The sequence below is a fragment of the Bradyrhizobium sp. CCBAU 51753 genome (assembly GCF_015291565.1).
Lineage (GTDB): Bacteria > Pseudomonadota > Alphaproteobacteria > Rhizobiales > Xanthobacteraceae > Bradyrhizobium > Bradyrhizobium ivorense.
In genome coordinates this window covers 7806684-7920361 of sequence record NZ_CP030037.1, presented here as the reverse complement: position 1 = coordinate 7920361, position 113678 = coordinate 7806684, and the positions used below count along the sequence as shown (strand labels likewise).

At 62.3% G+C, this 113678-nt stretch carries 106 protein-coding genes, 2 tRNA genes and 4 pseudogenes (2 of these 112 cut by a window edge); 54 read left to right on the top strand and 58 right to left on the bottom strand.

Translation table 11 applies throughout. The features are described from left to right. The 7 genes from ccoO to ccoS all read left to right on the top strand — a co-directional run. On the top strand, positions 1–66 hold the final stretch of the coding sequence (gene ccoO, locus XH93_RS36225; protein WP_139861684.1) for a cytochrome-c oxidase, cbb3-type subunit II. It extends 669 nt beyond the left edge of the window; only the last 66 of its 735 coding nucleotides appear in the window; its start codon lies off the left edge, out of view; the stop codon is at positions 64–66. Between the two features lie 10 nt (positions 67–76). Further along, positions 77–241: a cbb3-type cytochrome c oxidase subunit 3 gene (locus XH93_RS36220; RefSeq protein WP_194471150.1), complete on the top strand. Its 165-nt coding sequence runs from the start codon at positions 77–79 to the stop codon at positions 239–241. Between the two features lie 6 nt (positions 242–247). Then, a complete protein-coding gene (gene ccoP / locus XH93_RS36215) occupies positions 248–1120 on the top strand; it encodes a cytochrome-c oxidase, cbb3-type subunit III (protein WP_194471149.1) in 873 nt (290 codons plus the stop codon). A gap of 95 nt (positions 1121–1215) precedes the next feature. Next, positions 1216–2673 (top strand): cytochrome c oxidase accessory protein CcoG, encoded by a 1458-nt coding sequence (ccoG, locus tag XH93_RS36210; RefSeq protein WP_194471148.1) that lies wholly within the window; start codon positions 1216–1218, stop codon positions 2671–2673. A gap of 14 nt (positions 2674–2687) precedes the next feature. Beyond that, positions 2688–3188 (top strand): FixH family protein, encoded by a 501-nt coding sequence (locus XH93_RS36205; RefSeq protein WP_139861680.1) that lies wholly within the window; start codon positions 2688–2690, stop codon positions 3186–3188. Positions 3189–3199: 11 nt separating this feature from the next. Next, complete coding sequence (locus XH93_RS36200; protein WP_194475462.1) at positions 3200–5386, top strand: heavy metal translocating P-type ATPase; 2187 nt, start codon at positions 3200–3202, stop codon at positions 5384–5386. Then, on the top strand, positions 5386–5553 hold the full coding sequence (ccoS, locus tag XH93_RS36195; RefSeq protein WP_139861678.1) for a cbb3-type cytochrome oxidase assembly protein CcoS: 168 nt from the start codon (positions 5386–5388) through the stop codon (positions 5551–5553). Before XH93_RS36200 ends, ccoS begins: the two co-directional genes overlap by 1 nt. Before the next feature lie 176 nt (positions 5554–5729). Here ccoS and XH93_RS36190 read toward each other — a convergent pair whose 3' ends face one another. Together XH93_RS36190 and XH93_RS36185 are read right to left on the bottom strand one after the other, a co-directional pair. Next, complete coding sequence (locus XH93_RS36190) at positions 5730–5996, bottom strand: hypothetical protein (protein WP_246799385.1); 267 nt, start codon at positions 5994–5996, stop codon at positions 5730–5732. A gap of 365 nt (positions 5997–6361) precedes the next feature. Then, positions 6362–6459: transfer RNA gene (locus XH93_RS36185), tRNA-Met, on the bottom strand. A 253-nt stretch (positions 6460–6712) separates the two neighbouring features. Between XH93_RS36185 and XH93_RS43190 the strand changes: the two genes are divergently transcribed. After that, positions 6713–6964 (top strand): helix-turn-helix domain-containing protein, encoded by a 252-nt coding sequence (locus tag XH93_RS43190; protein ID WP_210340425.1) that lies wholly within the window; start codon positions 6713–6715, stop codon positions 6962–6964. A gap of 34 nt (positions 6965–6998) precedes the next feature. On the opposite strand, the pseudogene XH93_RS42570 reads toward XH93_RS43190, so the two are convergent. The 10 genes and pseudogenes from XH93_RS42570 to XH93_RS36135 form a co-directional block, all read right to left on the bottom strand. After that, positions 6999–7207: pseudogene (locus XH93_RS42570) on the bottom strand (Arm DNA-binding domain-containing protein); the annotation flags it as partial. A gap of 120 nt (positions 7208–7327) precedes the next feature. Continuing rightward, positions 7328–8155: a hypothetical protein gene (locus XH93_RS36175; RefSeq protein ID WP_246799384.1), complete on the bottom strand. Its 828-nt coding sequence runs from the start codon at positions 8153–8155 to the stop codon at positions 7328–7330. 42 nt (positions 8156–8197) lie between these two features. Further along, the gene (locus XH93_RS36170; RefSeq protein ID WP_194475549.1) at positions 8198–8449 is read right to left on the bottom strand and encodes a hypothetical protein; all 252 of its coding nucleotides are present in this window, start codon (positions 8447–8449) and stop codon (positions 8198–8200) included. An 804-nt stretch (positions 8450–9253) separates the two neighbouring features. Further along, the gene (locus XH93_RS36165; protein ID WP_194471145.1) at positions 9254–9673 is read right to left on the bottom strand and encodes a cupin domain-containing protein; all 420 of its coding nucleotides are present in this window, start codon (positions 9671–9673) and stop codon (positions 9254–9256) included. Positions 9674–9737: 64 nt separating this feature from the next. Beyond that, positions 9738–11018 carry an MFS transporter gene (locus XH93_RS36160; RefSeq protein WP_194471144.1) on the bottom strand — a complete coding sequence of 427 codons (1281 nt, stop codon included), beginning with the start codon at positions 11016–11018 and terminating at the stop codon, positions 9738–9740. Positions 11019–11201: 183 nt separating this feature from the next. After that, complete coding sequence (locus XH93_RS36155) at positions 11202–11609, bottom strand: DUF4440 domain-containing protein (RefSeq protein ID WP_194471143.1); 408 nt, start codon at positions 11607–11609, stop codon at positions 11202–11204. Positions 11610–11690: 81 nt separating this feature from the next. After that, on the bottom strand, positions 11691–12092 hold the full coding sequence (locus XH93_RS36150; protein ID WP_194471142.1) for a hypothetical protein: 402 nt from the start codon (positions 12090–12092) through the stop codon (positions 11691–11693). Between the two features lie 224 nt (positions 12093–12316). Continuing rightward, on the bottom strand, positions 12317–12862 hold the full coding sequence (locus tag XH93_RS36145) for a DUF1993 family protein (RefSeq protein ID WP_194471141.1): 546 nt from the start codon (positions 12860–12862) through the stop codon (positions 12317–12319). Between the two features lie 165 nt (positions 12863–13027). Continuing rightward, positions 13028–13603 carry a cytochrome P460 family protein gene (locus XH93_RS36140; RefSeq protein ID WP_194471140.1) on the bottom strand — a complete coding sequence of 192 codons (576 nt, stop codon included), beginning with the start codon at positions 13601–13603 and terminating at the stop codon, positions 13028–13030. 360 nt (positions 13604–13963) lie between these two features. Then, the gene (locus tag XH93_RS36135) at positions 13964–15001 is read right to left on the bottom strand and encodes a hypothetical protein (RefSeq protein WP_210340424.1); all 1038 of its coding nucleotides are present in this window, start codon (positions 14999–15001) and stop codon (positions 13964–13966) included. Between the two features lie 656 nt (positions 15002–15657). Between XH93_RS36135 and XH93_RS36130 the strand changes: the two genes are divergently transcribed. The 5 genes and pseudogenes from XH93_RS36130 (at position 15658) to XH93_RS36110 (ending at position 23406) form a co-directional block, all read left to right on the top strand. Further along, a complete protein-coding gene (locus XH93_RS36130) occupies positions 15658–17247 on the top strand; it encodes a GMC family oxidoreductase (RefSeq protein WP_194471139.1) in 1590 nt (529 codons plus the stop codon). Between the two features lie 134 nt (positions 17248–17381). Further along, complete coding sequence (locus XH93_RS36125) at positions 17382–18461, top strand: efflux RND transporter periplasmic adaptor subunit (protein ID WP_194471138.1); 1080 nt, start codon at positions 17382–17384, stop codon at positions 18459–18461. Next, positions 18458–21634, top strand: coding sequence for an efflux RND transporter permease subunit (locus tag XH93_RS36120; protein ID WP_194471137.1), 3177 nt, complete (start codon positions 18458–18460; stop codon positions 21632–21634). Before XH93_RS36125 ends, XH93_RS36120 begins: the two co-directional genes overlap by 4 nt. A 70-nt stretch (positions 21635–21704) precedes the next feature. Next, positions 21705–22154 (top strand): DUF983 domain-containing protein, encoded by a 450-nt coding sequence (locus XH93_RS36115; RefSeq protein WP_194471136.1) that lies wholly within the window; start codon positions 21705–21707, stop codon positions 22152–22154. Positions 22155–22162: 8 nt separating this feature from the next. Beyond that, positions 22163–23406: pseudogene (locus tag XH93_RS36110) on the top strand (glutamate--tRNA ligase family protein). Positions 23407–23515: 109 nt separating this feature from the next. Here the strand turns inward: XH93_RS36110 and XH93_RS36105 are convergent. From XH93_RS36105 to XH93_RS36040, 14 genes and pseudogenes are all read right to left on the bottom strand, one after another. Continuing rightward, entirely contained in the window at positions 23516–25723 is a 2208-nt protein-coding gene (locus XH93_RS36105; RefSeq protein WP_194471135.1) for a xanthine dehydrogenase family protein molybdopterin-binding subunit, read from the bottom strand. A 4-nt stretch (positions 25724–25727) separates the two neighbouring features. Then, a complete protein-coding gene (locus XH93_RS36100) occupies positions 25728–26183 on the bottom strand; it encodes a (2Fe-2S)-binding protein (RefSeq protein ID WP_194471134.1) in 456 nt (151 codons plus the stop codon). A 90-nt stretch (positions 26184–26273) separates the two neighbouring features. Next, positions 26274–27191 (bottom strand): NADP-dependent oxidoreductase, encoded by a 918-nt coding sequence (locus tag XH93_RS36095; RefSeq protein WP_194471133.1) that lies wholly within the window; start codon positions 27189–27191, stop codon positions 26274–26276. 65 nt (positions 27192–27256) lie between these two features. Beyond that, positions 27257–28174 (bottom strand): NADP-dependent oxidoreductase, encoded by a 918-nt coding sequence (locus XH93_RS36090; RefSeq protein WP_194471132.1) that lies wholly within the window; start codon positions 28172–28174, stop codon positions 27257–27259. Positions 28175–28372: 198 nt separating this feature from the next. Then, positions 28373–28867, bottom strand: coding sequence for a DUF3788 domain-containing protein (locus XH93_RS36085; protein ID WP_194471131.1), 495 nt, complete (start codon positions 28865–28867; stop codon positions 28373–28375). Positions 28868–28944: 77 nt separating this feature from the next. Further along, positions 28945–29658, bottom strand: a complete 714-nt coding sequence (locus XH93_RS36080; RefSeq protein WP_194471130.1) for an FMN-dependent NADH-azoreductase — start codon at positions 29656–29658, stop codon at positions 28945–28947. A gap of 44 nt (positions 29659–29702) precedes the next feature. Next, a complete protein-coding gene (locus XH93_RS36075; protein WP_194471129.1) occupies positions 29703–30248 on the bottom strand; it encodes a carboxymuconolactone decarboxylase family protein in 546 nt (181 codons plus the stop codon). A gap of 34 nt (positions 30249–30282) precedes the next feature. Beyond that, positions 30283–30444, bottom strand: a pseudogene (locus XH93_RS36070) (nitroreductase family protein); the annotation flags it as partial. Between the two features lie 68 nt (positions 30445–30512). Next, positions 30513–30818: a hypothetical protein gene (locus tag XH93_RS36065; protein ID WP_194471128.1), complete on the bottom strand. Its 306-nt coding sequence runs from the start codon at positions 30816–30818 to the stop codon at positions 30513–30515. A gap of 384 nt (positions 30819–31202) precedes the next feature. Then, positions 31203–31580: a cytochrome c family protein gene (locus tag XH93_RS36060; protein WP_194471127.1), complete on the bottom strand. Its 378-nt coding sequence runs from the start codon at positions 31578–31580 to the stop codon at positions 31203–31205. Between the two features lie 22 nt (positions 31581–31602). Then, positions 31603–33363, bottom strand: coding sequence for a GMC family oxidoreductase (locus tag XH93_RS36055; protein WP_194471126.1), 1761 nt, complete (start codon positions 33361–33363; stop codon positions 31603–31605). 11 nt (positions 33364–33374) lie between these two features. Beyond that, positions 33375–34217: a gluconate 2-dehydrogenase subunit 3 family protein gene (locus XH93_RS36050; RefSeq protein WP_210340423.1), complete on the bottom strand. Its 843-nt coding sequence runs from the start codon at positions 34215–34217 to the stop codon at positions 33375–33377. Between the two features lie 317 nt (positions 34218–34534). Continuing rightward, a complete protein-coding gene (locus XH93_RS43185; RefSeq protein WP_194475458.1) occupies positions 34535–34981 on the bottom strand; it encodes a GNAT family N-acetyltransferase in 447 nt (148 codons plus the stop codon). A 57-nt stretch (positions 34982–35038) separates the two neighbouring features. Continuing rightward, on the bottom strand, positions 35039–36463 hold the full coding sequence (locus XH93_RS36040) for a sensor histidine kinase (protein WP_246799383.1): 1425 nt from the start codon (positions 36461–36463) through the stop codon (positions 35039–35041). A gap of 330 nt (positions 36464–36793) precedes the next feature. Between XH93_RS36040 and XH93_RS36035 the strand changes: the two genes are divergently transcribed. Both XH93_RS36035 and XH93_RS36030 read left to right on the top strand, forming a co-directional pair. Continuing rightward, on the top strand, positions 36794–37798 hold the full coding sequence (locus XH93_RS36035) for a helix-turn-helix domain-containing protein (RefSeq protein WP_194471124.1): 1005 nt from the start codon (positions 36794–36796) through the stop codon (positions 37796–37798). Positions 37799–38222: 424 nt separating this feature from the next. Next, positions 38223–38630 carry a globin domain-containing protein gene (locus tag XH93_RS36030; protein ID WP_194471123.1) on the top strand — a complete coding sequence of 136 codons (408 nt, stop codon included), beginning with the start codon at positions 38223–38225 and terminating at the stop codon, positions 38628–38630. A gap of 286 nt (positions 38631–38916) precedes the next feature. Here XH93_RS36030 and XH93_RS36025 read toward each other — a convergent pair whose 3' ends face one another. The 12 genes from XH93_RS36025 to XH93_RS35970 all read right to left on the bottom strand — a co-directional run bounded on the left by XH93_RS36025 (position 38917) and on the right by XH93_RS35970 (position 47257). Then, positions 38917–39171, bottom strand: coding sequence for a DUF2171 domain-containing protein (locus XH93_RS36025; protein WP_194471122.1), 255 nt, complete (start codon positions 39169–39171; stop codon positions 38917–38919). A 299-nt stretch (positions 39172–39470) separates the two neighbouring features. Continuing rightward, positions 39471–39983 (bottom strand): peptide-methionine (S)-S-oxide reductase MsrA, encoded by a 513-nt coding sequence (gene msrA / locus XH93_RS36020; protein ID WP_194471121.1) that lies wholly within the window; start codon positions 39981–39983, stop codon positions 39471–39473. A gap of 2 nt (positions 39984–39985) precedes the next feature. Beyond that, entirely contained in the window at positions 39986–40438 is a 453-nt protein-coding gene (msrB, locus tag XH93_RS36015; RefSeq protein WP_194471120.1) for a peptide-methionine (R)-S-oxide reductase MsrB, read from the bottom strand. A 369-nt stretch (positions 40439–40807) separates the two neighbouring features. Then, positions 40808–41332: an OsmC family protein gene (locus XH93_RS36010; protein ID WP_194471119.1), complete on the bottom strand. Its 525-nt coding sequence runs from the start codon at positions 41330–41332 to the stop codon at positions 40808–40810. Continuing rightward, a complete protein-coding gene (locus XH93_RS36005) occupies positions 41325–42011 on the bottom strand; it encodes an antibiotic biosynthesis monooxygenase (protein ID WP_194471118.1) in 687 nt (228 codons plus the stop codon). The genes XH93_RS36010 and XH93_RS36005 overlap by 8 nt, the downstream gene beginning before the upstream one ends. Before the next feature lie 165 nt (positions 42012–42176). Beyond that, a complete protein-coding gene (locus XH93_RS36000) occupies positions 42177–42917 on the bottom strand; it encodes a ferredoxin reductase (protein ID WP_194471117.1) in 741 nt (246 codons plus the stop codon). Further along, positions 42910–43515, bottom strand: coding sequence for a sulfite oxidase-like oxidoreductase (locus XH93_RS35995; protein ID WP_194471116.1), 606 nt, complete (start codon positions 43513–43515; stop codon positions 42910–42912). Before XH93_RS35995 ends, XH93_RS36000 begins: the two co-directional genes overlap by 8 nt. A 114-nt stretch (positions 43516–43629) precedes the next feature. Continuing rightward, on the bottom strand, positions 43630–44043 hold the full coding sequence (locus tag XH93_RS35990) for a cupin domain-containing protein (RefSeq protein ID WP_194471115.1): 414 nt from the start codon (positions 44041–44043) through the stop codon (positions 43630–43632). A 138-nt stretch (positions 44044–44181) separates the two neighbouring features. Further along, positions 44182–44736, bottom strand: a complete 555-nt coding sequence (locus XH93_RS35985; RefSeq protein WP_194471114.1) for a DUF1003 domain-containing protein — start codon at positions 44734–44736, stop codon at positions 44182–44184. 153 nt (positions 44737–44889) lie between these two features. After that, positions 44890–45171 carry a DUF427 domain-containing protein gene (locus XH93_RS35980; protein ID WP_194471113.1) on the bottom strand — a complete coding sequence of 94 codons (282 nt, stop codon included), beginning with the start codon at positions 45169–45171 and terminating at the stop codon, positions 44890–44892. Between the two features lie 231 nt (positions 45172–45402). Continuing rightward, the gene (locus XH93_RS35975; RefSeq protein ID WP_194471112.1) at positions 45403–46287 is read right to left on the bottom strand and encodes a LysR family transcriptional regulator; all 885 of its coding nucleotides are present in this window, start codon (positions 46285–46287) and stop codon (positions 45403–45405) included. A gap of 334 nt (positions 46288–46621) precedes the next feature. Beyond that, positions 46622–47257 carry a response regulator transcription factor gene (locus XH93_RS35970; protein ID WP_194471111.1) on the bottom strand — a complete coding sequence of 212 codons (636 nt, stop codon included), beginning with the start codon at positions 47255–47257 and terminating at the stop codon, positions 46622–46624. A gap of 231 nt (positions 47258–47488) precedes the next feature. Here XH93_RS35970 and XH93_RS35965 point away from each other — a divergent pair, with 231 nt between their 5' ends. Beyond that, positions 47489–47881: a response regulator transcription factor gene (locus tag XH93_RS35965; RefSeq protein ID WP_194471110.1), complete on the top strand. Its 393-nt coding sequence runs from the start codon at positions 47489–47491 to the stop codon at positions 47879–47881. Here the strand turns inward: XH93_RS35965 and XH93_RS35960 are convergent. Further along, positions 47876–54142: an AAA family ATPase gene (locus XH93_RS35960; RefSeq protein WP_194471109.1), complete on the bottom strand. Its 6267-nt coding sequence runs from the start codon at positions 54140–54142 to the stop codon at positions 47876–47878. The two genes, XH93_RS35965 and XH93_RS35960, sit on opposite strands and share 6 nt — an antisense overlap. Positions 54143–54821: 679 nt before the next feature. On the opposite strand from XH93_RS35960, the gene XH93_RS35955 reads away from it, so the two are divergent. The 4 genes from XH93_RS35955 (at position 54822) to XH93_RS35940 (ending at position 56582) form a co-directional block, all read left to right on the top strand. Continuing rightward, a complete protein-coding gene (locus tag XH93_RS35955; RefSeq protein ID WP_194471108.1) occupies positions 54822–55016 on the top strand; it encodes a hypothetical protein in 195 nt (64 codons plus the stop codon). 396 nt (positions 55017–55412) lie between these two features. Continuing rightward, a complete protein-coding gene (locus XH93_RS35950; protein ID WP_194471107.1) occupies positions 55413–55712 on the top strand; it encodes a hypothetical protein in 300 nt (99 codons plus the stop codon). A gap of 12 nt (positions 55713–55724) precedes the next feature. Further along, the gene (locus tag XH93_RS35945; protein ID WP_194471106.1) at positions 55725–55907 is read left to right on the top strand and encodes a hypothetical protein; all 183 of its coding nucleotides are present in this window, start codon (positions 55725–55727) and stop codon (positions 55905–55907) included. A 327-nt stretch (positions 55908–56234) separates the two neighbouring features. Then, positions 56235–56582 (top strand): response regulator, encoded by a 348-nt coding sequence (locus tag XH93_RS35940; protein WP_210340421.1) that lies wholly within the window; start codon positions 56235–56237, stop codon positions 56580–56582. 503 nt (positions 56583–57085) lie between these two features. Here the strand turns inward: XH93_RS35940 and XH93_RS35935 are convergent. Next, positions 57086–57958 carry an NmrA family NAD(P)-binding protein gene (locus XH93_RS35935; protein ID WP_194471104.1) on the bottom strand — a complete coding sequence of 291 codons (873 nt, stop codon included), beginning with the start codon at positions 57956–57958 and terminating at the stop codon, positions 57086–57088. 41 nt (positions 57959–57999) lie between these two features. Beyond that, positions 58000–58422, bottom strand: coding sequence for a DoxX family protein (locus XH93_RS35930; RefSeq protein WP_194471103.1), 423 nt, complete (start codon positions 58420–58422; stop codon positions 58000–58002). Between the two features lie 123 nt (positions 58423–58545). Here XH93_RS35930 and XH93_RS35925 point away from each other — a divergent pair, with 123 nt between their 5' ends. The 8 genes and pseudogenes from XH93_RS35925 to XH93_RS42565 form a co-directional block, all read left to right on the top strand. Then, positions 58546–59451 carry a LysR substrate-binding domain-containing protein gene (locus XH93_RS35925; protein WP_194471102.1) on the top strand — a complete coding sequence of 302 codons (906 nt, stop codon included), beginning with the start codon at positions 58546–58548 and terminating at the stop codon, positions 59449–59451. 753 nt (positions 59452–60204) lie between these two features. Further along, a complete protein-coding gene (locus XH93_RS35920; RefSeq protein ID WP_194471101.1) occupies positions 60205–61269 on the top strand; it encodes a nitrogen regulation protein NR(II) in 1065 nt (354 codons plus the stop codon). Positions 61270–61300: 31 nt separating this feature from the next. Continuing rightward, positions 61301–63169, top strand: a complete 1869-nt coding sequence (nhaA, locus tag XH93_RS35915) for a Na+/H+ antiporter NhaA (RefSeq protein ID WP_194471100.1) — start codon at positions 61301–61303, stop codon at positions 63167–63169. A 42-nt stretch (positions 63170–63211) separates the two neighbouring features. Then, the gene (locus tag XH93_RS35910) at positions 63212–63616 is read left to right on the top strand and encodes a host attachment protein (RefSeq protein WP_194471099.1); all 405 of its coding nucleotides are present in this window, start codon (positions 63212–63214) and stop codon (positions 63614–63616) included. Between the two features lie 261 nt (positions 63617–63877). Further along, on the top strand, positions 63878–64000 hold the full coding sequence (locus tag XH93_RS42825) for a hypothetical protein (RefSeq protein ID WP_256436564.1): 123 nt from the start codon (positions 63878–63880) through the stop codon (positions 63998–64000). Between the two features lie 55 nt (positions 64001–64055). After that, positions 64056–64820, top strand: coding sequence for a sensor histidine kinase (locus XH93_RS35905; protein WP_194471098.1), 765 nt, complete (start codon positions 64056–64058; stop codon positions 64818–64820). Positions 64821–65105: 285 nt separating this feature from the next. Next, a complete protein-coding gene (locus tag XH93_RS35900; RefSeq protein WP_194471097.1) occupies positions 65106–65486 on the top strand; it encodes a nuclear transport factor 2 family protein in 381 nt (126 codons plus the stop codon). A 290-nt stretch (positions 65487–65776) separates the two neighbouring features. After that, positions 65777–66099 (top strand): annotated as a pseudogene (locus tag XH93_RS42565) (adenylate/guanylate cyclase domain-containing protein); the annotation flags it as partial. 26 nt (positions 66100–66125) lie between these two features. On the opposite strand, the gene XH93_RS35895 reads toward XH93_RS42565, so the two are convergent. Then, the gene (locus XH93_RS35895) at positions 66126–67025 is read right to left on the bottom strand and encodes a LysR family transcriptional regulator (protein WP_194471096.1); all 900 of its coding nucleotides are present in this window, start codon (positions 67023–67025) and stop codon (positions 66126–66128) included. Between the two features lie 126 nt (positions 67026–67151). Between XH93_RS35895 and XH93_RS35890 the strand changes: the two genes are divergently transcribed. From XH93_RS35890 to XH93_RS35880, 3 genes are all read left to right on the top strand, one after another. Continuing rightward, a complete protein-coding gene (locus tag XH93_RS35890) occupies positions 67152–67976 on the top strand; it encodes an alpha/beta fold hydrolase (RefSeq protein WP_194471095.1) in 825 nt (274 codons plus the stop codon). Between the two features lie 7 nt (positions 67977–67983). After that, positions 67984–68952 (top strand): MBL fold metallo-hydrolase, encoded by a 969-nt coding sequence (locus XH93_RS35885; RefSeq protein WP_371814848.1) that lies wholly within the window; start codon positions 67984–67986, stop codon positions 68950–68952. Positions 68953–69038: 86 nt separating this feature from the next. Then, the gene (locus XH93_RS35880; RefSeq protein ID WP_194471094.1) at positions 69039–69788 is read left to right on the top strand and encodes an SDR family oxidoreductase; all 750 of its coding nucleotides are present in this window, start codon (positions 69039–69041) and stop codon (positions 69786–69788) included. A gap of 393 nt (positions 69789–70181) precedes the next feature. Here the strand turns inward: XH93_RS35880 and XH93_RS35875 are convergent, their stop codons facing one another. Then, complete coding sequence (locus tag XH93_RS35875; protein ID WP_194471093.1) at positions 70182–71567, bottom strand: tyrosine-type recombinase/integrase; 1386 nt, start codon at positions 71565–71567, stop codon at positions 70182–70184. Positions 71568–71665: 98 nt separating this feature from the next. Here XH93_RS35875 and XH93_RS35870 point away from each other — a divergent pair. The 3 genes from XH93_RS35870 (at position 71666) to XH93_RS35860 (ending at position 76797) form a co-directional block, all read left to right on the top strand. After that, a tRNA-OTHER gene (locus XH93_RS35870) sits at positions 71666–71758 on the top strand. Positions 71759–71975: 217 nt separating this feature from the next. Further along, positions 71976–74759: a UPF0182 family protein gene (locus XH93_RS35865; protein ID WP_194471092.1), complete on the top strand. Its 2784-nt coding sequence runs from the start codon at positions 71976–71978 to the stop codon at positions 74757–74759. A 262-nt stretch (positions 74760–75021) separates the two neighbouring features. Then, positions 75022–76797, top strand: coding sequence for an adenylate/guanylate cyclase domain-containing protein (locus tag XH93_RS35860; protein ID WP_194471091.1), 1776 nt, complete (start codon positions 75022–75024; stop codon positions 76795–76797). Between the two features lie 388 nt (positions 76798–77185). Here the strand turns inward: XH93_RS35860 and XH93_RS35855 are convergent, their stop codons facing one another. After that, entirely contained in the window at positions 77186–77365 is a 180-nt protein-coding gene (locus tag XH93_RS35855) for a hypothetical protein (protein WP_139482212.1), read from the bottom strand. A gap of 214 nt (positions 77366–77579) precedes the next feature. After that, positions 77580–78842: a beta-ketoacyl-ACP synthase II gene (gene fabF / locus XH93_RS35850; protein WP_194471090.1), complete on the bottom strand. Its 1263-nt coding sequence runs from the start codon at positions 78840–78842 to the stop codon at positions 77580–77582. Between the two features lie 407 nt (positions 78843–79249). Here fabF and XH93_RS35845 point away from each other — a divergent pair, with 407 nt between their 5' ends. Next, a complete protein-coding gene (locus tag XH93_RS35845) occupies positions 79250–79798 on the top strand; it encodes a hypothetical protein (protein WP_194471089.1) in 549 nt (182 codons plus the stop codon). 91 nt (positions 79799–79889) lie between these two features. Here XH93_RS35845 and XH93_RS35840 read toward each other — a convergent pair whose 3' ends face one another. The 6 genes from XH93_RS35840 to XH93_RS35815 all read right to left on the bottom strand — a co-directional run bounded on the left by XH93_RS35840 (position 79890) and on the right by XH93_RS35815 (position 83603). Further along, positions 79890–80282, bottom strand: coding sequence for a hypothetical protein (locus XH93_RS35840; protein ID WP_246799382.1), 393 nt, complete (start codon positions 80280–80282; stop codon positions 79890–79892). Positions 80283–80459: 177 nt separating this feature from the next. Further along, positions 80460–81974, bottom strand: coding sequence for a DUF4038 domain-containing protein (locus XH93_RS35835; RefSeq protein WP_194471088.1), 1515 nt, complete (start codon positions 81972–81974; stop codon positions 80460–80462). Positions 81975–82251: 277 nt separating this feature from the next. After that, positions 82252–82449, bottom strand: a complete 198-nt coding sequence (locus XH93_RS35830; protein WP_194471087.1) for a hypothetical protein — start codon at positions 82447–82449, stop codon at positions 82252–82254. Between the two features lie 460 nt (positions 82450–82909). Then, on the bottom strand, positions 82910–83140 hold the full coding sequence (locus XH93_RS35825; RefSeq protein WP_194475455.1) for a hypothetical protein: 231 nt from the start codon (positions 83138–83140) through the stop codon (positions 82910–82912). Then, the gene (locus XH93_RS35820; protein ID WP_139482205.1) at positions 83134–83364 is read right to left on the bottom strand and encodes a hypothetical protein; all 231 of its coding nucleotides are present in this window, start codon (positions 83362–83364) and stop codon (positions 83134–83136) included. The genes XH93_RS35825 and XH93_RS35820 overlap by 7 nt, the downstream gene beginning before the upstream one ends. A gap of 101 nt (positions 83365–83465) precedes the next feature. Next, positions 83466–83603, bottom strand: coding sequence for a hypothetical protein (locus tag XH93_RS35815; protein ID WP_194471086.1), 138 nt, complete (start codon positions 83601–83603; stop codon positions 83466–83468). 87 nt (positions 83604–83690) lie between these two features. Here XH93_RS35815 and XH93_RS35810 point away from each other — a divergent pair, with 87 nt between their 5' ends. Continuing rightward, the gene (locus tag XH93_RS35810) at positions 83691–84641 is read left to right on the top strand and encodes a hypothetical protein (RefSeq protein WP_194471085.1); all 951 of its coding nucleotides are present in this window, start codon (positions 83691–83693) and stop codon (positions 84639–84641) included. A 38-nt stretch (positions 84642–84679) separates the two neighbouring features. On the opposite strand, the gene XH93_RS35805 is transcribed toward XH93_RS35810, so the two are convergent. From XH93_RS35805 to XH93_RS35795, 3 genes are all read right to left on the bottom strand, one after another. Beyond that, positions 84680–85975: a DUF4238 domain-containing protein gene (locus XH93_RS35805; protein ID WP_194471084.1), complete on the bottom strand. Its 1296-nt coding sequence runs from the start codon at positions 85973–85975 to the stop codon at positions 84680–84682. Between the two features lie 336 nt (positions 85976–86311). Further along, entirely contained in the window at positions 86312–86578 is a 267-nt protein-coding gene (locus XH93_RS35800; protein ID WP_246799381.1) for an HGGxSTG domain-containing protein, read from the bottom strand. Continuing rightward, on the bottom strand, positions 86575–87237 hold the full coding sequence (locus XH93_RS35795) for a hypothetical protein (RefSeq protein WP_194471083.1): 663 nt from the start codon (positions 87235–87237) through the stop codon (positions 86575–86577). Before XH93_RS35795 ends, XH93_RS35800 begins: the two co-directional genes overlap by 4 nt. Before the next feature lie 392 nt (positions 87238–87629). Between XH93_RS35795 and XH93_RS35790 the strand changes: the two genes are divergently transcribed. The 4 genes from XH93_RS35790 (at position 87630) to XH93_RS35775 (ending at position 93141) form a co-directional block, all read left to right on the top strand. Beyond that, on the top strand, positions 87630–89951 hold the full coding sequence (locus XH93_RS35790; protein WP_194471082.1) for a molybdopterin guanine dinucleotide-containing S/N-oxide reductase: 2322 nt from the start codon (positions 87630–87632) through the stop codon (positions 89949–89951). Between the two features lie 110 nt (positions 89952–90061). Then, complete coding sequence (locus XH93_RS35785) at positions 90062–91108, top strand: alpha/beta fold hydrolase (RefSeq protein WP_194471081.1); 1047 nt, start codon at positions 90062–90064, stop codon at positions 91106–91108. A 44-nt stretch (positions 91109–91152) separates the two neighbouring features. Then, complete coding sequence (locus XH93_RS35780; RefSeq protein WP_194471080.1) at positions 91153–92028, top strand: PhzF family phenazine biosynthesis protein; 876 nt, start codon at positions 91153–91155, stop codon at positions 92026–92028. 111 nt (positions 92029–92139) lie between these two features. Continuing rightward, on the top strand, positions 92140–93141 hold the full coding sequence (locus XH93_RS35775; RefSeq protein WP_194475453.1) for a L,D-transpeptidase family protein: 1002 nt from the start codon (positions 92140–92142) through the stop codon (positions 93139–93141). 10 nt (positions 93142–93151) lie between these two features. Here the strand turns inward: XH93_RS35775 and XH93_RS35770 are convergent, their stop codons facing one another. Next, positions 93152–93664 (bottom strand): helix-turn-helix domain-containing protein, encoded by a 513-nt coding sequence (locus XH93_RS35770; RefSeq protein ID WP_139859616.1) that lies wholly within the window; start codon positions 93662–93664, stop codon positions 93152–93154. Between the two features lie 197 nt (positions 93665–93861). On the opposite strand from XH93_RS35770, the gene XH93_RS35765 reads away from it, so the two are divergent. The 13 genes from XH93_RS35765 to XH93_RS35705 all read left to right on the top strand — a co-directional run bounded on the left by XH93_RS35765 (position 93862) and on the right by XH93_RS35705 (position 107082). Next, positions 93862–94500, top strand: a complete 639-nt coding sequence (locus XH93_RS35765; RefSeq protein ID WP_194471079.1) for a 2-hydroxychromene-2-carboxylate isomerase — start codon at positions 93862–93864, stop codon at positions 94498–94500. A 66-nt stretch (positions 94501–94566) separates the two neighbouring features. Next, positions 94567–96111 carry a class I adenylate-forming enzyme family protein gene (locus tag XH93_RS35760; protein WP_194475452.1) on the top strand — a complete coding sequence of 515 codons (1545 nt, stop codon included), beginning with the start codon at positions 94567–94569 and terminating at the stop codon, positions 96109–96111. 48 nt (positions 96112–96159) lie between these two features. After that, entirely contained in the window at positions 96160–96897 is a 738-nt protein-coding gene (locus XH93_RS35755) for an SDR family oxidoreductase (RefSeq protein ID WP_194471078.1), read from the top strand. Positions 96898–96909: 12 nt separating this feature from the next. Beyond that, the gene (locus XH93_RS35750; RefSeq protein WP_194471077.1) at positions 96910–98091 is read left to right on the top strand and encodes an acyl-CoA dehydrogenase family protein; all 1182 of its coding nucleotides are present in this window, start codon (positions 96910–96912) and stop codon (positions 98089–98091) included. 77 nt (positions 98092–98168) lie between these two features. Then, positions 98169–99299: an acyl-CoA dehydrogenase family protein gene (locus XH93_RS35745; protein ID WP_194471076.1), complete on the top strand. Its 1131-nt coding sequence runs from the start codon at positions 98169–98171 to the stop codon at positions 99297–99299. Positions 99300–99314: 15 nt separating this feature from the next. Continuing rightward, complete coding sequence (locus tag XH93_RS35740) at positions 99315–100505, top strand: acetyl-CoA C-acyltransferase (protein WP_194471075.1); 1191 nt, start codon at positions 99315–99317, stop codon at positions 100503–100505. A gap of 22 nt (positions 100506–100527) precedes the next feature. Then, a complete protein-coding gene (locus XH93_RS35735) occupies positions 100528–101538 on the top strand; it encodes a nitronate monooxygenase family protein (protein ID WP_194471074.1) in 1011 nt (336 codons plus the stop codon). 11 nt (positions 101539–101549) lie between these two features. Further along, positions 101550–102317 carry an enoyl-CoA hydratase-related protein gene (locus tag XH93_RS35730; RefSeq protein ID WP_194471073.1) on the top strand — a complete coding sequence of 256 codons (768 nt, stop codon included), beginning with the start codon at positions 101550–101552 and terminating at the stop codon, positions 102315–102317. 46 nt (positions 102318–102363) lie between these two features. Next, complete coding sequence (locus tag XH93_RS35725; protein ID WP_194471072.1) at positions 102364–103524, top strand: iron-containing alcohol dehydrogenase; 1161 nt, start codon at positions 102364–102366, stop codon at positions 103522–103524. Between the two features lie 24 nt (positions 103525–103548). Then, entirely contained in the window at positions 103549–104355 is an 807-nt protein-coding gene (locus tag XH93_RS35720) for a glutathione S-transferase (protein ID WP_194471071.1), read from the top strand. A gap of 39 nt (positions 104356–104394) precedes the next feature. After that, positions 104395–105096, top strand: a complete 702-nt coding sequence (locus XH93_RS35715) for an SDR family NAD(P)-dependent oxidoreductase (protein WP_194471070.1) — start codon at positions 104395–104397, stop codon at positions 105094–105096. Positions 105097–105149: 53 nt separating this feature from the next. Continuing rightward, complete coding sequence (locus XH93_RS35710; protein WP_194471069.1) at positions 105150–106349, top strand: ABC transporter substrate-binding protein; 1200 nt, start codon at positions 105150–105152, stop codon at positions 106347–106349. 7 nt (positions 106350–106356) lie between these two features. Further along, positions 106357–107082: a hypothetical protein gene (locus tag XH93_RS35705; protein ID WP_194471068.1), complete on the top strand. Its 726-nt coding sequence runs from the start codon at positions 106357–106359 to the stop codon at positions 107080–107082. Between the two features lie 11 nt (positions 107083–107093). Here XH93_RS35705 and XH93_RS35700 read toward each other — a convergent pair whose 3' ends face one another. Both XH93_RS35700 and XH93_RS35695 read right to left on the bottom strand, forming a co-directional pair. Further along, positions 107094–108650: a hypothetical protein gene (locus XH93_RS35700; protein ID WP_194471067.1), complete on the bottom strand. Its 1557-nt coding sequence runs from the start codon at positions 108648–108650 to the stop codon at positions 107094–107096. A 15-nt stretch (positions 108651–108665) separates the two neighbouring features. Beyond that, positions 108666–109856: a glycosyltransferase family 4 protein gene (locus XH93_RS35695; RefSeq protein ID WP_371814847.1), complete on the bottom strand. Its 1191-nt coding sequence runs from the start codon at positions 109854–109856 to the stop codon at positions 108666–108668. Between the two features lie 282 nt (positions 109857–110138). On the opposite strand from XH93_RS35695, the gene XH93_RS35690 reads away from it, so the two are divergent. Then, the gene (locus tag XH93_RS35690) at positions 110139–112223 is read left to right on the top strand and encodes an exopolysaccharide transport family protein (protein ID WP_194471065.1); all 2085 of its coding nucleotides are present in this window, start codon (positions 110139–110141) and stop codon (positions 112221–112223) included. 122 nt (positions 112224–112345) lie between these two features. Here the strand turns inward: XH93_RS35690 and XH93_RS35685 are convergent, their stop codons facing one another. After that, on the bottom strand, positions 112346–113678 hold the 3' portion of the coding sequence (locus XH93_RS35685; RefSeq protein ID WP_194471064.1) for a lipopolysaccharide biosynthesis protein. It continues 14 nt past the right edge of the window; only the last 1333 of its 1347 coding nucleotides appear in the window; its start codon lies beyond the right edge, outside the window; it ends in the stop codon at positions 112346–112348.

The following is a 113678-nucleotide window of genomic DNA, read 5'->3' as shown; positions in this document are numbered from 1 at the left end:
TATCTGCAGATGCTCGGCACGCTCGTCGACTTCAAGCTCTACAACGAAAAAGCCAATCTGCGCTGAGGACACGGGCATGAAAGCGATCATTCAAGCCGAGAATTTTGCATCAAGCCTGGTCGGCACGCTCTGGACCCCGCTCTTCGTCGGAATCTTCGTCGCCATCGTCGTCTACGCGCTGTGGCCCCGCAACAAATCTCTCTTCGATGCCGCGGCCCGGATGCCGCTGCGGGAGGACTAACCGATCATGAGCGAGCACAATGAGATCGACCACGTTTCGGGCCGCAGCACGACCGGCCATGAGTGGGACGGCATCAAGGAACTGAATACGCCGCTGCCGCGGTGGTGGGTCCTGACATTCTATGCGACGATCGTCTGGGCGATTGGCTACTGGGTCGTCTATCCGGCCTGGCCGCTGGTTTCGGGCTACACCTCTGGCCTGTTCCACTATTCCACCCGCGCGAGCGTCGCGACCGACCTTGCCGATCTCGAAAAATTGCGCGGCGAGAAGATGGCGGTGCTCGGCAATGCGTCGTTGGCCGACATCGAGAAAGATCCGGCGCTGCTGGCGCTGGCGCGTGCCCGCGGCAAGACCGTGTTTGCGGACAATTGCGCACCCTGCCACGGCAGCGGCGGTGCGGGTGCAAAGGGTTATCCGAACTTGAACGACGACGACTGGCTTTGGGGCGGCTCGCTCGACCAGATCATGCAGACTATCCAGTTCGGTGCGCGCTCCGGACACGCCAAGACCCATGAAGGGCAGATGCTGGCGTTCGGCCGTGACGGCGTTCTCAAGAAAGATGAGATCGTGACGGTCGCCAACTATGTGCGCTCGCTGTCCGGCCTTTCCACCGCGCCGAAATTCGACGCCGCGGCAGGCAAGAAGCTATTCACCGAGAATTGCACCAGCTGCCACGGCGACAATGGAAAGGGCAATGCGGAACTCGGTGCGCCGAACCTGACCGACCAGATCTGGCTCTACGGCTCCGACGAGGAGACGCTGATCGAGACCATTACCAATGGCCGTGCCGGCGTCATGCCGGCGTGGATCGGCCGGCTGGACCCGGTCACGGTCAAGGCGCTGGCGGTCTATGTGCACTCGTTGGGCGGCGGCAAGTAGCCGCTACGGCGGTCTCAGTTGCGATTGTTGATCAAGGTCAAGTTCGCGCCCAGCGCAGGAATGTAGGCTCAGGCAGAGCCTTATTCGAGCAACCCATGAACAAGCCTGTGTCGCCTGACGAACTCATAGCCGACGAAGATGGGCCGCTCTACGCGCCGCGCAAGAAGGTATACCCGCAGAGCGTCTCCGGCCGGTTCCGTTCGATCAAATGGCGGCTGATGGCGGTCTGCCTCGGCGTGTATTATTTGCTGCCTTTCGTGCGCTGGAATCGTGGCCTCGGGGCGCCCGACCAGGCCGTGCTGATCGATTTTCCCAACCGGCGCTTCTATTTCTTCTTTATCGAGCTGTGGCCGCAGGAGATCTACTATTTCACCGGCCTCCTGGTGCTAGCGGCGCTCACTCTGTTCCTGATGAATGCGCTGGGCGGCCGGATCTGGTGCGGCTATCTCTGTCCGCAGACGGTCTGGACCGATCTGTTCTATGCGGTCGAGCGCCTGGTCGAAGGCGACCGCCGCGTCCAGATCAAGGCCGATGCCGGCCCGATGACGGTAAAGCGCGCTGGCCGCCGCGTGCTGAAGCATGCAATTTGGCTGATGATCGCCTGGTGGACCGGCGGCGCATGGGTGCTCTATTTCGCCGACGCGCCGACCCTGGTGCGCGATCTGGCGACGTTTCACGCACCGGCGATCGCCTATGTCTGGATCGCGATGCTGACCGCTTCGACCTATCTGCTGGCCGGCTACATGCGCGAGCAGGTCTGCGTCTATATGTGCCCGTGGCCGCGGATCCAGGCCGCGCTGACCGACGAATGGGCGCTCAACGTCACCTATAAATACGATCGCGGCGAGCCGCGTTGCTCGGTGAAGAAGGCGTTCGACATTCGCTCGCTCGGCGAGAAGGCCGGCGATTGCATCGATTGCAACCAGTGCGTCGCGGTGTGCCCGACCGGGATCGACATCCGCGACGGCGCGCAACTCGGCTGCATCCAGTGCGGTCTGTGCATCGATGCATGTGACGCCGTCATGACCAAGGTCAGCCGCAAGACCGGCCTGATCGGCTACGACAACGATATCAATGTTCAGCGACGCGTCGCCGGCAAGGAAGAGGTCTTCAAGCCGGTTCGCGCCCGCACCGTCGTCTATGCCGGCCTGATTGCCGCGGTCTGCGCGGTGATGCTCTACGCGTTGATGTCTCGCACTCTGCTCGACATCAACGTGCTGCACGACCGCAACCCGATTGCAGTGCGTCTCAGCGAGGGCGCGATCCGCAATGGATACACGCTGCGCTTCCTCAACAAGCGCGGCTTTGATCGGGTGATTGCGATCGATGTCGACGGACCGGCCGAGGCCAAACTTCATGTCATCGGTGCTGAGTCTGTGACGCCGGACCGGCCGATGATCGTGCTTGGCCGCGACACCACCACCGAACTTCGCGTGCTGGTGACGGCGCCCTTCGATGAAAGAACGCAAAAGTCGGTGCCGGTCACGTTCCGCGTCACGGATATCGGTCTCGGAGAGGCCGCCTCCGCGACCGACCATTTCGTTCTTCCATAACGACGGAATCTACCATGGCAGCCTCGAGTTCCGCCGTGCGACCCATCACCGGACGGTTCGTTCTGGTCACGGCGATCGCGTTCTTCGCCGTCGTCATCGGCGTCAACATGGTCATGATGCGTCTTGCCATCACGACCCTTCCGGGCACCGAAGTCGACAGTGCCTACAGCGCCAGCCTCGCCTATCAGCGCGAGATCGTGGCGGCGCGGCAGCAGAACGAGCGCGACTGGCAGGTGCAGGCGCATATTGATCGGCGGCCTGATGGAACCGCCGCACTTGCACTTGAGGCACGCGATCATGCGGGTGCGCCTCTGACGGCATTGAATTTTCTCGTAAGGCTCGAACGACCGATCGATCGTCGCGCCGATCGGACGATCGAAATCAGTGAGGCCGGTGGTGGCCACTATCGTGGCCGCGCCGAGTGCGTTGCCGCGGGGCAGTGGGACCTCGTGATCGAGGGCGATGCCGAGGGACGCCGCATGTTCCTGTCCAGAAATCGCGTTCTGCTGAACTGAGGGTAACCCGCATGCAAGCGGATATCGATTTCTCGCACTATTTGAAGAATACGGGAACGGGGCTCGTCCATCTCGATCTCGCAGTCGAGGGCATCAGCTGCGCAGGCTGCATGGCCAAGATCGAGCGCACCCTCTCGAACATTCCCGACGTCACCTCGGCTCGCGTGAACCTGACCGACAGTCGTTTGGCGCTGGAGTGGAAGGCCGGCGCCCTCGATCCGGCACAGTTCGTGAGCCGACTCGCCGAGCTCGGCTACAAGGCCTATCCGTTCGAGCGGGACGACGCCGAAACGCTGGAGGCGCAGCGGGCGAAGGGCCTGTTGCGCCGGTTGGGTGTCGCTGCCTTTGCCGCGATGAACGTGATGATGCTGTCGGTTCCAGTGTGGTCCGGCAACGTCTCCGACATGCTGCCGGAACAGCGCGACTTCTTCCACTGGCTGTCGGCGCTGATCGTGCTGCCGGCGGCGGCCTATTCGGCGCAGCCGTTCTTCTCGTCGGCGCTGTCATCGCTGCGGGCACGTGGCGTCAACATGGACGTGCCGATCAGCATCGGGATCGTGCTGGCACTGGCGACCTCAGTGATCGAGACCTTTAACCACGCCGAACACGCCTATTTCGATGCCGCGATCATGCTGATCGCGTTCCTGCTCGCTGGCCGTTACCTCGACCAGAACATGCGGCGACGCACCCGCGCTTTCGCCGGCAACCTCGCGGCCCTCAAGGCGGAGACGGCGACGAAGTTCATCAGCCCGACCGAGATCAAGACGGTCCCGGCGGCTGCGATTCGGCCTGGCGACATCGTGCTGCTGAGGCCCGGCGAGCGATGTGCGGTCGACGGCAATGTGGTCGAAGGCCGCTCGGAGGTCGATCAGAGCCTGATCACAGGCGAAACCTTGCCGGCGGTGGCGACGCCTGGAAGCACCGTATTCGCGGGCATGCTGATTCGCTCGGGCACTTTGCGCGTCCGCGCGTCGGCGGCCTCCGGTGGCACGCTGCTGGATGAAATATCCCGGCTGCTGGATCACGCGCTGCAGGCACGCTCGCGCTATCTTCGTCTGGCGGAGCGTGCATCAAGGCTCTATGCCCCGGTCGTGCACGCGACCGCGTTGCTTACGATGCTGGGTTGGCTAGCCTATGGTGCGAGTTTTCACGACTCGATCGTGACGGCGATTGCGGTCTTGATCATCACCTGTCCCTGCGCGCTCGGCCTGGCCATTCCCGCCGTGCAGACCGTGGCATCCGGTGCGCTGTTCGGTTCGGGCGTGCTGCTTAACGCCGGCGATGCAATCGAACGTATCGCGGAGATCGACCGGGTGATCTTCGACAAGACGGGCACTCTGACATTGCCCGACCTCGACGTCGCCAATCTCGTGGACATCCCGGATGAGGTCGTGAAGCTTGCAGGCCGGCTGGCACTCTCGAGCCGTCATCCGGTCGCTGCCGCGGTCGCGCGCAAGGCGGGGGCGGCTTCACCGCTGCCGGACATCCAGGAGGAACCGGGTCAGGGCGTGCACGGCTTTCACGACGGGCGTCCGATCCGGCTGGGCCGCCCGTCATTCTGTGGTGCTGACGACCTCGCGAACGAGATCCTGTGCCGCGATCCGGAGGCGTCAGTCGTCGCATTCAGCCAAGGCGAGCACAGATATGCCTTCTCAGTTCGGCAACGGTTGCGGCCGGATGCGGCCGAGGTGATAGCAGCGTTGACCCGCATAGGCGTCGCCGTTGAGATCGTGTCGGGGGATCGCGAGCCGGCGGTCCGGCTCGCGGCCCAGATGCTGGGCGTGCGCGAATGGCGTGCCGAGGTCTTGCCGGTCGACAAAATTGCTCGGATTGAAGATCTGGCGCGCCGTGGCCACAAGGTGCTGATGGTCGGCGACGGCCTGAACGATGCGCCGGCGCTGGCCGCCGCGCACGCCTCGATGTCGCCCGTGACGGCGACGCATATGAGCCAGGCGGTCGCCGATGCGGTCTTTCTCGGCGAACGTCTTGCGCCGGTACTGGCAGCAGTCAAGGTGTCCCGGACGGCGCTGCGGCTGATGCGGCAAAACCTTTGGCTTGCCGTCGTCTATAACCTGCTGGCCGTACCGATCGCGATCGCTGGCCTGGTCACACCGCTGATCGCAGCGGCGGCAATGTCGGGATCGTCGGTGATCGTGATGCTGAACGCGCTGAGGGCACGTACGAGGGAGGCGGTCTGATGGAAGTTCTGGTTATCCTGGTGCCGCTGGCTCTTGCACTTGGCTTTGCCGGCTTGCTCGGGTTTCTCTGGTCACTGAAGAGCGGTCAATACGATGACCTCGATGGCGCCGCCTGGCGTGCCATTGCCGACGACGAGCCCGTCGGCGGTCAGGGCCGGTCCAAGTAGTGAAAATGCACCAGTGAAACCGCGGATGCGAGGGGCAGCGCTGTGCAGGCGAAGGGCCAGCACGATTGGTCCGGCCCGTCTGCCAGCGTTGCCGTGACCGCAGTAGTTGGTTGATGGCACCAGCGGTGCCATCGTCAGCAGCACCACACCGGCAGCACGTCGGGCCGCCAGTAGCGTCAGTGTGTCGCCGACACAGCGATGGGGCGCATCGTGGTGGCATCTAACCATCCGTCGGCATGCCGAATGCAGGGGAAGCCCAGCGGATGTCGATCGTCGACCGCGAGCTCGATCACGCAGTCGGACGGCGCCGACGCGATGTCGTGCCACCCGAACCGGGCTAGCCTTCGAATCAAAGCGTTGAAGATCCGACGCATGTCGCAAATCACTCCAATCGGTGGATCGATCATCACGCGCTTGATCGTGGAGTGTTTGACGTAGAGCAACTCCAGAGCCGGAGGCTCTGTTATTTCTTTTGGCGGCCGGGTTGTTCAAAGAACAGCACAACGAAATCGACGGGAAGCGTCCCCGTGGCCGTTCTTTTGTTGCCCGCGACATTCACTCAGGTAGCAAGAAGCCGCGCGCCCGACTGCATGGAAGCGCCTGCCACCTGTCAGCCCTTCTCCGTTGGCTGGAAAGGCGAGAATCGTGGATGCAGTGTCGTATCCACTCACCAACACGCGAGTTCGCCCGACGCCTTCGAACTTGCGTGCGAACGAAAAGTGCACGTATCTGGTGCGGTTTCTGGTGCGGTTTCTGGTGCGGTGGTCACGCCGAGGACAACGAAGACCAAGCAAGGTACTGATATTTTTGGTGGGCCCGGCAGGACTCGAACCTGCAACCAGACCGTTATGAGCGGTCGAGCCGACGCGATCCGGTAATTGCCTCGCGCATGAAGGCTGCACTCCCGCGTTCCCGAGCTTGGGCAAACAGGCAACCAATTCAAGGCGCTTGACTGCTCACGCCTTATTGAACGGTTTCACCAGTCATGCCGAAAGTTGCCACAGCTTGATATCCTTATGGCGTAACACGATTGAAATTGCGTCAGCTCAGTTCGCGAATTTCAAGAGCTGTTGAAGTGTCTTCATTGTTGCGCTTTGTATCATCCGATCTGTCTCTGGACGCTTCAACTAAGCGGCTGCTTTCGTGACAAGGAGAGACTATGAGGAATGACCCTCTGGAGGAAATCGGATGGAGGTCGCCTGCAAGTCCGTCTTCACCTGCGAATGATCACGACGGCAAAGTGGTCCCGTTTCGCGAGCGAATCAGTTGCACGGTGGACGAAGCTTGCCTGGTAACAGGCTTGGGACGTACAAAGCTTTATGAGTTGATAGGATCCGGACAGCTTGTCACGACAACAATTGGACGTCGGCGTCTCGTGATAGTGCGGTCGCTTCTCGAACTTGTGGACTGAGCTATTTCGGTGTGAGCAAACCTCAATCAGCCCGATAGGGGCCAATCGAGTAGCTCTTCTGACGGCCGTGGAAGCGGTAGGCCATCCGCCAGAGCTTCGAGGCAGCGCCGCCGGGCTTACTCGCATCCGCCGTGACGAAGAGATGGAGACCGCCACCGGTCACGTCGGAAATCTTGGCGGGGCTCCACGCGCCGTTCTCGAAAATTTCGGTCGGGCGGCGCGGCAGTCGACGTCGGTCTTGATCTGCTTGGGATTGGCGCACGCGCCATCGAACCGGCTTGAACAGCCTAGTTGGTGCCCCTGGCCGGAATCGAACCGATGAAAGAAAGGTCCATGCCTTTTGATATTTCTGGAAGTTACACGCTACTCTTGCCCGGCGGAAGCCGCCGCCGCAGTGCTCACGAGGAGACCCTGTAGCGATTTGGGCGCCAGCTCGACCACCGCTGCGTTGGGGCTGCCCAGCTGAGCAACTTTATCGGTAGTGATGAGATTAGTCACCCGCAATTCCTCCCGAGAGAGTTCATGTAAATCTTCCCACGGCGGAACGTTTAGCGACAGTGACAACAGATCACCCGCGCCGCCCATGTCGAAGGTGTATTTGGCGAGGCGTCCGATATCGCGCTCAACGATCATGAGGTCATATGCGCTGTAGCTCGCGGCCCGAGCATTGTCGGCGCGGTCGCCCATCCAGATCTGATGCACGCGGACATGCGCTTGTTCAGGCACGTAACGCGACTTGCCCGACAGCAGCAGAAAAACGCACATTGATTCGCAGTAGGCCTCCGGCGACACGTGGGCGCTCTCGCCACGTGCGCTCGGGGTAAGCACGCTCACCCCGACGGTCGTGAACATTTCGAGCGCTCGGAACCGCTGTCCGAGCGCGATCGCGTCGTTGACCGAGCCGCCGCCGGAATCCAGCACGACGGTTTCGCCGTCGAGCTGATGATCGCGCGCGAAAGCATCGAAATCGCTTGGGGTCTCGGCGGTGACGATGCCGACTGCGCTGATCCAGCCTCGACAATTCGGCTGGCAAGCGACCCAGCTGAACTTCATCGGCAATTGGCGTTCTTCGAGGGCGGCGCCGGCATACGCCGAGCGGCCCGGCATGGCTGCAAGGCCGAGCAATGCGATGCAACAGGCGGCGACGCTGAGCAACATCCGAGCTGGGGTGGTCACTCGGCGAGCGAGCATGAATCTCTTTCCCTGACTGGCTATCGGGCTGAATGAGCCGCGTCACAACGGCCTGCGTACACCGGCGACATCTGGTGCTGCCGCGTCTGTCGGTACAGATCCAGAATCGAATCTTAGCCGGGACTGATGCTTGGCGCGCCATTTCGGGCCGAGGCCACGCATGTAGTGCAGCCCGGGTCGGTAGCTGTCGCGCACGTCCATAATCAGGTTGTGAATGACACTGGCGAAGTCGGAGGCAAACTCAGCCGTTCCACGGGCAAAACCGGAAAATGTGGTTGAACCCACCGTTGTCATCGATAACCCTCTCCTATTTCTCTTACCGCTAACACATCCGCCGTTACGCCTAAGCATAGCCTCCGACACATGGGCCAAGCCATTGCACAGAGGTCGATCCTCACGGGACCTTTGGCTGACAAGAGCACACCAAGGTTTAGGAGCCCTGCCCACAGGGGCATTGCGACTGATGGGAACGTCGCATTGCCTTCTTGGCGCATTATCGCTTTCAGCGGCTGGCAATCCAGCTGGTTGATATTTGCGAGATGCGGAGTGCCAGGAAGACACAGATGAAGGCCGGAGGAGGTCTCCATCGCTCTCGCTGTAGAGTCGACAGACGATCCCAAGGGTGCCGCTTGGCTTGCAATTCAGTGTAGCCGCTGAGCGATCTGCAGGGGGTTCTATGTCGGCCCGAACGCCATCAACACCAGAGCTTGATCAGTTGCGCTGCCACGCTCGGAAGATCTGGTCCGAGGGCTGCTGGCGCCAGCCAGCCAGGCACCGCGAGTGCGGGCGATGGAGTGTTGCTGGGTCTGGCTTGATTGCCTCCGAGTGGAGGATGACCTGTGCGTACCACTCGTTCACGACCTTCCTGTCGCCGAACGGCCGATCAAACAGGGGCGCCAGGTGCCGAATGTCGAGCAGCGAGTCGTTGACGCCGAATGCGAGGATCGACGGCACTACAGCGCCGCCCACGCTTTCTTCAGCGCCTGCGGGTGCAACCGGCCCGACAGCAATCCCAGTCGCGCCGCCAATTGCGGCCGCTTCGAGGCCGATGGGCCAGCCCTTCTGACACCAAGTCGATGAGGTCTGTTTCTTGATGGTTTATTTGATGGGTGTGGTCAGAGGTGCGTCATTGGTGTCGAGAACGAAGACAGCGAGTAGCTTTGCCGGCTCCGTCTTGCTCGCGTTCCGGCTGATCGAATGGGTAGCGCCCGGCCGTTCGGACCAGCTCTCGCCCGTTCGATAGATGCGCGTCTCGCCGTCATTCACCTTCGACTCGATCGTTCCCGAAATCACATAGGCGTAGATGTAAGCCGACTTCGCGTGAGTGTGGGGCGCGGAGGCCGAGCCGGGCGCGTAATCGACTTCCACGGCTACCAGCGGCTTGCCAGGTATGTTGGGAATGGCCGCTTCGAAATTCTTCGTGACGTTTTGCGCTTCGCTATCATGGGCGTAGGTGGGGCCGGCTGTCGAGAAGGCGAGGGCGGCGCAGGCGCCGGCGAAGATGGTTCGGATATTCATGGGCTTTCTCCTTCTGCCTATGTAGGTCTTCGTTTCTCATTGTTTCCCCCGGGCAGCCTGCTGATTACGGACCCCGAAGGGTTAGTCTCGCGGGATGAAGTAGACGTGGGGCCCCGGCTCGATAATGAACCCCGCGAGCGTGGCGAGAACGCAGGCAACCGCGGCGACAATCATCGCCATATGGAAACCATAGAACAGCTGAGGACCGCCCTGATGCAAGACGCCGCCGAGCAGGACGATGGCGAAGAGCGACCCGGCGCGCGACGGCACTGTTGACACCAGACGCGGTTCCGGCGCGATCGGGCTCGACGGAGGTGAGGACGAGGGTGGTCAACGGCGCGATCGCCAGGCTCATGCCCAGTGCCAGCAACAGGATGCTGGGGAAGATGTCCGCCCAATAGGTCGCGTTCGGACCGACACGGAGCGCCATGGTGCATCCCAAGGCGACGACGGCGCCGCCGGCGAACAATGGCAAACGCCGGCCGAACCCGCGGCAGAGCATCCCGGCGAGCGGAGAGACGACCGTAATCAGCACTTGCAGGGGAATGAAGGCCAGGCCCGCCACCAGCGTCGGCAGGTGGGCCCCCCGGATCATCACGAACGGGATCAAGGTTAGCATGACCGTGAACGCTCCGTAGAGGAGCGCGGTGAACAGGTTCGCGCCGACGACCGACCGCGAGGCGAAGAGGGACCGGGGCAACATGGCGTTGTCGCCCAATCGCCGTTCGGTCACGATGAGGCAGGCTAAGCAGCCCAGACCGACGATCAGGGTGACGAGCACCCAAAGGTTCAGACCGGAACCGTTGGTCAGGCTGGTCAGCCCCGCGCCCAGCCCGCCGAGCCCGACTATCGAAAAGACCGCGCCACCGACGTCGATCCGGGCGTGGCTGGTCGGGGAGTCCTTGGGTACCCACGCGGTCGCGACGGCCAGCGCGCCGGCGACTACGGGCAGGAGCATCAGAAAGGTCGTCCGCCAGGACCCGTGATCAAGGATCGCGCCGGCGACGGCGGGCGCGACGCCGCTGGCGACAGCCGCGGCGGCGGACCAGATGCCGACCGCACGGGCTTTCTTGTCGGCAGGAAAGGCCTGCCCGAGCACGGAAAGGCCGTTGGGCAGGATTAAGGCTTCGCCCAGGCCTTGCAGGAACCGGCCGACCATGAGCGCGGCGAAACTCGGCGCAAAACCAATCACGGTCGTGCTCACGCCAAAGAGAGCGATCCCCGCGAGGAAGATCCGCTTCTGTCCGAACCGGTCACCCAGAGCGCCGGCGACCAAGGTCAGGGCCGCGAGCGGCAGGAGCTCGGCATTCATCACCCACTGCAGATCGAGCGGCGACAGGCGCATGTCTTGGCCAAATCGCCGCGAGCGCGACCGTGAGGACGGCGCCGCTGACGAATACGAGACAGCTCCCGAGGCTCGACGCGGCGAGCACCTTGGTGCTGCTCCGCGCGCGGGCGGCCTTGGGCTTGGAGAGCGCCAGGCCGCCGTCGGTCAGGATCAGGGACGCGCTGCTCACGACCTAATCCCTCAGGAGGAGGGATGTCGCATCGCCGTGCCTTGATTATTGTCGATGATGTACCGCCAGAATCCATCCGCGCCGCGCCGCATGATGTCGCTCGCTGTACCGTGCATGTGCACGATCTTCCCGTCAGGACCTGTTCCGTCAATTGACCAGTCCAGCACAATCTGGGCGGTGTCGCCGCCGACGAACACATGGCGCACGTTCGCCTTCAGCGGCAGGCCGAGCTTGATATCGTGCTCGAGTATGGCCGTGAACTCTGCGCGATCGGTGATGGTTCGCCCGTCGTTCGCGACGAACACCGCCTCCAGGGCATACAAGGCCATCATTGCCTCGATCTTTCCGGAGTTGAATCGCTTGAGCAGAGACGGGATAACGCCTTCGGGTTCAGTTGGGAGTGGAAAGTTCTCGGACATCAGTAGTCTCCTGTTCGTGTTGGTTGAGATCGTTGCTCGGCGTTACGCGATGAACGACCGTTGACGCGGCCGTCGCCGCCTTTAGCCCGCGATGCGCCTGTCCAGCCCCAAAGGCATCGCGACCAGCTGCTCAGGCGCGTTAAAGACTGACGTCGTGAGCAGGACCGCGGCAGCGAGGACCCAGTAGTACCAGGCGTCGAGCCCGGAGAATTTGAAGGCAAATGGGCCGATGACAAACACGACCCCGACGGCGCGATCGACCCAAAGGTGCAGCCAGTAGGGAATGATGCGGATGAGCCCGGTGGAATGATCGGTCAGGGCAGCCAGGAGCAGCGCGGCGACACCGGCAGCAACCGAAAGCCACACCGCGACCGGTCCACTCTGCCCGAGCTTCAGCGCGAACGGTGCCGCGATCAGGACGATCGCGACGGGGTAGTCGATCAGGTAGGCGTGGATAGACTTGGTGATGAAGCGGAACAACATCGGTGGCTCCTACGTTGTTGCTTGCTCGACCGGGTCAGTGCGCCCCGGAGAGTGCATCCAGGCAAGAGGACGATCACGCCGCCCTATGCTGGCAACCACTCCGCACAACCGTCACAGGTCAGCCCGGTTAGATGCACGGAAAAGCTATGCCGGTACGTCAACCATGGGAAATGTCCGGTCGTTATGGTTTCCATTCCACTCGCCGCCCCATGGAAGCGCGCCTCTCACGAGTAGTCACTGCCGCTTTGCTGAGTGAGGTTGCCGAGGTAGTCACGCTTCCCGATCTTCGCTCCAAGGTGCCGTAGGATCGCGTGCGCAATCGAGATGTGGAAGAAGAAGTCGGGCAGCACCAGGTGCCGGATGTAGTCTTCGCCGCCGAACCACCCGCGCACGATAGGCGGCGTCAGCTCGTATGTGTGGGACTGCGCGCCGGAAATCTCGTCGGGCTCCACATTTTGCAGGAAACCGCGAGTCTCAAGGAGCCGTCCTTTCAACGCCGGATACATCATCGGGGTGTTACGGGCTGCCGGCGGATCGTGCTGCATCAACTTCGCCACGTGCGCCTCGACCTTGTTGCAGCTTACGGAGAACTGTTCTCCGAAAGTGAGCATGTCGGGCGCGAGCCGCTCGCCAAGAATCCTCCCAGGCTCAAACGCCTTGGTCCGTTCGAGCGCTTGGGCGTGGTCAAGATAGTCGTCCATTACGTTCAGTCCATGCACCATAACAGGGACTGTGATGTCATAGACCGAGAAGGACACGCCGAACTCCATGAGCTCTTATGTAGTCTGAAAGTCGGTGGGACCCGAAAGGTCGATAACCGAAGCGAATGGTCACAATGACTCTTCCTATCTCACGGCTTGCCACACCAGCTTGCCGGACTCGACAGTGCCTCCAACAAACCGCAGCAAGAGGGAGAGCGCCTACGCATGCGGCCCCTAATGACGCAGGACGGGATATCCGCTCACGTAAATCCAGTCGGTGGCCTTGGCAGGCACATGGCACCCCTGGCAATCGGCGTGGTAGTCGGTAGAGGTAGTCTTAAGCGGCTTGTCCGCGTCGAACCACGACCATCCCCACCCGTCGCCCCACAACGGATTGTCGGAATGCGTTTCCTTGCTCTCTTTGACCATGACGAACCAACCCTTGAGCTTGTCGGCGTGGCTTACTGTGCCGGTCGTCATCTCGTTCGTCGAGGTCGCGAAGACCTCTTTCACCAGAACGGCGCCGTTCGGGAAGCGTCCCGTCTTCCGGTAGGCGTCGATCGCCCCCGGGGATGCGTAGACGGTGTGCATTTCCTTCGAGCCTTCGCCGCTGTCGGCGGCAATCGCCCAACTCCCGAGCGCTTGGTAGAGGGTTCGGTAGTCTGCCGGCACGCGCAGGTGCCCGGCGGCGTCGACCACGTTCGCTGTCGGGTCGGCCGGAGCCGCTCCGCTGATCTGAGCGATCGCCGCCACGGTGCCGGCGATCAGCGAGACGGCGACAGCCAGGCCGACAGTCCTCGATAATTTCATTGGGGGCTCCTTTGCTGCCCGCGCACGGCACGGCGGCTCGGCAATCAATGTCGAGGCAGCCGCGTGTTCGGCCGACCCAGTGGACCTCAGGATCGGACGCAGCCAGCGAAATTAGAAATTCCGTTTGGTCATGCATTCGATAAGCGCGGGGTATTCTTGCCCAAAAGCGCTGTGCGCATGCGCCTCGTCCGCCCTCGATCAGCCGTCGTGGAGGGCGCCGCGCAACACTGCCTTGAGGTCAAATGATAGCGAATCGGAGAGGCCAATCACCACGTGGGCGTCGGCAGGCCACCCAGGTCGGAGATTTCCGCGCGCCTTGGGCGAAATGGCGTATGCGACCGCAATGATCACGTTCGCAAGTCACGAAGCCAATGCACCGATCCTGACGCCGCACATCCCCGCGACGATCGCGGCCGCGACGATGGCGCTCATCGCGACGCAGACACCCCAAAGGTGATCGGCGCTACGTTGATCGACACCGTGCGCGATCAGCACCACTCTCAGCCCCGAAGCAAGGTGGCTCAGGACGAAGAAGGCGCCGAGCGCGTAGTGAGGCAGCAGACGGATATTCCATGCGTCATGAATAAGCCCAGTCGGGGCTCCAATCGCGAAATTCCAATCTGTCGGTATGCCGAGGAAGCTTCGCGCGTAGACGAAGACCGAGTTCATGTGACCGAGAATGTACACTGATAGATAGGCTCCCGAAGCGACCTGATAGGTCCGCTGGAAGTCATGCGCTGCGGCGCTCCAGCGCCATGCCAGAAAGAGGCCGGTGCGGACCTGGAAAAGCATGGCCGCCACCAACACCGGTTCACCCACGGCAGAGCGATAAACCACGCGTCCGAACTTCATAACGGTCGCATGCGCATCCGGCCCCATCAAGCCGAACAGATGATTGGTCAGATGAAACACCACATATAGGAACAGGACCGCAGCCGTTACCCCGTGGACCACGCGCCAGTCTCCGACTGCAGGCACAGCTGCAGCGACCGGACCTCGGGCAGACTGCGACCAGATCGCGATTGCGAGCCAAATCGCGCACCAAGCGACCTCGTCGGGAATGGGGCTTTTGATCAAGGCCTGGACAACGCCGAGAAAGACATAGAGCGTTGGCGACACCACGCTGGCATAGGCGAGGCGTCTTGAACCGGGATTGGGCGTCGGACGACAAGCCAGAACGATCCCAAGAAACGGCACGACGAACGCGGCGATCAGGATGAAAGTCGCGTTGGCGATTGCGAGCGGTGGCAGGCTTACTGTCTGCGTGCCGACGACGGCATGAAAAGCATCGAGCAGAAATGGGTAGCCAATCGCCGCTGCTGCGGGAGCCAGAGCCAAATAGTCAAAGTGCGTTTCAAGAAACCTTCGGCGGTTCTGCAGGCGAACGAATGCTGTCATCATAGACCCATAAAGCCACAGCAAAGAAACCGGAGTAGAGACGACCTCCAAGACAGGTTTGAAGACTTGCCTTGCGGCCGAGCTAGTGAATGCTCCGATCTGTGTCAAGGCAATGGGCGATAGTTGCTTCAGCCGAAGCTTCCGCAGGGTCTGCCCATCTCCTGAGTAATCTCCGAATGCGTTGGCGCGCAATTCGTTCAAGAGGGGCTAGGTCGTGAAATTGCGTTTGAGGTATTCATGCGGATCATGAGTGCCCATTAGTGCCCGTCGCGCTTCTGGCCGTTCTCATGCGCCATGTACGAACAACGTTCGGAGCCCACTGCATGAATTTCGCAGCACCAGTCGTGCAAGCCGCGACGGCTTTCATGGCCGATTCAGCGACTGAGGGCGGCTTAGAAGTCTCCGCAGAATAGAAACGTCAGCTCCGGGTGGCATGCGGCTCGTGGCATTCCTCGCTACGGCATCACGTCGCGCGGCGAGCGGCAATAACGATCGTCTATAGATTCTATGGCGAGACGTGATTTCCCTCACCGACGTTACAAGGTCACTCTCGAAACGCATGGTTCAGTCATACTCAGGATCAGGCACCGCGATGGCGCTTCGCCAGTCAGGCGTGTCGATTGAACGATTCAAATGGCGCGAAGAGAAAGACGCTGATGTCCCAAGAAGCCTACGACATTGTCATTGTTGGTGCGGGCGCGGCCGGCTGCGTCGTTGCGAGTTATCTCGCCGAACACACCGATGCTTCGATCGCGCTGATCGAAGCGGGCGATATGGATCGCGATCCGTTCATCCACATTCCTGCCGGCTTCGCCAAAATACTGGCCCACGACCGGCATGTCTGGAAATACGAGACGGTTCCCCAGCACGGCACCAAGCGAGCCTATCGTTCGGGCAAGGTGCTCGGCGGCGGCTCCTCGATCAATGCGATGTGCTACGTCCGTGGCCAAAGACGCGACTACGCCGCGTGGCAAGACGCGGTCGGCGACACCGGCAAATGGTCGTATGAGGATCTGCTTCCCGTCTTCATGGCGCAGGAAGACAACGACACGTTCCACGACGAATATCACGGCATCGATGGTGGTCTGGCGGTTCAGCTGCCCAAGGGCATCAACGAGCTGAACCAATATTGCCTCAAGGCCTTCCAGGAATATGGGCTTCCCTATAACCCTGACTATAACGGCAAGAGCCAAATCGGCGTCTCGCCGGTGCAGTCAACGGTCGGAAATCAGCGCAGGTGCAGCGCGGTCGACGCTTATCTACGTTCGCACCTCGCATCAGGCCGCATCACTCTTCTCACCGGCAAGACGGTCGCTCGCATCCTCGTCGAGAACAAGCGGGCTGTCGGCGTCGAGCTCATGGACCACCGCCTCAAGACGATCATGGCCGGCGAGGTTGCGCTGTCGGCCGGCACCGTCCATAGCCCGAAGATCCTTATGCACTCGGGCATCGGGCCGGCCGAGCAGCTGCGCCAGCACGGTATCGCGGTGATCGTCGATTCTCCGGAAGTGGGCGAAAATCTCCACGACCACGCGATCGTGCCGGTCCGTGCCTACGTAAATGGCGACCTCGGCTATCAGGCAGCCGCGCAGGGCCTCGGCAGCGTGAAGGCGGGCCTGCGCTATTTCGCCACCAAGGATGGCCCGGCGTCTGGCAACGGCATCGAGACGGTTTCCCACTTGAACCCGTCCGACTTCACTGCCGAACCTACGATCCAATGCTATCACGTGCCTATCATCGCGGCCGATGGAATCAGCCCGACGGGCGACCGGTCCGGCATAACCTTCGAACTCGTGGTGCTTCAGCCCAAGAGCCGCGGCTGGGTGCGGCTGGCCGACAGCGACCCGACATCGATGCCGCTCATCAACCCAAACTTCATGGGCGAGGAAGAAGACGTGAGGGCCGCGGTGGAATCGGTGCGCGCGATCCGCAAGGTCATGACGCAGGATTCGCTGGCGCCGGCGATCGCAGAAGAGATCGAGCCCGGCCCGCGCATCCAGTCGGACGCCGAGATCGGCGATTGGGTGAAGCGCGTCGTGACGACGATGTTTCACCCGGTCGGCACGTGCCGGATGGGCGAGGATGCGCGAGCGGTGGTCGATGCAAGGCTCAGGGTCCGCGGGATCGACGGCCTCCGGGTGATCGACGCTTCCATCATGCCGAACATCACCAGCGGTAATACCAACGCCCCGACCCAGGCGCTCGCGCGCCACGCCGCGGCGATGCTGGTCGAGGATCTGAAGTGAGTGCGACTGACAGAACGAAGTATCCGGCTCCAGCGCCCCGGCTCGGTCGCGGTTGGTTTCGCCGCCTTGCACGATGCCGCGGCGCACCGATCGGTCTGCTGTTCGCGCTCGCGCTCGCTGGCTGCAACGAGAAGATGCAATCGCAGGCGGCCGGGCCGCCGCCGGTGACGGTGGCGCACCCGGTCAAACGGACTGTCACCGACTGGGACGAGTTCACGGGTCGCTTCGAGGCGATCCAGGAGGTTCAGGTTCGTGCACGCGTCGGCGGCTTCGTCACCAATGTCGAGTTCAAGGACGGCGACATGGTTCATGCCGGCGACCTGCTTTACATCATCGACCCGCGGCCGTTTGAGGCGGTGACCGAGCAGGCCGAGGGCCAACTGTCGGACGCGCGCGCCAAGGTGGAACTGGCCAAGCGCGAGCTCGATCGTGGCCTGAAGCTTGTCCAGACCAGCGCAGTCTCTGAACAAGTCGTCGACCAGCGCCGCCAGGCCTTGCAGGCCGCGAACGCCGCCGAGACCATCGCCGAGGGTGCGCTGAAGGCAGCCCAACTCAATGTCGAGTTCACGCATGTGGCGGCGCCGATTACCGGCCGCGTCAGCCGCCATGTCGTCAGTGTCGGCAATCTCGTCAGCGGCAGTGACAATGGCGCATCCACATTGCTGACCACCATCGTCTCAATGGATCCAATCTACATCTATTTCGATGCCGACGAGGCGACCTACCTGAAGAACAACAAACTGCGGTTCGAGGGCAAGAGGCCGAGCTCGCGCGACACGGCCAACCCCGTGCAGGTGACGCTCACCGGCGAGACGAAGCCCTCGCATGAGGGCAAGATGGATTTCCTCGACAACCGGCTCGACGTGTCGACCGGCACGCTGCGCAGCCGCGCGATCATCCCCAACCACGATCTCTCCATTCTGCCCGGACAATTCGGTCGGGTGCGGCTGATCGGCTCCTTGCCGTATGAAGCGTTGCTGTTGCCGGATACGGCGATCGCGACCGACCAGTCGCGCAAGATCGTATTCGTGGTGAAGGATGACGAGACAGTGGAAGCGCGCCCGGTAGAGCTCGGGCCTTTAGATGAAGGCCTGCGCGTAGTCCGCACGGGCCTCAAGCCGGAAGATCGCGTCATCATCGACGGCATCCAGCGGGCCCGCGTCGGCGCCAAGGTCGCACCAAGGAAGGCCGAGATCGGCGGTAAAAAGTCATGAATCTCGGGCGTCTTTCCATCAATCAGCCCATCTTGGCGATGGTGCTGTCGATTGTGCTCCTGATCGTGGGAGCGATCGCCTATAGAACGTTGCCCGTTGCAGAATATCCGGAAGTGGTGCCGCCGACGGTGGTAGTGAGCGCGCAATATCCGGGTGCCTCGGCGCAGACCATCTCGGATACCGTCGCCGCTCCCATCGAGCAGCAGATCAACGGCGTCGAGGACATGCTGTACATGTACAGCCAGGCGACCTCGAATGGCCAGCTTACCATCACCATCACATTCAAGCTCGGCACTGATCTCGACAAGGCGCAGGTTCTGGTGCAGAACCGCGTGGCAATCGCACAGCCGCAATTGCCGGAGGAGGTGCAGCGCAACGGGGTCGTCACCAAGAAGGACTCGCCCGACATCCTCATGGTCGTGTTCATGCTGTCGCCGGACGACTCGCTCGACCAGCTATACATCTCCAACTATGCTTTGCTGCAAGTGCGCGACCAGTTGCTGCGGCTTGACGGCATCGGCGACATCCAGATCTTCGGCGCGCGCGATTATTCGATGCGGCTGTGGCTCGATCCCGACAAGATCGCGAATCTCGGCCTGACTTCGAGCGATGTGGTTGCGGCGGTCCGCGCCCAGAACCTGCAGATTGCCGGCGGCCAGCTTGCGAGCCCACCGATTGCCGACCGCGCCTTTCAGCCGAACCTGACCTTCGTTGGCCGGCTGAAGGATCCGTCCCAATTCGAGGACATCGTCGTCAAATCGGGCCAGGACGGCCGCATTGTGCGGCTGCGCGACGTCGCCCGAATCGAGCTCGGGGCGCTCGACTATTCGACCAACAGCTTCCTGTTCCGCAAGTCAGCGGTGGCGTTGCGGGTAACGCAGCGGCCAGGATCGAACGCGCTTGCGACCGCCAACGGCATCAAGGAGACGATGGAAAAGCTGAAGGTCGGCTTTCCGAAGGGGCTCGACTACAATATCGGCTACAACCCGACCGAGTTCATCCGGCAGTCGATCAGCGAGCTGATCAAGACCATCTATGAAGCGATGGCACTGGTTGTCGTCGTGGTGCTGGTGTTCTTACAGGGCTGGCGTCCGGCGATCATCCCGATCGTGGCGATTCCGGTCTCGCTGGTTGGTACCTTTGCGGCCATGGCAGCCCTCGGCTATGGCATCAACAATCTCACGCTGTTCGGCCTTGTGCTCGCGGTTGGCATCGTCGTCGACGACGCCATTGTCGTGGTCGAGAATGTCGAGCGTCATCTCGCGCAAGGCTTGAGCCGCCGGGAGGCGGCGCTCAAGACCATGGAGGAGGTCGGCGGCGCGCTGGTCTCGATCGCGCTCGTGTTGTGCGCTGTGTTCGTGCCGACCGCATTTCTCGGTGGCATCACCGGGCAATTTTTCCAGCAATTCGCCGTCACGATTGCCGTCGCGACCGCGATCTCCTGCTTCTGTTCATTGACGCTGTCGCCAGCGCTGGCTTCTCAGATCCTTGTTCCGCATGCGGAGAGGCGGCCGCCGGCCTGGAATGTGATCGCGCGCGGCTGGGAATGGTTTGCCAACCTGTTCAACCGCGGCTTCGACCGGCTGTCGCATTTTTATGCTGACGTCGCACGCTTCGTGATCCGGCATCGCGTGGTGATGCTGCTCGTCTATGTGGTCCTGATCGGCAGCGCCGGCTGGCTGCTTGTCACCACGCCCCAGGGCTACATTCCGGCACAGGATCGCGGCTACGTTATCATATCCGCGCAATTGCCAGGCGCGGCCTCGCTGGCGCGGACCACCGAGATCGTTCGCAGGATCGAGAGCATCGCGCTCGATACACCCGGAATTTCGCACATCGCGGTTTTTGCAGGTCTGTCGGGAGCAACACGCACACAGGCGAGCAACTCGGCGGCGCTGTTTCCAGTGTTTGAAGAACCGGAGGTGCGCGTCAAGAAGGGGCTGAACGCGCGGGTGATCACGGCGGATCTGCGCAAGCGGCTGTCGGCCATCGAAGGTGCGTCCATCATCGTGATCCCGCCACCGCCGATCCCGGGCATCGGCACCGGCGGCGGCTTCACCATGCGCATCCAGGACCGGCAAGGCCGTGGTCCGAAGCTGCTGGCGGAGGCGACCGACGAACTCGTCGCAGCGGCCCGCAAGTCGCCGCTGCTCCTCACCCCTACTGTGTTCTCGCCGTTCTCCGCGAACACGCCGCAGGTCTTCGTCAACATCGATCAAGTCAGGGCGCAGAAGCTCGGCGTTCCCATCCAGAACATTACCGACACGATCCAGACCTATTTCGGCTCGACCTATGTCAACGACTTCAACCTGTTCGGCCGGACCTATCACGTCACCGCGCAGGCCGACCTGCCGTTTCGGAAGGAGCGTCCCGATCTTGCACGGCTGCGGACCCGCAACGCGAATGCCGACACGGTGATGCTCGGCAGCGTCGTAGATTTCACGGACGTCGCGGGCCCCGATCGCGTCGCCCGCTATAATCTCTATCCGGCGGCCGAGCTGCAGGGTGAAGGCTTGCCGCGGACAAGCTCGGCGACCGCAATTGCCGCTATGAAGAAGCTCGCCGAGAATACGCTGCCGGGCGCCTTTTCCTTCGAATGGACCGACCTGTCCTATCAGCAGGTCACCGGCGGCAACACCGGATTGTTCGTGTTCCCGATCTGCGTGCTGTTCGTCTATCTGGTTCTGGCCGCGCAATACGGGAGCTGGAGCCTGCCGTTTTCCGTCATCCTGATCGTGCCGATGTGCCTGCTTGCCGCGACTATCGGGGTGCGCATCATGGGCCAGGACGTCAACATCCTCACCCAGATCGGCTTCATTGTGCTGGTGGGATTGGCCGCCAAGAACGCGATCCTGATCGTCGAGTTCGCGCGGGACATCGAGCTCGAGGGTAAACCGCGCCTGGAGGCGGTGATCGAGGCCTGCCGGTTGCGACTGCGGCCGATTCTGATGACCTCGTTCGCTTTCATCCTCGGCGTGCTGCCGCTGGTGATCTCCACTGGATCCGGATCGGAGATCCGCCAGGCGGTCGGCGTCGCCGTGTTCTTCGGCATGCTCGGCGTCACGCTATTCGGCCTGATCTTCACGCCGATCTTCTACATGGTGGTGCGCAACCTCGCGGAAGGCGAGAACGAGGGCAAGCCGACCCAGACGACGGCGGCCGCGGCGGAGTGAGTTGCGGTGACGCCAATGCGCGATGAAGCCGGAACAACTCATGCTGCCGTGTGAGGCAGGAGGACGGGCGATGGCCACGACGGTTGAAGGCAATGTTGGAAGTCACGACAACGACTGGACGTCTGCGGAGACTGCCGCGGGGCGCAACGTTAGCCTCTCCCTTTGGAGGGGCGTTCGAGGAAGGTGCCCGCGCTGCGGGCGCGGTCGCCTGTTTTGTGCGTTTCTCAAAGTCGACGACCACTGCTCTGTCTGCCGCCTCGATTTCACCGGCCACCGAGCCGACGACCTGCCGGCCTATTTAGTGATCGTCATCGTCGGACACGTCTTGGTTCCGATAATTCTCTGGATCGAGGTGGACTATGCACCGTCGCTGGCGTTTCAGCTTGGCGTCTACCTTCCGATTACGGCCTTGGCCTCGATAGCTCTCCTGCAGCCGGTCAAGGGCGCCGTCGTGGGGCTGCAATGGGCGCTCAGGATGCACGGCTTCGGCGCGCACCCGCCCGACGAACTCCCGGCTTGAGGCGGAACGTGCCTCAACAGAACGACGTCGGAGAAGCGGGCGCGAGCGCCAGCAATTTCATTCGCCGCATCATTGCGTCAGACGTCGAGACCGGGCGCACGCGCGTCGTGGTCACGCGCTTTCCACCCGAGCCGAACGGCTTCCTCCACTTGGGGCACGCGAAGTCGATCGTGCTGAATTACGAGCTTGCGAAGGAATTCGGCGGCGGCTGCAACTTGCGTCTCGACGATACGAACCCGGCAAAGGAGAGGGTGGAGTACATCGACGCGATCAAGCGCGACGTCCAGTGGCTCGGATTCGACTGGGTGCAGGGCCTCCACTTCGCCTCCGACTACTTCGAGCAGGTGTACGCGTGGGCCTGCCATCCCGTTCGCGTCGGCAAGGCCTACGTGGACGACCACCCCGCCCACGATATCAAAGAGGGCAGGGGGACATTGACGAGCCCTGGTCGGAACAGCCCGTTCCGCGACCGCAGCGTAAACGAAAATGCTCAATTGTTCGCGCGGATGCGCGCAGGCGAGTTCAGGAACGGAGAGCGGGTGCTCCGCGCGAAAATCGACATGGCGTCAGCGAACCTCAACCTGCGCGACCCCGTCATCTACCGTATTCTCAACGCCAGCCATCCGCGCACCGGCACGGCCTGGCACATCTACCCGAGTTATGACTTTGCGCACGGCCAGTGTGACGCCATCGAAGGGGTGAGCCACTCGCTGTGCACCCTCGAGTTCGAAGACCACCGACCTCTTTACGACTGGTTCCTCGACAACCTCCCGGTGCCATCGCGGCCTCGACAGCCTACCTCGTCACTTGCCGTGATGTCGTAAAGGACGCAGCAGGCCGTGTGGTCGAGCTACGCTGCACCTACGACCCCGACAGCAGGGGTGGCGCCGGCGGGCGAAAAGTCGAGGCGACAATCCACTGGATCAGCGCCGTGGATGCTTTGCCAGCGGAGGTCAGGCTATACGGCCGGCTCTTCTCAGCAGCAAGGCCGAGCCCGACGGACCTCGCGGCCGACCTCGACCCACATTCCATGCATACGCTACGCGGCTGCCTCGTCGAGCGCGCAACCGCCTCCGATCCCCATGGCGAGGCGTTGCAGTTCGAGCGCCAAGGCTATTTCAGCCACGACGATGATTCCCGACCCGAACGGCTGGTCTTCAATCGAACCGCCTCGTTGCGCGAGAGCCCGGGAAAGCCACAGCACCCCCGGGGCAACTCCTTGCTACAACTCAGGCAGCGCCGTACTGTCTGAGGCCACTCCCTCGAGTGGTGCATCTCGCGGAATCGTCCCATTCGGGGCCAGTCGGCTCCGGACAGTCATCCCGTGCGCGCTGCGACGCGCACGGGATAATGGGCAAGGACTATGACGACGACTTCAGCAAATCCGTGTCGAACGGCAGCCTGCGCAAGCGCTTCCCGGTGGCGGCGAAGATCGCATTGTTTACCGCCGCACTGACAATGGCCGTCGGAGCTTCACCAATGCCACCTGGAGCCTCTGCGTTCTTGATCAAGTGCGTCTCCACCACCGGCACCTCGTCGATACGCATCGGCAGATAGCTGTCGAAATTGCTCTGCTCGACGCGTCCATCCTTGAAAGTGATCGACCCATGGAGCGCAGCGGTTAGCCCGAAAAGCGTTCCACCCTGAACCTGTGCTTCGATCGTATCCGGATTGACGTACATGCCGCAATCAACCGCACAAACGATCCGCTTGACCTTGACAGAGCCATCGGCCGCCACTTCGACCTCGGCGACCTGCGACAGGTAACTTCCAAATGCGAATTGTACCGAAATCCCGCGGCCATGCCGTGCGGGAAGTGGTGATCCCCACCTTGCTTTTTCCGCGGCAAGGGACAGAACACCAAGCGCTCGCGGATTGTGACCGAGCAATCCCTTGCGATAAGCGACAGGATCCTGCTTTGCGGCATGCGCGAGCTCATCCATGAAGCTTTCGACCACAAAAACATTGTGAGTCGGTCCGACGCCGCGCCAGAAAGCCGTCCGGACACCAGGGGGCTCGACCCGGACATAGTCGACGTGGATATTGGGGAGCGCATATGGCGGCTTGGCCGCCGCTTCTACGGCATCGAGATCCAATCCGTCCTTGAACCAATAGGGAATATAGCGAGCGGCGATTGAGGAGCCGGCGATCCGATGCGTCCAGGCAACCGGCTTGCCGGCCGTATCAAGTCCGGCCGAGAGACGATCGAAGTAGTACGGCCGATACATATCGTGCTGGATGTCTTCCTCGCGGCTCCAGATCACCTTCACGGGCCCGTCGACGTGCTTGGCGATCTTGACGGCCAGCACCGTGCCATCGGCCTCCAGCCTTCGGCCGAAGCCACCGCCAATCAGATGATTGTGAATTTTGATCGCATCCCTTGGCAGACCGCTGAGTTCGGCGACCAGAGACTGCGTGAGCGATACCGCCTGCGTCCCGACCCAAACATCGCAACGATCCTTCTGCAGATGAACGGTGCAGTTCATCGGCTCCATCGCCGCATGGGCCAGGAAAGGCACCTGATAGACGGCTTCGAGCCGTTGCGCCGCTTGTGCAAGAGCCTTCCCTGCATCGCCATCGTTACGGGCAACCGCGCCCGGCTTTTTGGATTCCTCCTCCAGTTGCTTGACGATATCGGCGTTGTTAACCTTGCCATTCGGCCCATCGTCCCACGTGATGGCGGCAGCCTCGAGGCCCTTCTTCGCCGCACCCATGTGATCCGCCACGACGGCAACAGCTTCATCGATATTGACCACCTGCCGGACGCCCTTCACCGCCAGCGCAGCCTTCTGGTCTACCGTTTTCGCCTTGCCACCGAGCACAGGCGAAATGGCAACCGCCGCAACCCTCATTCCCGGCAATCGCGTGTCGATGCCGTAGAGCGCGCGCCCATCGACCTTTATCGATGAATCCACGCGCTTGGCACGCGTGCCGATCAGGGTGAAATCTTTAGGATCCTTCAATTTGACGTTTAATGCAGGCGGCACAGGCAATTTCGCTGCAACCTCCGCAAGTTCGCCGTAGCTAAGATGCTTCGAGCCGGGCGCAGTGAACACGACGCCGTTCTTGGCATGGCAAGTGGCTGAATCGACACCCCACCGCTTGGCAGCCGCCGCAATCAGCATGTTGCGACCGACGGCGCCTGCCTGACGCAGGGGCGCCCAGAAGGCACGTACAGAGGAGGAAGCACCTGTAGTTTGAATGTGCAGGAACGAGTTGGCGTAAAGCGCATCATTTGGCGGCGCATGCTGAACCTGAATCTGGTCAAGCTCCACTTCCAGTTCTTCGGCCAGAAGCATCGAGAGCGCCGTGTAAACCCCTTGTCCCATCTCGGCCATCGGCATGACCAGGGTCACGGCGCCGGTTGGATTGATCCGTATAAATCCGTTCGGCGCGAAATTACCCGCGACCTCGTTTTCGACTACCTGCGAAGCAGGCGCCGCGAAGACAGACTCCGTGCTTGCGCCGGTCAGCGCAAAACCAAGCAGCAAACCTGTGCCCTGAAGAAAGGCGCGCCGCGACATCGCTGTTTCATCGGCAATCTGCTCTCTCATAATAAGCCCATCCATGATCTCAAACTCCCGCAGCGTGCTTGATCGCAGCGCGGATCCGCTGATAGGTGCCGCATCGGCAGACATTGCCCGACATGGCGGCGTCGATGTCGTCATCGCTCGGCTTCGGCGTGTCCTTCAGCAGCGCCGCCGCCGACATGATCTGGCCGGACTGGCAGTAGCCGCATTGCACCACCTCCAGCTCCAGCCACGCCTTCTGCAAGGCCGCGCCCTGCGGCGTCTGGCCGATTGCCTCTATCGTGGTGACCGCGCTGTCGCCGACGCTATCGACCGTGGTGATGCAGGACCGCGTCGCCGCACCGTCGACATGCACGGTGCAGGCGCCGCACAGCGCCTTGCCGCAACCGAACTTGGTCCCGGTCATGCCGAGCACGTCGCGCAGCACCCACAGCAGCGGGGTGTCGCCGTCGACATCGACCTCATAGGGTGTGCCATTAATCTTCAACATGAAAGCCATGACGGCCTCTCGGTGGCTGCGGCTGATAGGATGCAGTCGGCCGACCTGGACAGCGCCGGCCGGCCGCGTGCATCGATGGGCGCGTGTCGCTCACGGACGAACGCGGATGATTGTCTTCCCGTTGCGTCGCTCGGTCGGGTTGAAGGCGGCGACAGCGTCGTCGAGGGTCGAGACGATGCCGATGTTCGTCCGCAGTCGTCCGTCCCGCACCCGCTGGACGATCTCACTCAGTTGGGCACGATCGGACTCGACAACGAAGTCGACCGCGAGGCCGTCGGCGGGCCGCGCCTCGGTTGGCCCGACGATGGACACCAGCGTTCCTCCGGTTCGAATCAGGCCTGCGGACCGCTTCTGGATGTCGCCGCCGATGACATCGAACACCAGATCGACTCCGCCGACGTCTTCAAGGACGTTGTTGTCAAGGTCGACGAACTCCTGCGCGCCGAAGTCGAGCGCCTTCTGACGGTCGGCGGCGCGTCCGGTGCCGATGACGTAAGCGCCGGCCTCTCGTGCGAGTTGCGTCACCATCGACCCGACTGCGCCGGCCGCGCCGTGCGCGAGGACGCTCTGCCCCGCGTGAAGACGGCCGTGCTCGAACAGTCCCTGCCACGCGGTTAGGCCTGAGATCGGCAGGCTCGCGCCCACCGTGAAGTCGACGTCGCCCGGCAGCGGCGCGAGGTTGCGTGCCTCGATGGCCACATACTCCGCCAGGGTACCGTCGCGATACCAGTCGGAGAGGCCGAACACTCGCTGTCCGACCGACAATCCCGTCGTGCCGTAGCCGAGAGCGGTGACCACTCCGGCCAGCTCGTGGCCGGGGATCGACGGTGTTCGGTCACGGTCGCGGCGATCGGTCCAGGTCGGGGGCCACGTTAGCTCAGTCGGGACGAATCCCGACGCATGAACCTGAACGACGACGTCGTTTATCGCCGCCTGCGGCTCGGGCCGCTTCGCCAGCTTCATCCCGGCCGTTCCCGCAGCCTGGTCCGTCACAACGATCGCCTTCATGTGAATTGTCTCCTCGGTCATTTGTATCTTTGGTGGAAATGTCGCAGTGACAGGCGCATGTCGCCTCACGGACGAACGCGGATGATCGTCTTCCCGCTGATCCGCTTGGTCAGATTGAAAGCAGCGACGGCATCGTCGAGGGTCGCGATGTTGCCGATGTTCGTCCGCAGTCGTCCGTCACGCACCCGCTGGACGATCTCACTTAGCTGGGCGCGATCGGACACGAGAACAAAGTCGATCGTCAGGCCATCGGCCGGCCGCGCCTCGGTTGGCCCGGCGATGGTCACCAGTGTTCCTCCGGCTCGAATCAGGCCTGCGGACCGCTTCTGGATGTCGCCGCCGATGACATCGAACACCAGATCGACTGCGCCGACGTCTTCAAGGACGTTGTTGTCAAGGTCGACGAACTCCTGCGCGCCGAAGTCGAGCGCCTTCTGACGGTCGGGGGCGCGTCCGGTGCCGATGACGTAAGCGCCGGCCTCTCGTGCGAGCTGCGTCACCATCGAACCGACTGCACCGGCCGCGCCGTGTACGAGGACGCTCTGCCCCGCCTGAAGATGGCCATGCTGAAACAGCCCTTGCCATGCGGTCAGGCCCGGCATCGCCACGCTGGCGCCCACCGTGAAGTCGACGTCGCTCGGCAGTGGCGCGAGGTTGCGTGCCTCGATGGCCACATATTCCGCCAAGGAGCCGCCGCGATATGAGTCCGAGAGGCCGAACACCCGCTGTCCGACCGATAGCCCCGTCGTGCCGTAGCCGAGAGCGGTGACCACTCCGGCCAGCTCCTGCCCAGGGATCGACGGTGTTCGGTCACGGTCGAGGCGATCCGTCCAGGTCGAGGGCCACGTCAGCTCACCCGAAGTGAATCCCGACGCATGAACCTGAACGACGACGTCGTTTATCGCTGCCTGCGGCTCGGGCCGCTCCTCCAGCTTCATCCCGGACGTTCCCGCAGCCTGGTCCGTTACCACGATTGCTTTCATGGGAATTGTCTCCTCAGAGATTTATTGGTTCGGGGTAAATTGCAGGCGTGGAAGGTCTTTTCGATCTCTCACGCAGCTGGTTATCGGCTCGACGCCTTCCGCGACGACCTTGATGTCGAATTGCTGTGTGATGTCGGCGAGACCGCTGCTCGCGTTCCTCGGAGCCATCGCGCGGCGAACCCAGCATTTTTGTGAACTTTAACCGCGCGACGGTGGCGGGCGCTTCAAAGTGAGAAGCTCCGCCACATCGTGCAGATCATCCGCCGATGAGATGGCAACTGTCAGCCATTTTCCGTCGATGTATGTTTTGGCTTCGTCATAGAGCTTGACCAAGTGCGGACGCCCGACATAACGCCGCTCCTCAAACTTCTCTCGTTCAGCTCCACCCATTACCACCACGGCCGAAAACAGCCGGTATTCCGGCACCAAGGTGCAGAACGCCCTGGTCTTCTTGTAGCGCAAGGACCAACCGCGGTTTCTGCCACCGTAGAGCCAGTCCGGCGCGAAAACTCCAGGGTAGAATTCGACGATCCAGTTCCGCAGCTCGGTCCAATACCCGAACGCCTTAGGTCCGATCCACTCGCGGACGGCACCGTCATCGGGCGGTGCTGATTTGTCGGTGATCCTGTCGCCGATTTTGGGAAGCGTCACGCCATCGGCGGCTGTTACTCTCGTTCCGGTAGGTAAAATCATCAAAAGACCTCGTGTTCATAGTCCGGCGGAGGCCGGAGGATTATGATGCGGGCGTGCCAAGCGCTTGTGGCGCGCCCTTAGGGAGCTCCTGGTACGACGCTCTCCGGAGCACGGGGGTGTGCCTCGCGATACGGTTTACCGGTGCCTGAGAGCACTGCAGGGCAGCCATCGACGCCTCGAAGCTCTCCCATGACAGTCAGATCGAGAGCGGCGAGCGCTTTCTCCCTCGCCAATGGAGCTTGCTCTCGGTCGAGGAACGCGGTGGCCTCTAGAGGGATAAATTGCTGGGTCTTCAGCCCAATGGAACTAAGAGCCAGCGACAGATATGGCGTGAGGAAGTCCGGCTGGTTGGCTCGGTCGCCGGTAAAGACGCCGCCAGAGGCGACGCCGATGAACACCGGACGATCCCGGAGCATTCCCACCTTTCCGGCGGGCGTCGACATCATCGTGCGACCGACGCGCAAGATTTGATCGATCCACGCTTTGAGGACCGAGGGAATAGCGAAGTTGTGCATGGGCGTTCCGATGACAACAACATCGGCCGCTTCGACTTCCCGGATAAGCGCTTCGGAAATATCCAGAGAACCCTTCGGCGGGGCGGCTAACGTGGCGGGCGACGCCAACGCGGCGGCATAGTTAGCCACGGTGTGGGGCAAGGGTTCGAACCCTAAATCGCGCCGGGTAATGCTCGCCCCGGGCGCAACCTCGAGAAGCTTTTCGGCGATCGCGGCCGAAAGCTCACGGCTATGCGATTCTCGACGCGGACTGCTATCAATATGGAGAATGTGCATGTGATCGATCCCAATGGCTTCGAGAAGTTGCGACGGGACAAAGCTCAGATCGAGCCGGCCGGCGTTACGGCGGGAAAGTCCTTCTCGGGATCGAACACGTTGTTGAAAAAATTCGTCAGGGAGTACATAGCCACCAGCGCGACGATCTCCATGACGTTCGCATCCGTGTAGCCTGCATTGCGAACGGCTTTCAGATCGGCGTCACTGACCTTGCCGCGGGTCTCAATGACTTTGCGCGCAAACTGGACGGCGGCGTCCCGCTTCGGGTCGCTGGCGTGGCCCTTCCGAGCGAGAATGATTTCGTCGGCCGGCAGCTTGGCCATATGGTCGGCCGTAAAGCTGTGAACTGTCAGGCAATAGTTGCAGCCATTCACTTCGGAGACAGCAAGGCCGATGCTGTCACGCGTCTTCACGTCGAGCGCCTTGCTTAAGGAGCCGAGCAGGGCGGCCCACGCGTTGAACGCGATCGGGCTATGCGCGAAGGTCGCAATCATATTTGGGGTAAACCCGATGTTCCTGGTGATCGTGTCGAGGGTCGGTTTTGAGTCGGCCGGCACCTGTTCCGGCTTTAGAGCTGCACTTCTTGGCATCGTAGTCTCCGCAATTTACTGGTTTTGCTAAAAATCATACGAGTTCCAGCACATCGGCGACCGGACGGCGCGGCTTCTGCGCCCAGTTTCCCGGACGCTCCGGCCCCACGGACAACAGCATGACCGGTACTTCGTCCTCGGCCAGTCCGAACTCGCGGTGCACCGCTTCGGCATCGAAACCGATCATCGGCGTCGTGGCGCTGCGGCTCAGGATGCATTCGATGACGCCGTTGGTCATGGTGATTCCGTCAGTCATGGTGATTCCTATGAAGGGATAGGTTGAGGTACGAGAGTGCTTTCGCTTTCTCTGTTGAAAATGCTGCGGCGATGGGTCGGTTCGACATCCAATGCCAGGCGCCATGGGTAGTTTTCGAAAGCGAAGGCAGAACGTGTGACCTCGCTTCCAAAACTCTCGGTGTAGGGCAGCGGATTGACCGGTGACACATCAGCGTCCACCACGTTCTCGGTCGGACCGGCTGGAGCCGCTTCGCTCATCAACGCGAGCGCCGCCACGGTGGCCGCGACAAGGGAGACCGCAACAGCTGGGCCGACGGTCTTCGGTGATTTCATGGGGCTCTCCTTTGTTGCCCGCGCGCGGCGCGCTCGGCGCAATGGCTTCACGCGATGTCGAGGTGGCCGCGTGCTCGGCTGACCCAGTGGTCCTCAGGATCGGACGCAGCCGGCGAAATTAGAAATTCCGTTTGGTCATGCATTCGATGAGCGCGGGGTATCGTTCCTAAAAGCGCTGTGCGCGCGCGCCCCTTCGGTCTAGGCAGGGAACCGCATCGCGTAATCGCCGCCGCTCTCGAAGCGCCAGGCAGCACGCTCGTAACGCAGAGCGGTGAGGATTTCAGACACAGCATCACGCAATTCCGACGCCTGCACACATCGGTCGGCGGCATCGATTAGCGTGCGAATGGATGGCGTCTTGCTGACGCCTCGCTCAATGAGCCGTTACTTCAACGTAGCAAGATAGGCAACGAGGTCCGTCCGGTCAGTCGGGTTCTTCAGCCCTGCGTAGGGCATCCTGTTTCCGGGAACGACCTGCTGCGGCGATTCCAGATACGCATCGAGGATCTTCGTATCCCAGACAATGTCGGACTTCTTCATCGCGTTACTATAGCTGAAGCCGGAAACCGTACCCGCCTTCCTGCCGATGATTCCCTCCAGGCCCGGTCCGGCGCGATTGGCATGATCCGTCGCATGGCATGCTGCGCAAGCTTTGAAAATGGTTTTTCCGTGCTCGGCGTCCTGTGCGTAGCCGCGATTCGCGCTTGATCCCGCAACCACGAGCACCGCGATAAACGCGCCAATCTTTCCCGCGCCTTTCATGGGAACGTCCTTTTTTATTGGATCAGAGGTGGCGCGGCCGCGCAACGTAATCGTTGAGGCCGTCGCCGAGTCGAAGCGCGAGTGCCCCTAGCGGGCCTGTCGGGTTGTAGCCCGCATTGAAGGGATAGACGGATGCACCGACGACAAACAGGTTCTCCGCATCCCAGTGTTGCAGATGAGAAGAGACGACGCTGGTGCCAGGATCGCTTCCCATGATCGTGCCACCGGTAACATGCGTGGTCTGATAGACGCGGCTATCGTACGGCCCCTTGCGGGGCCCCGTCGGCGGCGCAATGTCGGCGCCTGTTGCTTTGGCGATCTCGTCGATCTTTTTCGACAGATATACCGACATCTTGCGCTCGTTCTCGCGAACGTCGAACGTCATGCGCAAGAGCGGTTGCCCATAGGCGTCGACATAGGTCGGGTCGAGGTCGACATAATTCTCCCGATGCGGATACCAGCTGCCATGGGCAGTTATGCTGAAATTATGTGCGTACCAATCGGCGTTGGCTTTTTTCCACTCCGCGCCCCATTTCGGCGTGCCGGGCGGCACAGCCCGGCTCGTAATCGGCCGTCCGTTCGTCACGTTGGCGTAGATGTAGCCGCCTCCGAAGAAGCCAAGACCGCTGTGGTCGAAATTGTCCCCGTTGAACTCGTCGATCACGGTCTGTGACGCACCGGACGCCAGGAACGGGTTGATCCAGCGGTCCTTGAAGAAGACGCGCGTGCCGAACATCGTCTGGTGGCAGAAATTCTTGCCGACCAGCCCGTGACCAGTCTTGGGATTGTAAGGCGTCCCAATCCCCGCCATCAGCAGAAACTTGGTATTCGACATCGTGAAGGAAGAAAGTACGACGACGTCGGCTGGTTGTTCGTACTCCTCGCCGGTTACGCGATCGATGTAGCGAACGCCTCTCACGCGTTTTGCCTTACGATCATAAAGAATATCGAGAACATGCGTTTCCAGACGCAACTCGAAGCTCTCGCGCTTTCTCAGCATCGGATAGAGCAGAACTTCGGGGCTCGCCTTGGCGTTGGCTTCGCAGATGAAGCGCTCGCAATGGCCGCAGAACTGGCACTGACCAAGCTGCATACCATCGGGATTGGTGTAGGCCTCCGGCGAATTCGCCGCCGGCATGGGAAAAGGTTTGTAGCCTAGCTTCTTGGTTGCCTCGCTGAAGATCACGCCCGCTTCGGTGATAGGCAGAGGGTTTTGCGGAAACTCGTTCTGCCGTGGTGCCTCGAACGGATTTCCGCCCTCCTGCACCTTGCCACGCAGATTTCCTGCCTTGCCGGCAATGCCGAACAGCTTTTCGAACTGATCGTGATAGGGCTCCATCTCGGCATAGGTGACGCCCCAATCCTGGATCGCCATTTCAGCGGGAATAGCCTTCTTTCCATACCGGTTCTCAAGGTGGGTGCGCAAAACGGGGTCGGATTCACTCCAGCGCCAGGTCTGCCCGTTCCAGTGATTGGCCGCACCGCCCATTCCCTCGCCGGGCTTGAAGGCCTGGAGACGCCGTATCGGCAGCGCCGTTTCGCCGCCATCATGGCGAAGCGTGTAGGTCTGGACGGACCAATCCTGAAAGAGATCACCATGCACGTCCCAGCGCAGTTCGTCGCGCTGAGATGGCAGGCTTGTTGCGGCGGTATGGGTGCGGTCGATTCCCCGTTCAAGGACGACGACATCGACGCCCTTGGCCGTCAGCTGGCGAGCAGCCAGCGCCGCCGTGAATCCTCCGCCAACGAAAACGACGGTGCGATGTTTCAAGCGTGTAGCCATGATTGCTTCCCTTAGGCGAAGTCGGCGATAGATTTCGGATCGGCGGCACCCGGGAAGGGCTTGCCACGGAAATCGACCATGTCCTGGGAATGAACCGCGGGGAGACCTGGATAGCCGATCGCCTTCCAAAACACCTTGCCGACATTGCCGCCGTAAACGGGATCGGCGAAACAAGCTTGCTCAAACAGCGGATAGACGAGTTCGTTGAACCACGAGGCGAGCTGGACGCGCTCGTCCGTCACCTTGCCGTCCGCGATTTCATGGAGAAATCGGTCGGCGCCACTCTCATCTAATTCACTAAAGGCCTTGCCATTGCGTTTCCGGCAGGTCGCATCCGCGGCAGCGAGGCCCGCCTTGAAAAACTGCTCGGGTGTGAGCGGCAATTGATAGCCCAGTTCAGGCTTACCCTCTCGCCAGGGGCCGCGCATATATAGGCGCGCGCCCTTACCGAATCCGCCTGCCAGTTGTCGGTCGATGTAGGCTGCAAGCCCGCAATCGACGCCGCCGGGCGTCAGCGCATCCGCAGGGCACATCACTTTGACCATTACCTCGACGAAGCCGGCTTCATCCGGGCCGAATGACAGATAGCCGGGCACTGGCGACGGCAACTCGGCAGCGATAGTACTCGCGGAAGCATTCACGCATTGGGTGGGAGCCGGTTCGGATGCGCCCGCGATCGTCGCGGTTGTCGCGGCGGTTCCTATCAGGACACCCGGAGCAAGCGAAGCGGCGCCCGTCGCAGCGGCAACGCCGAGAAAGCCTCGACGATTCGGACGAAAGGTTTTGTCGCTTTGGTCATTGGTCATCGGGGTTGCGGTCCACTTTTTTTCGGGCGTAATCGCGTGATCATCCATGGGCGAGGTGTCCCCCTCTGTGCGGCAGAAGCGTGGGCAGCCTCATGCAGAGCTCAGTCTGCCTAACGCTCGTTCGCGGTCGGGCTAGTCGAAGCCGCTCCGCTGATCTGGGCGAGCGCCGCCACGGCGGCGGCATGCAGTGACACGGCACCAGGCACGCCGACAGCCTCGGTAATTTCATGGGGCTCCTTCTGCCCACGCGGCAAGGTAACTCGCGGCAATGGCTTCACTCACTCTTCAATCGCTGTTGAGGCGACCGCGTGTGCTCGGCCGGTCCAGCAGACCCAAAGATTGGACGCAGCCGACGAAATTAGAAATTACCTTTGGTCATGCATTCGATAGGCGGAAGTATCGTCGTCCAAAAAGCGCTGTGCGCGTCGCCGCCCGTCCGTCTTCGATCGGCCGTCGAGGAGCGCGCCGTACTCGAGGTGTCGAGCGGCGTAGGAAGACATGAAGGGGCACTTCGCGATCACCCTTTTTCCATCGCGTCGCAACGCTTCGAAAACGCCATGCGCCAGCCGCGATCCGTACCCCTGGCCGGACAGCGCTTGCGGCACCTCCGTGTGGAGCAGGGCGAGGCGGCTTTTGGGCCGTGTACCTATAAACCGGGCGGCGTGACGCGACTGGTGCCCACGTCCGCTTACTAACGACCAAGTTGGTGCGGCAGCGCAATATGTCGCGATGGGCCACAAGCCGAAGTCGCCCTCGAATCGATCACGGGGGCGATGGGCGCGTGCTTGAAATCGCAAAACTCCAAGCGACATATCAAGATTCGTAACGTCGGCAGCCATCTGCTCCGCGGTTGGCCCGCTGCAGGATGTTCACGCTGCCTGATTTGACTGTGCAGGCAGCGTGAATTGAAAAGTCGCGCCCTGAGGTTGGGCGGCGGTCGCCCACAGTCGGCCCCCATGCGCTTCAATGATGGTGCGGCAGATCGATAGACCCATCCCCAAGCCGCCGGGCTTTGTCGTGTAGAAGGTCTCAAAGATGCGATCGAGACCCGCTGAACTCAGACCTGGACCCGAATCCCGCACTACGACGAGCACGCCGTCCGGCTCGCCCTTACCAGTGGTGATTACCAACTCTCGCGCCCCATCGCGAACCGAGCTTAATGCTTCGACGGCGTTGATGATCAAGTTGAGGATCACTTGTTGCAGTCGGACTCGATCTCCTTGAATGAGCGGCAAGCCCTCCGCGAGTTGTGTCTGCACCGAAACGCCGTTCTTCGCTATTTCGCAACGGGTCAGGGCAATGCACTCAAGGATTGCTCCGTTGATCTCCAAGGCATCCTTCAGTGGGGGCGCCTTCTTGACTAGGGCACGGATCCGCCCGATGACGTCAGCGGATCGGTTGCCTGCCTTGACGGTGGCACCGAGCGCCTCCCGGGCCTCCTCCAGATTTGGCGGCTCGGCGTTTAGAAAGCGCAAGGCAACTTGGGCATTGGTAACTGTCGTCGCGATTGGCTGCATGACTTCATGGGCAATCGAAACCGAGAGCTGCCCGATTGTTGCGACTCGATTCGCATGCACGAGCTCCATCTGCATCTCGCTGTAACGCCGCTCGCTTTCGCGAATTTCCTGCTCCGCCCGCTTGCGTTCGGTTAAGTTCACTACGAAGGCCATGCCCTGGTCGTGTCGCCCGCCGAACGTCGCTGCCCCGACCAGCACCGGCACGCGCCCGCCGCTTTTCAGGAAGTACTCCTTCTCATAGGGTTGCGCGGTTCCGGTCGCCTCCAGCGCAGCTACACGTCGGTCGTCGGCATCGCGCCATTCGGTGGGCGTCAGATCCCGCCACCGCAGTCGACCAGAGACGAGATCTTCGCGGCTGTATCCGATGATGCGGAGAAAAGCCTCATTGGCATCGCTGATCCGACCGTCAAGATCCCAGACGAAGATGCCGATGATGTTGGAATCAACCAGCCGCCGTATCCTCGCCTCCCGTTCTTGGAGATCGCCGTCTGCGACATCGTGGAGAAGAACGCTCTCTTTCGTCCGCATCACGTAGTGTAGGATAGACTCCGGCAGACCTGCAGCGGTTACACTTGGTTGTCGCTGACCGACGGTCACCGTATCATCGCTGGTCGTGACTTCCGCCTCGACCCGATACTCATCATTCCGCGCAAGAATCAACAGGCCTCGCTCTGCGCCCGCGTTCGCCGTGCGCATGAGCGTATCGATCAGTTTGCCCTCAATGATCTCCCTCCCGAGATTGATCAGTGACAGTCTCCTGGTGCGGCCATCGGTCATCACGATCTCCAGTGCAAGAAAATTTGCAACCTCCGGCCTTACCTCGATCGCAATGACTGTAGGGCCGCACATCACCGCCGTCGTCTCAGTGAGCGCCGCTCGATGTCTCATTCTCCGCCAATCGGACTTCGGTTGCTACTTAGTGGGCCATCTGGATCTTCCTCGAACGGGAGAATGCGGCTGCCATCTCGGCCGCCGCAACCGAGACGCGAACGGACCACACCGCGTCGGATGACCGCCTCCGAAAGCGGGAGTCTCGCACCCTCGCTTTACCCATGCGATCAGTTTATGATTGGGACTTGGACGTTCGGTCGGTCCATAGGGGTCGTCATGCAAGTCTCTTTTTCCACGGAACATATAGCGCCGCGCGACCGCGTGAGGTGCTGGTGCGACTACTTCGCGAAGCAGGCCCATAGCATCACGCCGGGCGAGGTCCCGGATCCCGGCGCCTTTCGCGCGGAAGCGAGCGGATCGATTGCCGGCGAATTTGCGCTACTAGATATCAAATCGGAACTCGAGAGGGTCCAACGCACCGCGGCTGATGTTGCCAAGGACAAGTCCGAAGCGTTCTTCGTCCGCCGATTTCGCGTGCCGGTGATCTGGAGGGCCGCCCCACGCAGCACGCCGGTCGACCTCATTCATGAAGCCGGCGATTTCTGCATAAGCTCAACCGAATGGCAATTCGACGCGGAATCGAAAGGCCCTGCCTCGTATGACATGCTGATCATCCCGCGGACCGCGCTCTCGCCGATTATAACCGGGGGCCGACTGGAGTGTCCCTTTCGGCTGCCCGGCGCGTCGCCGCTCGGCTTGCTGCTAGGCGCAGCTATCGATGCGGCGAAGGTGCAGGCGCCGCTGCTTCCCGAGGAACTTAGTGAAGCCGTGCTGCGCAATCTCTGCGGCCTCGTGGCACTGACCTGTAACGCCTCCGACGAGTGCACCAATCGCGGACGGGATTCGCCGCACTCGGCGCGGCTCGCGGCAGTCAAGTGCTATATCGATCTGCACCTCGCCGATCCCACCCTGACGCCCGCCAGCGCCGCCGTCGCACTCGGCATGTCGGCGCGCCAGTTGCACCGGCTGTTCGAGCCGAACAATGTTAGTTTCGCCCGATACGTTTCGCGCCAGCGACTGCTCCGGTGCCGCGAAGCGATCGCCGGGGCGACGGGAACTGGCCGGTCGGTGGTCGACATCGCTTTTGGCTGGGGGTTCAACAGTATGGCAACATTTTATCGCGCGTTCGTAAGCGAGTTTGGTAGCCCGCCCACCATGCTACGCGCGGTCTCGCAAGGACGAGCGAGCGGCCTGCGCACGACAGGGCAAGAAATATCGTGAATGCTGCGCAGCAGGAACTTGTCCAGATCGCCTTCGCCAGGCTGGCGGTGAGCCAGAGGTCGCCGGAGCTCGGTTCTACGAGCGGCTATTCGCCTCCAACCCGAGTTTCCGGCCGCTATTCAAGAAGGACATTCGCATTCAGGTCGGCAGACTGATGACCATGCTCGCAACTGAGACGGCGGCCGGCGTCTGACTACGATCTCCTGCTTGGCGCTGAGTGAGACGTTTCATGGCGCTAGATGAGACGACCTCGCAGCCGCTTCTATGTGAATGATACTGCGTCCCATGGAACTGGCGGGCCTAGGAGATAAACCGTTCTGCCAGGTCATGTGAGGCTTGTACGCTTTGGGATGATGCATCCGCCATGCCGAGTGTAGCGTTGCGTATAGACCAGTGAGGGGCCCCGCAGGCGGAGAAAAACATCGTGAATACGGCGCAACGGGAACTTGTCCAGACCACCTTCGCCAGGCTGGCGGTGATGCCGGAGGTCGCCGGGGCGTTGTTCTACGAGCGGCTACTCGCCAAGAATCCGAGTTTCCGGCCGCTGTTCAACAACAACATGCGCATTCAGGGTATCAAGCTGATGAGCATGCTCGCTATGGTCGTCTACAATTTGCCCGAGCCGGGTCAGGTTTCGACTGTGTTGCGTGATCTCGCCGTCCGTCACGTCGAGTATGGCGTTAAGCTCGCCGACTACGACGCGATGCGGGAAGCGCTGCTCTGGACCCTCGAACAGGCACTTGGAGAAGATTTCACGCCCGCCGTCCGTGAGGCATGGACGGTCTGCTACAATGAACTCGCCGGCGAAATGAAGGCGGCGGCCTACGTCTGATTAGGGTCTCCCTGTCCCCATCGTAAATCCAATCCGCTGTCGGTTGATAGACAATCGGGCGATGCAGGACGTCGCGGAGTGTTTCGACTGTTGCCATCATGGCGCAATCCTACGGGTGGCTGGGGGCAGGAACCTTGGGAGCGGACGGCGACAGCCGGGTCGACGGTCCTCGATAATTTCATGGGGTCTCCTTTGCTGCTCGCGCGGCACGGCGCAACGGCTTCAATCGCTGTCGAGGCGGCCTTCTGTGCCTTGCGCGTGGCCAGGGTCATCGGGCTTTCCTTCGTCAGACGGGCTTTCCCGACAGCTCTTCCTCGAACGTCACGGCCACTGCCGCGTTTGCAGAGAGGCGAACCCTCTGCCCCTCAAGGTCGGCGACCAGCCCGAGGTCGATGAAATGCGCGTGGCCCTTGTGCTGGCCCTCGCCGCTGTCGCGCTTCGCGAGCCTGATGCGCCCGTTTACGACACCATCGACGGTGCCGACGTGGACGCCGTCCGCGCCAATCACTTCCATGTTCTGGGTGATCTTGTCCGTGGTCATTTGGTCTCTCCTTTGGTTTCTTCGATTGCGCTGGAGCTAGGCGTTCTCCGCCAAGGGGAGCCCCGCGAATTGCCAACGCGTGTGCGCCGGGAAGAAGTTGCGGTAGCTCGCGCGGAGGTGTCCCGGCGGCGTCACGCAAGCCGCCTCGCAAACCCACTGGCCCTGTCCGGCCGTCCAAACCTCGCCACCTTGTCGCGTTGTGAGCGACTTCACGGAGACGGCGAGGATCCTTGGCAAACGATCTACGATGCATACGCCGTGAGGCTGCGCGCCGCAGGCCACAGACACCACGCTCGCCGTCAGGCGGCGCTTCTCCGCGGCAACTTCCAGTGCGGACGGACGAAGTGGCAGGTGTAGCCGTTCGGGTAGCGTTCCAGGTAATCCCGGTGCTCGGGCTCCGCCTCCCAAAAATCGCCAACGGGCGAGAGCTCGGTCACGACCTTGCCCGGCCACAGCCCTGAGGCCTCGACGTCGGCGATGGTGTCCTCGGCGACGCGGCGTTGTTCCTCGCTTGTGTAGAAAATCGCCGACCTGTAGCTTGTGCCTCGGTCGTTTCCCTGCCGGTTGGGCGTCGTCGGGTCGTGGATCTGGAAGAAGAACTCCAGCAGGTCGCGGAAGCTCGTCTGACTCGGGTCGAACATGATCTCGATCGCTTCCGCGTGCGTGCCATGGTTGCTGTAGGTGGCGTTCTTGACGTCACCGCCCGAGTATCCAACCCGCGTTGAGACGACGCCGGGCAGGCGTCGCATCAGTTGCTGCATTCCCCAAAAGCAACCTCCTGCCAGGATTGCGCGTTCTGTAGTCGTTGCCATCGTCAAGCCTCCTGCTTTGCGAAGAGCTTTGCGTACTCGCCGTACCCCTCGCCCTCCAATTGGTCGCGGTGGATGAACCTCAAGGACGCTGAGTTCATGCAGTACCTCAACCCGCCCTTGTCGCGCGGCCCATCCGGGAAAACGTGGCCAAGGTGGCTGTCGCCGTGCTTGGAGCGAACCTCCGTCCGTGCCATGCCGTGCGAGTTGTCAACGTTCTCGACGACGTTTGCGGCCTCGAGGGGCCGCGTGAAACTCGGCCATCCCGTCCCGCTGTCGAACTTGTCGAAGGATGCGAAGAGCGGCTCGCCGGAAACCACCTCGACGTAGAGGCCAGGCTCCTTGTTGTCCCAGTATTCGTTGGCGAAGGGGCGCTCGGTCCCGGCGGTCTGCGTGACGCGGTACTGCTCGGGCGTCAACTTCGAAACGGCTTCGGGGTTTTTCCTATAGATCGCCATTCGCCGTACTCCTCTTTGTTCAGCATTGAGGATAGGCACCGGGTGGTCGACCGTCCAATCACCTCCGGCTATCGAAACGATGCCAAGCGGATCGACACCCGGAGGTGTTTCAATCTGGGGCCGACCAGGCGAGGCGTGGCTGTAGCATGTCGCCCCCAGTGCTCGCCTTAGGACGAGGTTTGACATGATCCGAACCAGTGGCGCGAGTTTCACAAAGCGAGTTTCACCAAGCGATGCCTCGAGGAGCTCTGCCCCACAGCATTTGAGCACCCGACAGATCTTGTATGGACAGGCAAAGTCACGCTGCTTCCGCGCAGACGATACCGAGCGCACAACGCCGTGGCGCCGCGCGGACTATCTCGCGGCACACTAGTCGGGGTCGATGTACGGGATTGGAAGCTCGTTCAAGTCGTCGTCATAGCTTGCCGCCGATCCGATGCCGACGTTATCATTCGTGCGGATGTCGGCAGTAAGGCCGAGCGTCCGCCCAACGGGACACATATTGGCAGCCTGCATCAGCTGGTCGCGCGCATCGTTGCCAAGCTCTCCTTCGAGCCTGATGGAGCGCTCGAAGGAGTCGCGGCCGCCATCGCTGCCGTGGTGGTACGACACGCCTACCTCGACGTGGGATAGCGGGATGTTCCGCCTTCGCGCCTGCAGCCGTATCGTCATCGCCGTGCACGCGGCGAGCGAAGCACTTAGCAACTCGTAGGGGTTCGCCCCCACCGCCGTGCCGCCCCTGCCGTCCGGGCCGCCGATCGAAAACACCGATGTACCGGCACGGCCGTTAAGCGTGCCAGCGCCGCTAAGGTCACCGGCCACCTCTGCCTGTGGGCGCGGAGCTCTATCGCCATTCGAATTCGTCATCATGCTTTCCGGAGCGGTATCAGTCATGGAGAGTCTCGCCGCCTTTGGCGTCTTCGTAGTACTGAGGCGCCTCGCGACGGTCGTATTTTCCGTAGTCGCGCACGATCCTGACTCTCTGGACCCTGGCCTTGTCATTCGGATCGGAAGCATCCTCGTAGGCCTGCGCTGCAGCGGCGTCCTTCCAGGATATGAGGAGAATCAGCTCGCCGGGCGCGAGTATGGCCTCGAAAATGTCCCAGGACGTGCTGTCGGCGGCCCACGGATTTAGGCCGAGCCACTCGGCGCAATCATACGGGTTGTTCGTCTGCTTCCACTCCGTGGGACGAATCGCACTGATCAGCGTGACCGTCGTTCCGTCCCCGACTTCGGTCTCGTCGAGCCTTTGCTCTGTGAGGGAGTACCCCGGCGGCACTTGACTGTCAGCAGTGATCTGGCCGACGCGCAGGTGGTAGTCAGCGAGGATTTCGTTGCGGCCCTTCTGCTGGACCTCGTGATGGCGCATGCGGGTGCGCCATCGGACGAGCGACTTCTCGTCCCGCCAGTTCGAAAGGGAAAGAATCCAACCCTCGCGGGTCAGGCTCTTGTAGCGGATGTTGTCGACGTAGCCCTCGACCTGCTCCAGCTCGGGGCGCAGCATCTGGGCGTTATCCAGGTAATCATCCCAGTTCTCTTTGTTGGGAAGGACCTCAAAAATCACTGAAAACATGTTTGTATCCCGTTTTTTGACTGTTCGACGCAATCGATCTCGATGTCGAAGTGCGCGCCGCCCTTCATGGCAGAAAAGCCGGGACATCGATCGACTTGAAAACTATCCGCGCGCTTCCCGTTTCCTTCATTGAGACGTCTCTCACAAAACGAGAGGAATCGCCTCTCAGGCGCCATAGCGCTCGGCCTTGATTGCCCTCGCTTCCAGTCCCAAGGCGAGAGCGGCGTCCGCTGCGAGGTCGACGAAGGCGTTCGACCCGCACACGAAGGCGCAGCCCGGGGAGTCAGGCAGCCGCGCCGCGACGTCGGCGATCATCCTGGCGTCGATCCGCCTGCTGAAGTCGTTGCTGCGCGTCGCTGGCTCGCGTGTCAGCGCCAAGGCGAGCGCGAAATCGGGAAGCGAGCTTTCGAGCTCCAGGAGCTCGTCCCTGAACAGCACATCACCCCAGGTCCTGGAGGAGAGCGACAGCGCGACAGGCACCGGCTCGCCGCTGACCTTCCGATGCCGGATCATGGCCATGAGCGGCACGACGCCGGACCCGGCGCCGATCAGGAGCACGGGTTTGTTGGACGGCCCCGGCCAGAGAAAGTGTCCGCCAAGCGGCCCGCGAAGGTCGATCATGTCGCCTACTTGGGCGACGTCGTGGAAGAACGGGGAGACCTCGCCGTCCGGGAGGCGCTCGATCGCCAGCTCGATCACCTTGGAATCGCTTGGGGCCGAGGCGACCGAGTAGCTGCGCATGGCAGTGTAGCCGTTGGGCGCGGTCAGCCGCACGTCAACGTGCTGTCCGGCCCTATGGTCGAACGTTTCGGAGATGCGGAGAAAGAAGCTTTTGATAGCCGGCGTTCTCGTCTCAATCTCGACAATCGCGCAGCTCCGCCATTGCGTGGTAATCGCTTTAGTCATTCGTGTATCGCTGTTCATGCCACGGATCGCCGTACATGTGGTACCCTCGCAACTCCCAGAAGCCGGCCTCGTCACGCTCCGTGAACTGAAGCCCGTTCACCCACTTCGCCGACTTCCAGAAGTAGAGATGCGGCACGAGCAGGCGCGCCGGTCCCCCGTGGTCGCGCGGCAGCGGCTGGCCTTCGTACCTGAGCGCGACCATAGCCTTCCCCATCGTGAGGTCCGCGAGTGGCAGGTTGGTGGAGTATCCGTCGTAGCAATGTGCGTGCGCAAACGGAGTGGGTGCGGTAAGGCCAGCGTCGGCGAGGATGTCGTCGACGGCCACGCCCTCCCAGGCGGTGTTGAGCTTCGACCACGAGGTCACACAGTGGATGTCGCGCGTCATCCTGATTCGAGGGAGCGCGCTGAACTCCGACCAGCTCCACGCTTTGACCGGACGAGGTCCGACCTTTAGCGTGAAAGTCCAGTCCGCGGGTTCGATCCGCGGCGTGGGGCCGGCCGTAAGCACCGGGAAATTTTCGACGAGGTGCTGTCCCGGCGGAATCCGGCCCGATGGTTCGGATCCGGATTGGGGCCCTGTGAAACCGCGAGTGACCATGGTGGATTTCCTCCCTGCCGGCGCGTCGAATCAATATTCTGGCGGTCGCGAGCGGCCGGCGCCCGGACCCGCGCGCGCAGGTCACGAACGCCGCGCGCCCGCGGTCGCCGCCCCCTACGGGAACGTCAGGCCGAAAGCGGCCGGATCGGGCTGCTCGCCTTTCCGGGGGACCAAGAATCGCTCGAGCCCACCCGGCACGAAGCTGAGCAGCAGGGTTGCCTGGTCGCCGACCACCTCGATGGTATGCGGCACACCGCGGGGAAGAGCCGCGTAGGCGCCCGGCCCCACCTCGATACGGGCATCGCCGACCCGCGCGATCAGGTTCCCCTGAACCACGTAGAGCAGTTCGTCCTCGCGCGAGTGGGTGTGCAGCGGCGGCTCCTCTCCAGCCCGCAGCGTCCACATGACAGTGCCATATTCGCCGCCGGACTGGCTGCTCTCCACTTTCATCTCGACGCTAGAGCCTCCGCTCGAGGTCACCGTCTCGCCGCCGTGGGGCGGCGTGAGAACCGGCTGTTGGACTGACATTTTGTAGTCTCCTATGTTGGACCTTTGTTCGACTTCGCAGTGGTGGCGAAAGGTTGCCGCTCACAACGTGCCGTGAAGCATGGAATTTCGCGGGGCGAATAGGAAATGACGTCACGCCATGAAGTCGATAGCCGCGCGTTATAACGGCCGTCCGCCTTCTGAATCGGAATCGCGTGCGCGCGAGGCCGACTGCTGCTGTAGCTCGGTCAGCACCCTGACAGCCTCGATGAGCTTCAGGACCTCTCGTTCGCGGAGTTGATCGATCTTCTCGTGCAGCAACTCTATCTCGAGCTCCGCCTTCACGTTGATGTGGTAGTCCTTCTCCGCGGCTTCGCGATCGATATCCTGCTGCCGGTTCTGGCTCATCATGATGACCGGCGCCGCGTAGGCGGCCTGGAACGAAAGCGCGAGATTTAGAAGAATGAACGGGTAGGGATCCCACCCCCTGATCGCGCCCACCAGGTTGGCGGTTATCCAGACGATCAGGATCGCGCTCTGGACGATGATGAAGCTCCACGATCCCATGACGGTGGCGACCGCGTCCGCTATCCATTGGCCCGGCGTCAGGCGCGCAACCGCCCGGGGCTCATCCATGGCCTGAAGCCGAAGCGAACGGCGGGCTCGCCTGAGGTCGGCGAGCAGGTCGTGCTCGGTCTGTTCAATGCTGAGCTGGTCTTTCGCCTTCTCTTCCACGCTACTAGCAACCCGTTCGGATCGATGGCGGGGCCGAGGCGGCCAGCGCTCTGCAGCATTCTGATCGCGTTGTTCAGCAGTGGAGTTTCGCGACGGTCTCCGCGATTGCACGCCCGTGGTACCAAGCGCGCCGTGCCGGCGGTCGTCGTCGCACTACCTGACGTCAACCCCGTTCCAGAAAGCCACGTAGTCCCTGATGTTCGCGGCCGCCGTCGACGGCTCCGGGTAGTACCACGCGGCGTCCTCGTTGGTCTTTCCGTCGACCACCAACGAGTAGTACCTCGCCATACCCTTCCACGGACAGCGGCTCGTCCTCGAACTCCGCTGTAGGAATTCCATGCGGACACTTCCGGGCGGGAAATAGTGATTTCCCTCGACCACGATCGTCTTATCAGACTCTGCGATCGTCGTACCGTTCCAAGTCGCCGTCTTCATTCGCTGTTCCTCGTCCTGCTGTTGTCACGATGACTCCGACGCTACGGCACGCTGCGGCCTCCGCGAAATAACGATCGGGAAAGGATTGCATAGCGTTACGCTTCGCCGCCACACCACTGTGAGGGGCAGTGCCCGGGCGGTCGATTGGCTGGAAACGGTTGGCGGCCGGCGTGCATGTCGTGTCATGCGGACGCGCTCGCCACCTCGGGGAGCGGCGTGCAGCACGCCGTGCTAAGAGACTTCGACCGACCAATCGCGAAGTCGCGTGACCTTGACGAACGCGTCCAGCGCCGGCGAGTAACGGCGCCCCTGCACAGCAAGCAGCCGCACCTCGCGCGAAACCGGGTCGCCTTCGAGCGGAATGGTCTTGAGCGTCGGAAGGCGCGGCATGTGCTCGGGCGCGAGTATCACGCCCAAGCCAGCCGCGGCCATGTACTGCAGGTGCAAGTCGTGACCGCTGCAGTGCCCTAGGCGGGGCGGTTCCGCGGGGAAATACGACCGTTGGATCTTCGGGGCGACATCGCATCCGGCGCGCTCCAGCAAGATGGTCTCGCGGAGTTCGTCGATACCGATCGAGGGACGGTTTGCGAGCCGGTGTGTCGGCGCGAGAACCGCGACGTAGCGCTCCGCGAACAGCGACCAGTTGTCGATGCGGGCTGGGATGTCCTGCACGTCCCCGACCATTGCGGCGTTGATTTCCCCCTCAAGCAATAGGTCGACGAGCTTCTCCGCCGTGCCCTCGCGCAGCTCGATGCGAAGTCCAGGGAGGAGCTTTGCGATCTCCGCGATCGGATCGAGGACGAGCGACACCGAGATTGAGGGGGCGAGGCCAATCTTCAGTGGCGCAATCTCCTTGCGTTGGAACTCCTGGGCTTTGCAACGCACTGCCCGTGCCGAAGCCAATGTGTGCTCGAGCATCGGAAGAACTTCCCTCCCAAGGTCCGTGAGATGCGTCAACTGGCGCTCGCGGTAGATCAACTGACCGCCGAGCTCCTGCTCGAGCTTCTGCACCCCCTTGGTCAGGGCGGGCTGCGTGACATTGCACTGCTCGGCTGCGCGGGTGAAATTGAGTGTGGACGCGACTGCGAGGAAGTAGCGAACTTGATGAAGCTCCATGGGGTGTTCTCCGTCAAGTTGCCGCGGACCTGCGCTCCAAGTCCCCTCGGGACCAGCGGGCAGGGCGCTTTATTGACCCGCGTGCGCCGCCGTAGCAGCAAAGGCGCATTTAGATGGCTTGGAGCGCTGCGGTCGATTGCGCGGCAGGTACTGTGAGGTTCGCTTGTGGCTGCCTGTGCTAAGCGATCGCTTAGAAGCGGGTGCGAAATCCTCGGGCCCCGAATCGGTTAGCCGGATGGGCAATCAGGGGAGGAGAGCGGCGCAGCAAAATGCGATAGACGCAAGTTGCGCGTATGGATAGTCGCACGAAAACGCTGAGACATGCCTTTCCGGCTCAAGAGTTCCGCGGCTGCTGTAGTCTTATATCGAGAAGGTCCGCCATCCGGCTGAGCTCGGGAAGCGAACGTGCCTTCATCTTCCGCATCAAATTCACGCGATGCACCTTCACCGTGGATTCGGCGATGCCGATATCGTTGGCAGTCTGTTTGTTTAGGCGACCGGCCACGACGCCGAGCATGACTTCACGCTCGCGGGAGCTGAGCATGTCGAAACGCTCCTTGAGCGTAGCCAGTGCGCTATCACTCTCTCGACGGGCACGATCGCGAGCGAGGCCGGCCTGGATGGCGTCAAGCAGATCCTGATCACGGAATGGCTTTGTAAGGAACTCTATCGCACCGCCCTTCATCGCTTGCACGGTCATCGGTACGTCGGCGTGCGCTGTGATGAAGATGATCGGCACTTGCCTGTTCGCGGCGACAAGGTCGCGTTGAAGCTCAAGACCGCTTCGCCCCGGCATTCTCACGTCGAGCACCAGGCAAGTGGGACCGTCCGGCGGATCGGCCTTGAGAAAATCGGGAACAGACGAAAATTGTCGGGCAGGTAAGCCGACTGTCCGCAACAGACGCACGACCGAGTCGCGAAACTCGGGATCGTCATCGATAACCAAGACACTGGGATTTGCCTCACCCATTCTCGGTATCCTGCGTGGGGAAGCGCATTTTTCCTATTCCGGCGTCATTGTACGCACAATCAGTCGAGATGAACAGGCTTCTTTTGCCTAAGCGAATAGCTGGAAGCCTAAGCCATCGCTTAGGGGCGCTGTCATTGCATTATTGGGGAATGTCCCGGACACTAGGAATTGCATGCAGGCGCGAGGTATGCCGCCAGTGTGGTGGAGCGAGCAAGGTGCCGGGAACCGGCAATGTTGAACCGAACACGGATAGCCATCGTCGACGATGATCAACTCTATCGTGAGTCAATGCGAAAGCTCGTAGTGTTAATGGGCTACACTGTCGAGGCGTTTCCGTCAGCAGCCGATTTCCTGGCGTCACGCTTTTTGCCGGAAACCACCTGCTTGATCGCCGACGTTCACATGCCCGGAATGACCGGAGTCGAGCTGCACAGGCATTTGGTCGATGCAGGGTATGCGATCCCGACGATCCTCGTTACCGCCTACCCTGATGAGGTCGTCAGGGACCGGGCTCTAAAGGACGGGATTTTTTGCTACCTCGGCAAGCCAGTGGACGACGACTATCTCGAACGATGCCTGCGGTCGGCTCTGCAGCCGGGGACGTCGATTGAAGACAGTTCATAAGTCGTTGTCCGCCGGCAAGGTGAACTGAAATACGGCGCCGCGAGGTTCGTTCGCTTCCGCCCACAACTTGCCCCCATGAGCATGGATAATCGAGCGGCATATCGACAACCCCATCCCTGTTCCACCGGACTTCGTGGTGTAAAAGGCGTCGAAGACTCGATCGAGATGCTGCGCATCAATGCCGGGCCCTGAATCGCGTACGGCTACAAGGGCGCCTGCCTGATCCTGTTCGGTGCTAATCAACAACTCTCTTGCACCCTCCTCAACCGAGCCCATTGCTTCCGCCGCGTTCAGTATCAGGTTCAGCAAGACCTGTTGCAGCTGAACGCAATCCCCCATAACCGGAAGCAGTCCATCTGCAAACCGAGTTTGGACCGAAACGCTATTCCTGCGGATCACGCTTTGCGCCAGTAAAATCACTTCGTGGGTAGCCGCATTGAGATCAAAACGCTCCTTTCGTAGAGGCGCTTTCTTGATGTGATCACGCATCCGTCCGACGATATCCTTGGCTCGGTCCGTGTCCCTGACAACGCAAGCGAGCGCTTCCCTGGTCTCATCCAGGTTTGGCGGACTCATTTCCAAAAAGCGCATCCCTGCACGGGCGTTGTTACGAGCGGTAGCGATCGGATGCAGAATTTCGTGAGACAGCGAGGCGGCCAATTCTCCCATCATGGTCACGCGGTTCATGTGGGTGAAATCCGATTGCATCTGCTGCAACCGCGCCAGCGCTTGCGTGCGATCTTCGGTGTCGGTCAGGAGAGAATACCAGCGAACAATGCGGTCGGAGGTATCCCGGACCGGAATGCCGCGGATTTCAAACCAACGAAATTCGCCGTCGAAGCGCCTCACGCGTGCTTCGGTCCCATAGGGAACGCCGGCGGCGATCGATTTTGTGAAGACTTCAGCGAGATGGGGAAGATCATCGGGATGAATTGTTCCGTTTGTGCCCCAGTTCCTCAGCTCTTCCAGTGACTGGCCGCAATACTCAAAGATTTGACGATTTGCGGCTTCGAGGTCCCCATTCGGGGCCAAGATCGCAATGAGGCCCGGTATCCCGTCAATCGCCGAGCGCAAACTTCGCTCGCTTTCACGCAAGGCTTGCTCGGTACGCTTGCGTTCCGTCACATCGACGGTCGAATTCATAGCCTCCAGCAGCGCGCCCTCGGAAGAAAACAGGTGATGGCTGGTTCCTTCAAGGTATTTGACTGTTCCATCAGGAAGTAAGATTCTGAACTCGGTTGTGAAATCCGTTTTCTGGCGCACTGCTTCTTGAACTGTTTCCCTCACTCGGTCTCGATCGTCTGGGTGGATGCGTTGCCGCATATCCTCACGGCTTGGAAGGCCCTGCAGCCGATCAAACCCCCAGATTCTGTAGCTCTCGTCGGACCAATAAATAAATTGCTTCGTGGTCGCACTATAGACCCAATTTCCGCTACGGCTTAGCCTCTGTGCTTGGCTTAGCCAGGCTTCGCTGCGGCGCAGCCGGTCCTCGGCCCGCTTGCGTTCGGTCAGATCGAGCACGAACGCAAGGCGGTCGCCTCCTTCCTTGAACAGCGTGGCGCCCACAAGCACAGGAACCCGGCTGCCGTCTTTCCGAAAATACTCCTTCTCGAAGGGCTGAACGATGCCGGTTGAGTTCAGTTCTGCCCGAGTCAATGTGTCGCGCTCGCGCCATTCGGGCGGGGACAGCTCGGTCCAGCGCACGCGGCCCGAAACCAAGTCCTCACGGTCATATCCCACGATACGTAGAAACGCGTCATTGGCTTCAAGAATTCGACCTTCGCGGTCGGCAATGATGATCCCAATGATGTTGGCGTCGACCAAACGCCGAATCTTCCCTTCGCGGTCTGCGACGTCGCGATAAAGCCGCGAATTTTCGAGTGATATCGCCGCCTGCGATGCAAGCACCGTCAACAGGGCGACGCGATCGGGCGTAAAGGCCATGGGTGTCAGATTGTTCTCCAGGTAGAGGATGCCTGTAAGCCTTCCCTGGTTGATTAACGGAAAACAGAGAATAGAACGGAGATGATTCTCAACGATGTAGGGATCGCCAGAATATGGATCGCGAGATGACGCGTCGTCGAGAATAACGCTTTCCCGGGTGCGCAGGACATAGTGGAGCACCGACTCCGGCAGCACCGTCGCAGCCATCTCCTCGTCGCGCAGATGCACGGTCACCGAATCGCCCTCCGTCGTGGCTTCGGCGGCGATCCGTTGCTCAGCTCCGCGTGAAAGAATCAACAAGCCTCGTTCGGCGCCAGCCTGTTCGAGCGCCGTGCGCATAAGCATTTCGAGCAGCTTCTCCAGCACGATCTCGGCCGAGATAGCCTGCGACACCTTGATTACCGTTGCGAGGTCGAGTTGCTCGACACACGCTGCGATCGTGCTTGTCGAAGCAGGTGCGGGCTCTTCCATCCTGAGGCGCGGATACATCGCATCCAGTTGGCGCACCTTGCCGTCCGCGCCCCAGCGCAGGTAGCAGTCGCGGGCGTTTCGCAGATACAGGTGCGCGATTTGCTCGAAGCCGCGCGCGGTGTAAAAGCTCGCCGCCAACTCATTGGCGAGCGCCTCGTTGTGGACAAAGCCGTTTGCCCGTGCCGAAAGGATGGCTTGTTCGTAAAAATTCATGGCGTCGAACGCGCGGCCATCAATCCGGGCAATCTCCGCACCAACCAACGCAGCGCGGTTCTCGAAGTTTTTCGGACAGGCCGCGGCCCAGCTGGCGAGCTGACGGTGATGAGAGGCCAAGGCCTCCAGAGTCGGCGTCCGCTGGCTGTCGGGCATCGAATCGCAAAACGCCGCGTACGACAAGGCGCCGTAGAAGTGATAGTCGGCCGCCTCCATGATCGTGAGGGACATGCTCAGAAGCGGCTGCGCCTTCGATGCAGCATCAACCGCCGTCGCATAGTCACCAGCCAAAAAGCGGGCCTGCAACTTGCAGATCCAATACAAGCATTGAGCGGCCGTCACGTCCGAAGTGTTCGCGAAATCGCGTTCGATTCGCTGCTCATCAAACTGCCCGTCATCCAAGGAGCCGAATCTGGCCGTTGCGCCGCGCAGCATTCGCACGATAGCGAGTACCACACCGATGATTTCAAGGTTTGTGCCAAGCTGTATGTGGCCTAAGTGTACCCTTTCAGCTTCACGTTCGATGTCGGCAAGCGCATCACCGACCGCAAGAAGATTCAGGATCCTCAGCCCGGAGCAGATCCCCGCATACACGAGGTCGCCGGTTTTCTGCGCCGCATCAAATGCGCGGCCGATGAGTTCGCAGCATGTTCTGATATGCCTTGTCCAAGGCATGACCATATTTCCGAAGTTCAGATACACACCCGCCTGGAAACGCCATAGTCCACGCTGCTCGACGAGCTCACAAGCGAGTTGCCCGACGCGGTACGCGCCCTCGTACTCGCCGAACCGCAGCCCGGCGATCATTCCAAGCCGGCCATAGGCGACGGCAGACGCGTCGCTGTTGCCACGATCCAAGGTAAGACGCAGCATTTGGCATACGACGAGCGTGTAGAGGTTGAGGTCGGTGTATTGCGCCGGCGAAGAGAGCCGGTTCAGGACATCTAGCTCGGCGAGGGATGCCGGGTCGGTCATCAAGGGAAGGGCGATCAGTTCCTCGGTCGCGCGCCGGCCGAGCTCCGACCAAATACGCTGATACGCTTGGCGCGCCTCCTCATCCGTCGGATGCGGCGACCAGCTGATGCCGAGGTACCTTAGGTACTCGAGACCGACGGCGACCGAGCGGCTGGGCTGATTGAGCGTGAGGTAAAGGTCGATTCCGAGGCGCGCCACACCCGCCCGATCGGCCATATCCGTGACGCGAGCAGATAATGCAGCCAAGTGGTTTTCTGCGTCCGAGAGCGCGCCAGTCAAGAGCTCGCATTCGGCGCGATGGAGGTCGAGTGCGAAGATGAGCTCCCACCGGTGCTCCCAGCAACCCTCTGCCAATAGGCCCCGACCGGTGACAAAGTAACTGAGCGCCGAAACGTAGGCAGCCGATGCTTTGGCGCGCCGGCCTGCTGCCAAGTTCAATTCCGCGGCCTGCTCGCGTTCATCGACCGATGTGATCAAACCAAGACCTCGGTTGAGCTGATTAACGATTTCAAAGGTCGCCACGTCCCGCTTGTCCGGAGATGTCCGCGCCGCGAGCAGTCTCCCTATTCGAAGGTGCGCCTCGCCGCGCAGCTGCTCCGCGATCAGCCCATAGGCGGCCTCCTGAACGCGATCGTGGACGAACCGGTAAGCGCCTGCCACACGCTCGACCAACTCCTGATCGCGGGCCGGCCACAGAGTCGTATCGAGCTGCTCCTCCGAAATCCCGAGTACCATCGAAAGTACTGTGCTCTCGGCAATGTTTCCAAGACAAGCCAGCTGATGCAATGCGTTCTGCGCCTCGGTCGGCAGGCGGGTTAGCTTCCCGATCATAAGATCAGCGACGTTATCGGTGTAGCCCTTGGCTTCAATGCGGTCGATATCCCAGGACCAGCGCGCGCCATCATGATCGAATTTGAGTAATCCTTCCTCGACGAGCGAAGACAGGAACTGAACGGCGAAAAACGGATTTCCGCCGGTCTTCAGTTGTACCAGCTTCGCAAGCGGCTCTGCGCGCTCTAACTCGCAGCGAAGTGCGTCGGCAACCAGCTGCCCAACGTGCTCTTGGGTGAGCGGCGACAGCTTGATCTCTGCGACCTTTCCGCCGGCGGTCTTGATGGCATCGAGCTTTCTCGTTAGCGGATGGGCCGCAGCGACTTCGTTGTCGCGATAGGCACCGATCAGCATGAGGTGCTCCAAATCTGACCGCAACAGGTCCTCTAGCAGATCAAGAGTCGCCGCATCGACCCACTGCAGGTCGTCGAGGAAGAGCGCCAGTGGCTGGTTCGAGTGGGCAAATGCGCCAATGAAGCGCCGAAATACGAGTTGAAAACGGCTTTGTGCCTGCTGTGGCGGCAACGTAGGAACCGGTGGCTGGTCTCCGATGATTAGCTTGAGTGCGGGTATGAGGTCGATCATGAGCCGCCCGTCCGATCCCAGCGCCTCTAGAAGTGCGTGGCGCCAGCTTGCCAACTCGGATTCGCTCTTGCTGAGGAGAGACCGGACGAGACTTTGAAAAGCCTGCACCAGTGTCGCGTAAGGGATATCGCGCTTGTACTGGTCGAATTTGCCAGACGCAAACAGGCTGCGCTGCGGCACGAGCGCCTTGTGTAGTTCGTCGACGACTGAGGACTTGCCGATGCCGGAATATCCTGAGACCAGCACCAACTCCGGCACACCGGTCTTGATGATGCGATCGAAGCAGGAAAGCAAGGTCGCGATCTCACGATCTCGTCCGTACAGCTTTTCGGGGATCAGCAGCTCGTTCGGCGTGTCCTGCAGGCCGAGCGGGAAGTCATCGATGCGGCGGCGCGCTTCCCATTCCGCCAGACAGCATCGCAGATCGCGCTCGACACCACCGGCAGTCTGGTAACGATCCTCGGGTGTCTTGGCGAGCAGTTTCATGATGATCGCCGATACGGGCGCTGGGAGGCTCTCTACCAGTTCGCCTGGCGGCACCGGCTTTCTGGCAATATGGCAGTGCACCCACTCCATGGGATCGGCCGCCGTTAAGGGCAGAACGCCCGTGAGCATCTGGTACAGCGTGACACCGAAGGCGTAGAGATCGCTGCGGGCGTCGATCGAACGGTTCATCCGCCCGGTTTGTTCGGGTGCCATGTAGGCAAGCGTACCGGCAATGGTCTCGGGCGGCTCGGGCGCCTGCCGCTCGCGGGCGAGGCGCGATGCGATACCAAATCCGGTGAGCCGCACGTGTCCATCAGTGCAGTGCACCACAATGTTAGCTGGTTTGATGTCTTTGTGGATGAGGCCGTGTTGGTGGAGCTTGCCTATAGCTGCTGCGGCGCCGATCGCGACGGCCAAGAAGCCACCCACATCCATGGGTGAGCCGAGTAGCCTGGCGAGCGGCTCGCCGCCCGGATCCTCAAGCACCAGCAGCATGGCTCGGCCGCTGCCGCGCTCCACTTTGAGCGGTCGCACAGCCCAGGCTGCTTCCAGCTCATCCTTCAAGCTCAATTCGCGAGCGAGGCGATCGAGTCTTGAGCGGGACGGACGGTCGGCCGCAGCGGCGACAAGCAGCACCGCCACCCGGTTGCCATTGTCGTCCAGTCGCCAGTCACGGCTGAGCACGCGCTCGCCGTCCTCCCACAACACCTGGGAGCTACCGTCCGAGTCGGTGACGTTCAGCGACGGCTGCACCATCTTGTCAGACTCCGGTGTCAGGCGTCGGCTTGAAGTCGGCTGATCAAGCACCTCGCGCGCCACACGCGCGGCGTCTCTCCGGCATGGAGAAATCGTACTCCATCGCCCGAGAAATGCCAGCCGTCCCTTGTTCTTTCGCGGCGGCTGAGAGTTCCGCTCGAGCGAATCCTCATGGAACAAGCGCTGCACTCTCTCCGCGGGACCTCAGGCGTGCCTCAGCACACGTTCAGCGCGAAGGTGCGAGCCTGATTGCGAAGCCAATCCGGCATGCTCGTGATCGAGGCTTCCGCCAGACGAAAGCAGTCGCGGGATCGCAGCGGGCGAACTCCAGGAATCCTCTGAGCCTTCGTATTATCTTCCCGCACCCTTTGGATGCCTGAGCTCAACCCGCGCTCAATTGAGCCTTTGGTGACGATCCTCTTAAAGTTAGTGCATCCGAAATGCGTACAGACCAAAAGGAGAAAACAATGCCTTACTGCTCGGAAAGTCACGGGTCAGACAAAGCTATGCGATGCGCAGTCTGTGAGCGCAAGTTTGGTCTCGTCCGGCACTATTCGTGGCGAACGCCGCTTTGCTCCAGGAAGTGCGTCGATCGCTTCAACGCGCGCCGCCAAGCTGACCACAATTGGATGGGTTGGTTCCTATTCGCTTTCAATCAGTCGTCCGAAAACCGCGCGCCATGAAGCTTCAGATCTCATATCGAGGCAGGGAATACTTGAAGACAGCGCAGACTTTGCTTCTTACCGCCAAAACCATGACGGACCAAGCCATTGCCGCCCAGCTTAAGGCTCTTGCTGACGACTACGAGCGGCGAGCACAGAGTGCTTCGATCGACGATGCAGCCAAGGCGTTGGCTCGATTTGACGAGCGCTGAATACGCGCGGCATAGATGAGCTGATGGCAGCTCCCTCAGCAGCTATCGGGCCGACCGGAAATCGAACTCCGGCCGAAATTCGATCCAAGCGTCGGAAGAGCGAGCTGTGTCAGCGCGCGTAGGCTTGGTGTACCCGGCGCGTATCCTTTGGAAAAATGGGGCCGTTCCTGGAGCTTCGCGAACCGCATTTGGCTGGCTACAAGTGTGGCGTTGTTCGTCAGTTTTCAGGGACGAGGGCGGTGACCCTCCGCCGGCATCCGAAACCGGCATTCGTTTTCTAAGCCAAGGCTTACCTGGCGCAGCTACAGCCGTATCCTGAGCAGCCCCACGTGCAATAGAAGATAGACCGACAGAAGTGCAATCTCCTCGCAACAACTCGCGTTCTGGAGTCTGCCCATGAGGAGAATTACTGTTCTCATTGTTTCTGCTCTGATCAATGCATCTACAATTCCAGCGCTTGCGGCACCCACGTTAAACAAGTTTGTCGCTCGCGCGGTCTCGGCGAGTGTACACAGCAAACCCGATAACGCGGCCGATAACGAGAAGACTTGTCGAGCCTACGCGGCCTCATATCATGAGTCCGCGGTGCTGCGGCAAATCGCTGCCGGTCGGGCCGACGGCGCGCTGGTATTAACTGCAGTCCAGTCTGTGATTAACGCTTTCAAAGACGTGTTCGCCACGAAATGCGGCAGCTGAGGGAAGTCAATCATGATCGCGATCATCGCCTTGCTCTGCAGTTTGTCTTCTCAGGCAAATTGCCACGAGCAGACCGTCACCACTTCGGACTTCGCTGACGTCTCGATGCAGTCCTGCCTGATGGGCGCACCGCAGCTCGCCGACTGGATGCAGAAGATCGTTTCGCGGATTGGCCCTTGCGGCTGGTCCGGCTGAACGGTTTGGTCCGCAGGCCTCGAGCTCGAAGACCTTGCGGACCGTTGGCTGTGGCGTTTTTTAGTGGCGCGGCGAAGTCTGGCATCTTGAGCGGGATCGGCGGCTTGTGACTCTCAGCAGACAGCGTTGTCGGCGCAAGGGGATCGTGGCACATGGAAGGCAAAACTTCTTCTGATGTCAATGTCGGAGGCTAGGAACCATCTGAAGCATCACCAGTTCGAGGTCTAGGGCTGGGAGCATCCGACGGGGCTTCGGATGATCCCCATCGGGTGATTGATGCTAACGCAGCCACTATCCGGACTGGCACTTTGCCGCGCGCGCGTCTTGGTGGTTGAAGATGAAGTGTTCATTCGTCTGGACATTGCTGACGCGCTTAGAACTTCAGGTCTTACTGTTGTCGAGGCGGCTTCTGCCGACGACGCGGCAACCTATGTGGACGCCGGTGAGCCTCTTGACGCGCTATTCACGGATGTTCAGCTTCCCGGTGCCTTGAACGGCCTTTCACTTGCGCGACGGGTCCTGGTCAGACATCCCAATGTTTCTATTGTTGTAACTTCGGGCAACGACATGTTCCGGAAGGAGGCACTCGGGCTAGGCACCTTTGTGCCGAAACCGTACGAGCCACTGCGCATTGTCAGGTTGATAAACTACCTCCTCGATCCCACTCAGGCTTGAGAGATGCGACAGGATTGCGTACTGGTGCTTGAGCCAAACGTGCTCATTCGGCATCCGCTGACTGAATATCTGCGCGAGTGCGGCTACCATGTGCTCGAAGCTGCGAGCTACGACGAGGCGCGTACGCTACTCGAGTCGTCGCGAGCGGTAGATGCTGTCCTGACGAACATGGCGACAGACGGAGGAGCCTTTGCGTTCGCGAACTGGGTACGTCAGAACCATCCTAGTGTAGTGTTGCTGCTGGGCGGGAACCTCGCGAAAGTGACTGAGCTCGCCGGAGAACTTTGTGACGAAGGGCCGGCTCCATCCGGTTCCGCCCCGCATTACAGCACCATTTTGGACCGGATACGGCGCGCGTTAGCCGCGAGGGACCGGGGTTGATCTTAAATCTACCTATGTCGGCTTTCCCTTCGCGACATATTGCGGTGCGAGATCTCGCGCTATTCTCGTCAAGCCGAGGCGGAAGCGGGCATTCTCCGTCTCATGCCTGATCCTTCCCGGAGTTACGCCTTGGCGGCGTTCTGTGCAGCCTCGAACACATCGCGTGCGGACGTCGTACCCGCTACGTGTTCCGCGCCCTCGACTCCAAGGTCCACCCATCCTGCATTCACGGCCTCAAACATTTCTTCGGCAGGTCCGGTGTGGCCCTTCGGGATGCCGAACTGCTCGAACGCTTCCGCCCACCCTGCACGCGGGACGGCAAAGGCTTTCACGTCGCGATTCAGGACTTCACCCAATTGCTCCGCGACTTCATCCGCGGTGACCATCGAACCAAGCTCGACGACGCGCTGCCCTGACCACGCTGGCCCTGTCAAAAGGGTGGCGACCTCCGTGCCGATGTCGTTCGTCGCGACCATGGTCGATTTCCGGTTTGTCGGATTGTAGTAGACCGGTAGCGTTCCGCCCTGGGCGACCTGCAAGCCGTAGAGGAAGTTTTCGAAGAATCCGCCTGCGCGCACAAACGCGATTGGCGATATCAGGTCGCGAAAACCTTGCTCCAGAAGCGACAACGCCGTGATCATCCCGAGCCTGCTGGTCCTGTTCGCACCCATCGACGAAAGTGCAATCACACGTGGCGGCGCTGCCTTGGTGAGCGCCTCGACATAATTCGCAATCACGCCCTTGGCTTCTCTGTAATCGGGCGAGGGAGCCCAGACGGCCGGCAACATGACAAACGCGCCTTCGACGCCTTCGAGCGCCCGCTCGATGGCTGCCGAATCATTCCAATCACCGTCAACCAGTTCCACGCCCCGGTTCGCCCAGCTTTTCGCCTTCTGGCGATTGCGGACCAGCGCGCGTACTTCCTTGCCGCGCGCCAACAGATGTTCTGCCGTCGCGCCGCCCACTTTTCCCGTGATTCCCATTACTAAAAACATGCATTTCTCCTGATCTTGGGGGCGGAGCCCCACTGTTGGCTTCAGCGGATGAGCGGCAGAAGGGCCCGGACACGGGCATCGCGCGCGTAGAGGCCGCCCCATGTCATCGCGCCCAGCAGCAGCGATATGATTTCCGGCGGCGATCCCAACTCACCGATGCGGACATGGGCGCAGATGGCGCCGCCCAGTAAGCCCGTCACGATGATCGCGCCGAGGACGGCGGTGGCCGGGATGGCGTAAAGGATCGCGCAAGCGAGTATGATCGGACCTACGACACGGGTCAGATCCATCGCGAACCCGGTTTCCCGCAACATGCTCGCAATCTGTGCCGGCGCGAAAAGCTGAATAGTGCCGTCGGCCACGAGAGCGATAACGACAATCGCACTCATGATCCGGCCGGCCCACAGGCCGTGATGAAAGGCCTTGGCCTCGGGCACCTGATGCAGCTTCAAAGTTTCGGACATTCGTCATTCTCCGCTGGGGCAATCCCATATTCGGAGCTTGCTTACTGTGTCTCCTGAGTACAATAAACGTCGAGGAGATGAACTCACTGTTCTCTCCTTGGCGAACAATGCCGAGGCGCGAAAATGCAGAATCTCGAACCGATCCTCATTTTCGTAACGGTGGCGGAAATGGGCAGCTTCACCCGCGCAGCCGATAGCCTGGGCATCCAAAAGGGGAGGGCCTCAACGGCCGTTCGGAAGCTGGAAGAAGATGTCGGTGTCAGGCTTCTGCACCGGACGACGCGCAGCGTGCAGTTGACGGAAGACGGACGGGTATTTCATGCCCGTGCGCGCGATCTGCTCGCTGAAGTCGATGACCTGCACTCGATGTTCGCAAGCGATCGCGTGGCACTCCGCGGGCGCTTGAGGGTCGATCTTCCGACCGAGGTGGCGCGCGCAACGATCGTGCCGGCCTTGCCGGATTTCCTGGCCACTCACCCCGAGTTGGAGCTGGAGTTGTCGAGTACGGATCGGCAAGTCGATCTGGTTCAAGAGGGGTTCGACTGTGTGTTGCGGCTTGGAGCGATAGGGGATGAGACGCTGATTGCGCGTCCATTGGGCCTGTTGCGCATGGTCAACGCTGCCAGTCCCGCCTATCTGGCGCGCTACGGCGTCCCTCGATCGCTCGACGATCTCCAGCGTCAGGGACATCGGACAATTCATTTTTCGACGATACTGGGCGCAAGACCCCATGAATGGGAATATCCTGATGGCGACAGCTACGCGACGCTTCAGTTGCCGGGTGCGCTACACGTCAACAGCGCACAGACCTACGAAGCCGCTGCCATCGCCGGCCTTGGCCTGATCCAGGCGCCACTCTTGGGGATTGGCCGATACTTAGAAAGTGGAGCGCTTGTGGAGATCATACCCGATTTTCGTCGCCGGCCGCTCGCGGTGTCCCTCGTCGTAGCACATCGGAGCAACCTGTCGCGCCGAGTCCGCGCGTTCATGAAATGGATCGAAGGTGTGCTGACGCCGTATCTGGAATAGCGAGACGAACATCTCCGACCCTCGAAATCGACATTTGAAGTTGTGTCTGGCCGTCGGTGGCCCGTGCTCGCTATTACCGCCGAAGCGACTGAACGAAGCCTGACTTTGCTAGGGTGCATGAGTCCGGAAGTGTGCCCATCACGGACCTAGTGGGAGGTGCGCCAACGCGCCGATATCAGAGGCAGAGCGGACCTCAGACGTAGTGCGGCGCAGGTTTATGAGTACACGCCCTATATCGACATCAGCGTCGCGTTCTCTAGCAGGCAACTTCAAATAGCAAATGGGTCGACCCGACGGTATACGCATTAGGCACGATTTGCTGAGATTTGGACTGCTTCACTCGCACCGACGTTCCTCGTCGGTTACCAATCTGTCTCACAGGGGCGGATAGCTTCCCAAGTGCTCGGCACGCGGCGATCGACTTCGCCGCGGTCTGCCCGCCGCCGGTCCTTCCCTTCGGGGCCCCGGCCGCTCCTCCTAAGGCGCCCTCGGCCAGCGGCGCTGGGTCGGATAGGCATGGGCACCTGAGGCACGAGTGTGGGAAATCTTAACATTGAGCACAAACCGGGTGGAGACTCACGAAGCGCGCCAGCGTCCTTAGCCATTCCGATAACGGTCGGCTATCGATTCCATGGCGAGGCGTGATTTTCCTTTAGACTGTTACAGACTCAATGTTCGAGCTGTCGTCGCGCGCCCTCGTACACGGGCCGAAGTCAGTGTTCCATTTTACGATGGCAAGCCCGGAGGTCCCACATGCAGATCAAAGACACACCCGACGTTTCCTTCCCCGGCGCGGTCGAGGGTCCTCCGCTTGAGGGTATCGTCGTGCTCGCGGACAGCGCCGGCGTTGCATTTGGAGTACAGCGCGCATTCACCGCGAGGGTGCGGATTTTCCGCGATAATGGCAGCGGCCTCATCGCGACGTGCGTGGAAATTCCGCTCGTCGGGCGCGACGGCGAGATCTCCGGAGTTTTGTGTCGGACCGTCCCACAGCCCGACATGCGCGGGGTGTTCTCCTCCCGCAGGCCGGAGGGGACGAGCGCGATCGGGGACGTGGCGCAGTTCGTGGTCCATGATATCAACAACCTTCTCGCTGTGATTGGCGGCGGCCTGCGGCTGCTCGAGCGGCAGAGCGACGCCGCATACCGAAAGGCGATCATCAGCAGGATGCAGCACGCGATCACGCGTGGCGCGTTGCTCAGCCGTCAGCTCCTCGACGTTGCGCGACCATACCTCGAGTCGATCAGCGGGTTCGTCGCAGGCAGCCTCCTCGCAGCGCTGGCGGGTTCGCTGGACAAGGCGTTGCGTTCCGACGTCGCGGTCCGCAGCGATATCGCCCCTGATTTGTGGGACTTCGACGCTGACCCGGAGGAGCTCTACTTGGCGCTCCTGAACCTCTGCCGAAACTCGGCCGATGCCATGCCACAGGGCGGTGCGATCACCGTCGCGGCGCGGAACGTCGAACCTCCCGCTGGCGCGGCCCCGGGATTCGTCGAGATCGTCGTCGTTGACGACGGGGAGGGTATGTCCGACGAGGTTCTCTCGAAGGCATTCACGCCATACTACACGACAAAGGCCGCGGGCAGCGGCACCGGCCTCGGGCTCCTCCAGGTCAAGCGGTTCGCCGAAGAACGAGGCGGCGCGGTCTGTATTGAGAGCGAGCGGGGTGTCGGCACCCTAGTGCACCTTTACCTCCCGCGCATGCACGCAGCTGGGCCCCCCGGCAGTATCGTCGGCGCGGAGATCGCGTACACCCCGTCAGCCGACGGCGGCGTATTCCACATCGTCAACCGAGCGACGGCTGCGCCGACTTCGTAGCCGGCGCGAACACCTGGAGACTGGTTCAGCGATGCAGCTCATGATTCCACCCGGCCGCCTCGACCGTCCGGTCGACCACGAGAGGGACCACGCGCTCGGCCCGACCGATGCCGAGATCACGCTCGTCGAGTACGGCAGCTATGCGTGCCCGCACTGCAGGGCTGCCAACGAGCGCATCGCACAAGCACGCGACCAACTTGGCGACCGCGTCTGCTACGCCTTCCGCCACAGGCCGCTCACGGACAACAGTCTTTCGTTTCGGGCCGCCGAGCTCGCTGAGCTTGCCCAGACGCCCGAGGCGTTCTGGTCCGCGCACATCAGGCTGATGACGAGGTCGATGCAGCTCACAGAGGACGACCTCGTTGCGGTGGCCGCCGACCTGGGCGTGAACGCCAACTTCGCGCTCGGCGACAGCGGCGCCGTGCGGCGCGCGAGGGCGAGGGTCGAGGCGGACGTCGCGAGCTCACGCGCAAGCGGGGTGAGATTCACGCCGACCTTCTTCATCAACGGCCGGCGCTACGACGGACCCTGGGACGAGAGCTCTCTCGTCGACGCGATGCTTGGCACCCTCGGCCACCGCGTCCGTACGGCAGCCCTCGATTTCGCAAGCTGGGGCCCGTCCGCCGGCATTTTGCTGGTTCTCGCGACCGTGGCGGCGATCGTTTTGACGAACTCGCCGATCGGGACGGCGTTTGAGGCGCTCTGGCGCCAGGAGCTCGGCGTAAGCTTGGGTGATGCAGCCTTTCAGATGTCCATCCTCCATTGGGTCGACGACGGCCTGCTGACGGTGTTTTTCCTCGTCGTGGGATTGGAAGTGAAGCGCGAGATGACAGTCGGCCACCTCGCAAGCCGCCGCTCCGCTGCGCTTCCGATCGCTGCCGCGCTTGGCGGTATGGTCGTGCCGGCGCTGCTGTATGCGCTGGTCATCCCTGCGGGGCCGTGGTCGCACGGGTGGGGCATTCCGACGGCAACCGACACCGCGTTCGCGATTGCTTTGATCGCCGTGATGGGCGCCCGCGTTCCTGTGGAGTTGCGCATCTTCCTCACCGCGGCGGCCATCGTCGACGACATCGGTGCGATCGTCGTCGTCGCTGTGTTCTACTCCGGCGATATCCACCCGGGCTACCTGGCCGCGGCTGCGGCGGCGGTCGTTGCGCTGGCGCTGCTGAGCCGGTCGAGGGTCTACCTTCTTTCGCCTTACACCCTGTTGGGCGTCGCGTTGTGGGCGTTCGTCTACGCTAGCGGCCTCCATGCGACGCTGGCTGGCGTGGTGCTGGCGCTGTTCGTTCCGACCCGCCCGCCTGCCAACCTGACTGCCCTGATGACGCAGGCCAGCACCATCATCGCCTCCGAGGCCCGGCACGAGGGCGAGGTTCTCAGGCATGGCCCCTCCACCCCGGCGCTGCACGCGCTCAACGCAATCTACGACAGGCTTGAATCGCCCGCCGACCGCCTGCTTCGGCACGCCGGCGCGCGGTCGAGCTACGCTGTCCTCCCGATCTTCGCAGTGGCGAATGCTGGCGTGGCGATGAATCCAGACGTCTTTGTTGGGCATGGCTGGCTTATGGCCGCCATCGTCGCTGGCCTCGCCATAGGAAAGCCGCTCGGCGTCTTCCTCGCGGCTGCTGCGGCCGTGCGCGCAGGCATAGCCGTCAAGCCGGCAGAGTACACGTGGCGGCAGTTGGCCGGGGCGGGAGCCCTCGCTGGCATCGGCTTCACGATGTCGCTCTTTATCGCCGGGCAGACGTTTCCAAGCCCCACCGACTTCTCGGCCGCCAAGATCGCCGTGTTCGCCGCGTCGATTCTTTCGGCCGTCGTTGGGACTGCCCTGCTCTGGGGAGCTTCGCGTCAGGAGCTTATCGAAGAGGTGCCGCAAAGTCCCGGCATGCAAGTATCATAGCCCGCCGGCGTTTGTGCGGGATCGTGAACAGGAGGTCTTTCGATGATTCTACCTACCGGTACGACAGTAGTAGTCGCTGACGGCGAGACGATCCGCCTATTCCACAATACAGGCGTGAAACCTGGAGTGCACCTGGTCGAGATCACAGCGGCTCCGCTTGCGCCCGCCCACTCGGGCTCGGGTGCGCGCCATCACACCGGCTCTGCCAACCCCGATGGCAAGCGGCTCGACGAGGACGACTTCGCGGCGGCTACGGCCGCGTTCCTGAACAAGCTCAGCCTGGACGGGACCATAAAACACTTGGTCGTTGTCTCCGATCCCAGGACCCTAGGGGAGATGCGCAAGCACTTCCACCGCGATCTGAGAGGTAAGATCATAGGTGAACTCGCGAAGGACTTCAGCCGGCGTTCGCTTGAGGACATCGCCTCACTGATCGCCGACACCTGACGCGCCTCCGGAAGCGAGTGCCGGCGTAAGCCTGTCCGGTCATAACCCGCGCGAATAACTCAAACTTACCGACGACGACTGCTCTCGACTAACCTGAACCAAACCAACCGTCAAAATGCATCAGCAATGAACAAAATAGTTAAAGCCGCCTCTGACATTCGAAGCTGCATGAAGAGGAAGCAAGGTTCTGCCGGCTGTTTGGTGTCACATTCCAATCTCTCGCGCGACCAACCGGCATCTCACATTAGCAGCAGTCTCCACATGACCGAATACCTAATCGCCTCGCGCGACGCGATCATCTTGACAAGTCTTGCAGTGGTGCCAGCCGAGATCGTCCTTGACGCGATTGAGACCGAATTGGAACGCCGCGGCGTGGAGGCTTAGGTTCTCTGCTTGGTCCTGCCGCAGCTGCCAGAAAGAAATATAGTTGGAGCCCGAAATGACAAAGCACATTGCACCGTTACCGGATCCTGATGGATCGTTGCTTCTTCGTGAGTTGAACCACAGAGTAAATAACGAGCTCACTAGCACTATCTGTACGATCTCAGCCAAAGCGGTGGAGTCGGATGACGTGGCAGTCAAGGCCGCGCTCCTCGATGTGGTAGACCTCCTGCATGGTTACGCCGATGTTCACAAGGCACTACGCATGCCGGATCGTGGGCACCTGACCGATGCCGCAACGTACCTCCAGCATCTTTGCTTCTCCATCACGAAATACCGACTGGACCGGCTGAGTATTGGTCTCTTGTATTCGGCGGATGATTTGCGGCTTGAGGGTGAACGCTGCTGGAAGCTTGGCTTGATCGTATCCGAGCTGCTCACCAATGTGGCACGACATGCTCGATTCGACGATAGACATCCGGAAGCGAAAGTGAAGTTGCTGCTTGCAGGTAAGGTCGTAAGGTGCTCGGTCTCTGACAATGGCTCGGCATCTGATCTCGTTGCGCGCGTTCGCGAGCTAACGATCGTCGGCGAGTCGGCCAGCAGTTTGGCTGGCCACGTTCATGCGTCTTGCGCCGCCGAAGGGTCTTCCTTCCTTCTCACCTTCCCATTGACTGAATCCGAGCAACGTGCCGCCGGCGCACTCATGTTGTCTTCAAGCGAAGGAAGGTGCGTCGTTCTCACAGGTCGCAGGTCCCAAGAGCCGAAGATGCAGCGGCTGGCTAGGCCGGTCGTCCTCAACGCGGCCTGCTCAACTCGCTGATGTCCCATCATGATTCAGTCCTCTCGCAATGACTGAATCAGCGAACATCACGCCGCGCAACCAAAGACTTTTTCAACACAGTCGACTCAAAGGAGACATACCGGCCAGCGGCCCCGGAGTCAGATTTCGGAGGTAAGGCGGACGGGGGGCAGGGTACCGCCATTTCTGCTCCCGAGCCGGTCGGCTCTAATGCGGCCGCATCTCTTCCTTCAGACAACTCGGGGGCCGCATGGTATACCGCCTTATCGCGCCCCAGTGAAAATGGGGCGCCAGATGGAGGCCAGGATGGATGATCGCGAGAAGCTGTCTGCCCTGCGTCGTCATTGGGATGCTTCGGACGCGGGCGAGTTCGAGACCGAGCATGAAATCTATCGCGAAGACGCGGTGCTCGATTATCCGCAATCAGGCGAACGCATCCGCGGCCGACGCAACATCCAGGAAAGCCGGTTCCTGCAGCCAAACAAAAAGCGCTTTGCAGTGCGGCGGATCCTCGGGGGCGGCGACCTCTGGGTTACCGAGTTCGTCCTGACTTATGACGGCATACCTTCTTACTCCGTCAGTATCATGGAGTTCCGCAACGGGCGTGTAGCTCACGAAACTCAATATTTCGGAGACCGATTCACTCCGTCGTCCTCGCGTACCCACCTTGTTGAGGCTCTGACCTGATCGCCTGCGTTGCACACCTCGTGTGGTTCGGAGGTCAGCTTGTGACCCAGGCCGTGTGAAAACTCAAAAACTCGAAGCGCGACGAGAACGATATTCTCGGCTTCGATTTCAAAATTGAATGGGCTTACGGTGTGGGCGCCTAAAGCGGTCTTGAACGAATAACTCGTTCTACCGCGATCAAGCATCTTCGCGTTTTCACACAGGCTGGACCCAAAGCCGACATAACCCAAACCTGTCCAAGCTCGGGAACGGACCTTTGCGCTGATAATTTGAGCTTCCATGCACCGGGTCTGGGACGTGAGCTGAAGGTCCGCTATGTACTGGAGGGCTCGATGCAGCGTGGCGGCAACCGCCTCCGCGTGGACGTTCAGTTGATCGACGCCGAAACCGGCAACCACCTCTGGCCGAGCGTTTAGACAAGCCTGTCGCCGACCTCTTCGATATGCAGGACGAAATCGTATCGAGGCTGGCCAACACGCTGGATGCGCAACTCATTACTGCCGAAGCAAGACGCGCGGAGAGTTCGCTACATCCAGACGCCTTGGATTTGGTGTTCCAGGGCCGAGGCTGGTTCAACAAGGGACTGATCCCCGATTACATGGCGCGGGGCCGCAGGCGGCTGAGCTTGCGGCCAGAAGATCAGTCCAGCGCCAGTCGCGTCTTGAGGCGCGGCGTCATCCAATTCAGGAATGCTCGTAGCTTCATCGGTACGGGCTTTCGCGGAGAATAGACGATATGGACGGGAAGCGGCTCAGGTTCGAAGTCGCCGAGCACGATGGCAAGCGTTCCAGCCTGCTTTGCCGCGTCCATCTTGTACGACATCACCCGTGTCAATCCGGCGCCAGCGATCGCGGCCAGCACCGCTGCCTCCGAGGTGTTGACGCACAGCCGCGACTTGATCGGGGCTGTCTTGGCCCGACTGCCTCGCACGAAACGCCAGACAGACGGCGCAACGCGATCGTCGATGGTGATGCAATCGTGGTCGGCAAGATCGGCAGGCTGACGCGGACGGCCCCGCGCCTCGAGGTATGAAGGGTTTCCGCAAACGACGATGCGGATCGAACCGATCCGGGTCGCGATCATGCCGCTGTCGGGCAGCGCGCCGACCCGTATCGCGATATCGATATCCTCCTCGGTCGTATTCACTATGCGATCGGTCAACATCAGCCGCAGCGAGATCTCAGGGTAGGCCCGGAGAAACTCGATAGCCAACGGCACCAGATGCGTATGGCCGAGGCCCCATGGCGCCGTCACGGCCAAGCCCCCCTTGGGAATTCGGTACTCCCCTGATACCTCCGGTTCGGCGTCGTCGACCTGCTCGATTATACGCTTGCAGGCGTCGATATAAGACCGTCCGGCATCGGTCAGAGTCATCCGACGGGAGGTCCGCTGAAACAACTGGGCCTTCAGCCTGGATTCCAGCTCGGCGACTTTGCGGCTGACGGTGGCGACCGGAGATTTTAGGCGACGCGAAGCGGCCGAGATACTGCCTGTCTCGGTCACGGCGATGATCACCGACATCGCCTCCAGGCGGTCCATGGAAGGCCTCACCTTTCCGAACTTTGGGAAGTTCCTTCTCGATCTTACGGGCTGCACAGCCGCGCTGCAACGCGGTACCCGTGAAGAAAATCCGGTCCGATGGGCCACAGAAACGGGAGTTCAACGATGAGCACCGTCACGACCAAAGATGGCGTCGAGATCTTCTACAAGGATTGGGGCAAGGGACAACCGATCGTCTTCAGTCACGGCTGGCCGCTATCGGCCGACGACTGGGACGCGCAACTGCTCTTCTTCCTCAGCAAGGGTTATCGCGTCATCGCTCACGACAGGCGCGGCCATGGCCGTTCCTCCCAGGTCGGCGACGGTCACGACATGGACCACTACGCGGACGACCTCGCGGCGGTCACGGGTCAGCTCGAACTGCAGAACGCGATCCATGTCGGTCATTCGACAGGCGGCGGCGAAGTGGTGCGATACCTCGCGCGTCACGGCGAGAACCGCGTCGCCAAGGCAGCCATCATCAGCGCAGTGCCGCCGCTGATGGTGAGGACCGCCGCCAATCCGGGCGGCCTTCCCAAGGAAGTGTTCGACGATTTCCAGGCGCAGCTCGCCACGAACCGCTCGGAGTTCTACCGCGCCGTGGCGGCGGGACCTTTCTACAACTACAACCGACCGGGCGCGAAGCCCTCGGAGGCGACCATCCAGAACTGGTGGCGCCAGGGCATGATGGGCGGCGCCAAGGCCCACTACGACGGCATCGTTGCGTTCTCGCAGACCGATTTCGCCGCCGACCTGAGGAAGATCACCATCCCGGTACTGGTGATGCACAGCGAGGACGATCAGATCGTTCCTTACGCCGATGCCGGACCGCTGTCCGCCAAGCTTCTGAAGAACGGCACGCTCAAGACGTACAAGGGCTTCCCTCACGGCATGCCGACCACGCAAGCAGAGACTATCAACGCCGATCTTCTCGCATTCATCGAGAGCTGAGGCCGCCATGATTTCGAGACAACATTCCATATCGCGGCGTGGCTTCTGTCTGTGCTGCATCGGAGGCGCGGCCTCCGCAGCCGCGGGAGCCTGGCTGACGCCGCGACAGGCCTTCGCTGAGGCGCGCGGCATCGTAAGCCTCATCAAGGACAGCGCCGCCTCGGCGCCCATCGTCACGCACAAGCTGCGCGGCAGCATCTGTGCGCTCGAAGGCTCCGGCGGGACCGTAGCCGTGCTGACGGGTCCCGATGGCAAGGTGCTGATCGACGCCGGCATCGCCGTCTCCCGCCCGCAAATAACGAAAGCCCTTGCTGAACTCGGCGCCGAGCCGATCACGCACCTGATCAACACCCATTGGCATTTCGACCATACCGACGGCAACGCCTGGCTCAACGCCGCCGGCGCGAAGATCATCGCCCAGGACAACACGCGCAAATACCTGTCCCAGGTGCAGCGCGTGGAGGAATGGGACTACAATTTCCTCGCGCTGCCACCGGCTGGACTTCCGACCGAAACGTTCGCCGACGAGCGCAGCCTCGAGCTCAATGGCTCGACGATCGCCCTCAAATACTACGGTCCCGCGCATACCGACAGCGACATCTCCGTGACGTTTCCCGAAGCGAATGTCGCGCATCTAGCCGATACGTTCTGGAACGGCATCTATCCATTCATCGACTACTCCACCGGCGGCAGCATCGACGGGATGATCGCAGCCTCCGATGCCAATCTCGCGGCGACCAACGAGGAGACCATCATCATCGCCGGCCATGGCAAGGCGCTCGGCACGAGGGCCGAGCTCCGCGAATTCCGCGACATGCTGGCGGGCATCCGCGACAACGTAGCCGCACTCAAGAAGCACGGGCGCTCGCGCGACGAGGCGGTCGCGGCCAAACCGACGGCCGCCTTCGACGCCAAATTCGGCAACTTCGTCATCGATCCCGCCTTCTTCATCCGACTGGTCTACGAAGGCGTGTGACCGCAAGCTACATCGGGTTCACCAAACACTCCGAAATCGGAGGGCCGCGAGGTTGGACGGGAAATCAACCGCTTTGAGGAAAACACATGGATCGATTGTCAGGGAAGATCGCACTGATAACCGGAGGTAGCAGCGGCATCGGGTTAGAAACTGCCAAGCTGTTCGCGAAGGAAGGTGCGCTTGTCTTCGTTACAGGAAGGCGGCAGGCAGAACTCGAGAAAGCTGTCGCAGCGATCGGATCGAACGCCAAGGGCATCAGGGGCGATATTGCTAATCTCGGCGACCTTGATCGCCTCTTCGAGGAGATCAAGGAGGTCAAAGGACGCTTGGATATTCTCTTCGCAAATGCTGGCCTCGGCGAATTCGCCCCTTTGGGGACGATAACCGAGGCCCACTTCGACAAGACTTTTGGCGTTAACGCGCGTGGAACCCTGTTCACCGTCCAGAAGGCCCTACCCCTCATGGGCGAGGGATCTGCGATCGTGCTGAACGCTTCGATCGCGGCCATAAAGGGAACTCCGGCGTTCAGCGTGTACGCGGCGACGAAGGCCGCGATCAGGTCGTTTGCACGCGGCTGGAGCGTCGATCTGAGAGATAGGAAAGTTCGCGTAAACGTTGTGAGCCCAGGTACGGTGCCGACGCCGGCCTACGACGGTTTCGGCATGACGGATGACCAGATGGCTGGCTTCTTGAAAGGTCACAGCGATGTAGCACCGGTTGGAAGGGTAGGACTGCCGAGCGAGATCGCCGAGGCAGTTCTATTCCTGGCATCCGACAAGAGTTCCTTCGTGAATGGCGCCGAACTGTTCGTTGACGGTGGCTTCGCACAGGTCTGACCTCTTCAATCAGGTTCCAAGCTGTCCGATGACATGCCGCGTCCAAGTTAGCTGCGATCCTTCTTGGCCTTTGGCGGTTGAGGATCAGGCTTGGGCGGACCGGTGTTGCGGACGGCCTCAGCCAGCATCGCGCGTAGCTCCGCCTTGGTTTTTGCCGGCTCGCGCGGCATCGCTTTCCATGAGGACATGGTAGCTATATGGGGAGGCCGGAGGGGGAATTAAACCCCTGCTATTTGTCGTCGGACTTTGCCGCTTCCCTCGCCAAGCGCTCAGCCTTCAATCGTTCATAGTTTTTCCAGAGGGCTTCCTGCGCTTCTTCGTATTCCGTTACTGCCTTCCGTTTACTGGCGCCATCAGACGAATGAGTTCGATCCACACCGCAGGATGATCCCCTTACGCGCGTTTTCCCATTCGCACCACGTTTCCATCGCTACGCGGCACCAAGGGCACGACTGCCGCCCTAGCGAGGTCTTCCAAGGCGGTCGCAATGTATTTCGCGTAATGCCGCTCGATCATTTTGACCGAGGTGTTGTGCAGTTTGGCGACCTGTTGAATGGGCAAGCCCTTTCGGAGACCGCGCACGATGCTCGAGTGCCGCAAAGCATAGGGAATCACCTCCGGCATACCGGCGCGCTCGCGAATGGCTTTCCAGGGACGTGCAAGTTCGCCTCTTTTCCACGGACCGCGTTCAGACTTCCTCCACGCGATACCCCCCGGCTCCTGTTCATGGATCCATCGCTCGAAAAGAGGTGCATCGCTTGGCCGCCCGGCGATTGCGGGCAAAAGCACCTTAATCACATCGTCGCCCACTGGGACCGGGTCGGAGCCGCCATTGCCGCCGCGCCCCTTATAGGACCCCGGCACCATCAGACGCCGTGCCGAAACCTGTACGTCGCCCACGCGCATTCGTCTGACCTGGGCATACCGCGCGCCCGTCGCGGCCAGACATACGACGATCCGATATAGATCGCCATCAAATCCTTGCTTCTGATCGACTTCACGCGCAGCTTGAAGGATGGCGCCGACCTCCTCATCCGTGAGAATCTGGTTATCCCGAGCGACCGACACATCACCATCATCATCGATCCGCTCGGCTTTGAAGCCGGCTTTCACGATGGCGAGGAACGTCGGGTTTAGTTTCTTGCGATCTGCGGAAAGCCGCGGCCACGCGGCGTTTAGTGCGGCCTTGAGGTCATTCACGAACCGCTGCTTGGTCGTGACCTTTAAGTCCTCCGGCAAACCCTCACGCCACGCTATCAAGTCGTCTTCTTTCAAGGCATGCAGATGCACCGATGCGAGAGGAGCAGCTTCTGCAGCTTCCTGATTGCCGCGCTTTTCCTGACCAAGAACGTAGCGCCGTAGCTTGGTGCCGGCGTCGGATCGGACGTCGCGACCTGTTCGGCGTCTTTCCCGAGCGTCGCGTTCCTTCACGTAGGATTCAACGGCCGATCGCACGGTGGGAGCCGGGCCCGCCGCCTGCGACGCGGCTTCCGTTCTGGCTCGAGCTACGGCCTCCCGTGCCGTTCTCACGGCCTGCTCGAAAGTCAGAATCCCGTCGGCGGGCTTGTCATTGATGTCGTTGGCGACGCCGACTGGCTCCTGCTTGTAGTTGCCGCCTTCGTGGTGATTACGCCAGCGGACAAGCCAAATGCCGCCCCGTTTGCCTTTGCGATAGCCCAGATGCGCTTCCGCATCGAGGCGACGCCAATGCACGCCAAGCTCGAGCCTGGAGCGCGCTTTAGCTGTCGTGACTTGGGCCTCGATGAGTGTCTTGGACATACTTTTTTGCACTGCGACACGTCGAATATCCGTCGAATATACGAGGCTGTACGTCGGCGAACAACACTGGATTCTGAACATTTAACTTATTGAAATCATTGAATAGGTGCGGACGGTGACGGACGAAGGCGGATCCATTATTTGGCCCTCTCAAGGCTGAAACAGGGGTTCGATTCCCCTAGGGAGCGCCAAATCTGCGCTCTACCACCACATTGTACGATACGGCTCCGCAGCCGCAGCACTATCTCGGGCGATGGCTGACTGATTGCGTCGGCAGCATCGCCGAGCTTTCCGCTTTGCGTTGTTCCGCGCGCGCCGGGGCTTCGCCCAGTTGCGTCCCTCGCCGTGGGTGCAATCCCGGCCCGAATCAAGCGGCGGACGCCCGTCATTTCCGCTATGATCAGGCGCATGACGATCCGGATTGCCGGACCCCAACGCAAGGCACCACGGCTAAGTGGCGTGGTCGGGCTGACCGTTGCGGCTGTCGCCATTACGATTTGCCTGATCCTGCTCGGGCTCGCGAGCGATTTCCTGGTCGACTGGCTATGGTTTTCGTCGGTCGGCTATCTGCAGGTCTTCTGGATGACGATCGGCGCCAAAGCCGCCGTCTTTGTCGCGATCTGGACAGCAACTGCTCTCGTACTTTGGGTGAACTGGTGGCTCGCGCTGCGTGCCGCCGGCAAGCGGTCGACACAGCTTGCGGCGGCTGCGGTGTGGCAGGCCGCGGGCAGCGCGCCGCCGGATCCGCTGGCACAGTGGCGCGATTGCTTGCCGTGGCGCTCGATTATCGCAGGCGGGGCTGTCCTGCTCGCCCTTCTCGTCGCAGTGGCGGAAGTGGGCAACTGGGGCACCTTCCTGCGGTTTCTCTATCAGGTACCATATGGCGCTGACGAGCCGCTCTACAGCAAGGATATCGGCTTCTATCTGTTCTCGTTGCCCGCCTATATCCTGATCAAGAACTGGATGATGCTCACGCTCGCTCTGAGTGCGCTTGTCGCCGGAACGATCTACTGGGCTCACGGCGATATCGAATACGACTCTCAACACCGTTCAATGTCGCCGACAGCGATTGGCCACGGCTCGGCGCTGCTCGGTCTTTTCTTCGCGGTGAAGGCCTGGTCCTATAGTCTCGATCGCTATCTGCTGCTCTACGGCGACAACGGCGTGGTCGTCGGCGCAAGTTACACCGATGTCCATGTGAGGCTGCCGGCCCTGTGGCTGATGATCGGACTTTCGATCGTCGCGGCTCTCGCCACGTGGGCGAACTTGCGGACGCGCAGCTACCGGCTTCCTGTCGCCGCGTTCCTGCTCGTCGTCATCGGCACTTTCGTGCTGTCCGGCGTAGTCCCCGTTCTGGTCTGGCAATTCTTCGTCAAACCAAGCGAGTTGGATCTGGAGAAGCCCTACATCGAGCGCAACATTGCGCTCACCCGGCAGGCCTACAATCTGGACAAGATCTCGGCCAGGCCCTTTGCTGCCGAACAGAAGCTTACCTCCAAGACGCTCGACGCCAACAAGGCGACAATCGATAACATCAGGCTGTGGGACTGGCTGCCTCTGTCGGACACCTACGCGCAGCTGCAGGAGATCCGCACTTACTACAAATTCCATGATCTTGACGTCGATCGCTACTGGCTCGACGGCTCCTACCAAAGTGTGATGCTCTCGGCACGCGAACTGCGGCCCTCCCTGCTGCCGCCGAACGCCCAGACATGGGTCAACCGCCACGTGCTGTTTACTCATGGCAATGGTGCGGTGATGAGCCCGGTCACGCGCAAGAGCGCTGAAGGACTGCCGCTCCTCTATTTGCGGGATATCCCGCCCGTTGCGGATGGAGGCCCCAAAATCCACGAGCCGCGCATCTACTACAGCGAACAGAGCAACAACTACGTCATCGTCAAGGGGAGCACAGCTGAGTTCGACCATCCGAAGGGAAAAGACAATGTCTACGCGGCTTATGACGGTACGGGTGGCATTCCGATAGGAGCGGCGGTGTGGAGAGGCCTGTTTGCCTACTATTTCAATGACCCGAACCTGCTGCTCTCGAACTACATCACCACCGACAGTCGGATCATGATCCGCCGCAATATCGGGGAAAGGGTACAAACGATCGCTCCGTTCCTCAGGCTCGATCACGATCCTTATCTGGTCATCAGCAATGGGCGGATGTTCTGGATGCAGGACGCCTACACGGTGAGTTCCTATTTCCCCGCTTCGCAGCCAGCGCAGGATTTCGATCTCAACTACATTCGCAATTCGGTGAAGGTCATCATCGATGCCTATAATGGGACCGTCGATTTTTACCTCATTGACACCGGTGACCCGGTCGCGGCGACCTATCAGCGTATCTTTCCGAGCTTGTTCAAGTCGTTCGAGGCGATGCCTCCGGACTTGCAGAAGCACATTCGATATCCGGAGGACCTGTTCCTGATCCAGGCGCGGCTCTATCAGACCTACCATATGGAGGCCGCCGACGTTTTCTATAACCGCGAGGATCTGTGGCAATTCCCGCGCCAGCCAGGCGGCGGCGGCATTGCAACGATGGCGCCGTACTACATCGTCATGCGGCTGCCCGAAGAGCCGCAGGCCGAGTTCTTTCTCATGCTTCCCATGGTGCCCAGCCGCCGCGACAATATGATCGCGTGGCTCGCCGCGCGCTGTGACGCGCCCGACTACGGCAAGCTGATCGTCTACGAATTTCCCAAGGAGAAGCTCGTCTACGGGCCGTTCCAGATCGAGGCGCGGATCAACCAGAGTACCGAGATATCGCAACAAATCACGCTGTGGAATCAGATGGGTTCGCGGGTGATACGCGGCGCGAACTTGCTTGTGATCCCGATCGAGAACTCGATCCTATATGTATCGCCGCTCTATTTGCGCGCGGAGCACGGACACCTGCCGGAACTAAAGCGTGTGATCGCAGCCTATGGTGAACATGTGGTGATGAAGGAGACGCTCGGCGAAGCCTTGTCCGCGTTGTTCATCGAGCCTGGCGGGGCGCGGCCGGTCTCGAGCACAAATGGGGAAATGCCTGTTGCAGGCCCGTCGACAAGTCAGGCAAGGGAGGCGCTCGATCGCTACAATCAGGCCGTTGAACGATTGCGCTCCGGCGATTGGAAAGGCTTTGGCACGCAGTTCGACGCAATGCGCGAGCTCTTGGAGGAAATGAACCGACGTCCCGTCGGCCATTAGTGTCCACCCCCATCACGAACGCGGCGCCACGATTGGGCTCTGCTCAAGATCATATCGCGATTTCAATGACATAAGAGTTCGCAGTTTTATTCTGGGTGGCGCGCCAAGCGACTTCAGTCGCCATTGTCCGGGTCGCACGAGCTCGCGGCGACACCAGCGTGATCCATCCTCGCTTCCTCGCTGCCCTTCGGCGGCCGACCTTGCCCTGTGTTCCAGCTTGCGGAATGATGACCGCCGCAGACTGGTGGCATCGGGGCACCGAATGTCCGATCTTGGCGAGGTCAGCCGAAAGCTCGTCGCCGTCTTCGCGGCAGACGTGGAGGGCTATAGCCGCCTGATGGGCACTGACGAGGTCGGTACGCTCAAACGGCTGACCGAACGGCGCGCGATCCTCGACCGGCTCATTGCGGACCACAGGGGTCGCATCGCGAACACGGCTGGCGACAGCGTCCTGGCGGAGTTCGGGAGTGCGGTCGACGCCGTGCTGTGCGCCGTTGCTGCGCAAACCGCCTTGGCCGAAGCTAACGCCGGCCTTGCTCCTGACCGCCACGTCAATTTTCGCATCGGTGTGCACATCGGTGACGTGATGGTGCGCGCCGGGGACCTGTTTGGCGACGGCGTCAACATTGCCGCGCGGTTGCAGACAATGGCGAAACCTGGAAGCGTCCTGATCTCGGGCGCGACGTACGATCAGGTGCGCAAGGTCCTGCCGATGACCTTTATCGACCTGGGTGTTCAACAGATGAGGAACATTCAGGAGCCGATCAGGGTCTATCAGGTGGTTGCGCCGGGTGACGCGCGAGAGACTGCTGCCACGCGTGTTGCCGACACTGACAGCCCGCCTCCGATGCCCGACAAGCCTTCCATCGCCGTTCTGCCGTTCGAGAACATGTCCGGTGATCCCGATCAGGAGTACTTTGCCGACGGAATGGTGGAGGAGATCATCACCGCGCTTTCGCGGTTCAAATGGCTGTTCGTCATCGCTCGCAACTCGAGCTTCACGTTCAAAGGCAAAGCCGTCGATGTAAAGGAGGTCGGACGCAGGCTCGGCGTGCGTTACGTTCTCGAGGGGTCTGTCCGCAAGGCGTCGGGGAAAGTTCGGATCACAGGGCAGTTGATTGATGCGGTCACGGGCGCGCATCTCTGGGCGAACAGGTTCGAGCGCGACCTGACCGACGTTTTCGCTCTTCAGGACGAAGTGACCGTCGCAGTCGTCTCCGCCATTCAGCCCAAATTGCTGCAAACCGAAATCGTGATGGCGGCGCGGCGGCGGCCGGAAAACCTCACCGCCTATGATCTGTTTCTCCGGGCCATGCAGCAGTTTTACCGATCGACCCGCGAAGGGTTGGCCGAGACGATGAGGCTGGCGCATCGCGCCCTGGAGTTGGACCCTCGGTTCGGCCTGGTCGCGGCGCTGGCAAGTGCCGCCCACATGCAAAACGTCGTTTGGGGCTATGCAGTCGATCCTCAATTCGACAAGAAGGAAGCAGTTCGGCTTGTTCGCCTGGCATTGAGCATCGACGATGATGATCCGGACACCATGGCGTTGGCTGCCCTGACCTCGGCGTTCATGGTCGGCGATAGTGAAAGTGAGATCGAAATGGCCGATCGGGCGGTCGCGCTCAACCCGAATTCATTTCGGGCATGGAGCTCGCGAGGTCACGTCTATCGAGTCGCGGGACTGCCGGAGGAAGCGGTCCGGAGCTTTGAACGTGCCATTCGTATGAGCCCGATCGATCCGCTGCTGCACCGGACGTTTACCGGGATGGGGTTTGCCTTTATCGAACTTCATCGCTTCGGCGAGGCCATCGTTGCAGGCAAGAAAGCCTTGCGTCAAAATCCCTCCTACTCGCTGGCTCACCGCTGTCTCGCGGCCGCCTTCGCCCTGCTCGGACGCGACGCTGAAGCGCGTGAGGCGGCGGCGCGTCTGCTTGAATTCGATCCCGCCTTCACGATAGGGGCATTCGTGGCTCGGGGCGGGCAGTCAAATTCGAAGCTGATGGTGGAGGGTCTTCGGAAAGCAGGGTTGCCCGAATGAGCCCGGCGTATCCCCTCGTCCCCCGTCAAGCAGGGAATTGCGCGCTCCGCGACCCATAACGCCTCGGCAATCCGGGGCGCCCCCGGCAACGGGCGCTTGACAACCTGTAGCTGCACGTCGCAGCCTCATATCGTTGTTCTGCGGGGGCGGACATGGGGGTTACGCGTCGACGTTTGCCGTCAATTGCATATTGTTCGAGATTTGTCGCAGCCGTATTGCCGGCTTTTGGGCGGATCGGATCCATTGCGGCTTCGACTTTTCCGCCAACGGTCCGCAACGCGCCACAGCGTAGACGACGCGGCAATGGCTGGAGGTCGCAATAGCCTCGAGCCTCCACAGATGAGGTTCGGCCGCAAAGCTGACCAGACCTTGTCGGCGCCGGCGTGTGCTACGCGGCAGCGTCGACCGACGCGATCACCGCCTGCATATCGGTCGCCAGCGCGCGATAATGCGCACCCAGCCGCAGGTAGAGTTCGCGTTTGCCGCCATCCAGCGCCCGGCCGGCGATCAGCTCGCACTCAGCAGCGAGGGTCTCAAATCGTTCCAGCTTGGCTTGGAGAAGAGGCATGGCGGGCGTCCCTGAACTGATACTAAAGGAGGGGGCGCAAACCATACTCGATATTGCGTTTCTGGCAACCGGGCAGGCTTGTTTCCATTTTCCAACCCTTGGGCCGCTATGTTGCGGTGCGGGAATTCGCAGCCGCAACATCGCGATCCATCGCGAGCCATTTTTCGATCTATTCGAAATCGTCGTCGGGCCGGCCTTCAGGCCGCCAACCGGTTCAAGACCAGCGCCGAAACACCAGGCTGGCGTTGACGCCGCCAAATCCAAAACCGTTCGAGATCGCGTGCTCGATTGCCATGCCCCGCGCAACGTTGGCCACCAGGTCGATGCCCTCGGCGGCCGGATCGGCATTGTCCAGATTGAGCGTCGGCGGCGCGACCTGGTCGCGCAGCGCGAGGATCGTGAAGATCGCCTCGATGCCGCCGGCCGCGCCGAGCAGATGTCCCGTCGCCGACTTGGTCGCGCTGACGGCGATGCCGCCCTCGCGCCCGAACACGCGCTTGATCGCCTCCAGTTCGCCGAGATCGCCGACCGGCGTCGAGGTCGAATGCGCGTTGAGATGCTGGATCTCGCCGGGCCGCAGGGCGGCCTGCTGCAGCGCCGCCTCCATCGCGCGGCGGGCGCCGTCGCCGTCGTCCGGGCCGGCGGTGATGTGATAGGCGTCCGCCGTCGTGCCGTAGCCGACGAGCTCGGCGATCGGCTTGGCGCCGCGCCGCAAGGCATGGTCGAGCTCCTCGATCACGACGACACCCGCGCCTTCGCCCATCACAAACCCGTCGCGGTCGCGGTCGAACGGCCGCGACGCGCGGGCCGGCGTGTCGTTGAAGGACGTCGAAAGCGCCCGCGCCGCCGCAAAGCCGCCGAGGCTCACCGGATCGATGCAGGCCTCCGCGCCGCCGCAGACCGCAACGTCGGCTTCGCCGGACCTGATCAGGCGCGCGCCATCGCCGATCGCCTGCACGCTGGCCGCGCAGGCAGTCACCGGCGCGCCGAGCGGGCCCTTGAAGCTGTATCGGATAGTGATGTGCCCGGCTGCGAGATTGGCGAGAAAGGACGGAATGGTGAAGGGCGACAGCCGCCGCACGCCGCTCTTCTCCGCGGTGCGCACGGCCTCCGCGATCGCCGGAAACCCGCCGATGCCGGATGCGATCACGGTCGCGGTGCGCGCCTGCTCGCGCGCCTCGGCCGGCATCCAGCCGGCCTGCGCCACGGCCTCGCTTGCTGCGAGCAGCGCGAACAGGATGAAGCGGTCCATCTTCTTGTGGTCCTTGCGCGGCGCCGCGGCATCGGGATCGAACCCGCCCTCGGCATCCCCGGCCTTGTCAGGCACCAAGCCGGCGACGCGCGCCGGCAGCGCCGTCGCCCAGTCGGGCAACGCGCCGAGCCCGGACCGCCCCGCCAGCAGCCGCGACCAGACCAGTTCGGTGCCACAGCCGAGCGGGGACACCGTCCCGAGGCCCGTCACAACAATTCGGCGCATGATGCTTCCTGTCGCGTCTTGACCGGCGTGGCCGGTGCTCGAAACGGTCAAGGTTTCGAGCCTGGTTCAATATATGATGATCGTCATCTATGACGCCGACCGGTCCGCCGTCAAGGCCGCGCGTCACGCGCTCGCCGGGTGTTCGACCGGCTGATCAATCTCGCGACCGGCAATTGCGGTAACGGTGCACGCAATTGAAGCCCGATGCCATGAGTTGCACCATCCTTGTCCCGCCTCGCCGGTATCATCAACCGGACTAGCCACACCGCGTCACCCAGCGCGGCGCTGGAAACTAGGGGTACTGTCACCGTAACGTGCGTCATGCGGCGGAATAATTCATGGGATATCCGGCACCACCCGTCGCCTTCCGTTTATCATCGGGGCGTTCGAATCAGTGGAGAGTGGCCATGGCGACCAATATCGCGCAGAAGCGGGCCCGGAAGGCGCAGCGGCGGAAGCAGGTGGTCGCGCAGAAGCGCCGGGCTGAGGAACTGGAAGCAAGCCTGCCCGCGCGCGTGCGGCGGGCTGCGGCCTGGCCCATTCAAGGCTGCCTCCTCACCGAAGCCCTGTTCGAAGGCGGCATCGGCACCTTGGTGCTTGCGCGCGGCGCTACGCCGCATCACGTCGCGTTGAGTTCTTACCTGCTCGACACGTTCTGTCTCGGCATCAAGGACGTGACATTCGAATTCGTGGAAGACGAATATTTCCAGTTCTACGTGAACACGATGAGTGCCATGTCCCCCATGATGTCGGTCGATCCGAGCTACGCGCGCAAGCTGCTGCGCGATCTGGCCGCCTGGTCGCGATCGATCGGCTTCGCGCCGCACCGGGACTTTGCGACCGTGGAGCGGATATTCGGCGATGTAAGCGTCGACGGCATCGACGCCGTCTTTCCCTTCGGCCGCGACGGCAAGCCGCTTTATATTCCCGGCCCCGTCATCCCGGAATTACGGTGACGAATGACGGCGATTGCGGCCCTCGCCAAAAAATGGTCGCGCAAACCGCAGGCAAGCGCGCCAAAGGCAGCTGACCCGCGGCTTGATCGGACTATGCTGCGTTGAGCCGGGATTTCTCCATGACACGCTTTTCAAGCGTGGCGATGGTGCCCTTGAGATTGCCGCGCCGCTCGTTCAGCGACCTCGCCAAAATCGGATACCTTGCGTCCGATCGATCGAAAATCCCCGTGCGCTGTTCCTCGGCCGCGATGTCGGCCTCGATCTGTTGGCAGGCCAGGACAAGGTCGGACAGCATCTTGCTGATCTTCGACTCGACAGTGGTGCTGCCGCGAACTGTTCCAAAACGACGATGCAAACTCATTTTGCGTGCTCCGCGTGTCTGAGTTCGGCACACCCGCAACCCGGCGCCGAACTGTTCACGCGCACATCGCAAATGGCCTGCCAGGCGCGCCTCCGCAAGAACACGGGGTGCCATTGCTTGCATCATGCTCGTCCCGCCTCGCCCGTGTCGTCCTCCTCGGCCGGCCGCACCGCGTCCCGATTGAAAGAGCGACACGGTTGACCCATAGGCGGCGTTGCCTTGCGCGGCGAATGATGGCGGCTCGAGCGGCTCAAAGGCCGCGAACCGTCGCGGCGGAAAAGAGCGGCAGGTGATTGCATCTCAGGGTGCGGTTCTCGCTTCGAGGACCAGGACCCAATCGCCCTCGCCGGATTTGTTGGCTCCTGAAGGCATGAACACCCTGTTCCCCTCATTGCCGAACGGGGAATCCTTCACGTCCACGTACTCGCCACTTGTGGGATCGTACCAGCGAGCTGTCGCTGTGCCCGCGAGCTTCGACATATCGACCGTGATCGCCCGGATCGTCGGCATGTAAACCAGCACCAGCGAGCCATCGGAGGTTCGGGCAGCCGTCGCGCAGGTATTGCTCGTGATGGATCCGACGCCCGAATATTGTCGGATGCCACCGAACACGCTCGACATAAGCGAGTCCGGGTCTTTGCTGACACCAGTCACGAATTTTCCGACCAGGCAGGAAAAGTGGTCATAACCGGCAGTCACCACTGTATGGGTTTGATCGGGCACCAGATCGTGCCATTTTCTCGAGGCGAAGAGGTTTTTCATGTAGCGTAGCTGGATCACACCTTGCGTATCCAGGTTCGCTTCCCATCCCCGCTCGAGCTTCCATGTGTGGGCGCTGCCATAGAGTTGTCCCGCGCCGCCGCTCAGCATCGTCCAATATTCCTGCCGCCGCAGGTTTTGCGCAGAGCCGCCCTCGGGATCGGGACCGACATTCTCGAACTCGTAATTCGCCTCCACCATGAAGATGGGCTTGAAGCTCGGTCGATTGTATTCGGTCAGAACCTGCGCGTAGGTCGGAAAGTACGTATATGCCGCATTGAGCTCGATCAGGGGCGCCCATGACGGGTCTTCCAGGGAACCGCTGGTCGCAGTGTTGAGCTCGACCGTATGGATGTGGATCGCATCCATGCTTCTGATCCCGCGCGCGACGGCCTGAACCAGATCGTCGTCGGCAGCATTTCGCCATGACTGGAAATCGTTGCCGTGCATCCAGATGATGTTGGCAACGTCCTTGTAGCGATTTCCGAGATACTGTCCGTACTCGAATGCTTTGGACGTGCCGTTTTTCCGGAGGACATCCAGCCAACTGATGGTCTCGATGGGATCCAGGAGTACGACCATGCCGTGGTCGGCCGCGATACGGAGCATATCGTCGATGCGCTGAAAGTACGCGGGATTTGGGGTCGTAATGTCGCCCGGAACAAGGAACGGCACAATTCCATCAAACGTCTTTGCCTCCTTGCAAATGCAAAGCAGATTGATCCAGAGCGTGTTGATGCCATAGCGTCGACGATTGGCCATGAATGCCGCAGCTTCTTCTTGCGACAAATTGGTGCTCAGGTATTGCGGAGAGTCTCCGACCATCAGGAACGGCGTGTTGTTCTGGTCGACGAGATAGCGGTTGTTGGCGCTTGCCTTGAGCGGATAGACGGGGCCGTCAGGAGATCCAGCTTTTCCGACGTCCGTCGGACCTTGTTGCGCCGGTGCACGAGCCGCCGGCGCGATGAATACGGCCGCCCCCAGGAGCGCTCCGGCTACCGAATGCGCAAAGCATTTCCGTGTCGCACTTGCAGAGCACCCGATCCAGAAAGACATCGCAGGTCTCGACGCTCAAGCCTACTGTTCTTCGGAACGTTTCGCAGATCTTATCACGTTGCTTCGGCGAAGAGCGGATATTGACGCCAACATCCTGATCCCAGGCGAGCGTAGCCCGGATGAGCGCAGCGACATCCGGGGATGGTCCGTCCCCGCATGTCACTGCGGCACAGCATGCCGGCGCCGCACATGCAGCCGTGCGGATCTTCCGTTCAGGCGAGATGCGGATGGTTCTCACAGACCCGGCCGAGGCCGTGGCAAACCGGGCAGTTCGGATCTACCGCTTGGGCCGTCGCGTCCGGGACGGCTTAGGTCCCCTCAAGAACTTGATGGCCTCGACAGCGATGGTGTTTTCATCGCCTGTCTTGCCTTCCACAAATTTCAGAACCCGCTGCCGGACCGAGTCCTCTTCCTGCGGGCTGAGCGTTACCATCATTCCATACGTGCGAACGACGCGCTCGACGATCATTTCCATTCAAGTCCTCCCTAAAAATCCACCCAACGTCGCGTAGGAACTTTTGTTCCTCTGAGCGGTTGGACGGCGAAAAGAGGAGGGACAGATGGATCTCACCAGATGTCCGCGCTGCGGGAAGCCACTCAAGGCCGTTATGGCTCTCGACCAGCGCACCGATCTTCGCTGCATAGCCTGTGATGGCATGAGCGAGGAGAACGATACGCCGGCGTGGGTGGAGAGTCCGCCGACCGGATCACTTCCGAACAAGCCCCTTGAACGAACGCGCTCGAAGTAAGCCTTCGGACGCGATGGCCCGGTATTCGATGTCGGCATAAAGCGCCGGCTCAACCTATGTTGCCTGCCGGGCATCTCGGTACGCTTCACACGCAGCTCACAAAAAGCCCGCCGCTGGAGGGGGACCAACGACGGGCAGTTTAGCCGTACTTCCAGAGTCGACAACGGTCGTGGACCTGACCCGTTCCTACGGGACATCGCCCTTCCTGATCGGCCCGACGCCGTAGGGCTTGTTCAGGAAGAACCCGCGGTTACCCAGCGCGGCTTCGGCGTATTGGTCGATGGCGACCTGAATCGCCTGGACGTGGAAGAAGCACCAGCCTTCCCTGGTCGAGAGCGCCCGCACCTCCGCCAGCGCCTTGATGAAGGGCGGCGGATCATCCCAGTCGGCGAACCATTGCGGCCGTTGCGTCACCAGGAGCGGCCTCCCAGCACCTTGCCCTTCGGCTTCGGCAGCGCGGCCTTCATCCGGTCGCGCTCGGCGCAGAGGGTGTCGATCTTGTCCAGCATCCGCTGCAGCAACTCTTCAGCCGAGCCGGTCGGGATGCCGGCCCGCTGCAGGGTCAGGATTTCCTTGCGCTGGCGGCCGACCTGCACGCGCATGCGCTCGATCTCCGAACGGAGATAGTCGAGTGTTGGCATGGTTCGCTCTGAATTGGCGGTGAGGCGCAATAAGAACGAATAGGGAACGATGAGTCAAGGCCGCAAATGAGGGGGAGGGCGATAGTATCGAGCGCGGGCCGTCAGTTCTCCTGCGCAGCCTCTCGCCTGTAGTCCTCGGCGGCCTTCTTCAAAGCCTTCTTGGTTTCCTCATCGGTGGCCTGGTCGGCGTGCCGCTCGGCGTTCTCCGCCTGCCTGAGTAGGTCTGCCTTGGTGCTCATGAGATTCTCCTGGACTAATAATTTGGTGGGCGCGTCACGGTTCCGGATTGCCGCAGGTAGCCATAAGTGGGGTTGCGCTCGTCAAGGTTGACTGACATTGAAATCGACGAACGCTTCGGGGGCAAAATGGATTCTCTGGATGCTTGGCTTCAACGTGCGGCGCAAGTCGCTTCCCGCTGGCGCGATGCTGGGCGCGTGGCCTCCGAACGCGTCGGTAGCTCAGTGGCAAGCGGCGTGAGCGCGACGGCCGCTGTTGCAGGCGAGGCATATACGGCCGCGCTTGACTGGAAGAACAACAGCGAATTCAGCAATTGGCTGATGAACCACCTGAGTACCCAACACGCGACCCTTGCTAGCAAGGCCATGGATGCCGAGTATCTCCGTACGCGCATCGGCGGCAGCTGGCACAGGCTCTATGATGGTGGCCACAGTCTTGCTGGTAGTTGGAAGGCCGTGAGTTCGTCCTTGCCCGACCTTGGGGCGTTGGAGCAACTCGGCGTCTGGGCGAATGAATACTGGAAAGACCTGATCACGACCCGCGGTATGCCGATCCTGATCCTCGATCATGCCGATCAAGTTAGCGAGTATTTCAAGCACCTCGATAGTGTAAATGTAGCTCAGCTTATCGGTGGCGACATCTGCGGCGTGTCAATCTACTGCAACTGGAACGACCCGGCCAAGCTGGTGGCATCGGCCGCGGCGGTCGAATGCAGCGGTATTGTCTATGCCAACGTTGTGGCGCCGCTGGTGAGTTTGATCGCTCTCGGGCGCGCTTACTTCCTGATTCGGAAATCTGAGCAGGATGATCTCCAAGGGTTAATTGAGCCAGCCCTGAAAGGCCTGACCCGGAACGGCGCTACTGTTCTGCTCATTACGGTTATTCCCGGAGGCTTCCTGCTTCACCTGAGCAGCGGCATCGTAATTAGCCTCGCCCATGGCTACGTCTGGGACAAGGGCACCGAGAATAGGGACGTCATTTTGGCAACGATGAAAGGTTGCCTCGGTAATTTGCAGAATGCCTTGCCGCAATTGCGGTGACAGTGCACCTAATTCCTCCTTGGCGATTTAACGCATTGTCACCGTAATCCCCTGACTAAGGTTCTAAGGTCTGCGACAAGAGCGTTCAGCCCGTCGTCGTTGTGAATGATTCGGATGGGTTGCGGGGTTGCGCGACCGATCAATTCGATCTTGATCTCGCGCATTCTGCGGCGCTCGGCTCCATCCTGAAACACCGTGGCTTGCTGAAGAGGCTGATCGCGTAGGAGCATTGCTAATGTTCCGACATCCGACGTGGTCACTTCGATGAACCGCGATTGTTCGTCCCATTCCTCAATCGCTAGCATGTGGTGATTCAGCCGCCCATAGATAACCAACCATAAGCCAGGGGGCATGTTTGGCTTTCGTGGCAATCCTCCTCCCATGCGACCAACTTGGGTGTGGCCGACGATATTGCGGAGCCCCTCATCTCGCGCCAGGATCTCTTTGGCGAAGCTGACTTGATCGGTAGTCGCGTAAAGAAACCGAGATGATCTCCGTACCTGCAATTCATTCACAAACCCAACTGCATCTACAGCAAGCGTGGTTGCTTCGCCGGTAACCATAGCGTTGTGAATAGCTGCGAAACGAGCGCGCATTTCTGACGGGAGCGCATGCGAAGGCTGAGCAAGGGCCTCGCGAATCTTAAGCTCAATGCTCGGACAGAAGAACGCCAGGCACAGCGTCGGTGAAAAAGGGTAGTAAATTTCAATGCCAGGCGAGCTGAGGCCAAGTTCTCCATAGGGAAAGGTGTTGAACATTGCCACGGGATTGTCCGAAGTCCAAAAACGCCGCTCTCCGCTGGCCTTTACGAGAACAAGCCGCTTGGTCGCGAGAGCCTCGCAGAGTCCGTCGCGTTCTGCCAACATTGCACGCGCTACCAAACGCGTAGCTTGATCTGTAGGCATGCTGAAATTCGATATGGTGGCCGGGTCTATTCCGGCGTCAGTCACTGCCTGTATGAAGCCTTCGGCCACCGCGAGCATCGAGGTGCGGGCAAGCTTTGTACGCACAATCTGGACAGCCGTGAGATCCGCCAAGTCATGACGGTCAGTAGGCCTAAAATTTGCCAAGCTTCGTTCGGTTGACAGGCGATCTAAAAGGACCGCCAGGCGGTCGTCGACGTCGTGAAACGCATCTTCGAAAGAAACCCGCTCACCATTGACCTCGACGGTATTGAACTGGTTCTCCGATCCTGCATCAAGGATGGCCGATGGCCATGCGCGACTGTTCGTCTTGTCGAAGACATAAACCTGCTTGCCGGCTCCTTCGATGCTGAACCTCTTCAGCACTGACCGTGGAACATAGTGATGCTTCTTAGATTCGGTTGCGACCATCTTTTGCTATTTGCGTTTATTTGCGCCCGGCATCGTCCTTAGACTGTATCACGGGACCATTTGGAGGCAGGCAGACTGGGATGCCGTATGCTCGCCAAGCTGAAAAGCAATTTAGGGAGGGGGCGTCGCGGCTAGTCGAAGTTCGGTGGCAAGCGATAGTCCTCGTTGGAACGTAGACCGAGGCGGATTGCCCAATTATGTGACGTACGTCACGTTAATGGAGATTAGACTCTGATTTTAGCACATTCGCTAGCACAGAAATATTTTTGCGGGCGCATCGCGTTCGGACAATCTCTGAGTTGCACATATAATTTGTGCCGCCGTCACCGCGATTAATCACTTCATCCCCTCCAGCATCCTCCGCGCTTTCCCCAGCAACTCCCATATCTCCCTCCGCTCCGCGATCGCCCCCCTCGTGTACAGCCCGTGCTTGCGCGCATTCCGGTTTCCCCTTGGCGCGCCGGAGCCCTCGGCGCCGCCGTGCATGCGGCAGCGCGCCTTGCCGTGCACCGCCGGCGCGCGGCAGGCGCCGCCGGAGCGGGTTTTGGCGCCGCAGCGCAAGCTCGCCAGCATCGGGCCGGTGTGTCTGACGTGATCGCTCACGCCTGCGCGTCGCGCTTGGCGTCGGCGGAATTGCGCCGTCGCCTGGCGCGCGCGGGCTTCGGTGCGCTCAGCGCCGTGGAGGCCGGGGGCTGGTCCGACACGATCACGTTCGCATGCTGGGTGACGTTGCCGACGATGGCGTTGCCGCCGTCGGCGACCGAGACGTTCTGCACGGTGATCACAGGCTCGCTTTGGCTGCGGTAGCGGCTCAGCGCCTCGAGCTGGGCGGGGAAGGTGCGGGCCAGCCGGCCGAGGGCGCGCGCGGCGCTGTCGTGCTGGGCGAGGTCGTTGGCATGCGCGAGGTGTTTTGCGCAGCGCATCGCCATCACATGCACCGACACCATCTGGGCCACCAGCATCGCCTCGACCGAATCCCGCGGGCGAATGCTCTTCACCATCGAGATCATGAAGGCGAGGTTGACCTTGTCCGCTCGCCCGCCGTTCACGCTGGCCTTGACCAATTGCCGCAAAATGCCGTCCATCGCGTCGCGATCGGCGACGCCCAGCGCGTTCAGCATCAGCGCTTCGCCGCGCTCCGGGTCGGGATGGTCGATGCTGACTCCATGCGGCGAGAGTTTTAGCCGCAGCACTGTGGGAGTCTGGCTCTGGCCGGGTGCGGCGGCCATCGCCGGCGCGGTGATGTCTGGTGCAGTCGTCATGTCGCGGGTTCCTGGAATGCGCGCGGCCGCACGCTGGCGATTGCTCGCTGCGGGAGCCGGCGCAATTTCGATTGTGGGGTGAAGGTATTCGGCCGCAATCGCCCGCGGTCGCGGGGCGACGGGCGCTTTGCACGGTTTCGGAATTTTGGAAAAATACCCCTGACTTGCCCGACGTGTCAAGCGTCATGTCGTCCCCCGGCCGCCGCCGGCTACTTTGCATGGGGTTGTTTTCGCCATAATGGGTGGCGCCCCTGCGACAGCGAGTTCCTGCGCGTGGCGCCTGCGTTTCCGGCAACCCTGAGGGCGGCGACAGCGCCGATTGGATCATTATACTGGTTCGGATGTTGCGACAGGGGCGGCCCGGCCGGTGGCCTGCGGATGAAGGAGACCAGATGAGCGATACGATTGGCCACCCCGATCCCGGCCTCGATTTGTCCGATGGGTTTAAGCCGCACACCTCGCATTGGGGCGTGTTCTCGGCGCGGCTCGGCCAGGCGGGTCTCGAGGTCAGGCCGTATGCCGCCGATCCCGATCCGAACCGCATCATCGACAATTTTCCCGGCGCGCTGCGTCACCAGGCCCGCATCGCCCAGCCGGCGATCCGCCGCGGCTGGCTCGAGCGCGGCCCCGGGCCCGACGACCGCCGCGGCCGCGACGAGTTCGTCTCTGTCAGCTGGGAGCAGGCGCTCGACCTGCTCGGCGGCGAGCTGACGCGGATCCGCGACAGCATCGGCCCGCAGGCGGTGTTCGGCGGCTCCTATGGCTGGTCAAGCGCCGGCCGCTTCCATCACGCGCAGAGCCAGGTGCACCGCTTCCTCAACATCGCGCTCGGCGGCTATGTGCGCTCGGTCAACACCTATTCCTCCGGCGCGTCCTCGGTGCTGCTGCCGCAGATTTTGGCCGGCTATGAGGAGATCACCAAGCGCAACGTCACCTGGGAGCAGATCGCTGAACAAACCGACATCGTGCTGGCGTTCGGCGGCATGGCGCTGAAGAACTCGATGGTGGCCGGCGGCTCGATCAGCAAGCATGTCGAGCGCGGCGCGATGGACGCTGCGCGCAAGCGCGGCTGCGAATTCGTGCTGGTCAGCCCGCTGCGCGACGATCTGCCCGTCGAGGCCGGCGCCGAATGGCTGACGGCAGTGCCCGGCACCGACACCGCGCTGATGCTCGGCATCGTCCACACGTTGGTCAGCGAAGGCCTGCACGACCAGGCGTTTCTCGATCGCTACACCGAGGGTTGGCCGGTGTTTTTGCGCTATCTCACCGGCGAAACCGATGGCCAGCCGAAGAGCGCCGAGTGGGCCGCCGCGATCTGCGGCATCGACACTGAGGCCATCCGCAAGCTCGCCCGCCGGCTCGCCGGGCGGCGCGCGCTGGTCACCGTGTCGCATTCGTTGCAGCGCGCCGAGCATGGCGAGCAGCCGGTGTGGATGGGCATGGTGCTGGCGGCGGCGCTCGGCCAGATCGGCCTGCCGGGCGGCGGCTACGCCTATTCGCTCGGCGCCATCGGCTATTACGGCCGCCGCGTCAACGCAGTGGCCGGGCCGACGCTCGCGCAGGGCCGCAACGGCGTCGCCGATTTCATTCCGGTGGCGCGCATCGCCGACATGCTGCTCAATCCCGGCACCCTCTATCGCTACAACGGCGAAACGCGGACCTATCCGGATATCCGCCTGGTCTATTGGGCCGGCGGCAATCCGTTCCACCACCACCAGGACATCAACCGCCTGCGCAAGGCGTTTGCGCGGCTCGATACCTTCGTGGTGCACGAACTGGCCTGGACCGCCACCGCGCGCCACGCCGACATCGTGCTGCCTTCGACCATGACGCTGGAGCGCGAGGACATCGGCTATTCCACCAACGATCCGCTGATGGTCGCGATGCACCGGATCGCCGAGCCGTTCGGCCTTGCGCGCGACGATTACGAGATCTTCGCCGATCTCGCCGAGCGGTTAGGGGCGCGCGAGCCCTTCACCGAAGGCCGCACCGCGCGCGAATGGCTGGCGCATCTCTATGAGCCGACCCGCAGATCGCTCGCCGCGCAGGGGCTGGAGGCGCCAAGCTTCGAGGAGTTCTGGGAGCGCGGCAGCCTGGTGGTGCCGCAGCAGCCCGACGATGGCGGCACGCTGCGCCGTTTTCGCGAGGATCCCGTCGCGCGGCCATTGACGACGCCGAGCGGGCGGATCGAGATTTTCTCGCAGAAGATCGCCGATCACGGCGATGCTGATTGTCCGGGCCATCCGGTCTGGCTCGACAAGACCGATATGCCAAAACCAGGCACGCCGTGCTTCCTGGTCGCCAACCAACCGGCGACGCGGCTGCACAGCCAGCTCGATTTCGGCGGCCACTCGCTTGCAGCAAAACATCGCGGCCGCGAGGTCGCGCGCATGAACCCGCGCGACGCCGAGCCGCGCGGTATCAAGGATGGCGACATCATCCGCCTGTTCAACGCCCGCGGCGCCTGCCTCGCCGCGGTGCATGTCACCGACGGCATCGCGCCCGGCGTCGTGCAGCTGCCGACCGGCGCCTGGTATGACCCGATGGATCCCGAGGAGGACGCGCCGCTCTGCGTGCACGGCAATCCCAACGTGCTGACCCGCGACATCGGCACCTCGTCCTTTGCGCAGGGCTGCACCGGCCAGCTCACGGTGGTCGAGGTCGAGCGTTTTAACGGCAATCTGCCGCCGATCCGCGCCTTCGATCCGGTGTAGCGGCCCGCTTGCGGCCGGATCACGAACAAATCATCGGCGGGCCGCTGGATGGTGCTGACGCGATCGGCTACGGCATCGCCAGATCATCCCTCGCGCTCGGACCTCGCAAGATGCACCTCAAAGCCCTGTTTCATATCGCCGTTGCCGCGAGCGTCACGCTCGGTGCGTCCCAAGCATTTGCGCAGTCGGCAAGCGAAGAACCGGCTTACGGACCGGAATTGCAGGACTTCGAATATCCCTATCCGGTCGCGCACTATCGCTTCAGCTCGCAGGGGCAGGAGCTCGACATGGCCTATCTCGACGTCAAGCCGGCGACGCCGAACGGGCAGACCGCGGTGCTGCTGCACGGCAAGAACTTTTGCGCGGCGACGTGGGACGGCAGCATCAAGGCGCTCAGCAGCGCCGGCTACCGCGTGATCGCGCTGGATCAGATCGGCTTCTGCAAGTCGAGCAAGCCGGAACGCTACCAGTTCACCTTCCAGCAGCTCGCCGGCAACAGCCGCGCGCTGCTGGCTTCGCTCGGGATCGAGCATTCGATCATGGTCGGCCACTCCACCGGCGGCATGCTGGCGATGCGCTACGCGCTGATGTATCCGGAGGCCACCGATCGCCTGGTGCTGGTCGATCCGATCGGGCTGGAGGACTGGAAGGCCAAGGGCGTGCCGTGGCTCAGCCTCGACGGCTGGATGCAGCGCGAGACCCGCGTCAGCGCCGACAGCATCCGCGCCTATGAGCGCGCCACCTACTATGCCGACACCTGGGAGCCGTCCTACGAGATATGGGTGCAGATGCTGGCCGGGATGTATCGCGGCCCGGGCCGCGCCGCCGTGGCGTCGAGCTCGGCGCGGCTCTACGACATGATCGCGACCCAGCCGGTGTTCTATGAATTCGAGCAGATCAAGCCGCCGACGCTGCTTCTGATCGGCGACAAGGACACCACCGCGATCGCCAAGGACACCGCGCCGCCCGAGATTCGCAAGACGCTCGGCAATTATCCAGTGCTGGGCAAGGAGGCCGCAAAGCGGATTCCGCACGCGCAGCTGATCGAATTCCCCGATCTCGGCCATTCGCCGCAGATCCAGGCGCCGACGCGCTTCCACGCGGCGCTGCTTGATTGGTTGCAGCACCCCGAGACCGGCAAGACGCTGGTCAAGTAGCCGCCAGCTGAGGCAGTGTTGGCCGATTGCGCGAGGATGCCATCATGACGACAGCCGAACTGGTCAGCGTGTTCACAGTAGATGGGGCGGGCGGCAATCCCTGTCCGATCGTGGTGGATGCAAGCGGCATGAGCGCGTCCGAGATGCAGGACGTTGCCCGTCGTCATGGCCACGAGTCCGGCTTCGTGTTGCCGGCGCAGAGTGACGATTTCGACGCCACGTTCCGCTTCTTCGTCCCGAACCACGAAATGGAAATGTGCGGCCACGCGACCATCGGCGCGCTGTGGTTGCTGGCACGGCAGGGCCGATTGCCCGGCGACACGATCCGGATCTCGACGCGCAGCGGTCCGGTCACCGGCTTCATCAGTCGCGATCGCGGCGGCGAGCCGCAGGTCGAGATCACCCAGCCGGCCGGCAAGGTCGTTCCGCTCACCGCCGCGCAACGCGACGACGTGCTGCGCGCCCTCGCGGCCCGCCCGGACGCGATCGGCGAGGGATCGCCCGCCAACGCCGTCACGTCGCGGGTCAAGACCTTGATCCCGATGCGTTCCCCCGAGGCGCTGAACGCGCTCGATCCCGCGGTCGAGGCCGTCGAGGCGGTCTGCGGCAGGATCGGATCGACCGGGCTCTATCCGTTCGCGGTGATCGACCGCGCCGCGCGGCTGTTCGAGGCGCGGCAGTTTCCGCGCTCGTCGGGCTATCGGGAGGATGCCGCAACCGGGATTGCGGCGGCGGCGCTGGCGTTCGGTCTGCTCGACTACGGTCTGGTGGATGCCAACGACGGCGAGATTCGCATCCTGCAGGGCCGCGCGATGGGGCGGCTGTCGGAGATCCGCGTCCGCATCGGCTTTGCCGGCGGCCGCCCGGTCGGCTGCCTGCTCGGCGGCAACGTCGCATTGATGACCGCGCCGTCGCACTGAGCCAGTTCGGCTCGCGCGCCGGCACAACGCAGGAACCGCGCCTTCACTTGGCCGTTCTCTTCATTGCATACAGTCGTGAAGGAGAGCGTCGGCAATGTGAAAGGCGGCGCGATGTCGCTCAGAGCCGTGTGCAATGTCGGTATCATCCTGGCCGTCGTCCTGGCGGCCGGTCGCGCGTTCGGCGCCGAGATCAATGCGGCTGCGATCGACGCGGCCGAGCCGTCGAGCAAAACCCTGTCCAACGAAAAACCGACGCCGGCAGGGGTGCGGCTGCAGGTGCTGCTCGACCGGGCGCACTTCTCTCCGGGCGAGATCGACGGCAAGTTCGGCGAGAATGCCAAGAAAGCGCTTCGCGCCTACGCCGAAGCCCGCGAGTTGCCGAGCGGCGATGCGCTGACCGATGAGGTCTGGACGGCGCTGCGGGCGGACAACCGGCCGGCGACAACCAGCTACACCATCACCGAACAGGATCTCGCCGGCCCGTTCCTGCACAAGCTGCCTGCCAAAATGGAGGCGATGAAGGACCTCCCGCATCTCGGCTTTACCAGCCCGCGCGAAAAGCTGGCCGAGCGATTTCACATGAGCGAAGCGTTGCTGGCCAGCCTCAACCCGGGACAACGCTTCGATCGGGCCGGCGCGACCATCGTCGTGATCGATACCGGCAGCGGCGCGCCGGACAGCGCTCCCGCAAAGGCCGACCGCGTCGAGGTCGACAAGAGCCGGCAGGTCGTCAAGCTATACGACAAGTCGAACGCGCTGATCGGCTTCTACCCGGCGACGGTCGGCAGCAAGGACAAGCCGTCTCCCACCGGCACCCTGAAGGTCACCGAGATCCATCGCAATCCGACCTATCGCTACAACCCGAACTATCACTTCAAGGGCGTCCACTCGCGCAGGCCCTTCACCATCAAGCCCGGTCCCAACAATCCGGTCGGCACGGTCTGGATCAATCTTTCGGCCGAGGGCTACGGCATTCACGGCACGGCTGCGCCGGACAGGATCTCCAAGGCAGAGTCGCACGGCTGCGTGCGTCTCACCAACTGGGACGCCGAACGCGTCGCGAAGCACATCGCAAAGGGCATCCCGGTTGCGTTCGTGGACGGCCCGCGATGAAGCCGATTGCCTAGCCCGGCTCGGCGACGCGCTTGCCGCGCTCCTGCGCCTTGGCATGTACCGGCGAGGATTGCCGTGCGCCCGGGCCGCGATGGACGTGGACCGCCTTCGCGCTCAGCGGCTCGCCGCATTCCGAGCAGACCATCACGGGGTCGAACATCTTGTGGCAGTTCTTGTGTTCGTGCAGCATCGGCCGGCCGCGGGCGTCGACCATGTGGGTGTCGCCCCAGTGCACGATCGACATGATCACCGGGTAGAGGTCGAGGCCCTTCTGCGTCAGGATGTATTCGTATCGCTTCGGTGATTCCTGATAGGGAATCTTGCGCAGCACGCCGAAGCGCACCAGCTTCTTGAGCCGGTCGGCGAGCAGATGGCGGGTGATGCCGAGCGACGCCTGGAAGTCGTCGAACCTGCGGATGCGCAGGAAACATTCGCGCAGGATCAAGAGGCTCCAGCGGTCGCCGATCACGGCCACGGTGCGGGCCAAAGAGCACGGCTCCTCTTCAAGGGCATCCCATTTCATCGGCGTCTCCAGCGATCTGCCACGACATTACAAATAAAATTCTAAAACAGAACTGACGTCATTTCAACAGGATGCCTTCAGATAGGTAGTTACATGACAAATATCATATTGACAGTTCTAAAATAGAACTTAAGGTCTCGGCCACGATCAACCGGGTGGCCGAGCAACGGCCGCCAAGCGCAGGGAAGGGCGTTTTGATGGCTGCTCCGCTCAAGGTCGAGTTCCATTTCGATTTTGGAAGCCCCAACGCCTATCTCGCCGAACTCGCCTTGCCGGAGATCGAAAAGCGCACCGGCGTGAAATTCGCCTACGTCCCGGTGCTGCTCGGCGGCGTCTACAAGGCGACCGGCAATATGTCGCCGGGCGAGTCGTTGCGCGGCATCAAGAACAAGCCCGAATACAATGCGCTCGAGACCGAGCGCTTCCTGCGGCGCTACAACATCACGAAATTCAAGCAGAACCCGTTCTTTCCGGTCAACACGCTGATGCTGATGCGCGGCGTGGTCGCTGCCGAGTTCGAGGGACTGTTCGAGCCGTATTTCCGCGCCGCCTATCACCACATGTGGGTCGAGCCCAAGAAGATGGACGACCCGCAGGTGTTTCGCGAGGCATTCCTGTCCTCCGGCCTCGATATCGACAGCATCATCGCCCGCGCCCAGCAGGATGAGGTCAAGAAGAAGCTGATCGACAACACCAGCGATGCGGTGGCGCGCGGCTCGTTCGGCTCGCCGACCTTCTTCGTCGGCGACGAGATCTTCTTCGGCAAGGATCGCCTGCGCGAGGTCGAGGAAGAGATCGTGGCGCAGCTTGCTGCGGGGCGGCGCAAGACCGCCTGAGCAAGGAACGCTTCAAGACGACAATCAAGCCCAAAGGGCAGTTCGAGGGAGGTTTCTGTGCTGGCGATGACGCAGGTGGAAGAAGGAAGTGTGGAAGGTCTGCCGAACCGCCTCCACGAGGTGATGGACCACTACGTCGGAGCGACGCCGGATCGTATGGCGTTGGTCGACGACAAGATGTGGCTCACCTATCGCGAGCTCGATCAGGTCGTGGGCCGCGTCACCGAAGCACTGCGGGCACTCGGCATCCGGCCCGGCGACCGCATGATGATCGTCAGCGAAAATTCCGTTCCGCTGTCCTGCCTGCTGTTTGCCGCGAGCCGGCTCGACGCCTGGGCGATCGTGGTCAATCCGCGGCTGTCGCCGCGCGAAATTGATCAGATCAAGGATCACAGCGGCACCCGCCGCGTGTTCCTGACCGCCGAAGTCTCGCAGGAGGCGGCCGCCCATGCCACGCGCTATGAGGCGACCGTGCAGGATGTCGGGCCGCTGCGCGGCATCGCGGTCACCAGCCTGAATATTGCGACCGTGGCCGAGCCGGTCGAGGCCGACGGCGCCAGGCAGGTTGCGGTTCTCATCTACACGTCCGGCACCACGGGTACCCCGAAGGGCGTGATGCTGACTCACCGCAATCTCCTGTTCAGTGCCCGCGGCACCGCCGCCTTCCGCAAGATGACGGCCGATGACGTGCAGTATTGCGTGCTGCCGATCTCGCACATCGTCGGCATCTCGCTGCTCACCATGACCCTGATGGTCGGCGCCACCGTGCGCCTGGTCGCAAAATACGATCCCGCCGCGCTGGTGAAGGCGATGGCGGACGAAGGCATCACCATTCTCAACGGCGTGCCTGCGACCTATCAGCGCCTGCTTGAATACCGCCGCAATGCCGGCCTGCCGAAGCTCGATCGCGGCAAGCTGCGCGTGATCTCGGTGGCGGGCGCGCCGCTCGATATCGAGCTCAAGTCCCGCGTCGAGCAGGAGCTCGGCCTGCCCCTTCTCAACGGCTACGGCATCACTGAATGCTCGCCGGGAATCTCCGGCGTGCGGCCCGACAATCCGCGGGCCGACCATGCGGTCGGCACCATCATGCCGGGCCTGGAGGCCAAGCTGGTCAGTCAGGACGGCAAGCCTGTCGCAGACGGCGAGGTCGGCGAGCTTCATGTCCGCGGCCCCAACGTGATGCGCGGCTACTACCGCGCGCCCGATCTGACCGCCAAGGCGATCGACCCCGACGGCTGGTTCAACACCGGGGATCTCGCCCGCTTCGAGAACGGTGCGATGTACATCGTCGGGCGGACCAAGGAGATGATCATCCGTTCCGGCTTCAACGTCTACCCGGCTGAGATCGAGGCGGTGCTGAGCACGCACGATGCCGTGGTGCAATGCGCCGTGGTCGGGCGGCGGGTCGAGGGCAATGAGGAAGTCGTCGCCTTCGTGCAGCTGATCAAGGGCTCGACCGCCACCGTGCAGGACCTGATGGCCCATGTCGCGCCGCAACTCACCTCGTACAAGCGGCCGTCCGAGATTATCCTGATGGACGCGCTGCCCGCGACGTCGACGGGCAAGCTGCTGAAGCACAAGCTGGCGGAGTCGCTGCGCAGCCAAAGCTGACGCCGCGTTCGCAGATCAGTTCACTCAAACACAAGGCCGGAGAACACCATGCAGAAGAGAAACAGGACGGTCGCCGTCATTGGTGCCGGCGATTTCATCGGCGGCGAAATCGCCAAGAAGTTCGCCTCCGAGGGCTTCACGATCTTCGCCGGCCGCCGCAATGGCGACAAGCTGGCGCCGCTGGTCAAGGAGGTCGAAGCGCTCGGCGGCGAAATCCACGCCCGCTCGCTCGACGCGCGCAAGGAGGAAGAGATCATCTCCTTCCTCAACGACGCCGACAAGCATGCGCCGCTGGAAGTCTGCATCTTCAACATCGGCGCCAACGTCAACTTCCCGATCCTGGAGACCACCGAGCGGGTATTCCGCAAGGTCTGGGAGATGGCCTGCTACTCCGGATTCCTCGCCGGACGCGAGGCGGCGCGGCTGATGCTGCCGCGCGGCGGCGGCAACATCTTCTTCACCGGCGCCACCGCGTCGCTGCGCGGCGGCAGCGGCTATGCCGCGTTTGCCAGCGCCAAATTCGGCCTGCGCGCGGTGGCGCAGGCGATGGCGCGCGAGCTCGGCCCGAAGAACATCCATGTCGCGCATCTCATCATCGATGCCGGCGTCGACACCGAGTGGGTGCGGCAGCGCCGCATCGAGGCGCTCGGCCCCAACGCGCTCGACGATCCGGATCTGCTGATGCCGCCGGCTTCGGTCGCGGCGTCATACTGGCAGCTCTACCAGCAGCCGAAGAGCGCCTGGACGTTCGAGCTGGAGATCCGCCCCTTCGGTGAGAAGTGGTAGGGAGCACGGTCAATGGAGCTCGCGCTATCCCCTGAAGATGCGGCGTTTCGCGACGAGGTTCGCGCCTTCATCAAGGACAATTATCCGGCGGAGATGCGCGTCCCCAATCCGGAGACCGATCTGTCCAAGGAGCAGATGCTGCTGTGGCATCGCATCCTGCACAAAAAGGGCTGGATCGCGCCGCTCTGGCCCAAGGAATATGGCGGCCCGGGCTGGTCGATCACCCGCCGCTTCATCTTCGAGCAGGAGACGACCCGAGCCGGCACCATGCCGCCGCTGGCGTTCAGCGTCACCATGGTCGGCCCGGTCATCTATACCTTCGGCAGCGACGCGCAGAAGCAGAGGTTCCTGCCCCGCATTCTCTCGGGCGAGGACTGGTGGTGCCAGGGTTATTCGGAGCCGGGCTCCGGCTCCGATCTCGCCACCGTTCGCACCAAGGCGGTGCGCGACGGTGACCATTACATCGTCAACGGCCACAAGACCTGGACCACGCTGGCGCAGCATGCCGACTGGATTTTTTGTCTGGTCCGCACCGATCCCGCGGCTAAGCCGCAATCCGGCATCTCGTTCCTGCTGATCGACATGAAGTCGCCGGGCGTCACGGTGCGCCCGATCATCACCATCGACGGCTCGCATGAGGTCAACGACGTCTTTCTGGAGGACGTCCGCGTCCCCGCCGAGAACCTGATCGGCGAGGAAAATAAGGGCTGGACCTACGCAAAGTTCCTGCTCGGCAATGAGCGCACCAGCATGGCCGGCATCGGCCGCTCCACGCGCTACATCGAGCGGTTGAAGAAGATCGTGAAGGCCGAGATCCCGGAGGACGATCCGGCGCATCTCGAATTCATCCGCGACATCGCTCGCGTCGAGCTCGACGTGCTGGCGCTGGAGGCGACCGAGCTGCGCGTCGTCGCCCAGATGGCCCGCGGCATCGATCCGGGGCCGGCGGCCTCGCTGTTCAAGATCCGCGGCACCGAGATTTTTCAGGATATCACCGAGCTCACGCACCGCGCGATCGGCAATTACGGGCTGGCGATCCGCGAGCATCCGGTCAGCGCCAACCATTTCATGCCGGGGCCGGACTACGGCCACACGGCATCGGAAAAATATCTCAACTCGCGAAAACTCTCGATCTACGGCGGATCCAACGAGATCCAGCGCAACATCATCGCCAAGGCGGTGCTTGGTCTCTAGAGCATGATCTGGAAAAGTGTGAAGCGGTTTTCCGAAGAGATCATGCTCAAACAAGAACTACAGGCAACGAGGATCGAATGGATATCCAGTTCACGGAAGAGCAGGAATTGTTGCGATCCAGCGTGCAGCGGCTGCTGCGCGACCAGTATGATTTCGACGCCCGCCGCAAGATCGTCGCCAGCGAGGAGGGTTTTAGCCGCAAACAATGGGCCGCGTTCGCGGACCTCGGCCTGCTTGCGGCGCCGTTCGGTGAGGAGGTCGGCGGGCTCGGCGGCGGACCGCTGTCGACCATGATCATCATGCAGGAGTTCGGCCGTCATCTCGTCGTCGAGCCCTTTGTGGAGACCGTCGTGGTTGCCGGCGGGCTAATCGAACAGGCCGGCTCCGACGCGCAGAAGCAGGCGCTGATTCCGGAGATCGTGGCCGGCACGAGGCTGTGGGCGCTGGCCTGGACCGAGAAGGGCTCGCGCTTCGACCTCGCCACTGTCACCACGACGGCGAAACGGGACGGTGACGAATACGTCCTGACCGGCGAAAAGACCGCGGTGCTGGCAGCGCCCTGGGCGGACCATCTGATCGTTTCCGCGCGGACCTCGGGCCATCGCCACGATCGCGGCGGCGTCAGCCTGTTCGTGGTGGATCGCCGCGCCGCCAATCTCGATCTGCAGAGCTTCAAGACCATCGACGGCCGCCGCGCCGCCGAGCTCAAGCTGCGCGGCGTCCGCGGCCAGCTGCTCGGCCGGGAAGGCGAGGGCGTTGCCGCGCTCGAATCCTGCCGCGACCGTGCCATCGGCGCACTCTGTGCCGAGGCGGTCGGCGCGATCGGCGAGCTGAATTCGGCGACGCTGGAATACTCCAAGACGCGAAAGCAGTTCGGCACCACGATCGGCAGCTTCCAGGTGCTGCAGCACCGGATGGTCGACATGTTCATCGCGCATCAGGAGGCGCTGTCGCTGATGCAGCACCTCTCGCTGAGCCTCAGCGGCGCGGACGCCGGCGTCTCGCGGCTGGCGTCGGGCGCGAAGTCGAAGATCGGCTATTCCGGCAAGTTCGTCGCCGACCAGGCGGTGCAGCTGCACGGCGGCATGGGCATGACCGACGAGCTCAATGTCGGCCACTACTTCAAGCGGATTTCATCCATCAACATTCAGTTCGGCGATCCCGCCTACCACGTGCTGCGCTTCGCGCAGCTCGAGGCGGCCGCCTGAGACAGAGAGGCAAGCATGTCATCACCTGAAGCAGTCATCGTCTCCACCGCGCGCACCGGCGTCGGCAAGGCCTATCGCGGCGCGCTCAACAACACCGAGGGCCCGACGCTGGCCGGCCACGTGATGGCTGAAGCCGTGAAGCGCGCCGGCATCGCGCCCGGCGAGGTCGAGGACGTGGTGATGGGCTGCGCGATGCAGCAGGGCACCATGGTGATGAACGTCGCGCGCAAGGGCGCGATCCGCGCCGGTTTGCCGGTGACGGTCGCCGGCACCACCATCGACCGGCAATGCGCCTCCGGCCTGCAGGCGATCGCGGTCGCCGCGCGCTCGGTGATATCTGACGGCGTCGAGATCGCGATCGGCGGCGGCATCGAGTCGATCAGCCTGGTGCAGAACGAGCACATGAACCGGTTCCACGCCGTCGACGACGAGCTGATGGCGATGAAGCCGGAGATGTACATGTCGATGCTGGAGACGGCGGAGGTCGTCGCCGAGCGCTACAAGATCGGCCGTGACCAGCAGGACGAATACAGCCTCGAATGCCAGCGCCGCGTCGGCGCCGCGCTGCAGGGCGGCCGCTTCAACGACGAGATCGTGCCGTTCACGACCAAGATGGCGGTGGTCAACAAGGACACCAAGGAGGTTTCCTTCCAGCAGGTGACCTTGTCGAAGGATGAAGGCCCGCGTCCGGACACGACGGCCGAAGGATTGGCAAAAATCAAGCCGGTGTTCGGGGGCAAGACCATCAGCGCCGGCAATGCCAGCCAGCTCTCCGACGGCGCCTCGGCCTGCGTGATCATGAGCGACCGGATCGCCGCGCAGAAGGGCATCAAGCCGCTCGGCATCTTCCGCGGCTTCGTCGCCGCCGGCGTCGAGCCCGACGAGATGGGCGTCGGCCCGGTCGCCGCGATCCCGCGGCTGCTCAAGCGGCACAACCTCAAGATCGACGACATCGATCTCTGGGAGCTCAACGAGGCCTATGCGGTGCAGGTGATCTATTGCCGCGACAAGCTCGGCATCGATCCTGAGAAGCTCAACGTCAACGGCGGCTCGATCGCGATCGGCCACCCCTACGGCATGACCGGCGCGCGGCTCACCGGCCACCTGCTGATCGAGGGCCGCCGGCGCAAGGCGAAGTACGGCGTGGTCACCATGTGCATCGGCGGCGGCATGGGCGCGGCCGGGCTGTTCGAAATCGTCCACTGACCGGAAATGCAGGGAGAAACTTGTGAAGACAGCGATCACTGAACTGTTCGGCATTCAGCATCCGATCATCCAGGGCGGCATGCATTATGTCGGCTTTGCCGAGATGGCGGCCGCGGTGTCCAATGCCGGCGGGCTCGGCATCATCACCGGCCTGACCCAGAAGACGCCGGAGCTGCTGGCCAAGGAAATCGCGCGCTGCCGCGACATGACCGACAAGCCGTTCGGCGTGAACCTCACCTTCCTGCCGAGCTTCACCGCGCCGCCCTATCCGGAATACATCGCGGCGATCCGCGAGGGCGGTGTCAAGGCGGTGGAGACCGCGGGCCGCAGCCCGGAACAGTACATGCCGGCGCTGAAGGCGGCCGGCATCAAGGTGATCCACAAATGCACCTCGGTGCGGCATTCGCTGAAGGCCGAGAAGATCGGCTGCGACGCGGTCAGCGTCGACGGCTTTGAGTGCGGCGGGCATCCCGGCGAGGACGATATCCCCAACATGATCCTGCTGCCGCGCGCCGCTGACGAGCTGCAGATCCCGTTCGTGGCCTCGGGCGGCATGGCGGATGCGCGCAGCCTGGTTGCGGCGCTGTCGATGGGCGCGGCCGGCATGAACATGGGCACCCGCTTCATCGCGACCAAGGAAGCGCCGGTTCATCCCAATGTGAAGAAGGCGCTGGTCGAGGCCAACGAGCTCGACACCCGCCTGGTGATGCGCGCGCTGCGCAACACCGAGCGCGTGCTGAAGAACAAGGGCGTCGACGAGCTGCTGGAGATCGAGCGCGAGAAGGGCGCCAGGCTGAAGATCGAGGACATTCATGAGCAGGTCGCCGGCGTCTATCCGAAGGTGATGATCGACGGCGAGATGGACGCCGGTGCCTGGAGCTGCGGCATGGTGGTCGGCCTGATCAACGACATCCCGACCGTCAAGGAGCTGATCGACCGCATCATGAGCGAAGCCGAGCAGATCATCCGCCAACGGCTGACCGGCTTCCTCGACGGCCAATTTGAAACCAGCCCGGCCCGCGCGGTGGCCTGAAGGAGGATGTCATGACCGAACATGTCAAGACCGAGATCGCCGGCGGCGTGCTGACCGTGACCATGCAGCGGCCGGAGAAGAAGAACGCGCTGACCGGTGCCATGTACAACGCGATGTCCGACGCGCTCAGCAAGGCGGAGGCGGATCCGTCGGTTCGCGTCATCCTGATCCAGGGCGATGGCGACAGCTTTACCGCCGGCAACGATCTCGCCGATTTCGCCAGCCAGGCGCGCGGCGAGGGCACGGTCGACAGTCCCGCGCACCGCTTCATCGACACCATCAGCAAGGTCGGCAAGCCGATCGTTGCCGCGGTGCAGGGCAATGCCGTCGGCGTCGGCACCACCATGCTGCTGCATTGCGACCTCGTCTATCTCGCCGAGAACGCGCGGCTGATCACGCCTTTCGTCAACCTCGCGCTGGTGCCGGAAGCGGCGTCGAGCTGGCTGTTGCCGCTCCGGATCGGGCACGCGCGCGCCTATGCGATGTTCGCGCTCGGCGAGCCGATGGATGCGGCCGGCGCGCTGGCATCCGGCCTCGCCAACGCGGTGGTGCCGCAGGCGGACCTGCGCAAGAAGGCGCATGATGCTGCGGTCGCGCTGACCAAGCGGCCGGCCGGCTCGCTCAGCCTGACCAAGAAGCTGATGCGCGAGCATCAGCGAATCGCAGCGCAGATCGCGGAAGAAGGCGTGCTGTTCAAGGAACGGCTGACGACGCCGGAGGCCCGCGAGGCATTCGCCGCCTTCGCGGAGCGGCGGCAGCCGGACTTTTCCAAACTGTAGGCCGCATCGGCCGCGTAGAGCACGGATATATCGAGGGAGTACGAGCATGGGCGTCGTCGGCAGTCATCAGTATCCCACTATGGAATCCGTGATCTACGGCAGGCCGGCAGCCGAAGCGCTGCGCGAGGAGGCCGAGCGGCTCGGCGCCAAGCGCGTCTATCTGATCGCCAGCCGGACGCTGAACACCACGACCGACGAGATCGAGAAGATCCGCAAGGCGCTCGGCGATCGTCATGCCGCGACCTTCGACGGCGTGCCGCAGCACACCACGCGGGATGTGGTGACGCAGATCGCGCGGCAGGCCAGTGAGGCCAAGGCCGACCTCGTCGTCGCGATCGGCGGTGGCTCGGTGGTCGATGCGGCGAAGATCGTGCTGATGTGCATGGAGAACGAGATCTTCGAACCCGCAGGGCTCGACGGTTTTGAGACCACGCCGGATCGCCGCTTCGGGCCGTTCCGAACGCCAAAAGTGCGGATGATCGCGATCCCCAGCACGCTCTCGGGCGGCGAGTACAATTCCGGCGCGCTGGTCACCGACACCAGCCGCAAGCTGAAGCAGATCTTCAATCACCCGATGATGATGCCGCGCGCCATCATCCTCGATCCCGCGATCACGAAGTATACGCCGGAAAAGCTCTGGCTGGGCTCCGGCACGCGGGCGATGGATCACGGCATCGAGGCGATCTGCTCCAGCCGTCCCAACGTGCTGGTCGACGCAGTGTGCCAGCAGGGGCTGCACTATCTGCATGACGGCCTGCTGCGCACCAAGGCCAATCCCGGCGACGAGGACGCACGGCTGAGCTGCCAGCTCGGCTCGTGGTTGTCGGCGTTCGGATTGCAGTCGCGGGTGCCGATGGGCGCCAGCCACGCCATCGGCCATGTGCTCGGCGGCACCTGCGACGTGCCGCATTACTTCTGCACGGCGGTGATGATGCCGAGCGTGCTGAAATACAACCGGCCCGCGACGGAAGCCGCGCAGAAATTGGTCGCGGCTGCGCTCGGTGCGCCGGGCCGCGACGCCGGCGAGGCGTTTGCCGCTTTCATCGCCGAGCTCGGGCTGCCGCGGCGGCTGGCCGATGTCGGCGTCGGCGAGGACCGGTTTGAGCTGATCGGCAAGAACGCGATGCTGTCGATCTTCACGCGGGCCAATCCGCAGCCGATCCGCGAGCCGGCCGACGTGGTCAAGATCCTCAAGCTCGCCGCCTGACCGTTCGTATCCGGAGCAAGTCCGATGGCTGACCTGCGGATATTCTCGTACCTGCCGAACCCGCGCGTCTGGAAGGCGACGATCGCCGCGCGCTTCTGCGGCGTCGAGGTCGAGGTCAGCGGGGCGTCCGGCAAGGAGCTGCGCGACTGGCTGTGGGACTACGATGCCCGCCCGCTGACTGAGGACGAACGCGCATCGCTGGCGTCGCTCGCACGCACCGGCCGGGTCGGGCTGACCGGCGCCCAGCTGTTCAAGACCGATGCGTTCATGGCGGCGCAGCCGTTCGGCAACGTGCCCGCGGCATTCGGGCCCGACGGCAAGGTCGGGATCTTCGAATCCAACAGCATCATGCGGGCGGTGGCGCGCATCGGTGCGGCGAAGTATCCACTTTACGGTCGCGATGCCTATGAGGCGTCCAGGATCGACAGTTTTCTCGATGTCAGCCTGGTGTTTGCCCGGGACTCGCAGATCTACCTGCTGGCGCTGTCAGGCGGCACGGTCGATGCGGCCATTCATGGGCGCGCCAAGGAGGCGTTCGCGATCTATGCCTCCGGGATCGAGCAGGCGCTGTCGCCGCAACGGCGCGCGCTGGTCGGCGACGGCATCTCGATCGCCGATATCTGCTTTGCCGCTGAACTCGCGCTGTTCATGAACGAGCATGCGCGGGCCGAGCAATTGCGCGCGCAGGGGCTCGGCAAAATCCTGCATCCAGGTGTGCGGGCTGAATATCCGCTGACCTTTGCGCACTTCGACCGGCTGGTCGCGCACGCGCATTTTTCGCCGGACCTCAAGCCATACGTCGAGAAGCTGCTGTCGAAAGCCGCTGCCTGAGCATGGACATCGCTAACCGCAATTTGGAGGGCTGACCGCATGACCGCGCCTGTCTGTCTGATCACCGGCGTTGGCCCCGGCACGGGTTCGGCGCTCGCCAGAAGGTTCGCCGAGGGCGGCTACCGCGTCGCCATGCTTGCCAGGAACGAGGAACGGCTGGCCGCGCTCGAGACGCAGTTGCCGGGCGCGAAAGCCTATCGCTGCGACGTGTCCGATCTGGCGCAGATCGAGGCGGCGGCATCAGCAGTGGAGCGCGATCTCGGCAGTCCCGCGGTCGTGATCCACAACGCGGTCGGCGGCGCGTTCGGCACCTTCCGGGAGATCGATCCCGCCATTCTCGATCGCAATTTCCAGGTCAATACGATGGGGCTGCTGCATCTCGCCCGACGATTTGCCCCGGCGATGATCAGCGCCGGCAAGGGCGCCATCGTTGCGACCGGCAACACCTCGGCGCTGCGCGGCAAGGCCGGCTTCGCGGGCTTTGCGCCGACCAAGGCGGCGCAGCGCATTCTCGCCGAGGCGATGGCGCGCGATCTCGGGCCGCAGGGCGTTCATGTCGCCTATATCGTGATCGACGCCGTGATCGATCTGGAATGGACGCGGAAGCGCTGGCCGGACCGGCCGGACGACTTCTTCATCAAGCCGGCCGCGATCGCCAGCGAGATTTGGCACGTCGTGCACCAGGAGCGCAGCGCGTGGTCGTTCAATGTCGAGATCCGGCCGTTCGGAGAGGCCTGGTAGCCGCGGCCGAGGACGCGAGAACCGATCAAATCATAACACGGGAGGAAAATTTCATGTTGAAGCAGTTTGCAGTATCGGTTGCATTGCTTGCGTCGCTTCTCGCGGCTCCGGCGCGTGCCGAAACGCCCGGTGTCACGGAATCGGAGATCAAGATCGGGGCGGTCTTCCCATTCAGCGGCCCGGCGTCGCCGCTCAGCAACACCGGCCGCGGCCTCATCGCCTATGTCAATTCGATCAATGACCGCGGCGGCATCAACGGCCGCAAGATCAATCTCATCACCTATGACGACGCCTACACGCCGCCGAAAGCGGTCGAGCAGGTCAGGAAGCTGATCGAGAGCGACGAGGTGGCGTTCATGTTCAGCCAGCTCGGCACGCCCGGCATCGGCGCCACCATTAAATACATCACCGCCAAAAAGGTGCCGGATCTCTTCGTGGTCAGCGGCGCGACCAAGTTCACGAATTTCGCCGAGTTCCCGACGACCACCACCGGGCTGCCGAGCTACAACACCGAAGGCAAGATCTACGCAAAATACATCGCGCAGACCGCGCCCGACGCCAAGATTGCGATCCTCTACCAGAACGACGATCTCGGCCGCGATTTCGTCACCGCGTTCAAGGAAACGCTGAAGGCCGACTTCGACAAGAAGGTGGTGACGTCGCCCTACGAGGTCACCGAGCCGACCATCGATTCCCGCGTGGTGCAGCTGAAGGCCTCGGGCGCCCAGGCGTTCCTGATCGCGGGCACGCCGAAATTCGCCGCGCAGGCGATCAAGAAGGCGAGCGAGATCGGCTGGACGCCGCTCACCGTCCTCAACTACGTGTCGAGCTCGGTCTCTTCGACCATCGTGCCGGCCGGCGCCGACAAGGCGGTGGGCGTCGTGGTGGCGACCATTGCCAAGGATCCCAACGACAAGAAATGGGCCGACGATCCCGGCGTCAAATGGTATCGCGCGCATTTCGAGAAGTATCTTCCCGGGGCCGACATCGGCGACAGCAACTATCTGTTCGGCACGCACCAGGGCCAGATCCTCGAACAGGTGCTGAAGCAATGCGGCAACGATTTGTCGCGCGAGAACATCGTGAAGCAGGCGCGCAACGTCAAGGGGCTCACGCTGCCGACGCTGATGCCGGGCATCACCATCAATACCGGCCCCGACAACAGCATGGCCTACACCCAGCTGCAGCTGCAGCGCTGGACCGGAAGCTCCTGGGAGCAGTTCGGCGGCGTGCAGAGCGCCGACGCAAAGTGAGGCGGTCATGAGCGCGCTGCTTGGCGAAGTTCTCGAGGCGCATGGCGGGCTGGAACGCTGGCGGCGCTATGCGAAGGTGGAGGCGACCATCGTCACCGGCGGCGGCTTCTTCTCCCTGAAGGGCCTGCTGCAGGACCGCTCGCCGCGGCGCATGACGGTGTGGCTGCACGAGGAGCGGGCGTCGATCACGCCGTTCGGCGCGGCCGACCAGCGCACGATGTTCACCCAGGACCGGGTGGCGATCGAGAAGCTCGACGGCACGCTGGTGGCGGAGCGCCGCGCGCCGCGCGACTCGTTTGCCGGTCATCAGATGCATACGCCCTGGGATCCGTTGCACCGCGCCTATTTCAACGGCGAGGCGGTGTGGACCTATCTGACCACGCCGTTCGTGCTGGCGATGGACGGCGTCCGGGTCGAGGAGCTAGAGGCCTGGCGCGAGGGCGAGGAGACGTGGCGCGTGCTACGCGCCTATTTCCCGGGCTGGATCGAAACGCATTGCATGACGCAGGACTTCTTCTTTGGCCCGGACATGTTGCTGCGCCGTCACGATTACAGCGTCAGCATCGCAGGAGGCTTTCCGGCGGCGCAGCTGACGTCAGGCTACATCGAGGCCGGCGGCATTCGGCTGCCGAGCGTGCGGCGTGCATATACGCGCGGCCCGGATCGCAGGCCGATCACCGACATGCTGATGGTCGCGATCGATTTCAGCGAGGTCGCGTTTTCGCAGGCGTGACCGTGGATGTGCTAGTGCTGGCGCTCGGCGACGGGTTTCGCGATCGCGCCGCGCCATTCCGGCTGCGACGACTTGCCGGACGAGCGAAACCTGTTCAGCAAGGCCGTGGTCTTCGGCTGGACCCGCGAGCCGTCGATCACCTCGAGCGTGCCGCAGCGGTTCAGCGTGTGCAGCTTCCGTCCGGTCCATAGCGGTCCGGGCTTGAGCAGATGGCGTACGGCCTGGCGGTATGTCGTCGGCGACAGTTCGAGGATCTCGGCGAGGCCGAGCGCGGCGCCGTAGCCGTTGGTGCAGTCCTGCACCGGCCGCCACAGCCGGCCATCGATGGTGACGAAATTTCCGGCCGGCCGCGTCGTCGCGCGATCCATCAGGATCGGATTGCTCGCATGCGGCTGCCAAGGGCCGAACAGCTGCTCGGCGTAGTAGATCGCCAGCGTATCGGAGTAGCCGCCGGTGCCGTCGCGCCAGGCGCCGAACATGTAATAGAGGCCGTTGTGTTGCGTGATCGTGACGTCGGCGAGCTCGAGCCCGGACAGCAGTGTCGCATGCCGCTCCCACTTGTCCGGAAAGCGGACGCATTTGTAAACCGGGACGTCGCGATGCCCGGTGCTCTCCGGGATCATCCACAATTCGCCGTTCTGCTCGATCAAGAACGGGTAGGACAGGTGCCAGGGCTCTTCCAGCACGGGAAACACGTCACCGATCGGGCCTTTGCCGTCGAACTCGATCGCGGAGATGGTGCCCTTGCCGACGCGGTGGTCAAGGTCTTCGAAGAACACGACAGTTCTGCCCTGCCATGTCACCGGGACGGGATCGGCATAGAAGTGGTTTCCGGGATCGGCGAGCACGTTCCAGGCCGGTCCGCTGAGATCGCGCGTCTGCCAGATGTCGGAGTTGTCGTTGTAGCGCCAGCCGACGTGCCAATGCGGGGCATAGCAGCACAGGCGATAGATTTCTTTCGCGATCGACGTCGCCACGCCGCGCAGCACATAGGGCGCGGGCTGGCGCGGAGCGCCGGTCGAATAGGCCAGCTGCGGCACCAGTCTCGGCGCGCCCGACAGCGCCGCCGCCAGCATACTCAGGGTTCGCGCCATCACGGTGTCGAGCCCACCGCTCAGGCCGGCGGCAACCTCCGCGGACGGATGACCGCGGTCGATCACCGTGCCGTCGCGCTCGTTGACGATTTCGATCACCGGCAGGTCGCCGGCGAGGATCGCCGCGAGTGCCGCGTTTTCGCCCGCGGCGCCATTGAACTTCGGGCGGAGATAGAGCTTTGCGGAGCCGTGCGGGTCCCGCGGGGCGGTGGTGAAATCGATCACCACGTCAGCCTTGTCGAGCCGGGCCTGGGATTGTTCCTGAGTGACCTTGAGCTTGTCGGCGCCGCCGGCCTTGCCCTTGCGCAACACCACGCGCTCGAGCGCGAACAGCGCCTCCAGGCCGGCAGGCCGCGGCTCCGTGGTTGCGGTCCAGGCGATCTGAACTGGAATGTCCTCGCCGTTGATGTGCATGCTCTCGCGGCACATCCAGCGCCGCGCGTGGTCGCGTTCGCAACGAAATTGAATGATCATGTCCGGCCCACCCGTCTAATGCGCGCCCCTTGTCACGGCGGCGTCGAGAATCTGGACGTATTCCTCAATCATGCTGTCGAGCGAATAGCGCGATCGCAGCCCCTTGGCGCTTTGGCGCAACGCGTCGCGCAGCGTTTGGTCGGTCAGGACTTTGGCAACAGCCGCCGAGAACGCGGCCTGGTCGGATGCATCGACAAAGATCGCGGTCGGCTCGCCGTCGAACGACAGCACCTCGCGCAGGACGGGGAGGTCGTTGACGACGCAGGGAATGCCGGCGCTGGCGGCCTCGACGGCGGCGAGGCCGAAGGTCTCGGCCTGGGTCGGAAACACAAACACGTCGAGGCAGGCGAGAAAGTCCGCCATCTGCCGCGGCGGAATCTCGCCGATGAAATGCAGCCGGTCGGAAACCTTCAGCTGATCTGCCAGCGCCCGCAGCCGCGGCTCGTCCGCGCCCTGGCCCGCGAGCGCAAGCTGCCACGACGGCTCGTTGGCAAGCAGGCGGATCGCCGCATCGAGCTGCTTGTGCGGGTGCAGACGCGCGGCGCAGCCGAGCAGGACATGATCCGGCGGCAGCTTGAACTGCCGGCGCGCTTCCTCTTTCGACAGGCCGTGCGACTTGTCGTCAAAGCCGTGCGGCACGTGCTTCATGCGCGCGCGATAGGGCGCCGGATATCGGGCATATTCGCGCTCCATGGCCTGCGAGTTCAGCGTGATGCATTGGAAGAAGCCGACGCTGCCCATCACGATATCCGCGACGCGGACCGGCCAGCTCATCGACATCGCCGAGGAGACCTGGTTGGCGATGACGGGGGCGCGGCTGACGAGGCGCGACACGGCGCCGCCGATCACGTTGCCGAAATGCTGGAAGGTCAGCACGACGTCCGGCCTGATGGTCCTGATGTGACCGGCGAGCGTCCACAGCATCCGCAGCAGCGCCAGCGGGTTGCCCGGACGGCTGTCCGCGCAATAGAACGTATTGGGCGGCTCGTCGAAGGAAGCCGATCTTCGGAAGAAGAACAGGTTGGCGACCTCGTAGCCGCGCGCGGCGAGGCCGGCCCCGACCAGCCGCGAAATCTCCTGGGCGCCGGCGTTCTCCGCCTGGGTCTGCACCAGCATCACGCGCAGCTTCGGCTTGCTCGCCTTCGGCCCGATGCCGGAGGCGGTGAGGGCCTCGCGCAGGTCTGTGCTGGGCTTGTAGTGGAGCACGGATTCCTCACCCGATGAAGGAGTCGACTGGCCTCCCATAATTATGAGCCCGTATCTATCACGCGAGGATCGCTCGTACATCGAGGAGCGCGTGTTGAGGTTACTGCTGATTTAGTCCAATGCGCTGGTCAAAGAATCGGGAAGCGGTCTGACAGCCATGATACAACGGCTCGTTAACTAATTGGTTACGGCGGCGCAAAGCGCGGGTAACTGCCGATTAACCATAGATATTTAGGCTGGAGCAGGTATTGCACCGTGCCAGTTGAATTCGAGTCAAAGCCCATGATGTTCCGTGGCCGCCCAGGCCCGACAAGGTCCGGTCCGACCGAGCCCGCGGCGTCGTGGGAGGCTGCCGGTGCGCCGGCCGACGGATCTGAAGCCCAAACTATCAAGGGCGCGCTGACCCTTTCCGGTATCGTGTCGTTCCTGCGCGAAAACGGCCAGCGCATCCTGATGCTCGCCGCGGTCATCTTCGCGCTCGGCGTCATTGTTCTCATGCTGGTGCCGGTTCGCTATGCGGCGACCGCGCTGGTCGTCGTCGATCCGCGCGAGCAGCGCGTGACCACCGAGCAGGACGTGCTGCCGGGGATCGGCCAGGATGCCGCTGCGCTGCAGAGCCTGGTCGAAATCGCCAAGTCCGACGACTTTCTCCGGCCCCTGATCGAGCAGCTCAAGATCGCGGAGGATGACGATATCGCCGGCGGCAAGATCGACATCACGCGCCTGGTCGATCGGTTCCGCAATCGGCTGGATATTTCCCGCCGTGGATTAACCTATGTTATCGCCATCAAGTTCACCTCGAACAATGCGCAGCGCGCGGCGCATTACGCCAATGCCGTGGCCGAGGCCTTCGTCGCCAGCCAGCGCGGAACCCGCACCGTTGCGACCGACGAGGCGGCCGACTGGCTGAAGAGCCGGCTCAAGACCCTGAACGATCGCTTGCGGGCGTCGGAAGATGCCGTGGCGAAATTCAAGCTCGAGCATCGCATCGTCAATGCCGGCAAGGAATCCACCACGCAGCAGCTGCGGGTCACCGACCTGACCCAGCAGGTGGCCGCTGCGCGGGCCCGCACCGAAGAGGCCAAGTCCCGCCTCGATCAGGCGCAGCGCGACCTCAAGGCCAATGTCGACGGCCCGATCAAGCAGGACCTGCTCAGCACGCTGCGCGCCCAGCGCTCCGCGCTGAACGATCAGATCGCGCAGAAGCGGGCGGTGTTCGGTGACCGCCACCCCGACCTCGTGATGTCGCTGAGCCAGTTGAACGATCTCAACCGGCAGATCGAGATCGAGCGCAAGAAGAATATCGATACCGCCAGGTCGGAATACGAGGCCCAGCGCGATCAGCAGAAGGCGCTGGAGGATCAGCAGAAGGCGGTCGAATCGCAGATTCTGGTCGACGGTCAGGCGCTGGTGAAGCTGCAGGACCTGCAGCGCGACGCCGATGCCAACAAGAGCATCTACGAGCAATTCCTATCGCGGTACAAAACCACCGACGAGCAGCGCTCGCTGCAGAACTCGCAGACCAAGGTCGCCTCGTTCGCGACGCCGCCGATCCGTTCGACGCTTCCGCCGCTGCCCTTGCTGCTGGCCGCGCTCGCCATCGCATCGCTGCTGATGTCGACCGCCATCGTCGCCGTCCCCGCCTATAAATGGATTCCGGCGCGGCCGGTTCTGAAAACTCCGCGCGAGGAGGCGCCGGCCCTGCAGCCGGCATTGCCGCCGGGTCTGCCGGTGCTGGCCCGCATTCCGAACCTGGCGTCGCCGGCATCCGTCAGAAGCGTTTGGCAGAATCCGGCCTCCGCAACCGCCGAGCCCGACCTCAGTGCGCATCTGCATCTGTTGATCGAGAACATCCAGCAGCTTGCCGGATCGCACGGCAAGGTCGCGCTGCTGATGTCGGTCGAGCCAGGCGCGGGCGGCAGCACGGTGGCGCGATCGCTCAACCGGTCGGCCGTGAAGAACGGGATGCTCAGCGTCCTGATCGAGATGACGCCGGATGGCGCCGATGCCGCCCCGGCGCAGGGCGCGGGTATCATCAAGGCCGATCTGCGTGCCGTCGTTGAGCTGCTGAGCGCCAGCAAGAAGACACAGCCGTTGCCATCAGACGACATTCGATCCGAGTTCGACCTGATCATCGTCGACGCATCGGCCCTGGCCGCGCAGTTCGACTCGGCGGCACTCGCCGACCATGCCGACCTGATCATCCTGGTGGCGCGCGACGGCGCGGCCAATTCGGCTGCCGTGCGCAAGGCGCGAGCCGGCCTGTCGAAGTTCGCCGCGGTGCCGACCGCGCTGGTGGTCAATTGCGTGCCGGTCGGCAGCCCCATCCGTCCGGTCCAGGGCGATGCCCTGGGCATGGCGAGCTGACATCCATCGACCGAACGAGATCTAGAGCATGATCCGGAAAAGTGTGAAGCGGTTTTCCGAAAAGATCATGTTCAAACAAGAAGCTAAAGCGCGATGACGATTCAACCTAATCTCATCGCGCTTTAGTCGTTGGTGTCGGCTACGCGGACCGTGTAGGTGCCGGTCTTCGTCGACGACAGATGCGACAGCACCAGCACGGACGGGTCGACGCCGGTCCGCCGCCGGCACAGCACGTTGAGCGCGATGGTGGCGAGCACCAGCGAGACGGTGGCCGAGATCGCGGCGCCGAGCACGCCGAGCCAGGGGATCAGGATCAGGAAGCCGGCGAGCCGCAGCACCACATTCGCGGTGAGCACGGGAACGTATTCGCGCTCATGGCCGGTCAGCTGCAGGATGGCCGCCGACGGGCCGCCCGCCGCTTGAAACGCGGTCCCGAGCGCGAGCACGATCAGTACCCACTGCTGCGCGGCGAAATGCGGGCCGAACAGGCCGAGCAGCCAGGAAGCGCCGCCGCACACAATGACGAGGCCGACGAAGACGCAAATCGCGGTCACCTCGGCCATCAGCTTCAAGGTGTGCTCGAGCTCGTCATGGTTCCTGCTGAAATACAGCGACGGCAGCCGCCGCGCGCCGAACGTGTACAGCGCGGCCGAGAGCATGGCGAAGAGGTTGGCGAGGCGCGACGCCGCGAAATAGACACCGGCCGTTGCCGGATCCAGCATCCAGTAGACCAGGATGACGTCAAAGTACTGGTTGGCGGCCTCGAGGATCGAAGCCAGCCAGTAGCGGAACGCGCTCGCCCGCCAGCGCGGCCGCTCGAAGCGGGCGTCGACGCTGCGCAGGTTCGGCAACACGCGCACGATCGAGGCGATCTGCACGATCAGGCCGGCGGACATCGCGATTGCCATCGCGGCGAACAATTCGGCGGGCGTGAGCTGCCGGTGACCGAACAGCACCGCGATCAGCAACAGCACGACAGCGACCCGCCAGAAGAATTCGCGATTGCCTTCGCCCATCAGGATGCTGACCAGGGATCGCGCGATCTGGCTGCCGAGCATCAGTCCGGAATTGACGGCGGCAAAGGCCGAGACCGACAGGATGAGCAGCCACCACTCGCCGCGAAGCCAGGCGACCGCGGCGATGGCGGCGATCGAGATCAGCATGCCGAGCGCGGAGTTCTTCAGGCTGGACAGCAGGACGCCCTTGGTGAGGTCGGTTTCGCCGCGCACCTGGTACTCGTTGAGGAAGCGAACCAGCAGCAGCTCCTGGCCGACCAGACCGACGACCGAGGCGATCTGGGCGACCGACAGCCAGGTCGCGAAATCTCCAAACTCGTCCGCCGACATCGCCCGCGCGGCCAGCGAGAACATCGCGAACGCGAGTCCGCCGCTGCCGACCTTGAGCAAAATGGTCCCGGCAACGCCGCGCGTCACATCACGACGCATCAGTTGGAGG

Bases quoted from the DNA above. Each gene is read 5' to 3' on its own strand.
- XH93_RS35950 (WP_194471107.1), top strand. From the start codon at position 55,413: ATGAGGAGAATTACTGTTCTCATTGTTTCTGCTCTGATCAATGCATCT.
- XH93_RS35770 (WP_139859616.1), bottom strand. From the start codon at position 93,664: ATGAAATGGGATGCCCTTGAAGAGGAGCCGTGCTCTTTGGCCCGCACC.
- XH93_RS35775 (WP_194475453.1), top strand. From the start codon at position 92,140: ATGTCGCTCAGAGCCGTGTGCAATGTCGGTATCATCCTGGCCGTCGTC.
- XH93_RS35710 (WP_194471069.1), top strand. From the start codon at position 105,150: ATGTTGAAGCAGTTTGCAGTATCGGTTGCATTGCTTGCGTCGCTTCTC.
- XH93_RS35960 (WP_194471109.1), bottom strand. From the start codon at position 54,142: ATGGTGCAGCCGTCGCTGAACGTCACCGACTCGGACGGTAGCTCCCAG.
- XH93_RS36140 (WP_194471140.1), bottom strand. From the start codon at position 13,603: ATGAAATTATCGAGGACTGTCGGCCTGGCTGTCGCCGTCTCGCTGATC.
- fabF (WP_194471090.1), bottom strand. From the start codon at position 78,842: ATGCGCCGAATTGTTGTGACGGGCCTCGGGACGGTGTCCCCGCTCGGC.
- XH93_RS35995 (WP_194471116.1), bottom strand. From the start codon at position 43,515: ATGGTCACTCGCGGTTTCACAGGGCCCCAATCCGGATCCGAACCATCG.
- XH93_RS35895 (WP_194471096.1), bottom strand. From the start codon at position 67,025: ATGGACCGCCTGGAGGCGATGTCGGTGATCATCGCCGTGACCGAGACA.
- XH93_RS43190 (WP_210340425.1), top strand. From the start codon at position 6,713: ATGAGGAATGACCCTCTGGAGGAAATCGGATGGAGGTCGCCTGCAAGT.
- XH93_RS35935 (WP_194471104.1), bottom strand. From the start codon at position 57,958: ATGTTTTTAGTAATGGGAATCACGGGAAAAGTGGGCGGCGCGACGGCA.
- ccoS (WP_139861678.1), top strand. From the start codon at position 5,386: ATGGAAGTTCTGGTTATCCTGGTGCCGCTGGCTCTTGCACTTGGCTTT.
- XH93_RS43185 (WP_194475458.1), bottom strand. From the start codon at position 34,981: ATGTCGCTTGGAGTTTTGCGATTTCAAGCACGCGCCCATCGCCCCCGT.
- XH93_RS35790 (WP_194471082.1), top strand. From the start codon at position 87,630: ATGAGCGATACGATTGGCCACCCCGATCCCGGCCTCGATTTGTCCGAT.
- XH93_RS35760 (WP_194475452.1), top strand. From the start codon at position 94,567: ATGACGCAGGTGGAAGAAGGAAGTGTGGAAGGTCTGCCGAACCGCCTC.
- XH93_RS36075 (WP_194471129.1), bottom strand. From the start codon at position 30,248: ATGCCAAGAAGTGCAGCTCTAAAGCCGGAACAGGTGCCGGCCGACTCA.
- XH93_RS35865 (WP_194471092.1), top strand. From the start codon at position 71,976: ATGACGATCCGGATTGCCGGACCCCAACGCAAGGCACCACGGCTAAGT.
- XH93_RS35955 (WP_194471108.1), top strand. From the start codon at position 54,822: ATGAAGCTTCAGATCTCATATCGAGGCAGGGAATACTTGAAGACAGCG.
- XH93_RS35930 (WP_194471103.1), bottom strand. From the start codon at position 58,422: ATGTCCGAAACTTTGAAGCTGCATCAGGTGCCCGAGGCCAAGGCCTTT.
- XH93_RS35765 (WP_194471079.1), top strand. From the start codon at position 93,862: ATGGCTGCTCCGCTCAAGGTCGAGTTCCATTTCGATTTTGGAAGCCCC.
- XH93_RS35720 (WP_194471071.1), top strand. From the start codon at position 103,549: ATGGCTGACCTGCGGATATTCTCGTACCTGCCGAACCCGCGCGTCTGG.
- XH93_RS35830 (WP_194471087.1), bottom strand. From the start codon at position 82,449: ATGGAAATGATCGTCGAGCGCGTCGTTCGCACGTATGGAATGATGGTA.
- XH93_RS36010 (WP_194471119.1), bottom strand. From the start codon at position 41,332: ATGACTGATACCGCTCCGGAAAGCATGATGACGAATTCGAATGGCGAT.
- XH93_RS35905 (WP_194471098.1), top strand. From the start codon at position 64,056: ATGACAAAGCACATTGCACCGTTACCGGATCCTGATGGATCGTTGCTT.
- XH93_RS36170 (WP_194475549.1), bottom strand. From the start codon at position 8,449: ATGACAACGGTGGGTTCAACCACATTTTCCGGTTTTGCCCGTGGAACG.
- XH93_RS36080 (WP_194471130.1), bottom strand. From the start codon at position 29,658: ATGCACATTCTCCATATTGATAGCAGTCCGCGTCGAGAATCGCATAGC.
- XH93_RS36105 (WP_194471135.1), bottom strand. From the start codon at position 25,723: ATGGATGGGCTTATTATGAGAGAGCAGATTGCCGATGAAACAGCGATG.
- XH93_RS35815 (WP_194471086.1), bottom strand. From the start codon at position 83,603: ATGAGCACCAAGGCAGACCTACTCAGGCAGGCGGAGAACGCCGAGCGG.
- XH93_RS36040 (WP_246799383.1), bottom strand. From the start codon at position 36,463: ATGACCGATGGCCGCACCAGGAGACTGTCACTGATCAATCTCGGGAGG.
- XH93_RS35785 (WP_194471081.1), top strand. From the start codon at position 90,062: ATGCACCTCAAAGCCCTGTTTCATATCGCCGTTGCCGCGAGCGTCACG.
- XH93_RS35715 (WP_194471070.1), top strand. From the start codon at position 104,395: ATGACCGCGCCTGTCTGTCTGATCACCGGCGTTGGCCCCGGCACGGGT.
- XH93_RS35860 (WP_194471091.1), top strand. From the start codon at position 75,022: ATGTCCGATCTTGGCGAGGTCAGCCGAAAGCTCGTCGCCGTCTTCGCG.
- XH93_RS35820 (WP_139482205.1), bottom strand. From the start codon at position 83,364: ATGCCAACACTCGACTATCTCCGTTCGGAGATCGAGCGCATGCGCGTG.
- XH93_RS36125 (WP_194471138.1), top strand. From the start codon at position 17,382: ATGCAATCGCAGGCGGCCGGGCCGCCGCCGGTGACGGTGGCGCACCCG.
- XH93_RS36095 (WP_194471133.1), bottom strand. From the start codon at position 27,191: ATGAAGGCGATCGTTGTGACGGACCAGGCTGCGGGAACGGCCGGGATG.
- XH93_RS36115 (WP_194471136.1), top strand. From the start codon at position 21,705: ATGGCCACGACGGTTGAAGGCAATGTTGGAAGTCACGACAACGACTGG.
- XH93_RS36120 (WP_194471137.1), top strand. From the start codon at position 18,458: ATGAATCTCGGGCGTCTTTCCATCAATCAGCCCATCTTGGCGATGGTG.
- XH93_RS35795 (WP_194471083.1), bottom strand. From the start codon at position 87,237: ATGACGACTGCACCAGACATCACCGCGCCGGCGATGGCCGCCGCACCC.
- XH93_RS35970 (WP_194471111.1), bottom strand. From the start codon at position 47,257: ATGGGTGAGGCAAATCCCAGTGTCTTGGTTATCGATGACGATCCCGAG.
- ccoP (WP_194471149.1), top strand. From the start codon at position 248: ATGAGCGAGCACAATGAGATCGACCACGTTTCGGGCCGCAGCACGACC.
- nhaA (WP_194471100.1), top strand. From the start codon at position 61,301: ATGCAGCTCATGATTCCACCCGGCCGCCTCGACCGTCCGGTCGACCAC.
- XH93_RS36205 (WP_139861680.1), top strand. From the start codon at position 2,688: ATGGCAGCCTCGAGTTCCGCCGTGCGACCCATCACCGGACGGTTCGTT.
- XH93_RS36005 (WP_194471118.1), bottom strand. From the start codon at position 42,011: ATGTTTTCAGTGATTTTTGAGGTCCTTCCCAACAAAGAGAACTGGGAT.
- XH93_RS35900 (WP_194471097.1), top strand. From the start codon at position 65,106: ATGGATGATCGCGAGAAGCTGTCTGCCCTGCGTCGTCATTGGGATGCT.
- XH93_RS36035 (WP_194471124.1), top strand. From the start codon at position 36,794: ATGCAAGTCTCTTTTTCCACGGAACATATAGCGCCGCGCGACCGCGTG.
- XH93_RS36220 (WP_194471150.1), top strand. From the start codon at position 77: ATGAAAGCGATCATTCAAGCCGAGAATTTTGCATCAAGCCTGGTCGGC.
- XH93_RS36085 (WP_194471131.1), bottom strand. From the start codon at position 28,867: ATGATTTTACCTACCGGAACGAGAGTAACAGCCGCCGATGGCGTGACG.
- ccoG (WP_194471148.1), top strand. From the start codon at position 1,216: ATGAACAAGCCTGTGTCGCCTGACGAACTCATAGCCGACGAAGATGGG.
- XH93_RS35980 (WP_194471113.1), bottom strand. From the start codon at position 45,171: ATGAAGACGGCGACTTGGAACGGTACGACGATCGCAGAGTCTGATAAG.
- XH93_RS36090 (WP_194471132.1), bottom strand. From the start codon at position 28,174: ATGAAAGCAATCGTGGTAACGGACCAGGCTGCGGGAACGTCCGGGATG.
- XH93_RS35835 (WP_194471088.1), bottom strand. From the start codon at position 81,974: ATGTCTTTCTGGATCGGGTGCTCTGCAAGTGCGACACGGAAATGCTTT.
- XH93_RS35780 (WP_194471080.1), top strand. From the start codon at position 91,153: ATGACGACAGCCGAACTGGTCAGCGTGTTCACAGTAGATGGGGCGGGC.
- XH93_RS35730 (WP_194471073.1), top strand. From the start codon at position 101,550: ATGACCGAACATGTCAAGACCGAGATCGCCGGCGGCGTGCTGACCGTG.
- XH93_RS35965 (WP_194471110.1), top strand. From the start codon at position 47,489: ATGTTGAACCGAACACGGATAGCCATCGTCGACGATGATCAACTCTAT.
- XH93_RS35880 (WP_194471094.1), top strand. From the start codon at position 69,039: ATGGATCGATTGTCAGGGAAGATCGCACTGATAACCGGAGGTAGCAGC.
- XH93_RS36130 (WP_194471139.1), top strand. From the start codon at position 15,658: ATGTCCCAAGAAGCCTACGACATTGTCATTGTTGGTGCGGGCGCGGCC.
- XH93_RS35925 (WP_194471102.1), top strand. From the start codon at position 58,546: ATGCAGAATCTCGAACCGATCCTCATTTTCGTAACGGTGGCGGAAATG.
- XH93_RS36200 (WP_194475462.1), top strand. From the start codon at position 3,200: ATGCAAGCGGATATCGATTTCTCGCACTATTTGAAGAATACGGGAACG.
- XH93_RS36100 (WP_194471134.1), bottom strand. From the start codon at position 26,183: ATGGCTTTCATGTTGAAGATTAATGGCACACCCTATGAGGTCGATGTC.
- msrA (WP_194471121.1), bottom strand. From the start codon at position 39,983: ATGGCAACGACTACAGAACGCGCAATCCTGGCAGGAGGTTGCTTTTGG.
- XH93_RS35740 (WP_194471075.1), top strand. From the start codon at position 99,315: ATGTCATCACCTGAAGCAGTCATCGTCTCCACCGCGCGCACCGGCGTC.
- XH93_RS36025 (WP_194471122.1), bottom strand. From the start codon at position 39,171: ATGACCACGGACAAGATCACCCAGAACATGGAAGTGATTGGCGCGGAC.
- XH93_RS35805 (WP_194471084.1), bottom strand. From the start codon at position 85,975: ATGGTCGCAACCGAATCTAAGAAGCATCACTATGTTCCACGGTCAGTG.
- XH93_RS35945 (WP_194471106.1), top strand. From the start codon at position 55,725: ATGATCGCGATCATCGCCTTGCTCTGCAGTTTGTCTTCTCAGGCAAAT.
- XH93_RS35700 (WP_194471067.1), bottom strand. From the start codon at position 108,650: ATGATCATTCAATTTCGTTGCGAACGCGACCACGCGCGGCGCTGGATG.
- XH93_RS35910 (WP_194471099.1), top strand. From the start codon at position 63,212: ATGATTCTACCTACCGGTACGACAGTAGTAGTCGCTGACGGCGAGACG.
- msrB (WP_194471120.1), bottom strand. From the start codon at position 40,438: ATGGCGATCTATAGGAAAAACCCCGAAGCCGTTTCGAAGTTGACGCCC.
- XH93_RS42825 (WP_256436564.1), top strand. From the start codon at position 63,878: ATGACCGAATACCTAATCGCCTCGCGCGACGCGATCATCTTGACAAGT.
- XH93_RS35890 (WP_194471095.1), top strand. From the start codon at position 67,152: ATGAGCACCGTCACGACCAAAGATGGCGTCGAGATCTTCTACAAGGAT.
- XH93_RS36050 (WP_210340423.1), bottom strand. From the start codon at position 34,217: ATGGATGATCACGCGATTACGCCCGAAAAAAAGTGGACCGCAACCCCG.
- XH93_RS36065 (WP_194471128.1), bottom strand. From the start codon at position 30,818: ATGAAATCACCGAAGACCGTCGGCCCAGCTGTTGCGGTCTCCCTTGTC.
- XH93_RS36000 (WP_194471117.1), bottom strand. From the start codon at position 42,917: ATGACTAAAGCGATTACCACGCAATGGCGGAGCTGCGCGATTGTCGAG.
- XH93_RS35725 (WP_194471072.1), top strand. From the start codon at position 102,364: ATGGGCGTCGTCGGCAGTCATCAGTATCCCACTATGGAATCCGTGATC.
- XH93_RS36150 (WP_194471142.1), bottom strand. From the start codon at position 12,092: ATGTTGTTCCGCTTCATCACCAAGTCTATCCACGCCTACCTGATCGAC.
- XH93_RS35920 (WP_194471101.1), top strand. From the start codon at position 60,205: ATGCAGATCAAAGACACACCCGACGTTTCCTTCCCCGGCGCGGTCGAG.
- XH93_RS36160 (WP_194471144.1), bottom strand. From the start codon at position 11,018: ATGCGCCTGTCGCCGCTCGATCTGCAGTGGGTGATGAATGCCGAGCTC.
- XH93_RS36135 (WP_210340424.1), bottom strand. From the start codon at position 15,001: ATGACAGCATTCGTTCGCCTGCAGAACCGCCGAAGGTTTCTTGAAACG.
- XH93_RS35855 (WP_139482212.1), bottom strand. From the start codon at position 77,365: ATGCCTCTTCTCCAAGCCAAGCTGGAACGATTTGAGACCCTCGCTGCT.
- XH93_RS36145 (WP_194471141.1), bottom strand. From the start codon at position 12,862: ATGGAGTTCGGCGTGTCCTTCTCGGTCTATGACATCACAGTCCCTGTT.
- XH93_RS35750 (WP_194471077.1), top strand. From the start codon at position 96,910: ATGGAGCTCGCGCTATCCCCTGAAGATGCGGCGTTTCGCGACGAGGTT.
- XH93_RS35845 (WP_194471089.1), top strand. From the start codon at position 79,250: ATGGCGACCAATATCGCGCAGAAGCGGGCCCGGAAGGCGCAGCGGCGG.
- XH93_RS35690 (WP_194471065.1), top strand. From the start codon at position 110,139: ATGATGTTCCGTGGCCGCCCAGGCCCGACAAGGTCCGGTCCGACCGAG.
- XH93_RS35975 (WP_194471112.1), bottom strand. From the start codon at position 46,287: ATGGAGCTTCATCAAGTTCGCTACTTCCTCGCAGTCGCGTCCACACTC.
- XH93_RS36060 (WP_194471127.1), bottom strand. From the start codon at position 31,580: ATGAAAGGCGCGGGAAAGATTGGCGCGTTTATCGCGGTGCTCGTGGTT.
- XH93_RS35705 (WP_194471068.1), top strand. From the start codon at position 106,357: ATGAGCGCGCTGCTTGGCGAAGTTCTCGAGGCGCATGGCGGGCTGGAA.
- XH93_RS35755 (WP_194471078.1), top strand. From the start codon at position 96,160: ATGCAGAAGAGAAACAGGACGGTCGCCGTCATTGGTGCCGGCGATTTC.
- XH93_RS35745 (WP_194471076.1), top strand. From the start codon at position 98,169: ATGGATATCCAGTTCACGGAAGAGCAGGAATTGTTGCGATCCAGCGTG.
- XH93_RS35875 (WP_194471093.1), bottom strand. From the start codon at position 71,567: ATGTCCAAGACACTCATCGAGGCCCAAGTCACGACAGCTAAAGCGCGC.
- XH93_RS36165 (WP_194471145.1), bottom strand. From the start codon at position 9,673: ATGAATATCCGAACCATCTTCGCCGGCGCCTGCGCCGCCCTCGCCTTC.
- XH93_RS36155 (WP_194471143.1), bottom strand. From the start codon at position 11,609: ATGTCCGAGAACTTTCCACTCCCAACTGAACCCGAAGGCGTTATCCCG.
- XH93_RS36175 (WP_246799384.1), bottom strand. From the start codon at position 8,155: ATGCTCGCTCGCCGAGTGACCACCCCAGCTCGGATGTTGCTCAGCGTC.
- XH93_RS35990 (WP_194471115.1), bottom strand. From the start codon at position 44,043: ATGTCAGTCCAACAGCCGGTTCTCACGCCGCCCCACGGCGGCGAGACG.
- XH93_RS36055 (WP_194471126.1), bottom strand. From the start codon at position 33,363: ATGGCTACACGCTTGAAACATCGCACCGTCGTTTTCGTTGGCGGAGGA.
- XH93_RS35885 (WP_371814848.1), top strand. From the start codon at position 67,984: ATGATTTCGAGACAACATTCCATATCGCGGCGTGGCTTCTGTCTGTGC.
- XH93_RS35840 (WP_246799382.1), bottom strand. From the start codon at position 80,282: ATGCAAGCAATGGCACCCCGTGTTCTTGCGGAGGCGCGCCTGGCAGGC.